This window comes from Paenibacillus sp. Lou8.1 (assembly GCF_024213565.1).
Classification (GTDB): Bacteria; Bacillota; Bacilli; order Paenibacillales; family Paenibacillaceae; genus Paenibacillus; species Paenibacillus polymyxa_B.
In genome coordinates, this window is the sequence record NZ_JANAVN010000003.1 from 254,399 (window position 1) to 369,741 (window position 115,343).

105 protein-coding genes, 1 pseudogene and 1 riboswitch (1 of these 107 cut by a window edge) are annotated in these 115,343 nt (G+C 46.9%); of the genes and pseudogenes, 71 read left to right on the plus strand and 35 right to left on the minus strand.

The features are described 5' to 3' along the window. The 3 genes from NLX78_RS06000 to NLX78_RS06010 all read right to left on the minus strand — a co-directional run. The coding region (locus tag NLX78_RS06000; RefSeq protein ID WP_254349887.1) for a family 14 glycosylhydrolase at window positions 1–1,486 on the minus strand (1,486 nt) is incomplete at its 3' end. Between the two features lie 307 nt (window positions 1,487–1,793). Next, entirely contained in the window at window positions 1,794–3,962 is a 2,169-nt protein-coding gene (locus tag NLX78_RS06005) for an alpha-glucuronidase family glycosyl hydrolase (protein ID WP_254349888.1), read from the minus strand. A gap of 35 nt (window positions 3,963–3,997) precedes the next feature. Next, window positions 3,998–6,196 carry a glycoside hydrolase family 52 protein gene (locus tag NLX78_RS06010; RefSeq protein WP_254349889.1) on the minus strand — a complete coding sequence of 733 codons (2,199 nt, stop codon included), beginning with the start codon at window positions 6,194–6,196 and terminating at the stop codon, window positions 3,998–4,000. Window positions 6,197–6,362: 166 nt separating this feature from the next. Here NLX78_RS06010 and NLX78_RS06015 point away from each other — a divergent pair, with 166 nt between their 5' ends. Continuing rightward, entirely contained in the window at window positions 6,363–7,313 is a 951-nt protein-coding gene (locus NLX78_RS06015; RefSeq protein ID WP_254349890.1) for a helix-turn-helix domain-containing protein, read from the plus strand. Window positions 7,314–7,366: 53 nt separating this feature from the next. Beyond that, window positions 7,367–7,495, plus strand: a pseudogene (locus NLX78_RS06020) (SDR family oxidoreductase); the annotation flags it as partial. Between the two features lie 91 nt (window positions 7,496–7,586). Here the strand turns inward: NLX78_RS06020 and NLX78_RS06025 are convergent. Beyond that, window positions 7,587–8,765, minus strand: coding sequence for an MFS transporter (locus NLX78_RS06025; RefSeq protein WP_254349954.1), 1,179 nt, complete (start codon window positions 8,763–8,765; stop codon window positions 7,587–7,589). Window positions 8,766–8,921: 156 nt separating this feature from the next. Between NLX78_RS06025 and NLX78_RS06030 the strand changes: the two genes are divergently transcribed. After that, window positions 8,922–9,365: an Lrp/AsnC family transcriptional regulator gene (locus NLX78_RS06030; protein WP_023990936.1), complete on the plus strand. Its 444-nt coding sequence runs from the start codon at window positions 8,922–8,924 to the stop codon at window positions 9,363–9,365. Here the strand turns inward: NLX78_RS06030 and NLX78_RS06035 are convergent. Continuing rightward, window positions 9,351–10,532: a serine hydrolase domain-containing protein gene (locus NLX78_RS06035; RefSeq protein ID WP_254349891.1), complete on the minus strand. Its 1,182-nt coding sequence runs from the start codon at window positions 10,530–10,532 to the stop codon at window positions 9,351–9,353. The two genes, NLX78_RS06030 and NLX78_RS06035, sit on opposite strands and share 15 nt — an antisense overlap. 256 nt (window positions 10,533–10,788) lie before the next feature. Here NLX78_RS06035 and NLX78_RS06040 point away from each other — a divergent pair, with 256 nt between their 5' ends. Both NLX78_RS06040 and NLX78_RS06045 read left to right on the plus strand, forming a co-directional pair. Further along, the gene (locus tag NLX78_RS06040; protein WP_250266937.1) at window positions 10,789–11,292 is read left to right on the plus strand and encodes a hypothetical protein; all 504 of its coding nucleotides are present in this window, start codon (window positions 10,789–10,791) and stop codon (window positions 11,290–11,292) included. 483 nt (window positions 11,293–11,775) lie between these two features. Then, window positions 11,776–11,949 (plus strand): hypothetical protein, encoded by a 174-nt coding sequence (locus tag NLX78_RS06045; protein WP_172828283.1) that lies wholly within the window; start codon window positions 11,776–11,778, stop codon window positions 11,947–11,949. A 273-nt stretch (window positions 11,950–12,222) separates the two neighbouring features. Here the strand turns inward: NLX78_RS06045 and NLX78_RS06050 are convergent, their stop codons facing one another. From NLX78_RS06050 to NLX78_RS06060, 3 genes are all read right to left on the minus strand, one after another. Then, a complete protein-coding gene (locus tag NLX78_RS06050) occupies window positions 12,223–12,570 on the minus strand; it encodes a KGG domain-containing protein (protein WP_061829502.1) in 348 nt (115 codons plus the stop codon). 123 nt (window positions 12,571–12,693) lie between these two features. Continuing rightward, window positions 12,694–13,455 (minus strand): ABC transporter permease, encoded by a 762-nt coding sequence (locus NLX78_RS06055; RefSeq protein ID WP_029518725.1) that lies wholly within the window; start codon window positions 13,453–13,455, stop codon window positions 12,694–12,696. Further along, window positions 13,452–14,192 (minus strand): ABC transporter ATP-binding protein, encoded by a 741-nt coding sequence (locus NLX78_RS06060; protein WP_254349892.1) that lies wholly within the window; start codon window positions 14,190–14,192, stop codon window positions 13,452–13,454. Before NLX78_RS06060 ends, NLX78_RS06055 begins: the two co-directional genes overlap by 4 nt. Before the next feature lie 247 nt (window positions 14,193–14,439). Here NLX78_RS06060 and NLX78_RS06065 point away from each other — a divergent pair, with 247 nt between their 5' ends. The 4 genes from NLX78_RS06065 (at window position 14,440) to NLX78_RS06080 (ending at window position 18,907) form a co-directional block, all read left to right on the plus strand. Then, window positions 14,440–15,039: a TetR/AcrR family transcriptional regulator gene (locus NLX78_RS06065; protein ID WP_254328124.1), complete on the plus strand. Its 600-nt coding sequence runs from the start codon at window positions 14,440–14,442 to the stop codon at window positions 15,037–15,039. Window positions 15,040–15,139: 100 nt separating this feature from the next. Continuing rightward, window positions 15,140–15,781, plus strand: a complete 642-nt coding sequence (locus NLX78_RS06070; protein WP_254349893.1) for an SDR family oxidoreductase — start codon at window positions 15,140–15,142, stop codon at window positions 15,779–15,781. A 510-nt stretch (window positions 15,782–16,291) separates the two neighbouring features. Continuing rightward, window positions 16,292–17,002, plus strand: coding sequence for an MBL fold metallo-hydrolase (locus tag NLX78_RS06075; RefSeq protein ID WP_254349894.1), 711 nt, complete (start codon window positions 16,292–16,294; stop codon window positions 17,000–17,002). A 99-nt stretch (window positions 17,003–17,101) separates the two neighbouring features. Beyond that, window positions 17,102–18,907 carry a glycosyltransferase 87 family protein gene (locus NLX78_RS06080; RefSeq protein ID WP_254349895.1) on the plus strand — a complete coding sequence of 602 codons (1,806 nt, stop codon included), beginning with the start codon at window positions 17,102–17,104 and terminating at the stop codon, window positions 18,905–18,907. Window positions 18,908–19,038: 131 nt separating this feature from the next. On the opposite strand, the gene NLX78_RS06085 is transcribed toward NLX78_RS06080, so the two are convergent. From NLX78_RS06085 to NLX78_RS06100, 4 genes are all read right to left on the minus strand, one after another. Then, on the minus strand, window positions 19,039–19,743 hold the full coding sequence (locus NLX78_RS06085) for a Crp/Fnr family transcriptional regulator (RefSeq protein ID WP_254326386.1): 705 nt from the start codon (window positions 19,741–19,743) through the stop codon (window positions 19,039–19,041). Window positions 19,744–19,804: 61 nt separating this feature from the next. Further along, window positions 19,805–19,975 carry a rubredoxin gene (gene rd, locus NLX78_RS06090; RefSeq protein ID WP_254349896.1) on the minus strand — a complete coding sequence of 57 codons (171 nt, stop codon included), beginning with the start codon at window positions 19,973–19,975 and terminating at the stop codon, window positions 19,805–19,807. Window positions 19,976–19,977: 2 nt separating this feature from the next. Then, complete coding sequence (locus NLX78_RS06095; protein ID WP_254349897.1) at window positions 19,978–21,171, minus strand: NAD(P)/FAD-dependent oxidoreductase; 1,194 nt, start codon at window positions 21,169–21,171, stop codon at window positions 19,978–19,980. Between the two features lie 36 nt (window positions 21,172–21,207). After that, window positions 21,208–22,443, minus strand: coding sequence for an FprA family A-type flavoprotein (locus tag NLX78_RS06100; protein WP_069290655.1), 1,236 nt, complete (start codon window positions 22,441–22,443; stop codon window positions 21,208–21,210). Between the two features lie 228 nt (window positions 22,444–22,671). Here NLX78_RS06100 and NLX78_RS06105 point away from each other — a divergent pair, with 228 nt between their 5' ends. The 12 genes from NLX78_RS06105 (at window position 22,672) to NLX78_RS06160 (ending at window position 37,726) form a co-directional block, all read left to right on the plus strand. Further along, complete coding sequence (locus NLX78_RS06105; RefSeq protein WP_103047231.1) at window positions 22,672–23,013, plus strand: cupin domain-containing protein; 342 nt, start codon at window positions 22,672–22,674, stop codon at window positions 23,011–23,013. 190 nt (window positions 23,014–23,203) lie between these two features. Continuing rightward, complete coding sequence (locus NLX78_RS06110; protein ID WP_254349898.1) at window positions 23,204–23,977, plus strand: class I SAM-dependent methyltransferase; 774 nt, start codon at window positions 23,204–23,206, stop codon at window positions 23,975–23,977. A 268-nt stretch (window positions 23,978–24,245) separates the two neighbouring features. Further along, window positions 24,246–25,877, plus strand: a complete 1,632-nt coding sequence (locus NLX78_RS06115) for a response regulator transcription factor (RefSeq protein WP_254349899.1) — start codon at window positions 24,246–24,248, stop codon at window positions 25,875–25,877. Continuing rightward, a complete protein-coding gene (locus NLX78_RS06120) occupies window positions 25,874–27,637 on the plus strand; it encodes a sensor histidine kinase (RefSeq protein WP_254349900.1) in 1,764 nt (587 codons plus the stop codon). The genes NLX78_RS06115 and NLX78_RS06120 overlap by 4 nt, the downstream gene beginning before the upstream one ends. 207 nt (window positions 27,638–27,844) lie before the next feature. Next, window positions 27,845–28,252, plus strand: a complete 408-nt coding sequence (locus tag NLX78_RS06125) for a hypothetical protein (protein ID WP_028540831.1) — start codon at window positions 27,845–27,847, stop codon at window positions 28,250–28,252. 71 nt (window positions 28,253–28,323) lie between these two features. Then, the gene (locus NLX78_RS06130; RefSeq protein WP_254328132.1) at window positions 28,324–29,382 is read left to right on the plus strand and encodes an ABC transporter permease; all 1,059 of its coding nucleotides are present in this window, start codon (window positions 28,324–28,326) and stop codon (window positions 29,380–29,382) included. Continuing rightward, window positions 29,369–30,652: an ABC transporter permease gene (locus tag NLX78_RS06135; protein ID WP_254349901.1), complete on the plus strand. Its 1,284-nt coding sequence runs from the start codon at window positions 29,369–29,371 to the stop codon at window positions 30,650–30,652. The genes NLX78_RS06130 and NLX78_RS06135 overlap by 14 nt, the downstream gene beginning before the upstream one ends. 9 nt (window positions 30,653–30,661) lie before the next feature. Then, entirely contained in the window at window positions 30,662–31,327 is a 666-nt protein-coding gene (locus tag NLX78_RS06140) for an ABC transporter ATP-binding protein (protein WP_254349902.1), read from the plus strand. A gap of 230 nt (window positions 31,328–31,557) precedes the next feature. Then, entirely contained in the window at window positions 31,558–33,225 is a 1,668-nt protein-coding gene (locus NLX78_RS06145) for an ABC transporter substrate-binding protein (protein ID WP_254349903.1), read from the plus strand. Between the two features lie 14 nt (window positions 33,226–33,239). Next, on the plus strand, window positions 33,240–34,220 hold the full coding sequence (locus NLX78_RS06150; protein ID WP_254349904.1) for an ABC transporter permease: 981 nt from the start codon (window positions 33,240–33,242) through the stop codon (window positions 34,218–34,220). A 387-nt stretch (window positions 34,221–34,607) separates the two neighbouring features. Beyond that, entirely contained in the window at window positions 34,608–35,531 is a 924-nt protein-coding gene (locus tag NLX78_RS06155; protein ID WP_069290649.1) for a carbohydrate ABC transporter permease, read from the plus strand. A 62-nt stretch (window positions 35,532–35,593) separates the two neighbouring features. Then, the gene (locus NLX78_RS06160; RefSeq protein ID WP_254349905.1) at window positions 35,594–37,726 is read left to right on the plus strand and encodes an endo-1,4-beta-xylanase; all 2,133 of its coding nucleotides are present in this window, start codon (window positions 35,594–35,596) and stop codon (window positions 37,724–37,726) included. A gap of 141 nt (window positions 37,727–37,867) precedes the next feature. On the opposite strand, the gene hxlB is transcribed toward NLX78_RS06160, so the two are convergent. Together hxlB and hxlA are read right to left on the minus strand one after the other, a co-directional pair. After that, window positions 37,868–38,425 (minus strand): 6-phospho-3-hexuloisomerase, encoded by a 558-nt coding sequence (gene hxlB, locus NLX78_RS06165; RefSeq protein ID WP_254349906.1) that lies wholly within the window; start codon window positions 38,423–38,425, stop codon window positions 37,868–37,870. A 5-nt stretch (window positions 38,426–38,430) separates the two neighbouring features. Next, window positions 38,431–39,066 carry a 3-hexulose-6-phosphate synthase gene (gene hxlA / locus NLX78_RS06170; RefSeq protein ID WP_013312540.1) on the minus strand — a complete coding sequence of 212 codons (636 nt, stop codon included), beginning with the start codon at window positions 39,064–39,066 and terminating at the stop codon, window positions 38,431–38,433. A gap of 446 nt (window positions 39,067–39,512) precedes the next feature. Between hxlA and NLX78_RS06175 the strand changes: the two genes are divergently transcribed. After that, on the plus strand, window positions 39,513–40,388 hold the full coding sequence (locus NLX78_RS06175; protein ID WP_254349907.1) for a DNA-binding protein: 876 nt from the start codon (window positions 39,513–39,515) through the stop codon (window positions 40,386–40,388). A gap of 188 nt (window positions 40,389–40,576) precedes the next feature. Here the strand turns inward: NLX78_RS06175 and NLX78_RS06180 are convergent, their stop codons facing one another. Both NLX78_RS06180 and pepT read right to left on the minus strand, forming a co-directional pair. After that, on the minus strand, window positions 40,577–41,413 hold the full coding sequence (locus tag NLX78_RS06180; RefSeq protein WP_254349908.1) for a methyl-accepting chemotaxis protein: 837 nt from the start codon (window positions 41,411–41,413) through the stop codon (window positions 40,577–40,579). Between the two features lie 200 nt (window positions 41,414–41,613). Continuing rightward, entirely contained in the window at window positions 41,614–42,849 is a 1,236-nt protein-coding gene (pepT, locus tag NLX78_RS06185) for a peptidase T (RefSeq protein ID WP_061829481.1), read from the minus strand. A gap of 179 nt (window positions 42,850–43,028) precedes the next feature. On the opposite strand from pepT, the gene NLX78_RS06190 reads away from it, so the two are divergent. The 5 genes from NLX78_RS06190 (at window position 43,029) to gpmA (ending at window position 48,887) form a co-directional block, all read left to right on the plus strand. After that, window positions 43,029–44,093, plus strand: a complete 1,065-nt coding sequence (locus NLX78_RS06190) for a LacI family DNA-binding transcriptional regulator (protein WP_254349909.1) — start codon at window positions 43,029–43,031, stop codon at window positions 44,091–44,093. A 201-nt stretch (window positions 44,094–44,294) separates the two neighbouring features. After that, window positions 44,295–46,589, plus strand: a complete 2,295-nt coding sequence (locus tag NLX78_RS06195; protein WP_254349910.1) for a glycoside hydrolase family 2 protein — start codon at window positions 44,295–44,297, stop codon at window positions 46,587–46,589. 242 nt (window positions 46,590–46,831) lie between these two features. Beyond that, a complete protein-coding gene (locus NLX78_RS06200; RefSeq protein WP_069290641.1) occupies window positions 46,832–47,119 on the plus strand; it encodes a hypothetical protein in 288 nt (95 codons plus the stop codon). A 143-nt stretch (window positions 47,120–47,262) separates the two neighbouring features. Continuing rightward, window positions 47,263–48,003 carry a Bax inhibitor-1/YccA family protein gene (locus NLX78_RS06205; RefSeq protein ID WP_023990900.1) on the plus strand — a complete coding sequence of 247 codons (741 nt, stop codon included), beginning with the start codon at window positions 47,263–47,265 and terminating at the stop codon, window positions 48,001–48,003. 134 nt (window positions 48,004–48,137) lie between these two features. Beyond that, window positions 48,138–48,887 (plus strand): 2,3-diphosphoglycerate-dependent phosphoglycerate mutase, encoded by a 750-nt coding sequence (gpmA, locus tag NLX78_RS06210; RefSeq protein WP_254349911.1) that lies wholly within the window; start codon window positions 48,138–48,140, stop codon window positions 48,885–48,887. Between the two features lie 64 nt (window positions 48,888–48,951). Here gpmA and NLX78_RS06215 read toward each other — a convergent pair whose 3' ends face one another. Then, window positions 48,952–50,448 (minus strand): alpha-amylase, encoded by a 1,497-nt coding sequence (locus NLX78_RS06215; RefSeq protein WP_069290639.1) that lies wholly within the window; start codon window positions 50,446–50,448, stop codon window positions 48,952–48,954. A gap of 264 nt (window positions 50,449–50,712) precedes the next feature. Between NLX78_RS06215 and NLX78_RS06220 the strand changes: the two genes are divergently transcribed. After that, on the plus strand, window positions 50,713–51,540 hold the full coding sequence (locus NLX78_RS06220) for an HNH endonuclease (protein ID WP_254349912.1): 828 nt from the start codon (window positions 50,713–50,715) through the stop codon (window positions 51,538–51,540). Between the two features lie 24 nt (window positions 51,541–51,564). Here NLX78_RS06220 and NLX78_RS06225 read toward each other — a convergent pair whose 3' ends face one another. Further along, window positions 51,565–51,960: a rhodanese-like domain-containing protein gene (locus NLX78_RS06225; protein WP_023990896.1), complete on the minus strand. Its 396-nt coding sequence runs from the start codon at window positions 51,958–51,960 to the stop codon at window positions 51,565–51,567. A 501-nt stretch (window positions 51,961–52,461) separates the two neighbouring features. Between NLX78_RS06225 and NLX78_RS06230 the strand changes: the two genes are divergently transcribed. Together NLX78_RS06230 and NLX78_RS06235 are read left to right on the plus strand one after the other, a co-directional pair. Then, window positions 52,462–52,893: a DUF1641 domain-containing protein gene (locus NLX78_RS06230; RefSeq protein WP_013312528.1), complete on the plus strand. Its 432-nt coding sequence runs from the start codon at window positions 52,462–52,464 to the stop codon at window positions 52,891–52,893. Between the two features lie 27 nt (window positions 52,894–52,920). After that, window positions 52,921–54,102 (plus strand): NAD(P)/FAD-dependent oxidoreductase, encoded by a 1,182-nt coding sequence (locus NLX78_RS06235; RefSeq protein WP_061829474.1) that lies wholly within the window; start codon window positions 52,921–52,923, stop codon window positions 54,100–54,102. 110 nt (window positions 54,103–54,212) lie between these two features. On the opposite strand, the gene NLX78_RS06240 is transcribed toward NLX78_RS06235, so the two are convergent. Then, window positions 54,213–56,762 (minus strand): LamG-like jellyroll fold domain-containing protein, encoded by a 2,550-nt coding sequence (locus tag NLX78_RS06240; RefSeq protein WP_254349913.1) that lies wholly within the window; start codon window positions 56,760–56,762, stop codon window positions 54,213–54,215. Window positions 56,763–57,006: 244 nt separating this feature from the next. Between NLX78_RS06240 and NLX78_RS06245 the strand changes: the two genes are divergently transcribed. Next, on the plus strand, window positions 57,007–57,804 hold the full coding sequence (locus NLX78_RS06245) for a copper amine oxidase N-terminal domain-containing protein (protein ID WP_254349914.1): 798 nt from the start codon (window positions 57,007–57,009) through the stop codon (window positions 57,802–57,804). Between the two features lie 79 nt (window positions 57,805–57,883). Here NLX78_RS06245 and NLX78_RS06250 read toward each other — a convergent pair whose 3' ends face one another. Both NLX78_RS06250 and NLX78_RS06255 read right to left on the minus strand, forming a co-directional pair. Next, on the minus strand, window positions 57,884–58,927 hold the full coding sequence (locus NLX78_RS06250) for a stalk domain-containing protein (protein ID WP_254349915.1): 1,044 nt from the start codon (window positions 58,925–58,927) through the stop codon (window positions 57,884–57,886). 256 nt (window positions 58,928–59,183) lie between these two features. Then, window positions 59,184–59,360: a CsbD family protein gene (locus tag NLX78_RS06255; protein ID WP_013312524.1), complete on the minus strand. Its 177-nt coding sequence runs from the start codon at window positions 59,358–59,360 to the stop codon at window positions 59,184–59,186. 156 nt (window positions 59,361–59,516) lie between these two features. Between NLX78_RS06255 and NLX78_RS06260 the strand changes: the two genes are divergently transcribed. Then, complete coding sequence (locus NLX78_RS06260) at window positions 59,517–60,032, plus strand: DUF2179 domain-containing protein (protein WP_023990890.1); 516 nt, start codon at window positions 59,517–59,519, stop codon at window positions 60,030–60,032. A 119-nt stretch (window positions 60,033–60,151) separates the two neighbouring features. Then, complete coding sequence (locus NLX78_RS06265; protein WP_254349916.1) at window positions 60,152–60,364, plus strand: cold-shock protein; 213 nt, start codon at window positions 60,152–60,154, stop codon at window positions 60,362–60,364. A 155-nt stretch (window positions 60,365–60,519) separates the two neighbouring features. On the opposite strand, the gene NLX78_RS06270 is transcribed toward NLX78_RS06265, so the two are convergent. The 3 genes from NLX78_RS06270 to NLX78_RS06280 all read right to left on the minus strand — a co-directional run bounded on the left by NLX78_RS06270 (window position 60,520) and on the right by NLX78_RS06280 (window position 64,118). Next, complete coding sequence (locus tag NLX78_RS06270; protein WP_235306647.1) at window positions 60,520–61,533, minus strand: substrate-binding domain-containing protein; 1,014 nt, start codon at window positions 61,531–61,533, stop codon at window positions 60,520–60,522. A 213-nt stretch (window positions 61,534–61,746) separates the two neighbouring features. After that, complete coding sequence (locus NLX78_RS06275; RefSeq protein WP_250260144.1) at window positions 61,747–62,946, minus strand: glycoside hydrolase family 130 protein; 1,200 nt, start codon at window positions 62,944–62,946, stop codon at window positions 61,747–61,749. Continuing rightward, window positions 62,943–64,118, minus strand: coding sequence for an AGE family epimerase/isomerase (locus NLX78_RS06280; RefSeq protein WP_254349917.1), 1,176 nt, complete (start codon window positions 64,116–64,118; stop codon window positions 62,943–62,945). Before NLX78_RS06280 ends, NLX78_RS06275 begins: the two co-directional genes overlap by 4 nt. 235 nt (window positions 64,119–64,353) lie before the next feature. On the opposite strand from NLX78_RS06280, the gene NLX78_RS06285 reads away from it, so the two are divergent. From NLX78_RS06285 to NLX78_RS06350, 14 genes are all read left to right on the plus strand, one after another. Then, complete coding sequence (locus tag NLX78_RS06285; protein ID WP_254349918.1) at window positions 64,354–65,673, plus strand: ABC transporter substrate-binding protein; 1,320 nt, start codon at window positions 64,354–64,356, stop codon at window positions 65,671–65,673. Between the two features lie 67 nt (window positions 65,674–65,740). Continuing rightward, window positions 65,741–66,625, plus strand: coding sequence for a carbohydrate ABC transporter permease (locus tag NLX78_RS06290; RefSeq protein WP_209947671.1), 885 nt, complete (start codon window positions 65,741–65,743; stop codon window positions 66,623–66,625). Window positions 66,626–66,627: 2 nt separating this feature from the next. Next, complete coding sequence (locus tag NLX78_RS06295) at window positions 66,628–67,461, plus strand: carbohydrate ABC transporter permease (RefSeq protein WP_061829465.1); 834 nt, start codon at window positions 66,628–66,630, stop codon at window positions 67,459–67,461. Between the two features lie 60 nt (window positions 67,462–67,521). Next, the gene (locus NLX78_RS06300; RefSeq protein ID WP_250260146.1) at window positions 67,522–68,571 is read left to right on the plus strand and encodes a glycoside hydrolase family 130 protein; all 1,050 of its coding nucleotides are present in this window, start codon (window positions 67,522–67,524) and stop codon (window positions 68,569–68,571) included. An 11-nt stretch (window positions 68,572–68,582) separates the two neighbouring features. Continuing rightward, window positions 68,583–69,542 carry an acetylxylan esterase gene (locus NLX78_RS06305; RefSeq protein WP_165177986.1) on the plus strand — a complete coding sequence of 320 codons (960 nt, stop codon included), beginning with the start codon at window positions 68,583–68,585 and terminating at the stop codon, window positions 69,540–69,542. 57 nt (window positions 69,543–69,599) lie between these two features. Further along, a riboswitch (purine riboswitch) is annotated at window positions 69,600–69,699 on the plus strand. Window positions 69,700–69,768: 69 nt separating this feature from the next. Next, complete coding sequence (locus NLX78_RS06310; RefSeq protein ID WP_235306641.1) at window positions 69,769–70,947, plus strand: MFS transporter; 1,179 nt, start codon at window positions 69,769–69,771, stop codon at window positions 70,945–70,947. A gap of 80 nt (window positions 70,948–71,027) precedes the next feature. Next, window positions 71,028–71,171 (plus strand): RAxF-45 family protein, encoded by a 144-nt coding sequence (locus NLX78_RS06315; protein WP_016822706.1) that lies wholly within the window; start codon window positions 71,028–71,030, stop codon window positions 71,169–71,171. 103 nt (window positions 71,172–71,274) lie between these two features. Further along, window positions 71,275–73,350, plus strand: coding sequence for a ribosomal protection-like ABC-F family protein (gene abc-f / locus NLX78_RS06320; protein WP_254349919.1), 2,076 nt, complete (start codon window positions 71,275–71,277; stop codon window positions 73,348–73,350). 340 nt (window positions 73,351–73,690) lie between these two features. Beyond that, window positions 73,691–74,419 carry an ABC transporter ATP-binding protein gene (locus NLX78_RS06325; protein ID WP_250266909.1) on the plus strand — a complete coding sequence of 243 codons (729 nt, stop codon included), beginning with the start codon at window positions 73,691–73,693 and terminating at the stop codon, window positions 74,417–74,419. Continuing rightward, complete coding sequence (locus tag NLX78_RS06330; protein WP_250266908.1) at window positions 74,416–75,216, plus strand: ABC transporter permease; 801 nt, start codon at window positions 74,416–74,418, stop codon at window positions 75,214–75,216. Before NLX78_RS06325 ends, NLX78_RS06330 begins: the two co-directional genes overlap by 4 nt. A gap of 14 nt (window positions 75,217–75,230) precedes the next feature. Then, window positions 75,231–75,998 (plus strand): ABC transporter permease, encoded by a 768-nt coding sequence (locus tag NLX78_RS06335; RefSeq protein WP_250266907.1) that lies wholly within the window; start codon window positions 75,231–75,233, stop codon window positions 75,996–75,998. A gap of 197 nt (window positions 75,999–76,195) precedes the next feature. Continuing rightward, a complete protein-coding gene (locus NLX78_RS06340; RefSeq protein ID WP_254349955.1) occupies window positions 76,196–77,428 on the plus strand; it encodes an ABC transporter substrate-binding protein in 1,233 nt (410 codons plus the stop codon). A 16-nt stretch (window positions 77,429–77,444) separates the two neighbouring features. Further along, window positions 77,445–78,311: a carbohydrate ABC transporter permease gene (locus NLX78_RS06345; protein ID WP_254349920.1), complete on the plus strand. Its 867-nt coding sequence runs from the start codon at window positions 77,445–77,447 to the stop codon at window positions 78,309–78,311. Beyond that, window positions 78,311–79,135, plus strand: coding sequence for a carbohydrate ABC transporter permease (locus NLX78_RS06350; protein WP_254349921.1), 825 nt, complete (start codon window positions 78,311–78,313; stop codon window positions 79,133–79,135). The genes NLX78_RS06345 and NLX78_RS06350 overlap by 1 nt, the downstream gene beginning before the upstream one ends. Before the next feature lie 108 nt (window positions 79,136–79,243). Here the strand turns inward: NLX78_RS06350 and NLX78_RS06355 are convergent, their stop codons facing one another. The 3 genes from NLX78_RS06355 to NLX78_RS06365 all read right to left on the minus strand — a co-directional run bounded on the left by NLX78_RS06355 (window position 79,244) and on the right by NLX78_RS06365 (window position 82,691). After that, window positions 79,244–80,929, minus strand: coding sequence for a DUF4179 domain-containing protein (locus tag NLX78_RS06355; RefSeq protein ID WP_254349922.1), 1,686 nt, complete (start codon window positions 80,927–80,929; stop codon window positions 79,244–79,246). Continuing rightward, entirely contained in the window at window positions 80,889–81,449 is a 561-nt protein-coding gene (locus NLX78_RS06360; RefSeq protein ID WP_025721972.1) for an RNA polymerase sigma factor, read from the minus strand. Before NLX78_RS06360 ends, NLX78_RS06355 begins: the two co-directional genes overlap by 41 nt. Window positions 81,450–81,683: 234 nt before the next feature. Then, complete coding sequence (locus NLX78_RS06365) at window positions 81,684–82,691, minus strand: acrylyl-CoA reductase family protein (protein WP_254349923.1); 1,008 nt, start codon at window positions 82,689–82,691, stop codon at window positions 81,684–81,686. Between the two features lie 357 nt (window positions 82,692–83,048). Between NLX78_RS06365 and NLX78_RS06370 the strand changes: the two genes are divergently transcribed. From NLX78_RS06370 to NLX78_RS06380, 3 genes are all read left to right on the plus strand, one after another. Further along, a complete protein-coding gene (locus NLX78_RS06370) occupies window positions 83,049–84,458 on the plus strand; it encodes an MATE family efflux transporter (RefSeq protein ID WP_023990870.1) in 1,410 nt (469 codons plus the stop codon). Window positions 84,459–84,715: 257 nt separating this feature from the next. Next, window positions 84,716–85,729, plus strand: a complete 1,014-nt coding sequence (locus tag NLX78_RS06375; protein WP_061831958.1) for a LacI family DNA-binding transcriptional regulator — start codon at window positions 84,716–84,718, stop codon at window positions 85,727–85,729. Window positions 85,730–85,738: 9 nt separating this feature from the next. After that, window positions 85,739–85,915 carry a hypothetical protein gene (locus NLX78_RS06380; RefSeq protein WP_155765236.1) on the plus strand — a complete coding sequence of 59 codons (177 nt, stop codon included), beginning with the start codon at window positions 85,739–85,741 and terminating at the stop codon, window positions 85,913–85,915. On the opposite strand, the gene NLX78_RS06385 is transcribed toward NLX78_RS06380, so the two are convergent. Next, window positions 85,912–86,868, minus strand: a complete 957-nt coding sequence (locus tag NLX78_RS06385; RefSeq protein WP_254349924.1) for a sugar kinase — start codon at window positions 86,866–86,868, stop codon at window positions 85,912–85,914. The two genes, NLX78_RS06380 and NLX78_RS06385, sit on opposite strands and share 4 nt — an antisense overlap. A gap of 340 nt (window positions 86,869–87,208) precedes the next feature. On the opposite strand from NLX78_RS06385, the gene kduI reads away from it, so the two are divergent. From kduI to NLX78_RS06425, 8 genes are all read left to right on the plus strand, one after another. Next, window positions 87,209–88,039, plus strand: a complete 831-nt coding sequence (gene kduI / locus NLX78_RS06390; RefSeq protein WP_061831956.1) for a 5-dehydro-4-deoxy-D-glucuronate isomerase — start codon at window positions 87,209–87,211, stop codon at window positions 88,037–88,039. 79 nt (window positions 88,040–88,118) lie between these two features. Next, window positions 88,119–88,763, plus strand: coding sequence for a bifunctional 2-keto-4-hydroxyglutarate aldolase/2-keto-3-deoxy-6-phosphogluconate aldolase (locus NLX78_RS06395; RefSeq protein ID WP_023990865.1), 645 nt, complete (start codon window positions 88,119–88,121; stop codon window positions 88,761–88,763). A 48-nt stretch (window positions 88,764–88,811) separates the two neighbouring features. Continuing rightward, window positions 88,812–89,588 carry a 2-dehydro-3-deoxy-D-gluconate 5-dehydrogenase KduD gene (gene kduD, locus NLX78_RS06400; RefSeq protein ID WP_061831955.1) on the plus strand — a complete coding sequence of 259 codons (777 nt, stop codon included), beginning with the start codon at window positions 88,812–88,814 and terminating at the stop codon, window positions 89,586–89,588. 246 nt (window positions 89,589–89,834) lie between these two features. Beyond that, window positions 89,835–91,073, plus strand: coding sequence for a CynX/NimT family MFS transporter (locus NLX78_RS06405; protein ID WP_254349925.1), 1,239 nt, complete (start codon window positions 89,835–89,837; stop codon window positions 91,071–91,073). After that, window positions 91,054–92,205, plus strand: coding sequence for a winged helix-turn-helix domain-containing protein (locus tag NLX78_RS06410; RefSeq protein ID WP_254349926.1), 1,152 nt, complete (start codon window positions 91,054–91,056; stop codon window positions 92,203–92,205). The genes NLX78_RS06405 and NLX78_RS06410 overlap by 20 nt, the downstream gene beginning before the upstream one ends. 93 nt (window positions 92,206–92,298) lie before the next feature. Next, on the plus strand, window positions 92,299–93,660 hold the full coding sequence (locus NLX78_RS06415) for an MFS transporter (protein ID WP_254349927.1): 1,362 nt from the start codon (window positions 92,299–92,301) through the stop codon (window positions 93,658–93,660). Window positions 93,661–93,722: 62 nt separating this feature from the next. After that, on the plus strand, window positions 93,723–94,313 hold the full coding sequence (locus NLX78_RS06420) for a GNAT family N-acetyltransferase (protein WP_061830555.1): 591 nt from the start codon (window positions 93,723–93,725) through the stop codon (window positions 94,311–94,313). 315 nt (window positions 94,314–94,628) lie between these two features. Next, the gene (locus tag NLX78_RS06425; protein WP_254349928.1) at window positions 94,629–95,816 is read left to right on the plus strand and encodes a cation:proton antiporter; all 1,188 of its coding nucleotides are present in this window, start codon (window positions 94,629–94,631) and stop codon (window positions 95,814–95,816) included. A 119-nt stretch (window positions 95,817–95,935) separates the two neighbouring features. Here NLX78_RS06425 and NLX78_RS06430 read toward each other — a convergent pair whose 3' ends face one another. After that, window positions 95,936–96,571, minus strand: coding sequence for an NAD(P)-dependent oxidoreductase (locus NLX78_RS06430; RefSeq protein WP_039271761.1), 636 nt, complete (start codon window positions 96,569–96,571; stop codon window positions 95,936–95,938). Between the two features lie 260 nt (window positions 96,572–96,831). Here NLX78_RS06430 and NLX78_RS06435 point away from each other — a divergent pair, with 260 nt between their 5' ends. From NLX78_RS06435 to NLX78_RS06450, 4 genes are all read left to right on the plus strand, one after another. After that, complete coding sequence (locus NLX78_RS06435; protein WP_254349929.1) at window positions 96,832–97,785, plus strand: alpha/beta hydrolase; 954 nt, start codon at window positions 96,832–96,834, stop codon at window positions 97,783–97,785. A gap of 206 nt (window positions 97,786–97,991) precedes the next feature. Next, on the plus strand, window positions 97,992–98,546 hold the full coding sequence (locus NLX78_RS06440; RefSeq protein ID WP_254349930.1) for a glycerol-3-phosphate responsive antiterminator: 555 nt from the start codon (window positions 97,992–97,994) through the stop codon (window positions 98,544–98,546). A gap of 60 nt (window positions 98,547–98,606) precedes the next feature. Then, on the plus strand, window positions 98,607–100,097 hold the full coding sequence (gene glpK / locus NLX78_RS06445) for a glycerol kinase GlpK (RefSeq protein WP_254349931.1): 1,491 nt from the start codon (window positions 98,607–98,609) through the stop codon (window positions 100,095–100,097). 228 nt (window positions 100,098–100,325) lie between these two features. After that, window positions 100,326–102,029: a glycerol-3-phosphate dehydrogenase/oxidase gene (locus tag NLX78_RS06450; RefSeq protein WP_302057294.1), complete on the plus strand. Its 1,704-nt coding sequence runs from the start codon at window positions 100,326–100,328 to the stop codon at window positions 102,027–102,029. Between the two features lie 116 nt (window positions 102,030–102,145). On the opposite strand, the gene NLX78_RS06455 is transcribed toward NLX78_RS06450, so the two are convergent. Next, window positions 102,146–102,823: a CidB/LrgB family autolysis modulator gene (locus NLX78_RS06455; RefSeq protein ID WP_013312486.1), complete on the minus strand. Its 678-nt coding sequence runs from the start codon at window positions 102,821–102,823 to the stop codon at window positions 102,146–102,148. After that, the gene (locus NLX78_RS06460) at window positions 102,820–103,191 is read right to left on the minus strand and encodes a CidA/LrgA family protein (protein ID WP_013312485.1); all 372 of its coding nucleotides are present in this window, start codon (window positions 103,189–103,191) and stop codon (window positions 102,820–102,822) included. The genes NLX78_RS06455 and NLX78_RS06460 overlap by 4 nt, the downstream gene beginning before the upstream one ends. A gap of 131 nt (window positions 103,192–103,322) precedes the next feature. Between NLX78_RS06460 and cidR the strand changes: the two genes are divergently transcribed. Beyond that, window positions 103,323–104,222 (plus strand): cidABC operon transcriptional activator CidR, encoded by a 900-nt coding sequence (gene cidR / locus NLX78_RS06465; RefSeq protein WP_023990853.1) that lies wholly within the window; start codon window positions 103,323–103,325, stop codon window positions 104,220–104,222. Between the two features lie 105 nt (window positions 104,223–104,327). On the opposite strand, the gene NLX78_RS06470 is transcribed toward cidR, so the two are convergent. Further along, a complete protein-coding gene (locus NLX78_RS06470; protein ID WP_013312483.1) occupies window positions 104,328–104,501 on the minus strand; it encodes an aspartyl-phosphate phosphatase Spo0E family protein in 174 nt (57 codons plus the stop codon). A 134-nt stretch (window positions 104,502–104,635) separates the two neighbouring features. Beyond that, window positions 104,636–105,712: a GGDEF domain-containing protein gene (locus NLX78_RS06475; protein WP_039271752.1), complete on the minus strand. Its 1,077-nt coding sequence runs from the start codon at window positions 105,710–105,712 to the stop codon at window positions 104,636–104,638. Window positions 105,713–105,880: 168 nt separating this feature from the next. On the opposite strand from NLX78_RS06475, the gene NLX78_RS06480 reads away from it, so the two are divergent. The 3 genes from NLX78_RS06480 to NLX78_RS06490 are packed head-to-tail and all read left to right on the plus strand — an operon-like array spanning window position 105,881 to window position 109,398. Further along, window positions 105,881–108,253 (plus strand): ATP-dependent DNA helicase, encoded by a 2,373-nt coding sequence (locus NLX78_RS06480; RefSeq protein WP_254349956.1) that lies wholly within the window; start codon window positions 105,881–105,883, stop codon window positions 108,251–108,253. After that, window positions 108,243–108,752, plus strand: coding sequence for a MarR family winged helix-turn-helix transcriptional regulator (locus NLX78_RS06485; protein WP_013312480.1), 510 nt, complete (start codon window positions 108,243–108,245; stop codon window positions 108,750–108,752). Before NLX78_RS06480 ends, NLX78_RS06485 begins: the two co-directional genes overlap by 11 nt. A 37-nt stretch (window positions 108,753–108,789) precedes the next feature. Further along, on the plus strand, window positions 108,790–109,398 hold the full coding sequence (locus tag NLX78_RS06490) for a pentapeptide repeat-containing protein (protein ID WP_028540785.1): 609 nt from the start codon (window positions 108,790–108,792) through the stop codon (window positions 109,396–109,398). A gap of 80 nt (window positions 109,399–109,478) precedes the next feature. On the opposite strand, the gene NLX78_RS06495 is transcribed toward NLX78_RS06490, so the two are convergent. Further along, window positions 109,479–110,072 (minus strand): hypothetical protein, encoded by a 594-nt coding sequence (locus NLX78_RS06495; RefSeq protein ID WP_250260169.1) that lies wholly within the window; start codon window positions 110,070–110,072, stop codon window positions 109,479–109,481. Between the two features lie 211 nt (window positions 110,073–110,283). Between NLX78_RS06495 and NLX78_RS06500 the strand changes: the two genes are divergently transcribed. After that, on the plus strand, window positions 110,284–111,240 hold the full coding sequence (locus NLX78_RS06500) for a nucleoside hydrolase (RefSeq protein WP_039271744.1): 957 nt from the start codon (window positions 110,284–110,286) through the stop codon (window positions 111,238–111,240). A gap of 141 nt (window positions 111,241–111,381) precedes the next feature. Here NLX78_RS06500 and NLX78_RS06505 read toward each other — a convergent pair whose 3' ends face one another. Beyond that, a complete protein-coding gene (locus tag NLX78_RS06505) occupies window positions 111,382–112,566 on the minus strand; it encodes a sensor histidine kinase (RefSeq protein WP_254349933.1) in 1,185 nt (394 codons plus the stop codon). 373 nt (window positions 112,567–112,939) lie between these two features. On the opposite strand from NLX78_RS06505, the gene NLX78_RS06510 reads away from it, so the two are divergent. The 4 genes in view from NLX78_RS06510 to NLX78_RS06525 are tightly spaced (at most 51 nt apart) and all read left to right on the plus strand, a layout consistent with a single transcriptional unit that may run on beyond the window. Continuing rightward, window positions 112,940–113,545 (plus strand): hypothetical protein, encoded by a 606-nt coding sequence (locus tag NLX78_RS06510; protein WP_254349934.1) that lies wholly within the window; start codon window positions 112,940–112,942, stop codon window positions 113,543–113,545. Further along, complete coding sequence (locus NLX78_RS06515) at window positions 113,529–114,059, plus strand: hypothetical protein (protein ID WP_254349935.1); 531 nt, start codon at window positions 113,529–113,531, stop codon at window positions 114,057–114,059. The genes NLX78_RS06510 and NLX78_RS06515 overlap by 17 nt, the downstream gene beginning before the upstream one ends. Then, window positions 114,056–114,433 carry a DUF4280 domain-containing protein gene (locus NLX78_RS06520; RefSeq protein WP_254349936.1) on the plus strand — a complete coding sequence of 126 codons (378 nt, stop codon included), beginning with the start codon at window positions 114,056–114,058 and terminating at the stop codon, window positions 114,431–114,433. The genes NLX78_RS06515 and NLX78_RS06520 overlap by 4 nt, the downstream gene beginning before the upstream one ends. 51 nt (window positions 114,434–114,484) lie before the next feature. After that, on the plus strand, window positions 114,485–115,343 hold the beginning of the coding sequence (locus NLX78_RS06525; RefSeq protein ID WP_254349937.1) for an NlpC/P60 family protein. 1,907 nt of this gene lie beyond the right edge of the window; only the first 859 of its 2,766 coding nucleotides appear in the window; its start codon is at window positions 114,485–114,487; its stop codon lies beyond the right edge, outside the window.

A 115,343-nucleotide genomic window follows, 5' to 3' on the forward strand; every position in this document is an offset into this window, starting at 1 on the left:
TTTCGGCATCCTGCATTTTCACACCCGGTGCAGCAGTCCAGCTACCACCAGACGGACGGTAGTGAATGTAAGGCGAGTTGAAGCCTTTTTTATAGTATATCGTTACTTTGTTGCCTGTACCGCCATTATTGTCAGGCTTGGCTTTGCTGATGATATATTGTTTGAATCCACTCAACTCACCGGTTGGTGAGCCATCATTGTTGACGAGATTATTGATGCGCAATAACGTAAACCCGTGATAACCGAACTTCGTGATTTTCTCCTCGATTTTTTGGAAGCCGCTGCCGCCTGTCGGGAGTGCATTTTCACCATTCAGGCGAACACCCTTGGCATTCGCGATGGAGGAGACGGTATCAACCAGGGTGGACGGCAACGAATAATTCGGTGCTGTGCCACTGTCACTCATCTCCAGGCAAGTAAATGTCAAATCCAGATCCGCATCTTTGAACTTCTCGATGAGACGGTTGTAATCATAATACCCACCTGCTTGCTCTGTGCTGTGAGGCATGGCAGGATTGTTCATCTGCCAGTGCAGACCGGAAATCTTGGCTCCGATACGGACACCGAACACAGAATCGAAGTTTTTGTGTGCAGCAGCTCCGATGACGCCCAGATGCTTCTCAAGCACGCTTTGATACCACGACAGAAAATCCTTTCCATACGTGGAATTATACCCGCCGTTCGTATAAAATCCGTCCCCGTCAGTCGGCGGATTGATTTGGCTAAGGCTGCTCAGCTTGGTACCCCATGCCGCATTAATCTTATCCATTGATCCATACTTTTCATTCATGGCCGTGCGGAACGCACTTTTGGCTGTTTCAGTGTAGGCTTGGAATTTGCCCCGTGCAGGATAACTCCATCCCGCTGCCGGATAGTATGAAGGATATCGCAATTCTCCAGAGGGCCCACCGCTTAAATAAATTTTGGGAATGATGCTTTTGTAGCTAGCAAAGGTTTGAGCAAATGAGGCATATAGCTCGTCATATTGTTTACCAGTCCCGCTCCATAATGGAGAGAGGGCTTCGTTATTGGCAAAACCGCTTTCGTCCTTGAACTGCATTTCATCTGCACTGCCCTTGCTCGACAGCCAGCTTGGCAGTGGGATGTTGCAGTCATCTCCCACATTTCCTCCACACTTATGCGTTGAGATGATAGGAACCCACTTCAGTCCCGCTTCTTTCACGGCATCTGCATAGGTCTTGTAGTAGCTCCAATCGAACTGGTTATCTCCTGCGCTCTCCACATAGCCCCACCAGACGTCGGTAGTGATGGCATACACGCCATTGTTTTTCAACGTTTGCAGTTGCTTTTTAAAGGAACCCCAGTCATTAATTTTCGCCAGCGGTCCCATAACGGAAGCCTGAAAATCATCTGCAACCGCAGCGCTCGCCGTATTAGAGGGTGAGCCAATGAAGGCGGTCAGAGACAGCACAAGGCTTAGTAGAAGCATACACCCTTTTTTCCATAGACTTCGATACAAGGTCAAACCGATCATCCTCCCCAAAGCATAGTCTAATTCGACAACATTTTGTAAACGTCTACAAAAATAGTATAAAGCAAGCGGTTGCATAAAAAGAAGAATTTATTGCACACTCAGAGTGGACAAATATGACATTTTACGTAAGCAACTGTGTGCTTAAAAGTTTCCAGGCAAAAAAATAAGGCATAGGTCTGAGTAAGACGCATGCCTTTTAATGATGTGCGGATAGACAATGCCAGTATAGGAGAAAGCGAACCTAGGCGTAGAGAAGCCTTGTTCCAGTCTGTATGAAAGTATTGCCGAGACAGCTTGCTTAATAAATAGGGCGATTCTTCTGGTCCGGAATGCCACTTTTACGGTAGAAATACGTATTGATCCGATCCCGCCATTCTTTGGCATGCTCAGTCTGATGCTCCAGCCGCTCCAGCACCTGTTCATACATGGCATCATTCAATTGCCCTCGTAGACTAACCCATGTGTCTCGGAGATGGGCCGCACGTTCTGCACCTTCAAAATGGGTATCATAAATGTGCTGTATGACAGTTTGACCGGAGTGGAGCAAGTGTGTATAAGGAACATGGTGAAAGAATAAAAGCAGCTCATCCGGGCAGGTGTCCATAGATTCGTAGATATTAGTATTGGGAGAAAAATATTGTCCTGCATAGCCCGTTCCGGTTGCGGACGTGCGATCTACCCCGATCCCCCGGCAATCAGCAAAATGGTAGGTGCCCCACATAGAATATTCGTACCCGTCTACATCCGGCCCATAGTGGTGATCGGGACTGACCATCCAGCCGACCCCGAGAGGGGCGGTGTAGGATTCGTAGATATTCCATGAATTGAGCAGCATTTGCTTAACGGTAGAAATTAAATCTGTGTCGCCGTCGCTATTCCCTTGTCTGCCAAACGTCAGCCGAACCCACTCGTCAGCGATTTCGTCTGCGGACAGGTCCGGGTCCCATGCCAACCGGCCATAGCCATAAAGATTGGACTGGGCGAGCAAATGTCCGGTCCAATTGGTGTCTGCACCAATATTGGATACAGCGGCTATTCCATAGTTGGTATGCTTGGGAGAATGCAGAGCGCCACTCACGATACGCTTGATGGTGAAGCCTTTTCCTTGGGCGTAGGTGTCAAAATCCAATACTTCCTTCCATTGGGGAACAAGATAACATAGATGTTTCTGTTGGCCGGTGTACTCTTGCGCAATTTGAAATTCCAGCAGTACCTGAGTGGATTCCAGCGCACCGAACAGGGGGGAGACAGGCTCCCGCACCTGAAAATCCATGGGACCATTTTTGATCTGTAAAATGACATTTTCTCGAAACAGTCCATCCAGCGGTTTAAAATGGTCAAAGGCTGCGCGGGCCCGATCCGTCTTGCGATCGCGCCAGTCCTGCTTGCAGTTGTAGACAAAGCAGCGCCAAATCACACGTCCGCCATAGGACTGCAACGCATCTGCCAGCATATTGGCTCCATCGGCGTGATGGCGCCCGTAGCTGAACGGTCCGGGCCGATTTTCGGAATCGGCTTTGACCACAAAACCACCCAGATCGGGAACGGCGGCGTAAACTTCCTGGGCTTTGGTCTGCCACCATTCAGCTACAGCTGATTCTAAGGGATCGGCCGTGGTTAACCCGCCGAGCTGAATAGGACTGGCATAGTTAATGCTCAAGTAGATCTGTATGCCATAGGCGCGAAACACCGCAGCTACTTTAGCCACATCCGGTAGGAATTTAGCTGTAATCAGCTCGGTCTCTACCAGATGGACATTCACATTGTTGATGGATAGCGCTTGAATGCCTACAGAAGCGAGCAGACGGGCATAGTCTCGCAGGCGCTCCATATTTGTAGTAAAGGCATTATTATCGTAGAAAATAGATCCGCCCGCATATCCACGTTCAACACTACCATCCATGTTATCCCAGTGGTTGATCATGCGGATGGGATTAACAGGGTTGGATAATTGGTCTAGAATGGGGGCGTGCAATGATTCGGTGGTGGGCTTCAACTTCCCATCTAGTCCTCCTTGCAGGTAGCGTAGCAGATGAAAGACTCCGTACAATACGCCTTTGGAGGTCTGCCCTGCGACTGTAACATATTGTCCTTTGAACTCATCGTTACCATGCGAAGCTGAATATGCCGGATCTGGCATCTCTATCCCGCGAATTCGGTAGCCTTCTGCGCCCACTTCTGCCTGTTCCGCTGCGCTGAATCGTTCTGCGACCAAAGGATGCGCTGGGAACGTACCCAGCGCAATGAACGGCGCATTCACAGGAACGGCGCTGATCTTCGGCTGCTGTCCAAACATGGAGGTCAATCCATGCTGAAGCTCACTCGCAGCCGATTGAAGCACTTCATCTGTCTCATGGACCACGATGACCCTGCACCAAGCGGGCAGCTTTTCTACCTTACTATTGCGGCTGTAATGCAGCCAAGCCGCATAGCCGCTCTCTTTTGGCATATCCATAATCTTGCTCATATTGGAGCCTCCTTTTGAGCAGGTGAAGATTGTCCTCAGACATGCTGTTCCTGATCCCGACTCATATGCTCAGGGAGAGTCAGACGGTTGCCGTTGCCTTCATACAGCCACAAAATAGCGGTCACTCCGCGCGGATAATATTTACTGCCGTGGGCAATGCCGGAGAGTATCTGATCGCTCCAGCACCAATAGGATTCTTCAGGGTGAAGGAGCCATGAGACGTGGGCAGCGTCTGCGGCTTGCCCAGCTTCTTCCCAAGGCAGCTCCAGCAGCTCGCGGGCAATAAACTGCGACAGATAGATTTTGCTCAGCCAGGAGTTGTTACTGGTCGAGGACAGCTTCCAGCCTCCGTCTTCAAACAGACAAACTCCCGGTACCAGTACAGTTTCCAAATGACGCCGCAATGCTTGGATATATCCACCGAACCGTCCATCAGGCTTAAGCGCATCCTCACATCCTGTAAAGTAAGGGAAGATCAGTCCCTCAATGGCAGGAATAATCTGCGAGTCATTGCCTTCTTTAATAACTGCAGGAATATAGCCCTTGTCTGTCATGTGTGCTGTGATTGCTGCTGCGCATTTGTCCGCCTGTAAGCCAGCCTCCTGTGAGAGGGAGTTAAGCCCTTTTGAGGCAAATATCTTTTCCAGTGCAACATATACCGCCCAGCATTTGCTACCTAGATAAATGTTGTTGCGGGACTGACCCAGAGATACGTCCAGACTGTCGTAGGTCGTAATTTCCGCGCCGCCCCGGGTTCTAGAGCTGTCCAAGCCCATCAAGCCGTTTCGTTGTGCCGGGTCGGGGTGATCCCGCCGCAGCATGCTTTCGAAGCAGTCACACAAGACAGGCAGCATACGTGTTGTAAATGACTGATCCTGTGTCTGCTCGATATATACTGTGGCGCAACAAAGCCAGTTCACCAGTTCCTCGTGGCTCATGTAAGAGAAGCAGTCGTCAATCCCTGCCAGCTCATAACAGGAGTATCCCTGCCGGGAGAACACGTTGGCCACGCCCATATCATGCGTAAACGTGATACCACCCGGATAGGTCTGTTCTTCTCCCGGAAAACGTACTTCATCCCGATAGCTGTACCTTTGGACAAACCACTCCAGCTCGTTGCGCACCGTCCATGGATTTAAAATCAATTCATAGTAGAGCTGATCAGCCGTCAAATCGAGTGTATTCATCATCCGGTACTCGCCTTCGTTCACAACCCAGATCGGTTCTCCATCCGCTTGGTGACTAAGCAGTTGGGTGCTGCCGTAGTAGCTGTGGATCGCCTGAGCGAGCATGAATTCCTGATCCGGGCTCAGGCTGGCCGACTCCATCCAGCGATTAGCCTGAACACAGGCTGCGGTGAGGTCTGTAAAATGCTTCAACGCATAGCTCCCCACGTCTTCAATATCCTTGAATAGCTGGGTATAGTAATACGATGCTTCGATGCCTGTCGTTACGATGCCGCCGCGATAGAAGCATATGGCGAAGGTATACGTGCGCTTCTCACCTGCGGGAACGTCCATCAGAAGCGCACCCGTCACGCCCAGGCCAAAGGATAAATTCTCGGCCATGGTCTCCCCAAGCAGCTTCTCCATTGCAAATCCGCTGGCAGGTACCGCTTCACTGCTGTTGGTCACAATGGCTGTGCTGCGCCCTTGGCCGATGCCTGTGAGTCTTCCCTCCAATGGGGTAGAATCCGTAGCGTTCCTACGCGGATCTTCTCCAATAATGCGTATGCCGCTATACGGATCACTGCCCTGATAGCCGAAAAAAGCTTTTCGTGCTGCAGTTCCTTGCGTGTTATCGACGGTTAGCTCAGCGAATACCGCCGGAACCAACGCTGCTCGCAGCTCATCCATACCCGCGGTTCCCGGCTCGGGCACCGGGCGAACAGGAGAGTACAGTCGGAACGTCAAATCACCAGCCTGCCATGTATCCGTTCCTGCTTTTAGCTCACGGGTAATGTCTGAATCGGCAAAGGCCATAAGCTGTGGTTCCGTTCGTTTACCCTTTTTCTCCACGTCGTAGCGGGCACTTTCATCCTGTGTGGATGCAAAAAAGGGAAGCGCCTCGTATGATCCGCCATCTCTGGATTGCAGCCCAATATATACATTTTCATCGGCAGGCTTGCCTAGCTCCAAACCGAGTCCGCCGCGATTGCCCTTAAACCCAAGCGTAAAGCTGGAAAAAGAACCGATAGGTGCATGCTGCGTGTTATAAAATATATTTTTCGACATATAATGAAACCCCTTTCATAGTAAGGTTTAACTTTGACTAACTTCACTTAGAGCCTAGCATGTCAAATGGCGGGAAACCATTGTCAAATCGCTCAACTATTTATCCAAATCGCGCTGAAAGCGATATACTGGAGTATATCCATGTAAGTAAGCCAGGAGGGAAAACATGTCGTCACCACGTTTACCGAAGCGTCCCCATCATCCAGATCTTGCAGCTGCCGGAGAGGAATTCTTTTTTCCCGATGTACGGACCACGGTCAATTTGTTTGCCATTCATACACGAAGTGTCGGAAGAGAGTGGAGCTATCCGCCACACGAGCATCCTCAATATGAAATTAACATCGTGCTTGCGGGAGAACAGATCATGGTTGTGGATGGTCGCAGCTATACCCAGCGACAGGGTGATCTGGTGCTGCTGCGACCGGGTATTGTCCATTCGAGCCATAGTAACGGAGAGGGGTTTACGTATTTTTGTATGCATTTCGACATTGATGATAAGCTGTTTCTCTCGCTCCTGAGTCGTCTGGAGCAGGTGATGTTTCCAGCTGAAGGCACCGTGGCAGGTCAGATGGGACCAGCGTTGAGCAAGCTGCTCGATCTTTCAACGCCAGAAGACATAGGAATAGGTAGTGATTCGGTGGCAAAGCGTATGCGAATTCAATCTGCTGTGTTTGAACTGTTCGCAACATTGTGGGAGGCTGTATCCAGTGAAGCGGCCCATCTGCCGGGGCGTGGATATGTGCAGGCAGAGCTTGCCCATCAGATTGCCAGTCGTCTTCAGGGCAGAGTGAATCAGCCTTATGGACAGGCCGGATCGGTGGAAAAACAGGATGGGATCGAGGGGATTTCATCCGAGCTAGGTATTAGCGTGTCCCATTGTAATCGAGTATTCCGTAGCGTTTTCGGCGTATCTCCCCGTGTATATCTATCTGAGCTTGTGCTGCATGAGGCCAAGTTGCTGTTGGCTGATCCGCAATGGTCGGTGCAACAAATTGCCGATATGCTCGGCTATGGGGATATTGCGCATTTTAGCAGACAGTTCAAGCGCTGGTCGGGCCAATCGCCGACATCCTATCGCAAAAGCACGGTACAGGAAAGCCCATACGATAAAAATTGAGTATGTCTTAAAAATAGTTATGATATAATACTTATAAAGGTGCTGAGAATAATATGAATTTACATAATCAACGTGTCGTCATGATTGGCGGCAGTGCAGGTATAGGGCTGGCAACAGCCATAGAAGCAGCACAGCAAGGGGCAAGCATCGTGATCGCTGGGCATGATCCACTCCGACAGGCAGGAATCAATCTTTAAACAAAAACCGGTTCAACACCATACAAAGTGTTGAACCGGTTTTTTATGATAACAGGCTTGGCCCTCTTGCAACTTTTTAGCTTTGCACATCTAATCCTTTATGTTTTCGCAAAATACGTGGATAAATCAACTTAGACCCGATGCATACCATCGCCAGCATGGCGAACAGCAAACCGCTCCACAACGTCCCATGGATCCCCGCTCTGGCAATAAACCACCCCCCTGCCAGCGAGCCCAGTGAAACCCCTAGGTTAATAAACGAGATATAAAGACTGTTGGCAAACGCGGGAGCTTCTTTGGCCTCATCAATCACCCAAATCTGGGCGACAATCAGTCCGCTGGTATGAACGGCCCCCCACACAATAATGATGAAGAGCGTAGGGATAAATGAAGAGCTGATCCCGTACAACAGCAAATAGGTGCTCCCCAAGACTACGGGATGAAAAAGAGCGGTGCGTACCTTATGCAAGCCCATGAGCTTGCCAGCCAACAGATTGCCGAGCATTCCGCCGATGCCGAAAATAATAAGCAGAAAACTGATAACCTTGCTGCTCATCCCTGTATTTTGCCCCAAATATTCGGCAGAATAGCTATACACCGAGAACATGGCTGCAAAAATAAAAGTAGCCGCCCCGATATTGAGCCACAGCGATACTTTACGCAAAATGCCAAGCTGCTTCCGATAGGAGAACATTTCGGCTTGCGGTGTATCCGGCAGCATAAATAAAATACCGATCCCTGCAAGCCCATTCGCTACCGCAGTAAACCAGAAGGAGGCCTCGTATGAAAATTGATTGGCGATATAGGCTGTAATTGGAATACCGAGTACCATTCCCATGCTCGTGCCGAGAAAGGCCTTGGCGGAAGCTTGCGTTGCTTTTTCCGGGGGATACAACGCAGTGGCAGCGACAAAGGCAAGCGAGAAATACACCGGGTGAAACAGAGCCGGAATGATACGTAAAATCACTAGTAGATAAAAGTTGGATGTATAGGCTGACAGCAAGCTTGTTATGGCAAAAACAAACAACGACATTGTCATGATTCGCTTGCGGTTAAACCTGGACATCAATAGCACCATGAAGGGACCGAACAACGCGATGATCAATGCAAATGAACTGACAAGAAACCCGGCCTGAGCTGCCGTAATATGAAACCGTTCAATGATGACCGGCAAAATGCCAACCACACCGAACTCAATCGTGTATACACCAAATAGGCCAAGCGCAATGAAAAGCAGGGGCTTACTATATTTCATTAGTTTCATTCCCTTTCCACGTCTTCCTGCTTTACGTCCTTGGTTTTGCATGCTAATATTTCATTAAATCATAAAATAATAAGGCAATATTCGAAATAATACATAATAATAATTGTGTTTTTGTAATATTACCTTGAACTTAAGGAGGCTGGTTTGATGGATCAAGTGGATCATAAAATTTTGTTGTGTCTACAAAACCAGGCGCGTATCTCCATGACCGAGCTGGGAAAGGAGGTTGGGCTTTCCCAGCCTGCCGTAACGGAAAGAGTGCGGCGCATGGAGGATAAAGGTATTATCACTGGGTATCGTGCCATAGTTTCACATGAGAAAGTTGGAAAACCGATCATGGCTCACGTGCTCGTGCACACGAATCAATGCAATTCATTTGTTGAGTTTTGCCAATCTGCACCTGAAGTCATTGAGTGCCATAGAATCAGCGGCGAGCAAAATTACTTACTGAAAGTCATGGTTGAGTCTATGCTCAAGCTGGAGCAGTTCGGGGATGAGTGTGGAAAGCATGGGCACTCTACCACGTTAATTGTCCTGTCCTCGCCTGTAGACCATAAACATGTAACCCCCACTTTATTAGACCCTATTTGAGCTACCGTAAATGGCTTGGCAAAGCTCGGTTGTAAACGGACCTGACATCCCTTCAAATGCTGTATTGGTAAAGGCGACCACACTAAGTCTTAGTGCGGGATCAACGAACCACGAATGACCGTAAGCTCCTCCGAGACGCCACGTTCCGGGTGATTCTGCTGTTCCGCTTTCATCGGGATTTTGGAGTACGGTGAATCCTAATCCAAAACCCCGCCCCGGCCAGCCTGCCAAAGGAAGGTTCCCGGTCTGGATGGTGCCCATTTCGCGGACCCATTCCTCTGAAAGTAACGGATTGCCGCCGTTTCGCAGTGTTTCCAGCAGCCGCATGAAATCTTTTGCGCTGCCAATCATACCAGAGCCACCAGAGTGGAAAGCCGTGGGATCAAAGGCTCGTGCAGGCTGAAAACGAAGTCCTGCGGTGCCTTCAAAAACCTGCGCAACCTCAAGCTCACGCATTCGCCGGGGTTCTGATATATCGTTGACATAAGGAGCCGCAAGCCGTCCAGCATCCGCGACCGCAAAACTGGTGTCGTGCATACCGAGAGGTTCGGTAACGAGCTTTTTAACAGCAGCATCAAGGGTTGTGCCACATACACGGCTAATGATAGCGCCGAGCACATCAGTAGCAATCGAATATCCCCACGCTTTACCCGGTGTATATAACAGTGGCACAGAAGCCAAACGTTGCAAGTTCTCTTCCAGTGTAAGATTTGAAAAATCCATGCCATCTGATACGCCTGCACGATGATAGGGGCCGCCGCCTTCTTCCTCTAAAAAGCCATAGGTCAACCCGGCAGTATGTGTCAGCAATTGGCGTACTGTAATGGAGGGCTGCTCACCACTGATTAATCGGGGACGAAAATCGGGCAACCAGCGTTCAATAGATTCATCGAGCTTAATCAATCCTTGGGCTGCCAAAACCAAAGCCGCAGTAGATACAATCGGTTTGGATACAGAAGAAAGCCGAAATAAAGCATCCTCATGCATAGGACGTTGTTCTTCTCGATCAGCCAGCCCCGCCGCTCGGACATACACGGGTGAACCGTCCATATATATCATGACGACTGCGCCGACCAGGCGCTTCTCGGCAAGGGTTTGATCTATAACTGCATTTACACGTCCGTCCAGACCAGCTTGTATCGCAAAAACTCTATTATCCAAACCCATAAATATCTCATCCTCTCTATGATCCAGCGGTTACCGCTTGATGGAACTTAGTTTACAGGATGGGAAGACGACATTACATAAGGTAACAAAGGTATTCAGTGAGTATTTACGTTAAAATAAAATTATATGAAAAGAATGGCCTTGGATTTAAATGAATGCGATTTTACAAGAAGTTATGCTGCGTTTTACAGTGCCTTTTAAGTTGAGATACGTTTAAAATAGGTGGTAAAATTTACAACAAAGGGGGGGTTATTTATTGAGGATTGTATCGCGTAATAAGTTGGCTTGCTTGGTTGTCTTAGGAGGGATTTTGACCGTAATTGCTACAGGTTTTGGAGGAGGTAAGGAATCTTATAAACTTCCCGATAAGCCCAAAGAGGCTGCTGTCTCGACATTTTCAGAATATATGAACGCTTCTATGAGTCGCGATTACGACAAGATGCTTTCACTGTCTGATGATTATCGCTTTAAAACAGAACGGGCACGGCTTAATTTTCTAAAAGCCCAGGGAACACCGATTGATTATCGTATCGTGTCTGTGGATGATTCTAACCCTTCCAAGATTGTTGTTTCGTCGATAACGAAGTATGAGGATATGGAGTTACCTTCCATTAAGCATATTCTTGCTTTTGAGGAAGGAAAGTACAAGCTACAAATGAGAAATGTTGTGATCAATATGATTCCTTCATCACCTGACTACAGAACGGTCGAGTACGAGCCTGACAAAGTAGACGACAATTTAGAAGGTAATTTCAAGTGATTTTAATTTTTCAATTTTCTAATCAAACAGTCCAAAGCGTATCCAATGAGATACCAGAAAACTAGTGTAGTAAAGTAAACAATGGTTATGGGGATGTTTGCCTCTCGCACAAATCGAAATGATTCATACATCCAAACTAGCGGGCTAATGATAGCCAATAGTATATTATAGTCGTCGTACCCCGTAATATTAACAGTAATAACTAGACATGAGATTAGGACTAGCCAAAAACGAAAAGATTTCATTGCCTGTACCTCCGCAATTGTATTTGTTGTTATAGACGAATAAAAAAACTGAAGGTAGCATTTATTCCAAATTTATTTATTAAAATGTATTAAAAAGACAATATTTCGATCCTATTTACTTGTCACGATTTTTGGCCGTGCGGTATTCGTATGGATTTGAGTGACGCTGGATTCTTTCAGACTTTTCGATTTATGATATACTCTCGATATATGATTTGGATGGGATGGTGATGGCTGAATGAATCGTACACACGACCTAGGCAAGTTAATCAAACTAACTGGAGATAGAGCAAAACTGGACGCTAAAGCAAATGGCACATATATTGTCTACAAAACGTCGGATGGTCAATTTGTTAAAGAGTACAGTAATGGTCAAGTCGAACGAATTAAAGAGCAGGATATTTTATCATGAGTGAGCCGTTTTATTCTTTGTAATCAACATTCGCGCAAACCTCCTATAATCCATTCTTTCATTTGTAATAAAATATGTATGATTGGTTAATTAACCTGTTTATGTATATTGTAAGGCGTATGATCGGTTGACGAAAGTAACTTTCACACAAAAAGCCTATCTGCCGTTGTTCCGGCAGATAGGCTTTTATAACATAAACGTCCACTATACTTCATGTTTATATGCAGTCTGTGCCTCTACATTGCAATTGCACCGACCACATACTCCCTATTGTCAGTTATCTCTACGCTGACGTGCGCGGGCTTCGCCGCCTTTACGGCCAGCTTCTTCCCTGCTCATTTTCCCGTCGCTATCACTTTGGTCTGAGTTGCCACGGGCTTCGCCGCCCTTGCGTCCGATTTCTTGATAGAATTCCTTGTCATGGTTTTTGGAAGTGGCTTCGCCGCCTTTTTCACCAATTTCCTGGTAGAAGTCCTTGCCATGACTTTTGGAAGTGGCTTCGCCACCTTTTTCGCCAATCTCTTGATAAAATTCTTTGTCGTGATTTTTAGCAGTAGCTTCTCCACCTAAACGTCCTGCCTCTTCGCGACTCATTTTGCCATTTTGGTTGTTGTTAGCCATGTTCAATCACTCCTCATCGAATTTTAGTAAAGCGGGTACGTGTATCTATTAACCTTTGTGTCAGGAATTAAACATGTCTCTTTTATTTTGTGAAATCACAGATAACTGGGGATATTCACCTGATTAGCGTTCCCATGCTTCTGTGTGCAGTTGTTGCTGGCGGTTAAATAATGCCGGATAAATGAACAGGCTGAGCAGCACGCTGGTCAAAATAGCAGAGGTCATGGTGGTAAATACGATGAGCAATTGCAAACGCACGGCGGCAATCGGATTGGCACCTGCGATGATTTGTCCGGTCATCATGCCGGGAAGCTGGACAAGCCCCAGCGTTTTCTGCCCCTCAATGGTTGGAATCATACTGGAACGTATGCAATCCTTGAGTATAGGGAAGATGGCTTGTCTAGGCGTGCCGCCTAACGCCAGAATGAGCATGATTTCAGGCTTGCGCAGCAGGACTTCCGACTTGAGCCGGGACACCAGCAGGCTGGACAAAATCATGGAACTGCCAATGATCATGCCGCTAATCGGAATCATATACCGGGCTGTCGCAGGAATGATATGCAGGCCAATGAGGAATGTCTGTGTAACGATTTCCACACACAGCAGCGTCAGGAATGATTTCCACATGAGACCGGGGATAAATCGTCCTTTGCGCGCAACATTTTGTGAGGCTACGGTAATCATGAGCAGAATGAATAATACGATAAATCCGTAGCTTTGCATCCCAAAAATCAAATGCAATACATATCCAATCGCCAGCAGTTGAACCGACGCTCTGATTGTGGCGATGATCATGTCTCGGTCCAGACCGAGTTTGAAGGATTTGGACATGACGATGGCGATAAATACAAAACCGAGAGAGAGAATCAAGGCAACAATCGTCATACCCATTCTCCTGCTACAAACCTGCGGGTCTCACTATGCTGTGGAGCATTAAAAAACGTCTCCGTATCCGCTTGTTCTATCAGTCTTCCGTCGATCATCAGCCATGTTTCGTGGCCTACCCTGCGGGCTTGTTCCATATGATGCGTAATCCAGATCATCGTTGTTCCTTCTTCTTTGTTCATTTGCAGCAGCAATTCCTCAACCTCTTTGACCGAGGCAGGGTCCAGTGCAGAAGTAATCTCATCCAGCAGTAAAATATCCGGACGGTTCGCGAGTGTCCGCGCCAAGGCCAAGCGCTGTCTTTGTCCGCCGGACAGTTCCTGCGCCTTTTGTTCCAACAGGTCGCGAGTAAGTCCTACGCGTTCCAACAGGCCGGCAGGATCTTCCAGTACTGTACCGTGCAGCCGTTCTACGGTTTGGAGATTGTATAAGACCGTTCCCTGAAGCATGGGGGCATCCTGAAAAACCAATGCTACTTTCCGTCTCAGTTCAGGGATCTCCCACTCCGATATAGGTTTGCCGAGGACATGGATGTCTCCTTCATCCGGTGTCATTAGGAGGTTGCACAGTGAAAGCAACGTGCTTTTACCAGACCCCGATGGACCGACCAACGTGGTGATTTTGCCGGGGGAGACTTTTGCTGTAATCCCGTTCAGAACAGCACGTTGCTGTCCAGACCCGGTGAAATATTTGATAATGTGATTGAATTCAATAGCTGGAAGTGGCTTGGGTTCCATAGATATAGCTAGCTCCTTTGTAAGGGATCGAGAAAGGGATCAGATCCGTTCCGTTTATGATTTTATTTTTTTATTATATCAGTAATGCCTGCTATGCTCTTCTATAAAGGTTCGATGCAGGTCGGCTGTTGTAAATGGCATTTTCTTTGTATAAACTAACAGGATTAGTTAAAATAGAATCTGGATCGACTCATTATATGCATAAGGAACCCGATTACATAGAAATTCGATGGAAGGAGGCAGGATGATGTCGCCTAGAAACGGAGTAAAACTGCAAGATATCCTGCGGGCTGCCGAGGACATTGCCAATGAACAAGGGATGGGGGATGTCACGCTCACCACGCTGGCGCAAAAGCTGCACATTCGCCCTCCGTCCTTGTATAACCACGTGAACGGATTGAACGGACTGCGCCAAGTACTAGCATTGCACAGCCTCGAACAGTTGGAGGAAGCTTTGATGAGCGCAGCGGTTGGTAGAGCGGGCGAAGATGCGCTGACCGCTATGGGGAAGGCGTATATGCGGTATGCTCGCGAGCGACCAGGTTTGTATGAAGCGATGCTGTATGCAACTGATCGAAATGATACCGAAATGAGGCAGGCTGCGGATCGCGTGGCCGAGCTGGTCATTACCGTCCTATCCAGTGGTTATGGCTTTAAGGAAGAAGATTGCATTCATGCAGCGAGGGGATTCCGTAGTCTGCTTCATGGATTCGCCTCGCTTGAACAAAAGGGCGGCTTTGGTTTACCTGTGGAAGTGGATCGGAGTATTGAGGTGATGATGGCTACCTTTTTGGCAGGTCTGGGTGTGCGGCAAAAGCGAGATGCCGAGCTTACCAAAGAAGTCTGATTTCAACCTGATGCAGCTAACATGATTGCGTCGCAGACCCGAAGGGTAAAATACATCTGTATAATGTAGATGAGAGACTGCGAATACAGGAGGGGTATGAGTGAACGTACTGGTGATTGGTGCAAATGGAAAAGTAGGCAGACATCTTGTTCGCCTACTGGGGCAAAATAAATCGCATCGCGTAAAGGCGTTGATCCGCCATTCGGATCAGGCCGAAGCGCTTGAACGTTTGGGAGCAGAAACGGTGGTAGCTGACCTCGAAGGGACGGTTGGTGATATTGCCGCAGCTATAAAAGGCAGCGATGCTGTCGTATTCACAGCAGGCTCCGGTGGAAAAACAGGAGCGGATAAAACGCTGCTTATCGACCTGGATGGAGCGGTCAAGGCGATGGAAGCTGCCGAACAAGCGGGTATCCAGCGCTTCGTTATGGTCAGCGCCCTTCATGCGGAGAATCGGGAGCAGTGGCCTGCATCCATTAAACCGTATTATGTGGCGAAGCATTACGCTGACCGCTTGTTGGAAGCGAGCAACCTGGACTACACGATTCTTCGTCCGGGTGGCCTGACGGATGATGTGGGCACCGGAAAAGTTGCTACCGGTGAGGAGCTCACCAGCCACACCATTTCTCGTGAAGATGTGGCGGCAGCGGTGGTAGCAGCGCTGGAGGAACAGCAGACGTATCATCGTGCAATTAATCTGGTGTCTGGCAGTACGCCTATTGCTGAGGCAATCCGGCTGTAATTACGGATGAAGTTGTTGCCCAAAGGACGCTTATAAATGACAAAAAAGCGAGAAGACGGCCACAATGGTCATCTTCTCGCTTTAATAATTTTACAGCTTGGTTGGATCCATTTCTTTTGGGAATGTTTCTTCAAAGCTGTGTTTTTTCTCGTATAAGTTGTACCAAGTTTCTGCAATGATATCTGGATGTCCTACCTATTCATGCCAACATCATACATGAGGCTGGTTATTTATGGGCATCTGGAATTACTCCGTTTGATAAAGAGGAAATAGTCAAGAAGGCTTCGTTATTAATAACAGGAGGAAAAGATTAATTCTTGTTTTGAGAGGCATCCCCGGGGGGCAGAGTCCCGGGGATGCTTTTTGCTGTTTTCTCAGTACGGCCGTCCCCGTAGCAGTTCCAAGCTCCAACTCCAGCTGAATAGCAGTAAAAGTATTTGCTTAAAACTAATTATATTAATTATAATACTAATACAATTAGTTTATAATTAAGTCAAGGAGATGAGATAAATGCGTATTGTTCAGGTGCAGCATGTGTATCAATTGACGTTTATGCCCCGGCTGTTCCCGGTGAACTGTTATTTGGTGGAGGAGAAAGAGGGGCTCACCTTGGTAGATGCCGGATTGCCATACAGTACCCGTGGTATAGCGCAGGCTGCGGCGCGGATCGGGCAGCCGATTATTCGAATTGTACTTACCCATGCCCATGGGGATCATGTGGGTGCGTTGGATAAGCTCAAGGCAAGGTATCCTGACGCGCAAGTGTTCATTTCAAGGCGGGACGCACCGCTGCTACAGGGCGATGTATCGTTGGCGGCAGGAGAACCGGATACTCCTATTCGAGGCGATGTACCGAAGCATATCCTTACCCAGCCTGACGTTTTACTGGAGGATGGGGATCATGTAGGTTCACTGTTGGCGATCAGTGCACCAGGACATACGCCGGGCTCGATGGCATTTTTGGATACTCGCACACGAGCGCTAATTGCAGGCGACGCCTTTCAGACCCGAGGTGGTATAGCGGTATCGGGAAGGCTTAAGCCGCTGTTTCCTTTTCCGGCACTGGCTACCTGGAACAAGGAAATTTCGCTGAAAAGCGCCAAAAAGCTGGCGAGTTTCAATCCATCTTTATTAGCTGTCGGTCACGGCAACATGCTGAAGCATCCACAATCTCAGCTGGAAAGGGCGATTATGGAGATGGAACGACAATCTTCAGTGTGATGATTCGGTATTCAGCCAACATTCAGCCAGAACTCACAAAGTCCTAAGCTAAGGCAGATACAATATGGGAAAATAGAAACAGAGAGAGGTGCATCGGGTTTGAACGTTTGGAAAGCGAACGGTCTGAAATATATACTTCTATGTAGTCTCATATTGTGTGCTGTCGCTAGTGTCGTTTCGTTATGGAGTTATTCAGGTAGTTCTGCGTCCCAGTCTGCGGCTGTTAGGCAGGGACCATCCGGCGGGTTTGGGGGAGGAGGCGGACCTGGCGGAGGTATGAGGGGGACGGATTCGGCGAATAGCGCTGACAGCAAGAATCAGGGGACGACAGACCAAACTACCAACTCCTCCACTGAGGGGACATCTACATCGGGTGACAAAGGTACAACGACCGGGAATGATACGTCTGTATCGGGCGGCAGTGGTGTTGCCAGAGACGGACAGCACAGAGGCCCCGGTGGCATGTCTGGTAACGGATCTGGCATGGGCGGTCCTGGCGGTGGTATGGGTGGTGGAAGAAGTGGGAACTCCTCATCTGCTTATGCTACTCCGCTGGCGATTTTCGCCGCTTTGTTCTTCGGTGCGTTCGTGTTTATTGCGTACCGGTTTCGGGCTCGTGAATGGAAGCTCGGGGAACGTAATCGAGGACTGATGCTGTGGACTGTGCTGGGTGTGGGTTTCTTTTTAAGAATGGCGATCGCCCCATGGATTTCGGGTCACATGGATTTAATGCTATTCCGGAACTGGGCTACGACAGCAGCGGATAGCTTATCGGGCTTTTACACGAACGGATCAAGTGATTATCCGCCGTTCTATATTTATATTTTATATGTGATCGGTCAAATCGGCTCTACGGATGCTTTCAGTCCCTATATGTCCGTGCTGCTGCGGCTTCCCAATATATTAGCTGATATCGTGACAGCGTACATGCTGTACCGGTTGGCGAGCAAACGGGTCGGCTATAGAATAAGCCTTGGATTGGCTATATTCTACGTGTTTAACCCGGCGGTGTTTATCAATTCGACCTTCTGGGGACAGGTAGATTCTTTCTTTACGATGCTGATTGTGGGCATGATTGTGCTGCTTGTGGAAAACCGGGTCGGCTGGTCCGCCGTATTGTTTACGGTAGCCGTATTGATGAAGCCGCAGGGAATTATTTATGGGCCCGTTTTGTTCTTCGAGCTGTTGAGACAACGTAAAATACAGCCTTGGCTGTTGTCCATTGGCGGTGCCGTTGTGACGACCATTCTGGTCATATTGCCATTTTCGTGGGGGCAAGAGCCGTTATGGCTACTTGACCTATACAAGGGAACGGTCGGCGAGTATCCGTATGCTTCGGTGAACGCGTATAACTTTTTTGCATTGATCGGTGGCAATTATACGCAGGACACTACAACGCTGTTCCTGTTCAGTTACCATACGTGGGGTATGATCTGCATTGTGTTGGTGACTCTATTTACATGGTGGATGTATATCCGCAGTCGCAAACCACAATTTGCAGCAGCAGCTGCGCTGGTGCTCATTGCAGGTGTATTTACCTTCGCTTCCAGCATGCATGAACGGTACTTGTTCCCTGCGGCCGCGTTAGCTGTACTGGCGTATCTGTATTTACGAGACCGCAGATTTTTGTGGCTTGCGGGTGGATTCAGTCTTACGATTTTCCTGAACACCTTTGATATTTTCTATAGCTCCAACTCTCGGGATCAATACGGTATTATTTTGTGTGTGACATCATTGTTGAATGTGTTGTTGTTTGGGTATTTGATCAAAGTAGTGTGGGATTGCTCCAAATCGACCACGATTGAGGCTGCTCCTTCCACAGACAGAGTTTCGCCAGAACTTCCTTCAGCGCGGCCTGCATGGGGAGCGTCTTCCCAAGGTGTGAACACGACAATTGATAGTTAGTGGAGTATAAAATATGCTAAAAAACCGCCTTTTAACGAAATGGAAGTGGTTGATAGATCAACTGCAATCCATAAGTTAAAGAAGCGGTTTTTTGTTGTCCTCATGTTAGAGTAACATTGTATCTATGTGTCTCAATCCATATATTCGTTCAGTTTCTGTACATCGCAGATGGTAATCTCTCTTGTACCCCTGCTATGAATAATCCCCAGCTGTTCAAATTTTCCGAATTTGCGACTGATGGTTTCGCGGGTGACACCCACATAATTAGCCATTTCCTCGCGTGAAAGGGGGAGGTTTATTTTAATGTAGGAACCATCCGGCTTGCCGTATTTATGTCCAAGCTCAAGAATCATATAGGCGATGCGGATTTCCGGGTCTTTGGTAGCTAGGCTTTGAGCCAGGTTTTCGGTATGTGCCAAGCGTTTAGTAATGGTTTTGAGCAGCTTCAAAGAGATATCGGGATTGTTGCGGATCAACTGCTCCATATCATCCTTGGTGAGCATACAAATATCAGTATCTTTTAAGGCATACGCACTAAAGTTACTCAGCTCATCGCTGTTAAATATGTTCAACTCGCCAAAAAAATCGCCAGTTGTCAGAATGTGCAGAATTTGCTCCTTGCCCTGAGGCGTCATCTTCAGTAGCTTGACATGCCCGCTTTTAATAATGTACAGCGTATCGGATGCTTGTTCCTCGATAATCAGGGCTTCACCCTTCTGATATTTTCGGTGTCGGATCATGGAGCTGACCTTACACAAATCTTCGCAGGACAAAGAGGAAAAGATAGGCACTTTGCGGGCACAGGGCTCTTTTTCGCACTGGCAGGGACAGGACATCTCATTCACATTCATTCACTCCATTCATAAACCGGAAACTACAGGTTATAGCGCATGGTTGTTATTCTGTATCATCTATTGGGGCAAAATGACTTTGATCCTCACCGCAGACTGGACAAACCCAGTCTTCTGGAAGATCCCCAAACGCTGTACCAGGCATAACGTCTTCATCGGGGTCACCGATAGCAGGATCATAAATGTATCCACAGGGCTGACAAACATATTTTTTCATCTCTAGTTCTCCTTGTCATTCAAAATTTTTGTAAGCTCTGGTGCGTCCGGTTTGAGTCCCTGCATGATGGCTGTTTTGTATGGTAGTGAAGCAAGGGCATCTCCAAAGCCAATCACGCCGCAGATAGAGCCGTTTTGTATGAACATACGTGTATAAGAAGCTCGATTTTTAATAATCAGGCTGGTGTCGCAGACTTGTTCATCTACCAGACCGATGGAAAAGAGAGGAGATTCATAGCAGTTTGAAAGGGTTACAGGGAGGGGACGCTGATAGCTGACGGATGCGCCCGCCATATTAGCGCCTGCTATTTTTCCCTGCTCCATTGCGCTTTCCCATAACCCATCTACTCTACTTTGAAATTCGGCTGCATCACCTGCTGCATAGATATTGGCGGAGCTGGTCTCCATCTGCGCATTCACCAGAATGCCTTGTCCAATATCAAGGCCGATTTGGCGAGCAAGCTCCGTATTCGGTACAATTCCGATAGAGTACACGACATGCTCGCAAGGGATAACAGAGCCGTCCTGTAGTTCCACACCTTCTACGTGATCTGTGCCTTTAATACGTTCTACGCCTTGCCCAAGGTGGATCTGAGTACCCCGTTCGGTCATTTGATCGGTCAAAATAGCGGAGGCCTTTTCATCTAGCTGGCGGGGCATAAGCCGATGCGAAGCTTCCAGTATGGTTACAGCATACCCGGCTTGCTGGAAGGACCAGGCGGTTTCCACGCCTTGAATACCGCCCCCGATGATACATATCCGGTCTCCCTGTCGCAATTCCGCTTTAAGGCTATCTGCATCTTGTCGAAAACGGATATTGTGAACGTTCCTTAGAGAAGCCCCATCCAGCACAAGCTTACGGTTGTGAGCTCCTGTACACAGCAGCAGCTTGTCATAAGCAACGGTTTGTCCATCTATTGTTTTGATAGTACAATCCTCTGGATGTATCTCGGTTATCTTGATGCCGGAATACACATGAATTCGTTGATTGGCAAACCATTTTTCCTTTTTGATCAGGATTTTGTCACTGTGCAAATCAGTAAATAGTCCCTTGGAAAGTTTGACTCTGTTATACGGAAAGGATGCTTCCTCCCCGTAAATAGAAATTTCGGCCAGCTCATCATGATCTCTAATCGCTTTTGCCGCGTTGACGGCGGCGACACTGCCTCCGATAATAACGTAATGTTGGTTACCCATTCAGTATCTCTCCTATTCGCTATACGCTACTGTGTTTTAAATAACACTAAGCAGTAGATCTGAGACAAATTCAGCGGCATTTTTAATTTTTTTCACTTTTTCAACTTCTGTAGGAGAGAAACGAATACGTACCGGGAATTCCACATGGGTCATACCCGTTGATTTGATTACATCTGAAGTGCTTTGCACCTTCATATTAGTACCGTTCAAGTAATCCTGTACAACTTCAATGGCTTCCCCGCTCCAGCCGTAGGAACCAAAGGCAGCAGCCAGCTTGCCTTCCAGATTCATCTTTTGCATTTGTTGCAATAGGTCTTCCAATTTGCCCGTCATATCGGCATATTTAGTAGAGCTACCAACGAACACAGCATCTGCTGAGGCAATACTATTCAATATTTCCGTTTCATCCGCTTTATCCACGTCCCATAGCTCCACCTGGATTTGGTTCTCCAAAAAGCAGTCCTTCAGGATGTTTGCCATTTTTTTAGTATTATTTTTTAGGGTGGCATAGACAATCGCTACTTTTTTATCTTCCTTGGTTTCGGTACTCATAGAGGCGTACAAATCAATAAACTTGGCAATATCATGCCGGATCGCGAAGCCGTGGGAAGGCGCAATCATCTCAATATCCAGATCGGCAACAGCTTCGATTAATGTGCGCACATATCTGCGATGTGGATGAATAATAGCCTGATAGTATCCGATAAAGTCCTCGGTGATATCAAAACCAGCCTCATCGGCAAATAGATGCTCTACAGCCACGTGTGTACTGAAAATATCGCAAGGGAACAAGATTTTATCTTCTATACAATACGTAATCATGGTTTCTTCTGTATGCAGATAAGGAGTTTCTTTGAACAGCAGCGTTTTGCCTCCAATGTCCAGTTGATCCCCATCCTTGATTACGAGGAAGTTGCGATGCTGAAGCTTGTACATTTGTTGAATTTCCGGAACGGCAATCTCAGTGCAGACAATCGTAGCGTTCGTTGCCTTGGAAGCAAGTGCCGCCAATCCGCCCGAGTGATCTGGTTCCGTGTGATTGACGATGATATATTGAATATCCAATGGATCGATCAATTCGGTTACAGCTTCGGCAAATTCTCTACCGAACGCCATATCCACGGTATCCACAATGGTTGGCTTTCCGGTTTTTAATAGATATGCATTATAAGTTGTACCCTTTGATAGTAGAAGACGATGAAAGGGAACCTCACGATTATCAATTTTTCCTACCCAATAAATATCCTTTGCCAGCTTGAATCCGGGCTTCATAGGAATAACCTCCTGCTTGTTATTGTTTTAGCATCTTGCATAATCCGATTCTAGTTGGATGTGTCGGTGAAAAAGATGATTGAAATCAAATTTTTAAATAATTAAAAGTATTTTTTACTTAAATTTAGTTTTGTGATTGCAATCACAAGGCGAGCGAAATAATCCAATACAATAAAGGTATTCATCCATCTTAAGCAAATTTAATTTCAAACAGGAGCGTGAACCAATATGAAAAAATCAAACCTCATTCAATTTCAGGAATATAAGGAAGCTGCGTTTACAAAACGAATTGTGCATAAGGAAGCCGACAATGTAATTTTTATTCTCAACTTTACTCCTAATGCTGAGTTGCCAACACATAATCACCCAGGAGCGAATGTATATTTGCTTGTTCTTGAAGGCAGCGGTATTGTAACTGTGAACGGCGAAGCAACGGAAGTTGTCCAAGGGGATATCATTCATGTTACGGGAGATGAGCACTTTTCCTATCGTGGCGGTGCAGAGGCAAATTCCAGTCTGCATGTAGTGTTGACCCAAACGCCAAGTGAAAGCTATGCGCAGAACATATAAAAGAGGACACAGCACTATCATTGTATAAATGGAGCATTGGCATAAATCGTAAGAGCGGGTTTCCAATCGGCAATATAGATATTGAATAATGCAACATGCTCATATCAAAAAAAGAAAAAGGTTATTTTTTTTACACTCTTATTGATAATGAATATCATTATCAAATTTTAAGAAGAGGTGTTAATAGCCAATGCAGACAGTAGATTACAAACAGGTGCCAGGGCACTGGATATTAGCAAGTCTCGGTAAGCGCGTGCTTAGGCCCGGAGGGTTAAAAACGACACGTTGGATGATAGAGGGACTTGACGTAACCGGGCAGGATGAGGTTATTGAGTTTGCCCCCGGATTGGGTATAACTGCCCAAATCACACTGCGGCTTAATCCCCGTCGTTATATTGCGATTGAACAGAATGAGAAGGCGGCTTCTATCGTAAAAACGTATGCAAGCGGAGCAAATCGGGAAGTCATTATTGCCGATGCTGAACAGGTTCCGTTGCCGGATGCCTCTGCGACGGTGGTATATGGGGAAGCCATGCTGACGATGCACACAAGGGCCAAGAAGGCGCAGATTATTTCGGAAGCCAGGCGGCTTTTGAAAGCAGGTGGGAAGTATGCTATTCATGAGATGTGCCTTGCTTGTAACCATATTGAGCCTGCGCTCAGAAAACAAATTTACAAGGATTTGGCTGTAGCCATGAGAGTTAATGCGACACCGTTGACGGTGTCAGAGTGGGAAGAGTTACTGAAAGAGGAAGGCTTTAAGGTCGTTAAAATCTATACGGTTCCCATGCACTTATTGCATTTGCCACGTATCATTCAGGACGAGGGCTGGTTGAGATTTGGGAAAATTGCCTTTAACCTTATGCGTAACCATGCTGCCCGGACAAGGGTTATGGGTATGCGCAAGCAGTTTGTAAAGTACGCCGACCATCTGCAAGCGGTCAGTATCATCGCTGAGCGATAGCCTGAATTCACGAATAAGAGAATAAAGCTTTTTACGCAATAGCAAAAAAGGAGACGAACCCCTATTCAGGGATTCGTCTCCTTTTTGTATATTTGCTGCTTGGCTTGGCCGCTGGCGTGCGCATGCTTTGCACCCCTCTGTTCGTCATATAATACGCGTAACGAAAATTTCCAATTCCTGATGTTTTACATTACCATAGTGACTGAGATCATTGGAATAGTTAACCCAAATAATAAAATAGGCATACTTCAAAAGGAGGAAGCGTGTTATGAAGCTGCATCGAGCCATTGTGGTGGATGATGAAACCTTTACTCGTAAAGGGCTGCTTCAACTCATGGATTGGCAAGCCTGTGGTTTTGAAGTCGTAGGAGAAGCTGATAACGGTGAGGATGCGCTGGAGCTAATCAGCCGTATTCACCCGGACCTGGTCATTACCGATATTCGTATGCCTGTGCTGGACGGATTAGAGCTGATTCGGTCTGTGCTCGAACAGAGTACAGAACATCCCGCGTTTATTATCTTAAGCGGCTATAGTGATTTTGCTTATGCGCAGCAGGCAATCCGCTATGGGGTTCATGATTTTATGCTTAAGCCGATTGATGAGGGTGACTTTTCGGCTACATTGCGCAAGCTGAGTGAAAGACTGCATCGTGAACAGCAGAATGCGCAACGAGATCAGAAACACCATGCAGGTGGGCTGTTAGAGACTGTGATGATGAACCCAGTGGATGATGTAGTGGTGACACAGTGGGAGCAGCAGCTACGGCTTGGGGAAGCCACTTATATGTACTATGTACTCGTCGAGCTGAATGACCAACATCCCTGGCGCTCAGGTGACAATAATATCATGCTATCGCTTTTCCAATTCAGGGAGCTTATAGAGCAAGCGCTTCATCGTTTAATGGATGGCAAGTACCCTCTCTATGTTCATGAGCATCGTAACCGGATTGGTCTTATCGTACCGGACTTCCTTTTGGAGTGTTTTGAAGGCAAGGTCGAAGTTTTTATGAAAGCGCTACAACGCGAGATAGAGGGGATGAAGACACTAAAAGATCAGCTGGGAAGTCGAGTTTTCATTTATGCAGGAAAGCCTGTGAATCGGTTGCAGGATATCCAGCAGTCCTATGCCTGTGCGAAGGAGGCAGTGCTCCATAAATACATTTATGACCATGGCGGTATTGTTGTATATCTACAGAAGGAAATGCCACCACTTCACTATAAGACCATCCCTCAGGACGTACTGGATCGCTTGACGGAACAAGTTGAGGAACTGCGGTTGGATGAGCTGCGTGTGGCCGTGGATTATTTATTTAGCAGCTTTCGGGAGGAGTGTTATGCTCCTGAGGCTATGAAAATGAGTCTGCATCAGTGCGTACTTAGTATCGTTCGGGTCATTCAAAACATGCAGGGAGATGAGCGCTCACTTCAGTCACTAGAACCGATGATGAACTGGCAGGACATGAACCTGTCCCTGGGTGAACTACAGCGATTGTTTACAGCTTTTGCAGAGGAAAGTGGAAGGTATATTGGAGTTCTGCGCAAGGATTGTCAGCAGGGAGGCATCCAGCACATCCGTGCTTACATTGAGCAGCATGCCGCCGAGAATATAAGCCTGAAAAGTATTGCGGCTCGCTTTTACATGAACCCGGTATACCTCGGTCAATTGTTCAGAAAAACGTATGGTGTGTACTTTAACGAATTTCTGCTGAAATTGCGTGTTCAGGAGGCGAAACGCTTGTTGCGGCAGACGGATCTGCGGATTTATGAAATTGCTGAGCGCGTGGGCTTCGGCAGTTCAGACTATTTTGTTACCCAGTTTGAAAAGATGGCGCATGTCACACCAAGCGAATACCGCAACAGCCTGATTGTTGGCAACGAGTCAGAGAGGGCCGGCGAATGAAGATGCTGAGAATGACTCTTGATCATGTACGACTGCGAGATAAAATGCTGCTGCTTTATTTTCTCTGTGTTTTTACGCCTGTAGTGCTGACCAATCTGATTTTTTACCATGTCACCTCGCAAAACGTGAAGGAACAGCGTATGCAGGATATTTCGCGCGCACTGGAACAGATTAAAATTGAATTTTACCGTGAATTTGAAGATGCGATGGAAATCTCGTCTATCTTTTATACGGATCATCAGCTCAATGAGGTATTGGAAGAAACATATCCCCACCCTGCTGACTATATCGCCGCTTATGACTCTTATTTACGTCATATCTTGAACAACACTTACAGTCCTGCATACCATTCCGTAGGTGGAATTACGATCTACACCAATAATTCAACGCTGCTGAATTCCGGTGGAATCAGCTTTATAGATGAGGGAGTCAGAAGTTTGCCCTGGTATACCAAAATCTCGCCTGGACGCCAGTCCAAGCCTATATTTGTACGTACCGATGACAGTACAGGTGAACAGATGTACCCTTTTAGCCTGATTCGGCGGATGAACTACTTTTATTCCCAAAATGGTCGTGAAAAAATACTGAAAATAGAACTGCGAATGTCGTCCATTCGGGAGATTTTCAATAACCTGAATTTGCAGGGAAGTCTCTTTCTGCTGAACGAACGAGGGGAAATCGAATATACAACGGACCCCAAAGTGGATATAAACCACAAACATGTAGCCTATAACACTCTCAAGCTGCCCGAGGACACCATGGAGTTCAAGACGAATTATGTGCTTACGAGCAATCTGAATGGCTGGAGCATTGTGGCTGCGGTATCGAGAGATGCAGTGCTGTATGAAATGCAGGAATCTCGCAATTTTGTGCTCTTGTTAACCTGTGTAAATATGCTGCTGCCTACATTAATCATTATTTGGATTACACGTTCGTTGAACGTGAGGATTCATCGTATTTTAAAGCACATGAAGAAGGTGAAAAACCAGCATTTTGAGCTGATTCGCGGCACAGAGTCGAGAGATGAGATCGGGCAATTAACAGGTGAGTTTAATCGGATGACGCTGAAAATAAAGCGACTGATTAACGATGTCTATATGGCCGATATACAGCGAAAAAATCTGGAAATTCAGCGCAGGCATGCCCAGTTGAATGCACTTCACAGTCAGATCAACCCACATTTTCTGTTCAATGCACTGGAGACGATTCGCATGCGGAGCTTGATGAAGCATGAGGATGAGACGGCGCGCATTATTCATAACATGGCACGGATTTTCCGCAATTCGCTGGTGTGGAACAAGGATCGGGTTACTTTGCGGGAGGAGCTGGAGCTGATCCGTTGTTTTCTGGAAATTCAGCAATATCGCTTTGGTGAGCGAATACAGTACGAAGTGCAGGCGCGCTCTGAAGACTTGGACAATATGCTTCCCAAAATGGTCGCGCTGACACTGGTTGAAAATGCAAGTATCCACGGCATTGAGCCGCTAAAGCATGGAGGACGCATTGAGATTCATTTTGAGCATGAGGAAGGACAACTGATTCTAACGGTTCTGGATGATGGGGTGGGCATGTCTGAGGAACAGGTACATCGCTTGTATGGTTACATGCAAAGGCAGGAAGAAATGGGTGAGCGTATAGGTCTACAAAATGTCATATATCGTCTTAAACTTTACTACGGAAGCCGCTTTGAGCTTGCCATTCGCAGTGCACCCGGCGAGGGTACGGAGATTCGAATTAGGATTCCTGCGGATCGAGTATAGAACCCTCAAAAGTGTAAAAAAAGCTAAATAAATAATTTATCTACAGAATATTTCATTTTTCGCTATATACTTCCTTTCTATTATATGGTAAATATGAATATATACTAAATTAATTATAAGAAATAGTCTTTGGATATCTTAACACCAATGAAGTTTTGAATAGCTGGCCAGCTTTCAAATATAACTAATTTTTTATTGGAGGAAGAGATGAAGTTTACTAAAAAGTTAATTAAGTCCCTAGCGGTTGTTGCTATTATTGGTTCAATTTCCGCCTCTGCTTATGCTTCTAGCACCATTGAAGGAGGTTGGATTGAAGGGGAGGGTAATTTTTCTAATAATATTTCTCATCAAGAGCTTTCCTTACGTGCTGCGAAAAGTGTTCCAGATCACCAAGGTTATACGGAAGCTAAGCCAGGAAATTCAGATTTAGAAAGAGCCGTTGCTATAACAAAGTGGGAGGGTGAATATCACTATTCCAGAGCACAATTAACTTGGGCAGGAAGTGTACGTCTTGATAGCGATAGACAATGGGGGTGGGATCGTACCAGGGCTGTCACTGGTTATGGTGAAGCTATTCTTGTAGCGAGAACTTTTTACGGCGGTAGCCAAGAATAATTAAAAACTAAAGAAGGTGAGATTGTTAGTTTCTTTAACAATTTCACCTTTTATTACGAGAGGTATTTGAAATGAAAAGTAAGCTGAAGGAAATTTCTAGAAATGGACTAATACCAATATTCGTACTGTATTTTTTATTGAGCATGATTATGATCTCTGTGAGTTATTACATGGTACAACAAAAAGAATTAGACTCCTTGTCCAGAGGTCTTTACCAAGAAAATAGTTTATTCTTTATGGTAGATCAAAATACTGCTCACGAATGGGACTGGCGTAAGCTCCGAACAACGTACCCATTTACCATATTCAAGGAGCTTGAAACTGGGGAAATGAATGTGCGAGCTCTTTATTATAAAGAGGATACATATAAGCCACCAATGGTTGCAGGGAGATTTTTTAATGAGGACGATTTTTATAGTGATCATAAGTATGCTGTAATTGGACAACGTATTGCTGAATCAGCACTTACTTCTCTTGACGGCAGACGGTATTATCTGTTCCAAGGAGAAAAATTTGAAGTCATAGGTTCTATGGGGGCGGCCTATCCATCAACTCTGGATACAACGGTGCTACTAAACTTGGATGCCCTTGGTCAACAAACTCACCTAAATAATATCTATGTACTAAATTCTCCCGCAGTGTCCTCTGTTCTCAAAAATGGCTATTTAATTTTTGAAAACTTAAGCGTTAAGGTGAATGTATTTGACCGCGGTGATGCTGGAGCACAGAGATATGTGGGCATAGATATATATCGTAATACGATCATAATTACCGTATTTCTGTTGTTAGTTTGCTCCAGTGTTATATTTACTATGAATTGGTACGATAAAAAGAAAACTGAAATAAATTGGTTATGGATTATGGGAATTAAGTCAGAGAAAGTGATAGCGAAATTCTCCAAACGATATTATGTAGCCGTCTCCCTGTCTTATTTGCTTATATGTACAATAAGCCTTTTCTTATTTTTGATCGCTCGGGCTTCAACAGAAAATATTGAACTGTACGTACAATATTTGCTTATAGGCTACGTATTAATTCTCTTATCTTCTTATCTTTCCATATCCGTTACTGTCAAAAAGATAGGTAGATCAGGAAAGGACTTAAGTTTAAATGAGAATGGTATACAGTGAAGTTTTAGAAAGCGTACAAAAGAACAAAAGTACAACGATATTTATTCTCCTTCAAATTACTATTTTGTTTTTTTTAGTTACTGTTTTATTTTTGAATTTTAATCATTTAGTTACGAAATCAAGTAAAACAGCAGCCTTAGGGGCACAAGACAGTTTCCAGTTATCAGACACTCTAACGAATAGTGATGAATTAAAAAAACTTATGAATAAACCGATGTTCTTAACCAAAATTAAAAATTTTTATAATTATGTAGAGAAACATATAGGTGAGAAGTATATCTACATTTTTACGCAGCCTGTTGACCTCATTCATTTTGAAGGAGCGGACAAGGCGAAATTTTCACAGGATTATGAACAAGGATTTGAACCGAATGTCTTTACTATCAATAACAAAGGCCCTTATGTTTCTATAAAAGCTTTACAAATTAATAAACAAGGACTAGATCAGTTTTCCATTGAAACAGATGAGGGGGAGAACTTGACCGCACATGATTTTAATCATGTGGGTCATACAAGCATTCCTGTACTCCTAGGAGCAGAATATAAGCAACTATATAAAGCAGGAGATATTTTAAAAGGAAAATATTTGTTTAAAGATTTTGAGTTTTATGTAAAAGGGTTTGTTAAAAAGGATTCACTTGTTTTTAATGCTAATAACCCGGAAATATATCTTGATCGGTATATTATTATGCCCGCACAACAGTTTACAAGTGTCCCAGATACTAAGGAAGACTTTAACTTTCAACAGAAACACTATCTCCAATTGATTAATGGGGACATTTGGAGTTCAGAAACCGAGTACTTTGTAAGGAGCAAGGTAGAAGAAGCCCAAAAAAAGACTGGTTTTTATGATACCCAAGTTCTTGGAGCAAACAGCCCACCATTAAATTTTATTTTTTCAGCGCTACACGAGAACATCATGGTACTCAGTGTTATAGCTATAACTATATTTGTAGTGTGTATTCTTAGCATTTCGATTTTAATGGTAACTAAATTAGAGAAAAATATGAAAAACTTATCTATTCACTTGATCTCTGGAGCAACGATAATGAATATACTTTTCTATTTTATTGCAGAGATAGCATTTTTGGTGATAGTACCAGGTTTAATTAGTCTATTTCTGTATACTTATTTTATTAACTTTAAAATGGGGAGTTACTTCATTACGATATTGCTGAGCATGCTAATTATATTTGCGTTGTCTACACTTCTACTTTACTACAAGATCAGGAAGTTACAGGTTAGTATGTTTTTAAAACGAATGGAGTGATTGGTTTTAATGATTACAATAAATAATCTTCACAAAGCTTTTAAGGTGGGAGAGAGGGTTTTGGAAGTATTAAAGGGTGTAGATTTGAGTATTAAAAGGGGCTCTATGACAGCAATTATGGGTAGGAGCGGTTCAGGGAAATCCACTTTGCTAAATATAATTGCTGGATTAGACAAACCGGACAGTGGAACTTACATGTATGAGCAAGAAGATCTGACAACTAAAACTCTAAATCAATTAGCAGATTTCAGAAGAGAAAAAATAGGATTTATTTTACAAAATTATGCTCTGATTGATACCAAAAATGTGTTCGATAATGTGGCTTTACCCCTAAAATATAGTAAATACCCTAAAGCAAAGATAAGTCATATGGTGGAAGATGTTTTAGAAGCATTAGAGTTAGAAAAATTAGGTTTTCATTCTGTTGATATGTTGTCTGGTGGTGAAATGCAGCGGGTGGCGATAGCAAGAGCTCTTGTTCAAGAACCAGAAATTATACTGGCTGACGAACCGACAGGTTCCCTTGACGAACACTCTGAACGGAATATTTTGGGTATTTTCAAGGATTTAAATATACGGGGGAAAACTATTGTAGTCGTAACGCATGACCAGCAAGTCGCCGATGCATGTGATGAAACGATTTATATCAAAGAAGGGAAAATACGTTATTACTAATTTGTTTTTTCATGGACGCCGATGCTGGATTGGCGTCCATTTGCGTTGAAGGACCTCTACCTATAGTTTTCTAAGTAACACCTTTAGATTGACAGGTGAACGAAATGAACAGCATTTTATAAAATGAAAGTGCTTACAATTTAGAGTGTGCGGGATTCTCAGCGCTTGAGGTACGTGCGCACGATATTCACACACAATCGACAAAAGAGGGCGAAAGGGGAGGGTCTGGCATGACAAGCAAAAGGTTCGGAATCATCAGTCTGGTAATGGTTATGATGGCGTCTATGATCGCTGCTTGCTCAGGGAGCTCGGGCAAGGAGCCGGCGTCAGGAGATAGCAAGGAGAAGGTCACATTCACGTATTTTAATGCCACTGCGGGGAGGGACACTAATACCAATGAAACGCGGATCGGCAAAATCCTGGAGGATCAGACGGGGGTAAACTGGAAGCTGGAGCATTTGGTGGGTGATTCCAATACGAAGATCGGTACATTTATTGCCAGTAACGATTACCCGGATGTGATAGTACCGGATGGCACGATCGATAAGCTGCTGGATGCCGGGGCTTTTATTCCCCTGAATGATTTGATCGACAAATATGGACCAAATATTAAGCGTGTATATGGACCGTACTACAACTTGATGAAGGCGGAGGATGGGAACATTTACTTTCTGCCGCTAAGTGCGGTGGTAGGCGATTATTTACCTGCGCCTAACTTAGAGCAAGGAGCCTTTTGGGTGCAACGCAGGGTATTAAAAGAAGCGGGATATCCAAAAATCAAAACACTTGACGAGTATTTAGCCCTGATTCGTAACTATGCGAAAAAGCATGCAGATGAGGGCTTGACTGGGTACCTGGCGTTAACCACGCAGGATAGGTTTTATGCTCTTACGAACGCGCCAATGCATCTGGCAGGCTATCCGAATGATGGCGGCACGATTATTGATATGAAAACACACCGGGCCACGGATTATGGAGATATGGAAATCACAAAGCGGTATCTGAAAGAGCTAAATCAGCTCAATGTAGAGGGCCTATTTGATAAATCGTCCTTTGTGGACAATTACGATCAATATTTGGCGAAGCTGACCTCGGGTAAGGTACTGGGCTTTTTCGACTACCGCTGGCAGGCGGGGCAGGCCCTGAATAATCTGCAGGAGGCTTCCAAGCAATCGGGCAATGATGATATGGAGTATATAGGGCTGCCTGTTGTATACGACCAGAATATAAAGGATCAGTACATTGATCCTTCGTCATTTGTTAATAACCGAGGCATAGGAATTACGGTCAGTGCCAAGGACCCGGTGCGTATCATCAAATTTTTTGACAACCTGCTGACGGACGAAAACCAGATATTATCCAACTGGGGAATCAAGGGAGAAACCTATGATGTAGATAAAAAAGGACGCTTTTACCGAACTGAGGAGCAAATTAAGCAGACTGGTCAGGACGCGTTCCGCGAATCATTTGGGTTCAAATATTTTGAATACAGTTGGCCGCGATACGGTAGCGGTTCTACCCTGCCTGACGGCAACTCGGTTGGCCCCGGACGGCAGCCTGAGGTTGCGCGTATGTCCTACACCGAGGGAGATAAAAAGCTACTAAAAGTCTATGGTGTAGAGTCCTTCTCGCAAATGTTTTCCGCACCTGACGAGCGCCCATGGTATCCGGCCTGGAGTATTCCGATTGCTCAAGGCTCAACTGCACAGCTCTTCCAGCAAAAGAAGGGGGACCTACAGCGCAAATATTTCCCGCGTTTGGTGCTGTCTGCACCGGAGCAGTTTGATGCGATTTGGAATGAATACACCACTGAATTCAACAAGCTGGATGTAAAGGCGTATGAGGAGCTGATCACGAAGGAGGTTGCCAAAAAAATCGAAAATCCCGGTAAAAAATAAAGGAGGAAGCAGCTATGGGCCACTCGTCACCACCACCTGTCACGATCTCCTTGGATCATTTGCCGCCCTCGCGGCGAACCGACTTTAGGGGATTTATGCACAAGCTGAATCAGCAACGGGCACTGGTATGGATGTCCGTCCCTTTTTTAATCTGGCTGTTCATCTTCAAGTATTTGCCCATCTGGGGTTGGACGATTGCCTTTCAGGATTTTAAGCCTGCCCGCAAGTTGCTCGATCAGCAATGGGTCGGATTAAAACATTTCCATTTTCTATTTCAGGATGAACACTTTCTGCGGGTCATGCGCAATACGCTGGCGATGAGCTTTATTAATCTGGTGCTGGGCTTTGTCACCGCTATAACATTAGCGATTTTGCTGAATGAGCTTCGTCAGATCATGTTCAAGCGGGTCGTGCAGACGGTCAGCTATCTGCCACATTTTATTTCGTGGGTGGTCGCGGCTAGCATCATCAGTACGGCGCTGTCTGCGGATGGCGGCATCATCAATGAGGTGCTGATGTGGCTGGGGTTGATTAAGGAGCCTATTCTGTGGCTGGGCGAGGGAAGCTATTTTTGGGGCATTCTCGGTGCATCGGAGGTATGGAAAAATGTCGGCTGGAACACCATCATTTATTTGGCCGCGATGACGATGATTGATCCCTCGCAGTATGAGGCAGCCGAGATGGACGGAGCAGGGCGTTTTCAGCGGATTTGGCATGTGACATTACCGGGGTTGAAGCCTGTATTTATCATCCTGCTCATTATGAACATTGGCAATTTACTGGAATCCGGCTTTGAGCCGCAATACTTACTGGGCAACGGCATGAACGTGGATTACTCGGAGAATCTGGATATTTTCGTGCTGAAATATGGTATTCAGATGGGTAATTTCTCGCTTTCCATTGCTGCTGGGATGTTCAAAACGGTGGTCAGCTTCATCTTACTGTTTAGCGCCAATCATATTGCGAAGCGGTTAGGGGAGGAGAGGCTGTTCTAGAATAAAGGGAGTTATGGGGGGAGAAGGCCGCTCCGCGTGCGGATTGTTCTTCCGATCGCTGTTATCCCCGTATTTTCTTATTGGAATAAAGATCATAGGTTAAAATCCGGGGATAAAGGCGAACGCTCCGCTTCTTCAGAACAATTCCGCCCGCTCCGCTGCTACCCGCCGTAAAGTCACTTTTTTTGAGAACTGAGGGTAGTGGCAAGGGGAGAGTTTAAGGAAGGCGCGTGACTCGCGCTTCCTTGGGTAAATGTGCCATCATGGTTGGCTCAGCTTCGCTATCGGCCATTAGAGGCTGTTTTTTAGGACTGTGCTATTCGAAGGAGATAGCAGAGGGTGCGCGATCCAAATGCCTAAACTATTTTTTAGAAAGGAGCGGAAGTCATGGGCAAAGGGAAGGCCGTACACGGGCGATTTCGGGCGCCCTCGGATCGAATTTTTGATGCGTGCAATATCGTGTTTATGCTCTGCCTGATGGTGTTCACGCTGTATCCGTTTTTAAATACGCTGGCGGTTTCGTTAAATGAAGCGAATGATTCGATTCGGGGCGGGATCTATTTGTGGCCGCGTGAATTTACGTGGAGTAATTATGAATTTGTATTCAAGGAAGCGACGATTTTCCATGCTACGCTGATTTCTGTATTACGTACAGTTGTGGGTACAGTGACTTCGGTGTTTTGCTGCGCGATGGTGGCTTACACGATCAGCCGGCCGGAATATGTGCTGCGCAAATTTGTTTCGATTGCTTTTATTTTAACGATGTATTTTAGCGGTGGATTGATTCCGAACTTTCTCCTGATTCGTGAGCTTGGGATGCTGGGGACTTTCTGGGTGTATGTCGTGCCGGGATTGATCGGGGTGTTTAATGTGATTGTCATTCGCTCCTTTATTGAGGGATTGCCGGAAGGGATTTTGGAGTCGGCGCGTATTGACGGGGCTGGGGAGTTTGCCACTTTTATGCGCATCGTTTTGCCGCTGTGTGTTCCCGTACTGGCGACGGTGTCGCTGTTTACAGCGGTGGCACAATGGAATTCCTGGTTCGATGTGTTTTTGTACAATTCATCATATGAGCAATGGAGCACTCTTCAATATGAGCTGATGAAAATACTGCAAAATTCTAACACGTCTGTTAACGGTCAGGACTATGCGAGCCAATTCGCTGGTTCGGAAAATCTGGCGAAGTCGGTCACGCCTACCTCGATTCGGGCCACGATGACGATTGTCGCTTCAGTGCCTATTATTTTAGTGTATCCCTTTTTGCAAAAATACTTTGTGAAGGGTATGACCTTGGGCGGTGTCAAAGGATAGTAAATGAAAACCAATGGTGCCAAATACCAATTCCAAAAAATTGGAGTACGGGGGGGATTGCTTTGCGGTCATGTTGGGTTAAGCCTTTTTGTCTGGTACTGGCTGGAGCGCTGTTGTTATCGCCTGTCGGTTGGTGGGGAACGTCTGTGGCGAAGGCAGCTCCGTCTATAGAACATTCCCCGCCCGTTTCGGATATGGTGCTATCGGCGGGTAGTATCCATAAGACCATTGGAACGTATGGATTTGAGCAAGGAAACAGCGACGGCTGGAAGCCTCGAGGAACTTATACCCAAATTGCATCCGTCACGGAAGCAGCATATGGCGGCACGCACAGTCTGAAGGCAACCGCTCGTACAGCGGCTTGGAACGGGGCGGAGCTGGATGTGAAGTCGCTGTTGCAGCCGGATGTGGAGTATGAAATTAGTGGCTATGTGAAGCTGGATGGTCATTCTGCGGTTCCGAGCATGGTTAAACTTACAGTGGAGCAGCAGCCCACAGGCGGGACTACGACATGGAAGACGGTAGCGCAGACGGAGACGGCGGATACATCGTGGATCAAACTTCAGGGGAAATATACTTTTACCGGGGGGATGGATGCATTGAAGCTGTATGTGGAAAGCTCTAATCCCGCGCAGGCCTACTATGTGGATGAGATAGAAATAACACAGGTATCGAAGACGCCAACGGAGCCGGCCAATGGTATCGTATCCGGGTTTGAAGATGGTACGGCTCAAGGATGGGTGTCCCGTATGGGAGCCGAGACCGTACAGGTTTCGGACGCCGATGCACGAAGCGGCTCATACAGTCTGCTGACAACAGGCAGACAAAAGACATATGCCGGACCCAAGCTGGATGTGACTGCTACGATGCAAAAGGGCAGCCGATATACGGTCAGTGCCTGGGTGAAGCTGGCGCCGGGTGAGCAGCCTGCCAAGGTGAGGCTCAGCGTACAGCGTGATCATCAAGGGGATAGTGCGTATGAAACTGTTGTAGGCGACACGGCTACTACGACAGGGGGATGGATGCATTTGTCTGGTACGTATACGCTTGCGCATGATGCAGACACTGTTTCTATGTATTTGGAAACGGCAGAAGGAACGTCTTCCTTTTATATGGATGATTTCGAGCTGTCACTTGTACCACCGCTGGCTATTGAAAAGGACATTCCTTCTTTGTATGGATTATATGGGGGACAGTTTAGCATTGGCACGGCGATTGAAGCCTTCCAGACCGAAGGGGCTTACGGAGAGTTGGTACAGAAGCATTTTAACAGCGTCGTTGCAGGGAATGCGATGAAGCCGACCTCCTTACAACCGTCCGAGGGACAGTTCCATTGGGAGGAAGCAGACCAAATTGTGCAGTTTGCTAGACAGCATGGACTGGCAATTCGCTTCCATACTTTGGTGTGGCATAACCAAACTGGGGATTGGATGTTCAAGGATAAGAATGGACAGCCGATGACGCCGACTGCTGAAAATAAAAAGCTTTTGCTGGATCGGCTGGAGACGCATATTCGAGCTGTTGCAGCCCGGTATAAAAATGTCATCACCGATTGGGATGTGGTGAATGAGGTCATTGATCCTGATCAGCCGGACGGCATGCGCCGCAGCAAATGGTATCAGATTACCGGTACGGATTATATTGAAAAAGCATTCCGTGTCACGAGGGAAGTGACGGGCCCGAACGCACGGCTATTCATTAACGATTACAACACGCATGAGCCGAAGAAACGGGATTTTCTGTACAATTTGGTACGTGATCTGCTCGCTAAAGGTGTACCGATTGACGGGGTAGGCCACCAATCGCATATCCGCCTGGAGTTTCCCGCTATTAGCGAGATTGAGCAGTCCATAGAGAAGTTTGCTTCGCTTGGTCTGGATAATCAAATTACCGAGCTGGATATGGGGCTTTATTCCAATGACACAGATCGCTATGAAACGATTCCAGAATCTATGCTCATCCGGCAGGCTCATCGCTATCGGGCGCTGTTCGATATGTTTTCAAGACAGCAGGAACATATCAGCAATGTGACGATTTGGGGTACGGATGATGGAAATACGTGGCTCAGCACGTTTCCGATAGCCCGGTTGGATAAGCCGCTACTATTCGACGAACGGTTAAAGGCCAAATATGCCTATTGGGCACTTGCTGATCCGTCCAAAGTCCCGTCGTTGCCAGCAGGGAACAGCGAATAAATGGTTTGAATACATGCCGGGCTTGTTTTGTCTTATTCTATGCTGTATCGAACGTCGCCTTATACAAGCATAAAAGCAGGCTGTTCTTCACATGTGACATGTAAAGAACAGCCTGCTTTGCTATCGTAAAGGAATGCATTTTTATTCCAAATTGGCGTGTTGGCCAAACATAGATTCGGAGGTCAGCTTGCGCAGATCCATCGTTCTGAGTACCAATGCGTCACCGTACAACAGCAGGGTTTGCTCAAACAATGAGCCCATGGGCTGGATCGTCTGGTAGTCCTTGTTGGACGGGTCCTTGGCCGCACCAGGCAGCTTGACGATGATATCGGCCAGTTTGCCAATGGTGGAACCGGGAGAAGTGGTTAGTAGCGCCAGAGAGGCTCCGAGTTTCTTTGCTTTTTCTGCCATGGAGATCAGGCTTTTGGTTTCACCAGAGCCTGAACCGATAATGAGCAGGTCGCCCTCGCCCAAACCGGGAGTTACGGTTTCCCCGACTACGTAAGCTTGAATCCCCATATGCATCAGCCGCATTGCCAGCGAGCGAATCATGAACCCTGAGCGGCCCGCACCTGCCACGAATACCTTATTGGCAACGGCGATGGAATGGATCAGCTGTTCCGATTCCGTATCACTGATCAATTGTGGAACCAATTGTAGCTCCTTGAGTACCTCAGATAAATATTGAGAGGTTTCCATTGGGGTTAACCTTGTTTGATGAGCTGTTGCATTTGGGAAGCTACAGCCTTTTTGTCGTCCTCGCCAGTGATACCACCACCGACGATAACCAGATCCGGTTGAGCCTTCACGACTTCAGCCAATGTGCTCAGCTTAATACCGCCAGCCACGGCAGTTTTGGAGTTTTTCACGACTTTTTTGACGGTTTGCAGTGCTTCGAACGGGCTTTGTCCTTCAGCTTGCAGATCGTAGCCTGTATGCACACAGATGTAGTCAACGCCCAGAGCGTCAATTTCTTTCGCACGTTGCTCCAGGTTTTTAACACCGATCATATCCACCAGGATTTTTTTGCCGCCTTGTTTTTTCGCTTCTTCTACGGCGCCTTTGATTGTTGCATCTTCAGCTACAGCCAAAATCGTAACGATATCTGCACCAGCCTCGGAAGCTTTTAGCACTTCATAGCCCCCTGCATCCATAACCTTCAGGTCAGCCAGCACTTTCAGATTAGGGAATGCTTCTTTCATTGCTTTTACTGCATGAAGTCCTTCATTGATGACAATCGGCGTACCGATTTCTACGATATCAATATACGACTCTACTTCTTTTACCAATGCAATCCCTTGCGGGATATCTACTAAGTCTAAAGCCAATTGAAGTTCCATGTTATTAACTTCACTCCTTAAGTGAATTTATATTTTGATGAACAGGTACATGCTCTGTTGAGTATCAATCTATACTTTAGTTTCATGCACAGGTTTGATTGTAAGGCCCAGCTACCCGGTTGAAAAGTACGCACTAATTCGTAACGTAGTTACCCCCACGATACTATAGCATCATAAAAACCATCCATGAGAGAGCCTACATTTTGTCTTCTTTAGCATTATTTCTATAAGGGGAGTCGACTATTCATAACCGATAACCGTACACAGCAATGTAAGGTTGCAAAAAAAAGAAGATAGCGATGATTGAATTGACTTCAAGTTAGGTTTTGACTATATTTGTAATATAATGGTATGCAAAAAATGGAGGCTAATAGCATGACTCCTCTGAAGAGTAGCCGCTGTGCTAAGGGGTAATCGCAATTTTCAGGATAGGGAGGCAGGTTTTAGTGGAAGAGGTCCTGAACCAAAGGGAAGCCATTTATTTGTTGTCGGACAGCCACGAACTCGATAAAGCTTGTGAGTTGTTTAGAATCAGCTACACACATAATGATTGGGATGAAGCGAACAAAGTAGCAGACTATCTGCATACGTTGGCTGAAAACCTGTATCACACCCAACTGAGAAATGCTGCAGACGGCAAGTATGAGACATTGGACACCAAACACCCGCTAGTGTTTTATTATGCTTACAGTTATTTGGCGAAATCTATTTACTATCAGAATATGGGCAAGTATGAGGAAGCCAGAAACTATATTATGAAGTATAGCGAAATGGGTTGGTTTATGGGGCTGGATCAGAGCGGTCACGAAGAAGTAGAGAGATTCCGTTTCCTCGCCAAGGCCAATTTATTTACGATTGAATTACTTTCGGGGAGAAGGGAACTTTTGCCTGAGTACGTTCAATTTCTTCACGAAAATGACGAGGAGCTACTTCCAGGATTGGTTGGTATTGCCGAAGCAGCTAACCTGAATAATTGGAATATAGACGACCTGCTGAACGATTTTGCCGATGATATTAAGATATTTGAAGGTTATGAAGATAGAGCAAACCGCGTATATTATTTAAAACTGGTCAACCAATTGGCCATTTACCATTTCAAGAAGAAGCAGTACTCCGTTGCCTTAAATTATGTCCTTGATTCTCTGCAATTCTCTGTCAGTGTAGAATCGGATGCCGATTTCAGGACACTGGTTGCTCTGTTTGAGACTTATCGAGATTTGGCAACACCATCACAGCAAGAGCAATACCAAACCATTTTATTAAGGGGGCTTCATAATGAAAAAGGCATTAATCTCTGTAACTATGGTCTTGGCGTTTCTTAGTATTGCTCTTCCGTTGGGAAATATTTTGGGAGGGTTAGACCCTGTGATTCCTTCAAATCATGGTGTTTTTTCTTATACTGCTTGAGTTTCGGATTTAGACCTTCAAGCCCGATAGGGCTTTTGTACATAAAAGGAGTACACTTTTACGCATTTTGCGATCAGTGTGCTCCCCTTTTTTATGCCGAGATTTATTTTACGACATACGAAGTCAGGTCATTGGCCAGATGTTGCATCGTTTCACTCGCCTTTTGCATACGCTCCATCACTTCAGTGAAAGAGCCTACCAGAGTCGCCTGCTCCTGAGAAGAAGAAACAATTTGCTCAATTTCCTGCTCCATTTGACGAATGGAGTTCTGTACATCCTTAAGGGCTCCTTCAATATCGACCGTCGCCTTTTTGGATTCTACGGATAGCTTGCGCACCTCTTGAGCGACGATACCAAAGCCTGCACCTGCTTCTCCGACACGCGCGGCCTCGATCGCTGCATTCAATCCAAGCAGGTTGGTTTGATCGGAAATTTCCTTGATGAACACAGCTACCTGATTGATTTTACCCGAGTTTTGTACGGCGATTTGGGTGTTTTTCAAAATCTGTTCACTGGTTGCCTGAAGCTCCTCGGAATGAGCCGCCACATGCTGCACCATATCAATGAGCTGCTCAGTGATGGAGAGGTTCTCGGATACGATTTGATCCAGTTGATTTTTGTTAGTCAAATTATAAGAGGCCGCAAATGCTGCGATGACTTCACCTTTCTCGTCAAATACAGGAATACTGATCATATCAAGAGGAAGCCCTAGAATTTCAGCAGGGATGTGGGTCAGGCTGGGCTCACGTCCATTTTTAAGCATGGCAAAATCTTTATAGTCTTCGAGCAGCTCCGAGCCCGTTTCAAAGCCGAGGTCCATACCCTCAGATTGGGTATACATAAGGACATGAGTGCGGTCGAAGAGAGCGAGGGTCACTTTCTCACGCATAATCTGTTGTATGTAGGGAATGGCTGCAATTAATGCATCTATTGTATTCAAATAGATAACCTACCTTTCTTTACTAGATATATTTTTTATAGTCTCGTATATAGTTGTCGGTCTAAAGACGGATAAAAGTTATAAAGATATTGAAAATTTAAAGGGAAATGAAAGCTTCAGAAAAAAAGGCATACCGTTTCCATTAAGGAACGATATGCCTTCTATTTAATCTTAACGTGTCAGTGCTGTGTATAGGTAGTTCACTTGCCGCGTTGCTCGAATAGTTGTGCGATTTCCACAATAACCTTGGTAGCAAGTACCATGTTGTCCACCGACACGTATTCAAACTTACCGTGGTAGTTCTCCCCACCTGTAAAAATATTCGGGGTAGGCAGTCCCATGTAGGATAGCTGTGAACCGTCTGTACCGCCACGAATCGGCTTAATAATGGGTTCGATATTCAGCTTTGTCATTGCTTCATAAGCGACATCGACGATATGCTTGACTGGCTCTATTTTCTCTTTCATGTTGTAATACTGATCTCTCAATTCCAGCGCAATACGGTTTTCTCCATATGCGGCCTGCAGCTCTTTGACTACATTTGTTAAATAAGCTTTCCGGTTTTCAAAGCTCTCGCGGTCAAAATCACGGATAATATAGTATAGCTTAGCTTGTTCTGCCGTGCCTGTAGACTCCAAGAGATGATAGAAGCCATCATATCCGTCTGTATATTCTGGGGCTTCGTTTGCAGGTAACCGACTGTGCAGCTCCATAGCGATTTTGGCAGCGTGGATCATTTTGTTTTTAGCCGTACCGGGATGCACGTTCACACCGTGAATGGTAATATGGGCGGCTGCGGCGTTAAAGCTCTCATACTCCAGTTCTCCGAGCGGTCCGCCGTCTACCGTATAGGCATATTCAGCGCCAAAAGCGGCTACATCAAAGCGTTCCGGTCCTCTTCCAATCTCTTCGTCCGGTGTAAAGGCAACACGAATTTTGCCATGTTGAATTTCTGGATGGTCAATCAGGTAGTGGATAGCTGTCATGATTTCTGCGATCCCGGCTTTGTTGTCTGCACCGAGCAGGGTGGTACCATCTGTTGTGATCAGGGTGTGGCCTTTATATTGAGTCAGTTCGGGAAACTCACGTGGAGAAAGAACCACACCAAGCGAAGCATTCAGCGTGATATCGCCCCCATCATAGTTCTCCGTCAATTGCGGCTTTACCCCTGCGCCAGTCAGTTCGGTAGCCGTATCGAGGTGGGCGAGAAAACCGATGACGGGAACCTCTTTATCCGTATTGGAAGGAAGGGTCGCCATCACATAACCATTATCATCAATAGTTACGTCTGTCATACCAATGGCTTTCAATTCGCCCACCAAGAGGTTGCCCAATGTGAGCTGTCCGGGTGTAGTGGGGCAAGTGTGGCTGCTTTCATCAGATTGGGTATCTACCTGAACATATGTAGTCAGGCGGTCAATCAGTTCCTGTTTCATGTGTGTATCCTCCTTAGTGTCATTTCTATTATGGTACGTATTTTATCATGATTAGGCTTATAATATGAAAAAAATGGTTGACCCTTTTAGGAATGACGGGTTGTGTTGCACAGGGGAGACGAGTAAGATAATAGTAAAATAAAAGTAAAAATAGAGTAAAACGATTAAAGGAGTCTGCAATGCCTACGTTAAAAGATATCGCCCAGGAGGCAGAGGTTTCGATATCCACGGTCTCCCGAGTGCTGAATTATGATGAAACACTGTCTGTATCAGAGGAAACGCGGCGTAAAATTTTTGAGGTTGCCGAGCGCATGAAATATACGACGGTTAAACGTAAAAATGGCGGTATTGGTCGTCAGCCCCGCAAGAAGGCAGAGGGACCCATCCGGTTAGGTATGGTGCACTGGTTTAGTGCGTACGAGGAACTGGAAGACCCTTATTATTTATCTATTCGGTTTGGCGTGGAAAAAGAGTGCCGCCAAAGTGGGGCGCAGCTGGAGCGTATTTTCAGACGAGAAGACCTGACTGCGCTGAAGACTTCGTCCGAAGGGCTACATGGACTAATCGTGCTGGGGCATTTTAGCAGCGAAGAGGTAGAACGTATGCTGGAACTTCCCATTCCTTGCGTCTTTCTGGATCATCCGGTAGAGCGTACAGGGGCAGACTATGTGGTCATTGACCTTGCTCACGCTGCGGCTGATGCACTGGATTATTTGATGGGCGCGGGCCATCGTCACATCGGATATATAGGTATGGGTAAGGATGAGCAGTCCCATGATTCCGAACAAGTCGAGCTAGATGCCCGCTATGAGACGTTTTTGCGGTATCAGGAACAGCATAGGCTATGCACGTCGGATGATATTCATATGTGCGGAGGAACAGCGGCAGACGGCTTCCGTGCGATGGAAGCGGCTATTCTGGCAGGACCAGAAAACCTGCCTACAGCCTTCTTTGTCGCGAGCGATTCGGTGGCTATTGGGGTGTTGAAGGCGCTGGAGCAGCATCACCTTGCGGTGCCGGAACGTATCTCCATTGTTGGCTTCAATGATATTCCGACAGCGGAATATTTGACCCCATCTCTGTCAACAGTCAAAACGCATACCGAACTGATGGGAGAAACGGGCGTTCAGCTCTTGCTGCATACGGTACGCAACGGTGCAAACGAGGTGGGGCGCAAGGTCATCATTCCGACCGAGCTAATGATTCGCAACAGCAGTGCGCCGCTGCATACCGATGCCAAATAAAATCGACGCTATGGATTTGGACAGCCCCGCCTTCTGGGGCTGTTTTTTTTGATTATAAAAAGATATAAAAATGGATTGACAATTGTCTTGGAAATGCTTACATTGAACATATATTTATTTTACTAAGTTTTACTCGTTATTTTTACTTAAATATTTTACTATGGTATAAGAGTGGAAAATAAAAGGTTGAGGTGACTGCCCATGCGTACCATTTTGCCGTTGAATGATCAATGGTTTTACCTTCCTGAATATGTCGAGAGCGAAGTAAGCGCAGGCATTGATGCAAGTCGGTATGAGCCAATTCAGCTGCCGCACACCAATGTAGAGCTTCCGTATAATTATTTTGACGACAAGGCATTTCAGTTTATTTCTACGTATAAAAGAGAGCTGAACATTCCGGCAGATGCCAAAGGTAAGCGAGTGTATGTTGATTTTGAAGGAGTCATGACCTATGCCCAGGTATATCTAAACGGGGTAAAAGCGGGGGAGCATAAAGGTGGATATACACCGTTCAGCGTTGAATTGACCGAACTTGCCGAGTATGGCGGCTCCAATGTGCTCACAGTCATTGTCGATTCCACGGAACGGGACGACATCCCTCCCTTTGGGGCAGTCATTGACTATCTGACCTATGGCGGTATTTACCGCGAAGTGCAGCTGCGAATAGTGGAGCCTGTACACCTTGGAACGATATTCATTCAGACACCGGAGCCGCTTGCGGCAAATAAGGCGGTGCGCGTGGTCGTGGAGCTGGAGGGCATCGGCGATCAGCAGGACGACTTGACGGTCGCGCTGCAATTGCTGGACGGAGCGAGCGTGAAGGCGGAGACCGAGCTGGCAGCGGTGACGGCGGCGGAAGTAACGCTGGAGCTGAAAGAGCTGGGCGGCCTGCGGCTTTGGGATATAGATGATCCCAAGCTGTATGAAGCGAAGCTGACGCTGCTACGAGGCGGAGAAGAACTGGATCAGGTGACCGTGCGCTTTGGCTTCCGCGAGGCTGAATTTCAGCCGGACGGTTTTTACTTGAACGGGCGGAAGATCAAGCTGCTTGGCCTGAACCGTCACCAGTCCTATCCGTACGTTGGTTATGCTATGCCCAAAAGAGCGCAGCGTCGTGATGCAGATGTGCTCAAGGAGGAGCTGGGGCTGAATATGGTACGGACATCCCACTACCCACAGTCCCGTCATTTTCTAAACCGCTGTGATGAGATTGGATTGCTCGTTTTCGAAGAGATTCCGGGTTGGCAGCATATTGGCGGTGAAGCGTGGAAGGAGCAGGCGGTGAGGGACGTAGAGGACATGATTATCCGTGATCGTAATCATCCCTCCATTGTAATCTGGGGCGTACGAATTAATGAGTCGCAGGATGACCATGATCTGTACACGCGTACCAATGAGCTGGCACGAAAGCTAGATCCGACCCGTGCTACGGGTGGTGTGCGTTATATTGTAGGCAGTGAGCTGCTGGAAGATGTATATACGATAAATGATTTTGTTCATGATGGTGGGCACAAAAAATATTTGGCGAAGGAAATCCGCAATTTTGATACGTATGACGATACAGAAGGCGTAGATGGCGAAACGACAGGCTTGCGCCAGCCGTCTCTCGTTACAAAGCTGGATCATCCGGTCCCTTATCTGGTAACGGAATATAACGGGCATATGTACCCGACGAAACGTTTTGACCAGGAGGAACGGGTAATGGAGCATGCACTGCGCCATACGCGGGTCCAAAATGCTTCCTATGCCGATGAGGGCATTGCCGGAGCGATTGGCTGGTGTGCTTTTGACTATAACACGCATGCTGATTTTGGTTCCGGTGATAAAATCTGCTACCACGGTGTCATGGATATGTTCCGCCTGCCTAAATTTGCAGCGAGCGTGTACCGGAGCCAGAAGAACGTCGAACAGGAAATCGTTATGGAGCCGGTCACTTACTGGTCTCGTGGCGAGCGAAATATCGGGGGCATCGTGCCGCTGGTCGTGTTCACCAATTGCGATGAGGTGGAGTTCATCTACGGTCATGAGCGCAAAGGTATTTATCGTCCGAACCGAGAGAAGTACCCGGCGCTTCCTCACCCCCCTGTCGTGATCGACGAGCTGACAGGCCACTGGGGCATGAAGTGGGAAGACGCTGTATTCATTGGGTACGTAGACGGGCAAGAAGTGATCCGCAAATACTATTCACGTAATCCGGTGCTGACAGAGCTACGGGTAGCTGCAGATGATATGGTACTGGAAGCTGGCGATTGGGACGTAACCCGAGTAGTAGTGGATGCTCTGGACGAATACGGCAATGCCCTGCCGTTCTATGCAGATCCTGTTTCGGTGGAGGTCGAGGGAGTGGGTGAATTGATCGGTCCTTCAAGCTTATCCCTAATTGGTGGACGCATTGCATTCTGGATTCGTACAAAGGGTGAGGCTGGCAATATCCGCGTGAAGGTTTCAGCGCCTTCTCGTTTCGGTTTGCAGGAATTGAGCATTGACGTGCAATAAGGAAGCAAAGGCAACATACAATCCTGCTAACTGCTAATATACTGTCTGATACTTCTATTATTTAGTAAGGAGTTGTCCGCAGATTCTGCAAAGAATCTGAGAGGGCAACTCCTTTTTAGCATAGGTTAGGGTACGTTAATCTATAAGTCTTTCGAATTGTGTCTTATTACTGAGTCACTTAACGTTACGCTCGTAGATTGGAAGCATAGAATACACTATCAAACGCAAGGGAGGTGAAAACTATGGCGATTCTTTTACCTCAACAAAACTTTACGATAGCGGCTGGTATCGGCAAATCGTATTATGAAAATTTGCGTGGTGGTGCAGATGCAGCAGTAACCGTTAATAATAACGGTCCCTTTCCGATTGATCTTGTCCTTACTGTTGTCAATGCGCCTGTGATTACCTATACGATCCCTGCATTCACTAGTCTTACGGTGGAAGTTGCCTTATTGCTGGTAGCTGGTTTATTGACTAGCGCGGCCGGAGGCACATTTGGTACGATTCAGATTGCGACAGCTGATCTTTAACCTGTAACGACCTGATCCTCTAACTCTAGCTTTGCCATGTGGCAAGGTTAGAGTTTTTTTGAAATTTTCTGAAACTTTTTTCATATTGTGCCGATATATACATATAGCATAGCAAACAACAACATCGAAAAGGAGTACCCTGTATGAGCTTTAGCAATCCGGTTTTACGTGATGACATCTTTTTGCGCGAAGATGAAAGAGAAGCAAGTGAACAACGCATGACCATCGGAGGAACGGTGAACAAAACGTTGCTTCTGCTGGTTCTGCTCATCGTCTCTGGAAGTATTACCTGGTACATGACCTACGAAGGAACCGTAGAGGTGCTATCCTTGCTGACGGCAGGCTTTATTGGTATGGCAGGCGTAGCACTTGCGATATCCTTTTTTCCCAAAACGGCTCCATTACTCTCTCCTGTATATGCGATTCTGAGTGGTTTTGCTTTGGGTGGCGTTTCAGCTTTTATGGAGTATGAGTACCCTGGAATTGTAGCCAATGCCATTTTACTGACCGTGGGTATCTTGTTCTTGATGCTCTTTATGTACACACAGCGAATCATCAAGGTGACACGCGGCTTTATCTCATTCGTGGTCCTGTGTACGATGGCGATATTTCTGGTGACGCTGGTTGATTTTATTTTGAACTTTTTCGGTATGAATGTTCCCTATATCCATGAAACAGGTTGGCTGGGTATTGGCATTAGTTTATTTATCGTGATCATTGCGGCTTTGAATCTGCTGGTTGATTTCAATTTTATTGAAGAGCAAGCAGATCAAGGTGCACCCAAATATATGGAATGGTATGGTGCTTTTGCATTACTGGTAACTCTAGTATGGCTGTATGTACGGATTTTGGATCTGTTGGCCAAATTCAGTAAGAGGGACTAAGTGCAGGGTAAGAAGAAAAGGATGGCTGAATGCCGTCCTTTTTTGTATTAAATAGACGGTTTAAAAATTGCATTTTACGTTAAATACATAGAAGTTGGGTAAAACATAAAGACAGACAGGAGAGGAGTGAGTGCATGTATCAAGTGGTGCTGGTTAGGCATGGACAGAGCGTGTATAACCGACAAAACCTGTTTACGGGCTGGACGGACGTGGACCTGACTGAACAGGGGACTCATGAGGCCGTTGAGGCGGGACGCATTCTCAAGGAGGCTGGATATACGTTTGATTTGGCATTTGCCTCTGTGCTAAAACGTTCTATCCGCACGCTGTATCATATCTTGGATGAGCTGGATCATCTGTGGATACCTGTGCAGAAGTCATGGAAGTTGAATGAACGCCATTACGGTGCCCTTCAGGGGCTTAGCAAGCTGGATTCCGCCGTGCAATACGGCGAGGAGCAGGTTCATATCTGGCGGCGTAGTCTGACGGTGCGGCCCCCCATGCTGGATGAGCAGGACGAGCGGAGTCCGCATCGGGAAGAACGTTATCGTAATATTAAGCCAGAAGAGCTGCCGCTTGGGGAAAGCCTGGAGGACACCGTGCATCGGGTCGGTGAGTTTTGGAAGCAGCGGATTGTCCCTTTGATTCTCAAAAAGGATCGAGTTATCATTTCTGCACATGGTAACACTTTGCGGGCCTTAATCAAGTATATGGAGAATCTGGACGAAACCGCATTGCTGGATTTGAATATTCCGACAGGCATTCCACTGGTGTACGAGCTGGATGAGCATATAGATCCCATCCGGCGTTTTTATCTCGGTGATCCGAGTCATGTAGAGGCTAAGAAGCAGGCCGTGGCCAACCAAAGCAAGGTAACGGAGTGACTTTCCATACACAAAGAGGACAGGGCGCTTCCTCGCATCCTGTCCTCTTTGTGTTGGGTATAGATTAAGCGTTCGCTTCCTCTTCTTCTGTTTCCTGGCTGTCTTCCTCTGCGGGAAGTGCCCACACCGATACACTGCCGGCACGAACGGGAAATATGCCGTAGCCATCCTGCTCAATTTTTACGGTATGATCGTGATGTCCGGTCAAATCCATCCATTCTTCCCCTGCACGTTGTTTGCCTACGAACATGCGCTTTTCTCCGTCATTTGCGTTGGTGATCACCACAGCACATCCGGAGCCTTCCAGCTCAGGCACGCCTTGACGAACCCATCCAATCGTATGGGGATCATCGAAATAATCTTTTTGCTCACCATAAGCTTTATGGTACCGGGCATATAGAAGCGGGTCTAGCTCAGCCTGCTTGCCTTTCACGGGCGTTTGCCCCTGGATACCGTAGTAATCGCCGTAGAACACACAGGGATAACCGTCCTTGCGCAGCAAGATGAGTGCATAGGCGCTAGGCTTGAACCAGTCCTCCACCCAGGATTCGAGCGCTTCATGCGGCTGTGAATCATGATTATCGACAAAAGTAACCGAGTTCAGGGGATGGGTATGAACAAGCGTATCCTCGAAAATGGTGCTTAAATCGAAATCCTTGCCACCCAAGGAAGCGCTATGTAGTTTGTAGTGGAGGGATACGTCAAACAGGTCGATTTTATAATCAATGGTATCCAGGAACTTTTGACACGATTCCAGATCCGGTTTCCAAAACTCGCCTACCATATAAAAATCCTGCCCGCGTTTTTTAATCATTTCTGTAGCAAACTCTCGTACAAATTCATGATTAATATGCTTGATTGCATCCAGACGGAATCCGTTGCATTGCAGAGTATCTACCAGCCATTTCCCCCAACGGATCATCTCTTTGCGCACATCCTGATGATTATAGTCAATATTGGCGAACATTAAATAATCATAATTGCCGAATTCATCATCTACATTTTCGCTCCAGCTTTTATTTTTACCTAAAATACGATAGATTCCTGTCCGGTCCTGGCTTGCATCGTAATCGGTTCCGTTAAAATGTTCAAAGTTCCATTGAAATGTGGAATACTGACCTTGACGGCCGGGGAACGTAAATTTAGTCCAGCCTTCGATATCAAAGGGCTCAGAAATGACTTCATTGCGGTTATCCGGGTTGACCTCGACGACCTTGAATACTTCAGTTTCATCCGCGCCGGCCTTATGATTCATGACCAGATCGACATAGACGGACACGCCGTGGCGAACACAGGCGGCAACAGCCTCCAGCAGGTCTTCCCTGGTTCCGTATTTGGTGCGCACCGCACCTTTTTGGTCAAATTCGCCCAGGTCATAAAGGTCATAGACGCCGTATCCCGTATCCTCGGGCGATTGGCCTTTGGTGACAGGTGGAATCCATATCGCGTCAATTCCTTTGGCCTTCAGTTCCGGCGCCAGGCGGGTAAGCTTTTTCCAGTGAGAACCGTCAGCTTCGACATTCCACTCGAAAAATTGCATCATCGTATGGTTCCTTTTCATGTACGTCCCTCCTTCATATATAACAAGTTACCCACCAAGTGAGGGGGGCTAAACGTCAGACGGTCAATATGATGCTGAATGAAGAACAAGGATCGCTGTATAACGTATGCTGAATCATTAAAATTTGTTATACCTGAGTGTTCACAACGACTCGGGTAGCTAGAAAAGAGAACGTGAAAACGGTAAAATGAATCTAACTTTAACAATAGTTCGGGTTTCGGGCAAACTGTGAAGAGTGAGCAACAGAGGAAAGGAGGGGTGGACGTGACAGAAACGCAGCAGAACAAGGATGAAGCGAGCAAACCGCTGATTAAAAAATGTACGTATTGTCAGGAGATGAAACCTTTAACGGACTTTCAGCGCAGAACGGGTCGCCGGGCTGGTCCTTATTCCCGGCGTGGTCCTTGCCGTTCCTGCCGAGGATTGGCCCCACAAGAACGTGCGGCTACGTCCGCTCCCTCCGGCGAGGAAACGAACCCCTCGGCTGCTCCCGTGACACAGCATAGCCTTGAAGCCAATACGGCTGCGCACAGCCTGGAGGCGTCGCTACCTATGGAGGCACAACGCCCCTGCAGGAAGCCGGTCACGGACAAAGCGCGTGAGCGCCACCGGCAACGGGTTCGGCATCTGCTTAGCAGGCTGAAGCCTGCGGATACCCGGGCGTTGCGGCTCAATCGCAATGGCATGATTCGGCTAAGAGGCAAAACCGACCAGGGGAGACGCTGGCATCAAGAGATTGAGCTTGATCTGGCCATGACCCTGGTCAGAGAGCGTATGGCGGTGATTGTTAATCCATACACCGTGCGTAGACTGTATAGCAACAAGGAATTTCGTCAATATGTGCTTAATCGTGACCGTTATACTTGCTTTTTTTGCGGGGGCTACGGTGACACGATTGATCATTTACTGCCTCGGGCAAAAGGGGGGCACACGACGCCGGTCAATTGTGTATGTGCTTGCAATGAATGCAATCAAGTTAAGGCTGCCCGCGATGTAGATGAGTTCATTGAGTCTGGTGTACCGCAGCCGTCTCCTGATGATTTCGAGGCACCTGATAATCCTGACGCTTCTGAAGGCACCCTACATACGTAGGGCGACACTTGGAGCGTAGATCCCTTAGTACAGTTCTACTTCAAAGCCGGATTCCTTCCAGGCTGTTGTTCCGCCTTCGATAAAAGCTACATTGGTAAAGCCCATCTGTTGGAGTGTATAAGCTGCCAATGCAGCTTGTCCGCCTGCCCCACAAGTGGTGATAATCGGGCGGTTGCGGTCACGTAGACGTTCGTCACGCAAATCCTGTGGAACCTCCAAGTCAGCGCGGATGGGCAGCATGCCCAATGAAATATTGGCGCTTCCGCGAATCAGACCGCAAGCGCCTGCATCATGGGAGTCCTGTACATCGATAACGAATGTATCTGGATTTGCCTCCATTCGCTGACGTGCCTCCTGTGAATCAATGCCCTGAACGTGCTGCCTCGCTTCTTGAACCATATCTCCAAATGTTTTAGCCATCATTTAAAACCTCCGTATGAATATATTTTGTGTTATTTTCATATGATCGAACTAAAACGCACTCTCTTTATTACCCTCCTCTAGCATAAGATGACCCTTCTTTTAAGTGAAACTTGGACAAAAATCGAGCTTATTCTAATTTTTATCTAAAATAACAATAAAAATTTTGCAGAAATTTGTGCAAATTTAAAATTTCTTCGACGATTGTGTCGTGAAAGGTGTAATATAGAGGTATAGGGTTCCGTTTCGGCCTGTTGTAGTCACGAAGGAGCGCTTCGTGGAATATTCCGCAGCAGTAACAACAGAATACCGTCTGAGCAATATACAATTGGCATCTGCGATAAATCAGTCTTGCCCTGTAGGGTATAGGCCGGTTTTAGCTGTGCTTCTTGCATGTTTAAGGGCGTGAATTCGATGAACGTTTTATTGCTAGAGTTTATGGATACAGGTTACGAGAAAGGAATGGACTTCTATTTTCACAGTAAAGGAGGACGTTCACGCATGTCTGAAAACCAACAAGAGGTGGCAGTAACACAGGAAGCTACCAAAGAGTCTCGGGATGTATTGGACCAATTGATGAAACCGGAGGTTCAGCAATCGCTGACCGTGCTGGTAGAAAATCTGCCCAAGTTGACTGAGATGGTTACTTTGATGACCGACGCTTATGATGTAGCTCGCAGTCTGGCGACTGACCCTGTCTTTATCGGAGATATGAAAAGCTCCATGGGAGAGTTTGTGAAGCCTGTTACAGATTCGGCTAAAGGATTGGCTTCTGCTGCAATTGAAGCAAATGACCGTGTACAAACTACGGACGGCAGTGTAGGTCTGTTTGGCCTGCTCAAAATGCTTAAAGATCCGAATGTACAAAAAACGCTGCGTTTCAGCCAGGCTTTCCTGGATATTCTGAATGAGCGCCAACGCGAAAGCAAATAATTACCTGATCGAGAACGGAGGATGGACATGTCGAAGCAAATTTTGATCTTGGGCGGCGGGTACGGCGGATTGCTAGCCGCTCTTACAGCACGCCAGCATATGGACGCTAGCCAAGCAACCATTACAGTGGTTAACCGCTTTGCGTCGCACCAAATTATTACGGAACTGCACCGTTTGGCGGCAGGTACAATTGCCGAAAAAGCTGTTGCGCTTCCTTTGGAAAAACTGCTGCGTAACAAAGAAATTATCCTGAAAGTGGATACTGTTTCCGAAATCAAGCCTGACGATAAAAAAGTAACCTTGGCCAGTGGCGCTACGTTGAGCTATGACGCTCTCGTTATTTCCCTGGGCAGCGAAACGGCTTACTTCGGTATTCCAGGACTGCAAGAGCATAGCTTCACGCTGAAATCAGTGGCAGAAGCCAATCGCATTCGCGCACATGTGGAAGCTCGTCTGGATGCTTACAAGCAATCCGGTAACCAAGCAGACGCTACAATCGTTATCGGTGGTGGCGGTCTGACAGGCGTGGAGCTGGTGGGTGAATATGCTGACAAATTGCCTGTAATTTGTCGCGAAAAAGGTATTAACTACGAAGATATCAACTTGTATTGCGTAGAAGCTGGACCATCTATTTTGGCAGGCTTCCCTCAACCACTGGTTGATCGTGCAGTAACAAGCCTTGAAAAACGTGGCGTTCAAATCGTAGCGGGTGTTCCGATTACAGAAATGAAAGCTGACGAAGTTCTCTTGAAAGACGGACGTTCGATCAAAACGAACACACTGATCTGGACAGGCGGCGTACAAGGTAATGCACTGGTTGGCGCATCTGGTATCGAAGTAAACCGTGGTCGCGCTACTGTGAATGGTGCACTGCAATCGACTTCTCACGAAGACATCTTCCTCGCTGGCGACAGCGCAGTGGTGTTCCCGGGTGAAGGCGAGCGTCCATACCCTCCAACTGCACAGTTGGCTTGGCAAATGGGCGAATTAGTTGGTTACAACATCTTTGCTTATTTCAACGGAGCGAAAATGGAACGCTTTACACCAGTATTCTCCGGTACACTGGGCAGCTTGGGCAGAACAGACGCGATCGGTACTGTAGGCGCGAATGGCACCCAACTGAAAGGCGCTGTAGCTACTTTGATGAAGGAAGGCAGTAACATCCGTTACTTGTCCCACATCAAAGGACTTTTTGCATTGGCCTATTAATATTCCTTATATTATATATGTTTCATTGGAAGAGAGCGCTATTCAGTGCTCTCTTTTTTTGTAGTTTTTCTTTTCGACACTAGAGTTGCTTACGATTCATTAGTCTTAATTCACTTCATCTTCGCTAACTCTGCCACCTGTACAGGGGGGAGCGCACCTTCAAATATACTCAGCTCATCAATAGATCCTTTGAACGCAGGGTCCCACCAGTTGACACCTAAGCTGAATGTTCCAGATTTGGAGGTAAAGACATCTGGGAATCCTGAGCCGGTAAATTGAAGCTTGCCATTCACATACACGGCTAACACCCCACGTTCTACAGTGAAGGCGAGATGGGTCCATTCATTTGTTTTGATCTTTAGGCCAGTACTGCCGGTATACCAAAGTGAGCTGCCGGACCAGACCATTGTATTATCCTTCTCGGGTCCTCTGGGCAGAAGGCTAATCCAGTGGTTACTATCCATAGCTCCAAAGAAAGTTGGTGTATGCAGCGTCAAATCGCTTGGTTTTACCCACAGTGACACGGAATATGCTGAGCTGGATATGAGTCCTTCAGGTAGAGCAATGCCTGACTTTCCATCAAGGACTATAGCTTGGCCCTTTACGCCTTCAGCGTAGGATACACTTCCTCCCTGGCGATCGATTCGGTCACCGATAACTTCGCCATTAGCAAAAGCATCTTGCTGATCCTCTAGATTATTTTCAAATGTGTATGACGCAGTCAATGTTACCTTCTCATAAGGGGATACCGTGATGTTAAAAACTTTGTCCCGACTACGTTCTCCTTTGGTAATGGTAGCCGTCAAAGTGGCAGATGCAGCCTTTTCTCCGATTCCTGGACGCTTGATTTCACCTGTATCCGTAATGACGCTTTGGTCTGAAGTTTTCCAGGTAATCCGGGTTTGCCGACTGCCTTCCTTCGGAAGATTCAGGCTAGTCGTCACCCGACTTGTATCGCCAAGATCTAACTCACGATACACACTATCCACTACTGTCGTATCGGTCATATCAGGGAGCTTACTGCCCCAAGCCATCTCACCTTTATTCGATAAAACTGTAAACGCCACGATGTATTGATTCGTAACCTGATCCCATTGTCTTAAAAACACCCCATCCAACACAGCACCATCCAGTGTTAATTGGATATTCGCATCCCCCGACTTGCGCCATGTTCCTTGCACATCGCCTTCGATGGTATGATCTGCTCTAAGCTGAATGAATTGTGTACTCTTGATCGTAGCCGAAGAATCACTGCCATGATTAATATATTGATAATCGCCAATGAATTGTTTCTCATCCAGCTTTGTAAGCGTCTCGCCACCGTAACGGTAAGGAGCTACGACAGGCCAGTCATCCTGATTCATAAACATTTGGTGTACACGCAGCTCATGTGTCTCCCCCTGCTGAGGGAATCGGGTATGAAAGACGACAAACATTTGTCCAGTAGCAGGATCGGTGTATACAGAATTGTGTCCAGGGGAAACATAGCCGTAGCCAGTGCCTGTACCGGGGTCGCCTATTTTACTATCGAACAAGAAATTACCTATCAACTTGTTGCCATAAGTTGTATTTTTGGTGTTTGCCGGCAAAACAGCATTCTGTCCTTTGGCATCTTTATAAGGTCCTGTCGGACTCTTGGAACGGAATAACCTCATGTTATACCCTCCGTCGGCTGCAAGACCGCCGTAGGTTACATACAAATAGTAATAACCCGTTTTTGGGTGGTATTCAATATACGGACCTTCCCCGGACTCACCGTATCCACCTGCGATCTTGGTGCCAAAATAACGATCAATCAGACGGCCGTCCTCCGTAGTTCCATCTTGACCTGGATACATGGGTTTGCCAGTTGCCTTATCCAGCTCCAGTAAAAATATTCCCCCGGACCATGATCCATACGTCATCCACAAGCGCCCGTTTGCATCGTAAAAAACGCTTGCATCGATTGCATTTGGGAACATCCGGTTCGCATAAGAACCATCGGTATTAAACCATCCCGGTCTGGGACCCTCAAGCTTGCCTTCCTTAATGAGTTGTTGAATTGGCGTATTTGTCCACTTTTTATCTACCTTGCTATCTTTATCGAATGCAGTCTCTTTCGTAAAACCAGTGTGTATAATTGTATCCACATATTGATATGGACCCTCGATTTTGGGTGCGACTGCAATGCCGATCGCGGAACGAATGTAGGTGGAAGATGCGCTATAATAAATCATATATGCCCCTTTTGTCCCATCCTCATTGACATAATGCTCATTCCAAAATACATCGGGCGCCCATACCGAGAATCCTCCCTTACTGTCCGCATCATTCTCACCCGCCCAAGCGAAAGATCCAGCTAGATTCTTCGATAAGTCCCCGTAAAGTGTGTTCCCAGGCGTAGTGTAACCGTTTGCAAAAGAAGTCCAGTTTGTAAGATCTTTTGACTTCGCCGCAGAGATGTGTGACCCAAATACATAATAAGTGTCACCGTCTTTGACAATGGAAGGGTCATGAACCGATACATTAGAGAAGGTTGGCGCATCCTGCTTATTGTTCTGGTCTGGCACCGTTACCGCCGCGTCCATTGTACCTACTGGTGCGCTTGCGATTGCTAATAATAATGTTAGTGTTATTGCAATACTTTTCCTGACCTTACGTTTAACAAAACTTCTCATCATACACATTTGCCCCTTTCTAAATTGGAATACAGTGATATATTCTGCTTTCATTGCTAAATACCTTTATATTTATGAGTATTATTAATGTATTTATGAATTATATGGCTGTTAGGTAAAAATTATAAATTATGGTTGACGTTGTGATTTTGTGAGGGTAAGCTAGTTATAAAAAATAAGTCGTAAGAACTGTTACTTGAACAAATTGTTGTTTTAACCTAAACGCTAACAAAGGAGAGCATTATGAATGAAAATCAGACTGTTGGTCTGCCTTATGATTGTACTAAGTTTTGCTACTGCACACTCCAATTCGACATCAGCTCAAGCTCATACCCCCATACACTTGAAGGTCAATGATCATTACGTTTTATACACCTACCCTGCATCCCCCTTTGTGGATAAGAAGGGAAGGCTGCTTATACCGCTCCAAGTGGCTGAAGATATACTGGGTGGCAAAGTAACTTATAATGCAGCGAACAAAACCGCTTCTGTTGATCTGTTGGACCGTAATGTAGCGGCAACGATTGGATCACCCGAAATATCGGTTAACGGCGAACCGGTGACGATGGATACAGTCCCCATCATGAAAAGCAACGCGATGTTTTTGCCGGTATCCATTTTGTTGAAGGATACAGATGCGAAGATGGAATGGGATCCCAAACGTGGCTTATTGAAACTAAGACATGATAGCTTTACGGAAAGTCCAGTTCTTATGAGGTTTAAGGGACAAGACTTGGCCCAAGTCATTGATGCGAATGCGTTTGATCTTATTTCCTTTGACTGGGATCAAAGGCAAGGTGTATTGAATATTCATGCTATGTACGAGAGCAGCTTATCACCTGCTTCCAGGCAAATCGACTTTAATCCTCTGATTGTGTATAGCAAAGGGACCTATAGTGTAAATCCTTATTCTAAACCCAGTATGTTTTACAAAGTTAAAATAACCAGTCCCGGTAATCTGGTTTATACGAGAAATATCGATACAATCGATGCGGATAAAGACTATATAATATATATTACTTCTGTTGGCAGATTAATTAAGTAGTGGAATGTAGGTTGCTTGTACATCATAAAAAAGCGACAAAGGCTTAAGGGCCTTTGTCGCTTTTTTTGAAAGATTAATCTTAGAAGGTAATGATTTGACTATTGTTTCCTTTATTACGTACATATCCAACGACTTTGGATACAGACTGTTTATCTTTAAGATAATCAGTAACGCCGTCTGTCAGGTTGTTTTTTTGATTGTTTGACAATTTATTCCAGTCATCCGAATTTACATAAACTTCGACGATAGCTTCACTGCTGTCGCCTCTTACTGTGAAATCAAAGCCGACCCCATTATAGGTGCCATATCTATCGGACAAGTTACGTTGGATCGTACTTGCATCCAGAGAAGAAGCTACATCCCTCAAAGAAACCTTGCCTCTGCTGTTGATTGTAAAAGTTGCCATTTTATCCCTATTACTGGAGTTTTTAACCGTACCCTCTATATCGGCATCTTTATACTCTTTCAAAATATCTTCACCGATGTCTTCCAGGTAGCTTTCCTTTCTGCTGTCGGTGAGGTCAGTCCATCTGGATTTCGTCATTTCGATGGTCACCGTAATATCGCTTTTGTTACCATCCAACGTGATATCAGAGTTGGTGCTATAGGCATCGCTGTGATCATCGTTCAGCTTCTTTTGAAGATCCTTCAAGGAGCTAGAGCTATTTTTGCTTGCTTCATCTTTTAGCGTCTGGTTGTCTTTTTGCAATTGAGCGATGGTAGCGTCTTTCGTCGTGTTCGCTGCTTTCGCTGTGTTGAGCTCTTGAGTCAGCGTCGTAATCTGGTTGTTCAACGCAGTAACTGTAGACTGATCAATGGGAACGCCGTTGTCGGCAATGACTACGCGTTTGTTTGTTCCATCCCATGTTACTTTTTTATCCAAAGCTGTACCTGCCAGCTTCAGTGGGATATACGTCACGCCATCCAGCAGAAATGGTTCTGTTTTAGCATCAGCAGGAACCTCGGTTCCGTTGTAGATAATTTTAATATTGTTATATACTGCTTGGATCGGCTTAGTTACTTGTGCAGCATATGTAGATTGGCTGAACAGAGCCCCGGAGATGGCCAAGGCCGATACGGCAGTAATGATGACAGGTTTCTTCATGGACTTCAATGATTTCATTCGTCGGTCTACCCCTTTATTTAAGAATTATAGCGTGATACATAGACTAGAGTAACATTAATACATGCAAAATCCAACAGGTTGGAAGGGTTGTTATTGGTTGTGCCTATATTAGTTAGACGCAAAGGTGCCTGCAAAAGTTGCCCTGTTTGCGAAAATATTTTTCCAAAAGTATCCGAACAAAAATTAAACAAGCCCGCTGCAAAAGCAGCGAAACTTGTTTGTAGGACAACCCATTACAGTCTCAAGAGTTGGATTATTTGCCGTCCTTCAGTTTGCCTGCTGTTTCCTGAAGATGGCCTTTGGCCTTATCCAGTTTGCCTTCGGCTTGAAGGGACTTATTATCGGTAGCGTTCCCGATTTGGTCCTTGATTTCACCTTTGGCTTTGTTCACATTACCTTTGATTTTATCGCTAGTTCCGTTATCCTTCATGTTATAGCCCTCCTTATGTGATCGAACTTTCATTCAGCATGCTGTAGTTAGTCATTACCCGAGCGAGGGTAATACGAAACCAGAGGCTGTATATCACAGACGGGGGTATAATGTTGGATACGGATTAAATCAGAACGTGAAGTGGGGAGTGAGCGCATGCTCAAAATTTTATTGTTTATTCTCGTTATTCAAATTATTTACGTATCGGCGTATACACTGCGCATGATTCTGACGCTGAAAGGACAGAAGTACATTGCTGCGCTCATTAGCACCGTGGAAGTTACGGTCTATGTATTGGGCTTGAATGTTGTGCTTAAGTACCTGGATCAAGTGGCAAGTCTTGCAGTATACGCCATTGGCTATGCATTGGGCATTCTTATTGGAGCATGGATTGAGGAAAAAATAGCGCTCGGTTATGTCACCGTTAAGGTGATCAGCAATGAGATCAATGGAGGAATTGCCAATGCGCTGCGGGACAAAGGATACGGCGTCACAGCCTGGCTGGGCAGTGGACGTGATGGAGAGCGCCTGGTAATGGAAATTTTGGCTAAACGAAAAAACCAGAATAAGCTGTATCAGTCCATTCTGGAGCTGGACCCTAAGGCTTTTGTCATTACGGTAGAGCCGAAGCAGTTTCATGGCGGCTTCTGGACCAAGGCTATCCGTAAATAAACATTTTGGTAAATTGCGCATATTTTTTGGAGGTTGGAGCATATTAATACCCGCACAGGTGGGAATTAACAGTAAGTCGACAGGGGATATTACCCTATAAAAACCGAGGGGGGATATAGATGTACAGACGCCAGGCCCCGGAAATCATTCCAGAGGAAAATACGGCTATTTGGTCGTGTACAAACGAGGGTTGCAACGGTTGGATGCGAACGGATTTCACCTTTTTGAACGAGCCAGCTTGTCCATTTTGCGAAGCCTCAATGGGGCAGGAAATGCGGATGCTGCCGATTCTCAATCGGGCGGGCAATTCCTTTGTCGCCCAGCGCTCCTAATCCAGGATTTTGCAAAATCCACCATTGAAAGTGAGTACGATGATCACACTGCAGAATTTATGAACGTCAAAAGCCGCTCCAGCGACATGCTGAGCGGCTTTTGGTTGTGGAAATTGGGGTAGGGGTGACCTGTCCCCAAGTAAGGTATGCGTTGATTATGGTCTCTGGATGGGCTGTACGGAATCACGATATACAATATGACCCTGCACGAGGACTCGACCAAAGCGGCCGCCGGGATGGCTTATTTTTTTCATCATCGAATCAATCGCGGTACGTGCCATCTGCTCGATGTCTACGCCGACCGTGGTCAGTTGCGGAACAATAAGAGTGGCGTATACATCGTTGTCAAATCCGACCACAGAGCAGTCCTCAGGCACGCGGTATCCTAGACCAATGAGCTTGTGTACCAGATTGTGAGCGACCTGATCGCAGTTACATACAAAGGCAGTCGGTAGCGGCTGAGGCAGCTCCATTTCAACAAAAGCACCTTCGTCGTCCCGGTCACTGAGCACCCACTCGTTACGGAGGGGCAGTCTGTGCTCCAGCAAGGATTTATAGTAGCCGAGGAAACGATCCTGAATACTACTGGTGGAATAGATATTGCCTACATATGCAATATCACGATGCCCCTGGGCGATCAAATAGTTGGTCAGCTCATATGCTCCGTAGAAATTATCCGTCACCACGGAGTCGATATCGGCATGTTCATCATAAAAATCGAGAAACATTTTGGGTAGATCCATGGTTTGTACCAGCTCGATATATGGCTTGCTCACTTGACCCAGGAGAATGAAGCCGTCCACCTTGCGGTCGTAATAGATACGTGGCAGATTAAGCTGTTCTTCGTCTTCGCGATGAAGGATGTGAAGGATGCCATAGTAGCCGTATGGCTCCAGTGCCCGTGAAATTTGCTGGTAGATGTGCAGATAAAACGATTGGCCGGGGCCAGTAAATCGTTCAGGAATGACAACACCTATGTTATAGGTGAGGCCCTCCTTCATGGACTTGGCAACGGTATTGAAACGATAACCCATTTCGCCCGCGAGCGTCTTAATACGCTCTTTTAGCTCCTCGCTAACCCCATCCTTGTCATTGAGCGCCTTCGACACGGTCACGCTGCTTACTCCCAGCTTATCTGCAATATCCCGCATCGTTACGTTGCTCTTCATTCCTGTTCCGCCTTCCAATTTTAAAAAGATAAGCATTTTGCCTAATCCAGAGAATGGATGCAAAATGCTGGGGAATATATCAGTAGCTTAGCCGCCTGTGAAATCCAAAAAAACCCAGCAGCGTAGCTGCCCATAGAATAACTATTAGCCTGCGGGTAACAGTTGTTCTATGGATAGTATACATGGTTCCGCAAGCAGGATAAAGCCTGCGGCTTATGTCCGCTGGGAAGGACGGGAGTGTGCTTGCAATAGCGCTTCATTGTGATGAATTAGCTCGCGGCGAACAGCGGCGCTGCCGAGAGAGCGCAAGGGATCGGATGGTGTATTGAAGGTGTAGTCCTCCAGTCGAGCGATGGTGGTCGTCGCTACGTGAATACGGGTATCGCTGGACGCGTAGTAAATAAAGACTTCATCTTGCTCGTTAACAACAGCCCCGTTGCAAAAAATAACATTCGAAACGTCGCCCACGCGTTCCTCATCATAAGGAGCCAGAAAGTGCCCGCCGGGCTTGGCAATGACGCGAGTTGGGTCTTCCAGACTGGTGGCAAAGGTATATAGCACATACCGCAGCCCGGCGGCTGTATTACGTACCCCGTGAGCGATATGAATCCAGCCGCGACTGGTCTTGATCGGGGCAGGACCCTGCCCGTTCTTGGCTTCGTACACCGTATGATAACAACGCTCATCAATGACGGTTTCGTGTTCAATCACGGGTTGTGTAATATCTTTGCACAGGCCGAAGGCGATGCCTCCGCCTGAACCGGTGGAAATAAACCCGTCCTGGGGACGAGTATAGAAGGCATATTGACCGTCCACAAATTCAGGGTGCAGGACAACGTTGCGCTGCTGGGGGGACTGGGTAGTGATGTTGGGAAGCCGGGTCCATGTACGAAGATCACGAGTGCGGACCAGTCCGGCCTGAGCGACAGCACTGGAGGTATCGTGGGGTGGCGCGTCAGGGTCTTTTTTCTCTGAGCAATAAATACCGTAAATCCAGCCGTCCTCATGCTTTACCAATCGCATATCGTACATATTTGTTTCTTCCGGGTCGATATCCTCCCATACGAGGGGAGCGTCAATGAATCGAAATTGATCAATGCCGTTATCGCTCTCTGCCAAAGCAAAAAATGACTTTCGATCCAGTCCTTCTGTGCGCGAAACAAGAATGTATTTTCCTTCATGATAGATCGCCCCTGGATTCAATGCCGCATTTACACCCAGCCGCTCCATGAAAAAGGGATTGGTTTGCGCATCTAGATCAAACCGCCAGTGAAGTGGAACGTGATGGCGTGTGAGCACGGGGTAGATGTAGCGTTCGTAGATACCATTATAAAAGGTAGTTTTAACCTCATTGGGGCGTGTAATCAGTTCCTCTTGCTGCAACCGCAGCTCATTATATTTGCTATGGATCATTGGTTTTCCATCCTTTCTAGCATTTCTATGCAAAATCGGCTGTTGTGATAAGGGCACTTCCAAGGTCCTGCAACCTCTCTCGCAACAGGCTTACCATCCGCTTGAACGGACCAGAACCATTCGCCTCCGGGGCGCGGATCGATGATATGTTGCCGGGTATAGGACCATAGATTTTTCACAATTTGCAAAAAACGTTCGTCTTTTGTACGTTGAAACGCATTATAAAAACCAACCATCCCCTCGGCCTGTACCCACCAGATACGTGAGGTGTCTACCCGCTCTCCTTCCCGCTCATTGATGAGCGATCCGTCCAGCTGAACAGCGCGCTCTGCTACCGCATTGGCAATATCTATCACCATATCCACGTATTCTGACGGGTAATAACCCAACACACTCATAGCGTCCTCAATCAACCAGCTGGCTTCGATGTCGTGACCATATGAGGTTAGGTCAAGCAGAGAGCGCCATTCACGGTCGAAAAATACCCCCAGTCGTCGGGCAGAAGGATCGTAAACACGATGATATAAAATATCCAGTACGTTCGTCAGTGCCTCTCGAACCTCTTCATTTGGCCAGACGCGCAGCAATTGGGTGTACGCCTCCAAAACATGAATATGCGTATTCATGGTGATATGCGCGGTAACCCCATTTTCGCTGAGTAGCTCATTAGGCTGCGTGTTCCACGAGCGGTCATATTGTTCGCCGTATGCCTGCCGGGTGGGATCATATCCTTTTTGCTCCAGCAGGTGGAACAGCTCCATAGCTAGTGGTAATGCATTCGGGTCGTCTGTGGCACGTGCATACTCTGCTATCGCATAGATCGCGAATGCCTGCGCGTATACATGCTTGCACGTGTCCACGGGTTGCCCGGTGTAGTCCACCATCCAGTACATTCCTCCATGTAATGGATCAAGCAGGTGATCTCGCAGGAATGTGAATGCATGTCGTGCGGCTTCTGCATAGGTATCTTCCCCTGTTACACGGGCAGCCGCCGAGAATGACCAGAGTAGCCGTGCAGTGGCAATCCCTCCTTTGTCGGCTTGGTTATGAATGTGCAGATCCACGTCCACCTCGCCGTAAAACCCACCGTGTGTCTCATCCTTCAGTCCAAGCCAGAATGGGAGTATGTGTTCCTTCCATTCCTGTCTAATTTCGTCCAGTAATGTTTCCAAGAGACAAAGCCTCCTTCGGAAAATAAATTATTAAGTTATCGTTAACTTTACAGTAGTATCATATCTAGCTGTTTGTAAACTGTCAACCATGCTAAATTGGTGTTTTTTCATAAGGTGTGACCCATTCCACTTTACAAAAATAATATTGTAATTGACATAGTAAGCGCTAACATAATAGAATGATTTTGTTAGCTTAACGATAACCTTATTCGAAAACAACAGGAGGAGTCGTCTCATGAAGTTGTCCAAGGTTTTGATGTCATTACTATCCGTGGTTTTGTTAGCGGGGCTGTTTGCTGGCTGTACCTCAAAGAAGGATGAGCCAGCTGCCAGCTCTGATCCAAAGGATGTGGAAGGTGAAATTACGGTTATCACACAGCGGACAGATATTGTGGATACGGTGTTTCAGGACTACGCCAAGGAATTTAACAAGCTTTATCCGAACGTGAAGGTCAATTTTCAGGCATTGGCCGATTATGAGGGTCAAATTAAAATTCGGATGGGGACCAGGGATTACGGGGATGTTTTGCTGATCCCTGGCAGTATTCCAGTTGAAGAGCTGCCCAATTTTTTCGAGCCGCTGGGTACTTATGAGGAGATGAAAAACAAGTATACCGGCCTTGAAGAACGTACGGTGGATCATAACAGCTACGGTATTCCGATTGCGATGGTTTACTCTGGTGTGATTTATAACAAAAAGGTGTTCAAGGACGCAGGAATCACGCAGCTTCCCAAAACACCGGACCAATTCCTGACAGCGTTACAGCAGATTAAGGACAAAACCAAGGCAGTGCCGCTGTTTACGAACTATGCCTCTGGTTGGGCACTGACCCAGTGGGAGTCTAGTCTGGCAACATTGGCGGGTACAAAGGAATACGTGAATGTCACACAACCGAATACAGATGACAATTTCACAAAGGGCCAGCCTCACTATGAACTGTATAAGGTCCTATACGATGCAGCTAAAAAAGGCCTGATTGAAAAAGATCCAACGACTACGGATTGGGAGACCTCCAAGGCGGATCTCGCTCAAGGCAAAATCGGTACGATGGTGCTTGGCTCTTGGGCGATTGACCAGATCAAAAGCACAGCTTCTAACAAGGATGATATCGGTTTTATGCCTTTCCCGACGAATGCCTCCAAGGTACTTGTGCCTCTGGCTGGTGATTTTAACCTCGGTATTAACGTAAATAGTGAAAATAAACCGGCGGCCCGTGCCTGGGTGGATTGGTTTACCGAAAAGTCCAACTATGCCGTAGAGCAGGCAGGTAGCATTAGTCCGCTGAAGGGTGCCCCAATGCCTAGCATTTTGAAGCAATACGAAGATCAGGGAGTCGTTTTTGAAACGCTCACTCCGTCTCCAAAAGGACAGGAAGGGATTGTCGATAAAATCGACAAAAAGGGAGAAATCGGCTTGTGGCAGCCTGACTTCAAAAAACGCATTATTGAGGCAGCGGTCGGTAACCGCCCGGAATCGTATGACACCATTATGAAGGATCTGAACGACGCATGGGTGAAGGCGCGTGCTGAAGTGGCTGCAAAGGAAGCAAAATAGCCATCTGAACAGACGAAAAGAAAGGATCGACGTAGCAGTCGATGGACGGATAGCCAGGAGGTGCAGCATGTTAAAATTTTCGAATCTCAGCTACTCCAAACAAAGATTGGCGATTATTGTTGCCTTTTCAATTATTCCGCTAGCGCTGCTGATCACTTTTGCGTACTTGCCAGTGATCAATATGTTTAAGTACAGCTTTTCGGACTGGAACGGTTATAGTAAGCGTCTGGAATATGTGGGTTTTGAAAACTATATCAAAATCTTTACCGACCCCGAGTATTTCTCGGTGTTTAAGGTCAGTCTGTATTACTTTGTAGCCACGTTTGTACAGATGGGGCTGGCCCTTTATTTTGCAACCATTCTCAGCTTTCAAACCTGGTTTAAAAATTTCTTTAAAGGCGTTTTGTTTTTTCCTTCCTTGATGAACGGGGTAGCTATTGGTTTTATTTTCCTATTCTTTTTTAAGCCAGACGGTACCCTTGATACACTGCTTCAGGCAGTGGGGCTGGGTTCGTATGTCAAGCTGTGGCTGGGCAACCCGGAGATTATCAATATTTCGCTGGCTGGCACGTCGATCTGGAGATACATGGGCTTTAACTTTATCGTGTTTCTCGGTGCGATTTCCTCCATATCTAGTGATCTGTATGAAGCGTCTGATATAGACGGGGCTAACCGCTGGCATCAGTTCCGCTCTATTATTTTGCCGAGTATCAAGCGGATTTTGCAGTTGAATCTCATCTTGGCGATTAGCGGGGCGATCAGTGCGTTCGACATCCCGTATATTATGACCGGTGGCTCCAACGGCAGTGAAACATTCGTCATTCAGACGCTTGATGTGGCATTCAAATACAGCAAGGTCGGTTTGGCCTCAGCGATGGCGGTCGTTCTGCTGCTGATCGTGATTGCTGTTACGCTGCTTCAACGGTTGCTAATTCGGGGAGAGGAGGACTAATCATGTATAAGCTGAAAAGAATACTGGGTAGCAGCATCAAGTATGCCGCGCTACTACTAGGTGCGTTCATTGCACTGCTGCCGATTGTCGTAATTTTGTTTGCATCTTTGAAGACGAAGGCTGAATATGCGGCAACCAGTCCTCTGACTCCCCCTGTGAACTGGCTGAATTGGGCTAACTATACCAAAGCCTTTATCAACGGAAATATGCTGACCGGATTTGCGAACACAGCTTTTATCCTGTTGATTTCGATCATCGGAGCTACGTTGACGGGTTCCATGATCGCGTATATTTTGAACCGTTTTAAATTTAAGGGCAAAAGTCTCATGCTGGGTGCGTTCTTGCTCGCCACGCTCATTCCGGGGGTGACGACACAGGTGTCGACATTCCAAATAATCAACAAGCTGGAGCTGTTTAACACGCCTTGGGCGGCGATCTTGCTGTATTTGGGAACGGATATTATTGCGGTGTATATTTTTCTGCAATTTCTGGATTCCATCGCGGTGGCGCTGGATGAATCGGCCATGCTGGATGGTGCCTCCTATCTGACGATCTACTGGCGCATTATCTTGCCCCTGCTGAAGCCTGCCATTGTGACGGTGATCATTATCAAGGGCGTTAATATTTACAACGACTTTTACACCCCGTTCCTGTATATGCCCAAAACAAGCCTTCAGGTCATATCGACGGCGCTGTTCAAGTTTAAAGGGCCATATGGCTCGCAATGGGAAGTCATTAGCGCGGGCATAATCATTGCCATTATTCCGACGCTGATTGCGTTTTTATCATTACAAAAATATATCTATAACGGTTTCGCGCAGGGTTCGGTGAAATAGAACAATGGCGAAACAGAAAATTTGGTGAATCAAATATCTCGGTGAGAGGGGAATACACGTATGAATAAATTGAATGTGGATTTGGGAGTAGATAGCGTACGAATTGTGGGAGGTAGTCTGCCGGAAATGCCGTGGCAGGATAAGCCTGAAGGCAGTGAGGCTCCGGTATGGAGACATAGTGAGAATCCGGTCATTGGACGGAATCCGGTACCGGGCATTGCCCGTATTTTCAACAGTGCAGTAGCTCCGTATGAGGGACGGTTTGTAGGAGTATTCCGGGCTGAAACGATTAATGGACGTCCGCATTTGCACCTAGGCTGGAGTGACGACGGGTTGGCTTGGGACATTGAGACAGAACGTTTGCATTTGGTTGATGAGGAAGGGAACGATTACCAGCCTAATTATGCTTACGATCCGCGTCTGGTTCGCGTGGAGGACACGTATTATATCATCTGGTGTACAGATTTTTACGGTGCAGCATTGGGGATAGCACAAACGAAGGATTTTAAAAGCTTTGTACGATTGGAAAATCCGTTCCTGCCGTTTAATCGTAATGGTGTGCTGTTGCCCCGCAAGCTAAACGGAAACTTTATGTTGCTATCCCGTCCGAGCGACAGCGGACATACACCATTTGGCGACATTTTTCTGAGTGAAAGTCCTGACTTGGTCTATTGGGGCAAGCACCGTCATGTCATGAGCAAGGGCGGACAGGGCTGGTGGCAATCGGTAAAGATTGGCGGCGGACCGGCTCCGATTGAGACGACAGAGGGCTGGCTGATGTTCTACCACGGGGTGACAGGCACGTGCAATGGGCTGGTATACAGTATGGGCGTAGCCGTTCTTGACCTGGATGATCCGTCTAAAGTTAAATATCGTTCCTCGAATTTCGTGCTGACCCCGGAGGAATGGTACGAAGAGCGGGGGTTTGTGCCGAATGTGGTGTTCCCGTGTGCTACGCTGCATGATGCGGACACCGGGCGGATTGCGATTTATTATGGAGCCGCTGACACGTATGTAGGTATTGCATACACGACAGTGTCTGACATTATGAAGTATGTCATCGCAACGGATGAAGTGGTCGCAGACGACCGTGAGTCAGGTCGGATGTAGGAGGAACTTGAATGCCGGAGGATATGTCTTTACAGCAATTGCAGTCATATATGGGGAGTAACCCGAAGCCGCCGGATTTTGACGCATACTGGGAACGGGCATTACAGGAGCTGGAGCGGCAGCCGCTTGATTATACACTGGAGCCTGCTGATTTTGTCTCTCCGATGGTGGAGTGTTACCATCTATATTTTACTGGAGTGGGCGGAGCAAAGGTTCATGGGAAGCTGGCTCGTCCCAAGCACCTTACGGAACAAGGGCCAGCTTTGGCCATGTTTCATGGATATTCCTGCGACAGTGGCGACTGGTTCGACAAGGTAAGCTATGCGGCACACGGATTCACTGTGCTGGCCATGGATTGCCGGGGGCAAGGTGGGCTGTCCGAGGACAATTTGCAGGTTCAGGGAACGACGGTACGCGGCCATATCATCCGAGGGATTGACGACCCGGACCCGGATCGGTTGTATTACCGCAATGTATTTTTGGATACCGTGCAGACGGTGCGCATTCTGATGTCTATGGAGCAGGTCGATCCTGAACGGATCGGCGCATTTGGCTGCTCCCAGGGAGGGGCTCTGACGGTTGCCTGCGCTGCATTGGAGCCGCGTGTCCGTATGGCAGTTCCGGTATATCCGTTTCTGTCGGACTATAAAAGAGCCTGGATGCTGGATGCCACTACATCTGCATATGAAGAACTAGTTTATTATTTTCGTTGGTTTGATCCGAACCATCTGCGCGAGGAGGAGCTCTTTCACCGACTAGGCTACATCGATATTCAACATTTGGCAGATCGTATTCGTGGTCGTGTGTTGTTTGTGACAGGACTGTCGGACATCATCTGTCCGCCTTCCACGCAGTTTGCGGTGTACAATAAAATCGTATCAGACAAGGAAATACTCCTGTATCACGAATACGGTCATGAGTACCTACCTTATCTGTCGGATCGTGCTATGAGCGAATTTTTGCGGCTGTAGGGGGTTGAACTTAGCCACAGGCTCCTTTATAGTAATAGCTATAACCTTCGTGAATGCGTAATAAATGAATGCCCCATTTGTATAACCTCAATAATATGGTTTGAGGGTCTCTACCAGGAACCGATAAATCCTGATTACAAAAAGTGTACGTCTTGTACATTTCTTGTGGTCAGGATTTTTTTGCGTAATACGAGGGAATTTACATGACAGCAAAGGAGCTAATGTAATGAACTTCAAAGTAGTTATTTTAACGATTGCGACCTTTACGGTGGGGCTGGTGGAGCTGATTATCGGTGGCGTGCTACCCCAAATTGCACAGGATTTGAATGTCTCCGTAAGCACGGCAGGACAGCTTATCATGATCTATGCGCTCGTGTATGCTATTGCTGGGCCAACTCTGTTGGCGTTGACAGCCAAAATTGAACGAAAACGACTGTACCTGTGGTCGATGTTTATTTTTATTCTGGGAAGTCTGCTGGCCTTCTGGAGTCCGAATTATGCAGTCTTGTTTGTATCCCGTATCATTACCGCTGCAAGCGGGTCGCTGATCGTGACATTGTCACTGACCATTGCAGTCAAAGTGGTGTCCAAGGCTTATCAAGCTCGTGTCCTCGGTGTCATCTCCATGGGGGTTAGCTCCTCCATCGTTCTAGGTATTCCAGCCGGGGTGCTGATTGGAAATGCATTTGGCTGGCGGGTGCTTTTCCTGATCATTGCTTTGTTGACGGTCGTTGCTATGATCGTTATCAACTTGTTTATGGAGCGGATTCCGACAGAACATGTTGTACCTATGCGTGATCAGTTGAAATCCTTAAAAAATGTTAAAGTCATCAGTGCTCATTTGGTGACCACGCTGACACTGGCGGGCCATTACACGTTATATGCGTATTTCACTCCGTTTTTAGAAAATATGATGGGCTTGAACGCTTCATGGGTTAGTGTGGCCTATTTTGTCTTTGGGCTGGCGGCAGTGAGCGGTGGTTTTATTGGCGGCTCTTTGGCAGATCGGTTCGGCACGGCGAAAAGTATTCTAGTCGTCGTAGGCGTGTTTATCGCCGTGATGTTCTTGCTGCCATTCTCAATTCACTCGATTTATGTATTTGCGCCACTACTGATTATCTGGGGCATACTGAGTTGGGCCTTGTCGCCCCCGATGCAAAGTTATCTTATTGAAAATGCACCCGAATCGGGTAGTATTCAGCAAAGCTTTAATTTCTCCGCGCTCCAGGTCGGGATCGCTCTCGGTTCTGCCTTGGGAGGAGTAGTGATTGAGAATAGTGAATCTGTTGCCACGAACGCTTGGGTGGGTGGGGCATTTGTGATTGTTGCTTTTGTCTGCGGCGTATTTTCGATTACCAGAGCCGGGACTTCGCAGGCTGTCAGAGGACACCACTCTGTTTCATAGTTCGATGGACCATCGTCCTCTTTCATAATACGAGCAAACATGTTATACTACACACAATTATGAAGAAGGAGGTGAGGTAGGTGAATCACGAGATGCTGAACAACCGTATTAGCCAGCTGCCGATTGCTATGGCTGGCATTGTTCATGCTTTTCCATACAACGGGAGAAGTCTGTCCAATTTTAATCATACGGTTGTAAACATCGCGAGAAGACGCCTACCTTAACTCGAACGGATTTCTGTATCTTCCGAAGAGTCGCAGGGTTGCTCCTGCGGCTCTTTTTGTGTTACCAGGGTAAGGGTCTTCCTAAATAAAGGAGAGCCTGAACATGTATATAGTAAACGGTCAACAATTGAAAAAATACCACGCTGCCAATCTGATTTTGGATGGTGCATCGTTTGATATCCATACGGGAGAAAAGGTGGGGCTCATCGGCCGCAACGGAAGCGGTAAAACCACCCTATTACGCCTAATCGCACGTTTGTCCCGCCCGGATGAAGGGCAGCTCGTCATCGCCAAGGATACGAAAATCGGCTATTTACCGCAAATTCCGGCGGAGTTTGAGAGCTTCACCGTGTATGAAACGCTGGCTTACGCCTATCGTGAGCTGAAGGATTGCCGCAAACAGATGAGCACACTGGAACGGGAAATGTCAGATCCGGTTGTGGCAGCGGATGCGAGCCTTCTGGAGAAGCTACTGCAATCGTATGCTGCCTTGCAGGAACGGTTTGAACGCAATGGCGGCTATGAAATGGATGCAAACATTGACCAGGTAGCGGATGGGCTGCGTATTCCCAAAGGTATGTATACGCGCAGCTTCGGCTCGCTGTCGGGTGGAGAGAAAACAAAAATAGCGCTGGCATCACAACTCATCGGACGACCGGATTTGCTGCTGCTGGATGAGCCGACCAACCATCTGGATTTGAAAGGGCTGGAATGGCTGGAGCAATTTTTGCAGGGCTATACAGGTGCGTGTGTGGTTGTATCTCATGATCGTTATTTTCTGGATCGGGTCGCCGTTAAAATGATTGAGCTCGAGGATGGCGAGGCGTTTACGTATTATACGAACTACAGCGGCTATGTTAAGGAAAAGGAAGAACGATTGCTACTACAATTTGAAGATTATAAGGAACAGCAAAAGCGGATCAAAAAGATGAAAGAGGCCATTCGGCGTTTTGAAGAGTGGGGTCGCAATGGCGATAACGAAAAGTTTTTCAAAAAAGCAGCATCCATTCGTAAGGCGTTGGAGCGCATGGAACTGGTGAAGCGGCCTGTATTGGACCCGCAGGGGGCGGAATTTCACTTAAAGCTGGAGGATCGTTCCGGTCGCCGGGTGCTGCAGTTTGAAGAAATTGTTAAAGCCTATGGAGAGCGCCAGATATTAAACGGGGCAACGGGTAGTTTGGAATTCGGCGAAAAGGTGGCCTTGCTGGGTGATAATGGGTCAGGCAAAACGACGTTGCTCAAGCTTCTGCTTGGTCAGGAAAGCGCAGATGCAGGCACGGTCCAGTGGGGTGCGCGCGTGGAGTACGGATATTTGGCGCAGCAAGAGAGAGAACGGAATAGCCGGGCGACTGTGCTTGCTTACTTCAAGGAGGAAGCAGGGGTGGAAGAAGGCGAGGCACGCGGGTTGCTAGCGAAGTATTTATTTTACGGTGCCGATGTGTTTAAGCCCGTGAGCATGCTGTCCGGTGGCGAATGGTCCCGCTTGCGGCTGGCGTTGCTGGTCATGAAAAAGCCAAATTTGTTGGTGCTGGATGAGCCGACGAACCATCTGGACATTGACTCACGCGAGGCACTGGAGGAAGCGCTGGACACCTACACGGGAACGGTGCTGGCGATTTCACATGACCGCTACTTTGTGAACAAGCTGGCAGGGCGCGTGTGGGAGCTGGAGGCTGGAAAGCTGACCTTTTATCTAGGCAGCTTTGATGAGTACCGAGCGAAGAAGCGGGAGCTGGAGAACGCTCGTCTACAGAGCGAGGGGGATACCGGGACACGCCCGACATCTGCAAGCAGAGCCGCATCGGGTGGCGGCTCAGGCTCGGGCACAGCTGTACATTCCAGTGTAGCGAGCAATGGCATGGGGGCGGCTGCGCATACGGGAGCGACTACGGAAGACGATGCGAGCCGTGCACGCTCAGGTCGCTTGGGCTCGCCCGCTGCCGGGTCTGGGGCACGCGAAGCGAAGGCCGCGAAGCCATCACGCACGCCCGCTGCATCCAGCGAGCGGTTGGAGCGGGCCATCGCCGCCAAAGAAGCAGAATTGGCGGCGGCGGATGCCGAGCTGGAGCTGCTCGGCACAAGCGACGACACGATATACATGGCGGAGCTGTGGGACGCGCGTGAGCGACTGCAAGCGGAGCTGGACACGTTGCTCGGCGAGTGGGTTGAACTGGAGTAGGTGACAGGTTAGTAGTTACTGGATAGAAAACAGTTTGTTTTATAGAGGGTAGCCCTGAGGTAGAACGTTTACTAAAGGGCTACCTTTTTTGCAGTGTAAAGACAAAGAGATCATCACGAAAATTAATGACCATTAATTAAGATAAATGGTATTGATGTGTCATTATCATTATATTTTACATATAAAGTGAGTTGTTTGCATTTCGCAACATGTGATATTTTTTAAATTGAATAAATAATTTGTTTCATTGTTAAGCGAAGTCTGTGTTGTCCATCATGATCTTACATATCAAATGCACGCGTTGGCTATGTTGTGATTTGTTATGGATGGAGGGAATAGTATGTCAGACTCCTTGCTGGAGGTCAGTCAGGTAACGAAAAGAATGGGGAAAAGGCATTTGTTAGACCGTGTTTCCTTTAAGCTTCAGAAAGGGAAGATATATGGATTCATCGGACCTAATGGAGCTGGTAAAACTACAATGATGCGAATCATGACCGGATTAATGCAGCCAACCAGCGGCTCTGTAAAGATAGCTTCATATGATGTACAGACGGATCGGGAAAAGGCGCTGTCCAAGGTGGGGGCTATCATTGAATCTCCGGTCTTTTTTGATTATATGACAGGCAGACAGGTTTTGCGCAATTTGTCACGGTTACACTCTGAGATTGTGCCCTCAGATCGGGAGATACATATTGAAGAGTTGCTTACAAAGGTGAGACTGGAAACACGGGGAGATGACAAGGTGAAGACCTATTCGCTGGGAATGAAGCAAAGGCTAGGTATTGCGCAGTCCATGCTGGGTGCTCCTGAGCTTTTATTGCTGGATGAACCGTCTAATGGGCTTGATCCTATGGGAATGCGGGAGCTGAGAGATATCGTGCTTCAGCTACGTGATTCAGCGAATTATGCCTTTTTTATCTCCAGTCATCTGTTGGATGAACTGCAACAGATGTGTGACGAACTCATTGTTATCAAAGAGGGCAGGCTAGTTTGGCAGGGACCTGCTGATCAACTAGTAGAGGACGGCCAACGGCTAGAGGATGCTTTCATGGGATTGATGGGACTATGAAATCATTAATATACAGTGAGTTCGAGCGATTATGGAGACGAAAGTGGTTCTGGCTCATGGTGTTATGTACGCCGCTGCTTGCTTGTTCGACAGGAGTATATTTTTTGCGCACGATGAAGGTTCCTGTTGAGGTATTATCTTTAAACTTTGTCGTTACTGGTCTGCGTGAGAATTTGTTTTTAGTATGCAACATAGCTGTAGCTGCTTTAGCTGCTGCTGTATATACAGAGGAATTTCGAAGCGGGCAACTGCGGTTGTTATTTATGCGCCGATTTACCCGCGGACAGATTTTCTGGAGTAAACTGCTGGTTTTAAATGCTACTATTTTGTTTCTTCTCATTGTATTTGCAGTATCATCGCAGGTGATCGTTGAAGTATGGACTCTTTCATATGATGTAAGTGATGCGGGGTTGTCCGAATCTCAAGGACTGCAGATGCTTAAATACTATGGTTGGGCGCTTGCCTCATTATTAGCAATATGCTCCTTCTATTGTTTCGTCGCTATGTATAGCAAAAGTGTAACGTATGCCATCGGTGTTTGTATGGTATACAATCTGGGTTCTCTATTGTTTGATTCATTATATTTAAAATTGGCCTCTTTTGTTTCCCATATCCCATACCTATACAATGTGATCGCATTTATGATTATTCCATATATGCAGCATACAGGATTAGATAGGTCCTTAATGGGCAATTCGTCTGTGAATGGGGCGATTATCACTGTTGTTAGTCTATATCTGATCTTGTTTACTTGGGGCGCATACCGCCGTTTTGTGACTGATGATTATCTGTATTAGGGGGGGATTTCCTCATGCTGGCAATCTGGCGAAGTGAAATGGAACGAATTTGGAATCGCAAATCCACTCTTTTATTATATATAGCCTATATATTCATCGTGGTTGCAATTATATGGAGCCATAAAGTAACGGGTACGAAGGTCTTACGTTTTGGTGAAGGAACTGTGGTCGTAAATAATCTGAACCTGCCGTGGCTGATGATGAGTGAGGTTGCCTTATTTCTAGTTACAGCAATCCTGCCCATTCTGTACGTGGATCAGTTAAGCGGCGATCTCTATTCTGGAGCATATAGGCTATATATGCTACGACCGTATCGACGTTTTCATTTTTGGTTTGCCAAGTTGCTCGCACTATCAGTCTCAACGGCCATTTTTATGGGGACAAGCTTGCTTATAGGTGTATTCGCTGGATGGTTGTTTTTCCCACACAGCTCTACTTTTTTTAAATATGGTTCATCCGTCGCCTCTTCCCCATCAGATGCCGTACCCTACATACTTTCGTTTTATTTGGTATTAACGCTGGTTTGCTTGGTAAAGCTCATGTTGAGTAGCACTGTATGTTTGTTCGTGTCACGGCCACTATTTGCTTATATAGTGATTCTTATCTTATCCGTATTTCTCTTTGAGTTGTTTAGGCCCCTCATTATGTTAATGGACCCATTTCAGCAAATAATGCTTGCTTTAAGAGTAGACAGTTCTTTTAATTTTTGGATGTGTGCAGGTGGATTGATTCTGGTAAGTATCATTATTAGTTTTACACGATGGGAAAAAAAGATTGTTTAGAAATAAGACTTGTAACCTGAACATCATAAAAGTAAAAGAAAGATCCAACCGACCGTTTGAGGGTCAATTGGATCTTTTTTAACATTGGTTCCTCCTGTTATCAGATTGTTGTAGCAGTATCGTTTCTTTTCCATAAGGGACGGGTATTAATTGTCTAGTCTCGCATAGATTGACATAGGGGAAGAGGAGGTATGAGTATGTGGTGTTGGGTCAAAAAGCTGTCTACACTGGCGGCGATCCTTTTATTGGCTTTTTTTGTAAGCGCATGCAACAAGGACGATGCTTCGGGTAAGGTGAAAATTGAGTTTTTTCAAAACAAGCCGGAGGCCAAGGGTTCATTCGATAAGCTAATCTCTCAATTCAATCAGGAACATCCCGGTATTGAAGTGACACAGGTCAACCCGCCAGAGGCAGAGACTGTATTATTTACCCGGGTTGTCAAAAACGATGTACCTGACATTGTAGGGCTTGGGGCCACCGATACCTACTCCATTTTGGCGCAAAGTGGTATTTTTACGGACCTGTCGAATACAGAATTGCCACGTACGATTGATCCGATTTACCTCAAAATGCTTAAGGATGTAACCGGGGTCGATCCCGTGTATGGAATTCCTTATGCTGCGAATGCGAATGGTGTGATGTATAACAAAACGCTTTTTAAGGAAATGGGATTACGGGTGCCCAAAACGTGGGATGAGCTGATTGCAACGGCGCAAAAGATCAAGGCTGCTGGAAAAATCCCGTTCTATTTTACATATAAAGATGATTGGCAAACGAACCTCCCCTTTAATGCGCTGGGCCCGAATCTGGTGGGCATTGATTTTTTCCTGCAACGGCGTGAAAATCAGGTCACTTTTCAGGACAAGTACCGCGAGGTTGCGGAAAAGCAGCTGGAGCTATTGAAATACGGACATGGTGATAATTTTGGCAAAAACTATGCCGACGGTAACCGTGCCTTCGCTAACGGGCAGGGATTGATGTACATTCAGGGCTCGTGGGCCATATCTGAAATTCGCAAAGCCAATCCGAAAGTGGAGCTTGGATTCTTCCCATTACCGACAGGGAATGACGAAAAGGCAGTCAAGCTGGTGTCCGGTATAGATACGCTATTAGCCGTATCGGAGAGCACTCCGCATAAAAAGGAAGCCGAGGAGTTCATTGCCTTCTTGTTGAAGCCGGAGAACAGCAAGCAATACATTACAGAGCAAACGCTGTTTTCGGCGGTGAAGGGAGTCACGCAGGATGATCCGAGTGTGGCAGAGCTGTTGCCGTATTTTAAATCGGGCCGCGTCGTTGATTTTGCCGATCACTATATTCCCAAGGCGGTCCAATTGAATTCGATTGTGCAGGCCTTCCTGCAAAACAGAGACATCGACGCTTATCTGGCCAAGCTGGACCGAGAATGGGATAAGGTAGCTAACCGCCGATAGGAGAGGAGGAGGAGACATGAATAAGCGACTAACGACTTTTTACTGGATGACGGTGCCAGCGGTGCTATTGTTTTTTGTATTTTTGACCTTGCCTGCCTTGCAGGGCTTTTATTATTCGCTTACGAACTGGAACGGCTTTGGTCATCAGTATCACTTTGTCGGGTTTAAGAACTATATTAATTTGTTTCAGGACGACAATGTGGGGAACGCATACTGGTTTACTTTCAAATTTGCGATTGTGGTTACCATTGCGACTAATATCCTTAGTTTGCTGATTGCGCTAGGGCTGAATGCTAAAATACGGTTTCGTAACTTTTTCCGCGGTATTTATTTTCTGCCTAATATTTTGAGCGTGCTAATCGTGGGTTACATATTCAATTATTTGTTCTCGAACGTATTTACGATTTGGGGGAAAAATTTAGGTATTACCTCATTGTCGACGAACATTTTGGGCAGCGAACAACTGGCTTGGGTGGGGGTTGTCATCGTAGCTGTATGGCAGGGGATTGCCTTTAATACGATTCTCTATCTGGCCGGGCTGCAAACCATTCCGACAAGTCTGTATGAGGCGTCCAACCTGGACGGCGCGGGTAAATGGCGCGAATTCTGGAGCATTACCTTTCCGTTAATTGCACCGTTTTTCACGATTAATATGGTATTGGCGATGAAAAATTCCCTGATGGTGTTCGATCAGATCGTGGCTTTGACGAATGGCGGGCCGGGACGAGCCACCCAGTCGATTTCCCACCTGATATACACAGGGGGATTTAAAGGCGGAGAATTTGCTTATCAGTCGGCTAACTCTGTTATTTACTTTATTGTGATCGCGATCATTTCCATCTTACAGCTGCGATTCCTCCAGAGAAGGGAGATGGATAACTGATGAAAACAAGCAGACGTACCAACTGGCCTGTGCTGCTTCTGGTAGCGTTGGGGACAATATTTATCCTGTTTCCCCTCTATATGACGGTAACGATAGCACTTAAAAATCCCGAACAGATGGCGCATTCCGCCTTTGCCTTTCCGACCGAGCTGCATTGGGAAAATTTTAGTCGTGCCGTAGAAATGACCAACTTCTTCAGCGCTTTTCAGAACAGTGTGATGGTCACGACATCGACGGTCATATTAACTTTGCTAACCAATTCGATGGTCGCTTATGCGATTGCCCGTAATATGCAGCGACGCTTTTTTAAGGGATTATATTTTTACTTTGTGAGCGCCATGTTTATACCGTTCCCGATCATCATGCTGCCGATTGTAAAACTGGCCTCGGGCCTTCATATGACTAATCTGTTGGGTCTCATTATGCTGCATACGGTGTATGGTTTGGCGTTTAATGTTTTCGTGTATGTTGGCTATATCCGTTCCATTCCGGTGGCGCTGGAAGAGGCGGCTACGGTAGACGGGGCGACGACATGGGGCACGTTCTGGCAAATTATTTTTCCGTTGATGGCGCCGATTAGTGCTACGGTGGGAATTCTCACTTGTCTGTCCACCTATAACGACTTCCTGCTGCCGCTCATTATTATTAGCGATGCGGAGCAATATACGCTACCGCTCGTCCAGTATGTATTTCAGGGGCAGTTCAATACCGACTTTAATTTGGCCTTTGCCTCGTATCTAATGGCCTTGCTACCAATGATTATTGTCTATCTGATTGCACAAAAATGGATTATCAATGGCGTTACGCAAGGTTCTGTAAAGTAGGACGGGAGTCAATCGTTCCAGGCAGACTGTGCCTTCATAGGAAAATAAAAAGGGGTTCCCTATACCACGGTTCACACAGGTATAGAGGACCCTCTTTTTATAGCATTGCTATTTGGATGCTTTGCTGTTGCTTGTCAGAGGCTGCAAGGGTACGGTTGTCTCTGCTTCCGGGTCGTCCGTTGTATAGTAGAACATATAGATAGAAGCTTCCTTCTTTTTGAAGTTCTTGTAGACATCCACTGCCTTGTTATTGCCGTCTCCGGCAAAATTGGCTGTGATCGGCTTGCCGATAATCCGTTCTTTACCCAGGCCAATATGCGTCTGGTTAATCCCTCCAAAGTGAGCATCCTCGCTTTCGGTTTCTACGAATAAGTCTGATCCTTGTTTGTAGTAGGTCCACTTCACAGGATAGCCACCGACTTGCGTCGTTAGTGTCTGTTTTTGCTCAGAAATATCAGTTAAACGCTGTGGCGTTTTGTCATCCGAATGGGTCGTAACCTTGTATTTGCCTGTAAAAGTAATAGGAGTGTCCTTGGTAATCACAAGATTGGAAGGTCGTTCAAAACGGATCGTGTTCAGATCGTGTTCCTGATCAGGTGAAGACCAACGACTACCTTCTAATGTTGTGCCGTTCACAGAAAGAAAGTACTTTTGATAAGGTAACATGGCGAATTTCTCCTTGCTTCTGATCGTGACACGGATTTGCGTAGGTGTGACAATCATTTGTTCTAGCAAAACATTTGGATTGCCTTTCTCCAGTGGGATATTCAGCGCACTTTTAATCGTCCCGCTTTCCATTTTCTTCTTGCTTAGCTGCAGATCAAAGTTTATGGGTTCATGTATACTTTTCTCAGTTTGTGCATATTGCAGTTTGAAAGCAGTCTGTCCTTCCGGTATATCTGCTTTAGTAAAATATTGTTGTGCGGTATACTCCCCGTTATCACCGGGTTTGCCAAAAGCCCCTCCAGGCTGCGACATCACAGGCTCGTCGCCTTTGTAGGCAATAATTTGTGGATTGTCCCATCTCTTTGGTATGGACGAATCGAAGGTAATCGCTGAGGACAGCATCAGTTTGTCCTTACCTTGTTCGAATACCTGTACCTTCATATCTTGTAAGCCGCTACGATCCAGCTTGAACGTCTGTATTTGAGGCGACCGAATATCGAGCGGCAAATCCAGTTCCTGAACGCTGGTGAGCTCTATATGATCTATGGTCAGCTGCACGTTCTCTGTTTCTTGCTGCGGTGTCCAGTCACTTTCAAAGTACCCGTTGTACCGTTGATTTTTCGGGTCCCATTGCTGAAAGTTATATTCCCCTGCACTGCTTTCCCCCGCGGCACTTTTTAGCGATACGCCTTTGACATTCCAAAACTCGTTGTCTGCTCGTTTTCCGACCTCCAAGCTGTACAGAATCACGGTCCGGTTTTCATCAACAATAGCGGTATGCAGCGTCAGCTTCACTCCGTCTCTGGTCACGGACTGCTCCAACGGTTGCCCGAGGTTTTGCTTTAATGCTGTCTGGATGCCACTTCTTCCGCGTAGCAGATTGTCCCAGTTGTAGTGGATGGCGGCATAGACAGGAACTGCAACCAGAAGTGCGCTTAGAGAGGCGGCAATAGCTATTTTGCGCCAGTTTCTGTGTCGGTGGGGAGTGAATGAATCGGAAGTGTCGGTTAGCGTAGGGGCAGTATGCCCTGTCTGTTCCATCCGGTTCCACATCTCATCGAAGTCAGGATAGGCCATTTCCGAATCATCATTTAACTTGCGCTTCAATGCCTTTTCTATGTTGTTCATAGTTCTCTCCTTCCATCTCGGGAATTTGTACCCCTGCATCCCGCAATATTTGCTCCAATAACTTTAGTCCTTTGTGAGTCCTCGATTTGACGGTTCCCAGCGGAATTTCCAGCAGTTTTGATATTTCCGCCAGCGTGAAATCATGCATATAGCGGAGTGTCAGCACAGCGCGGATTTTGGCCGGAAGGCGATTCATATAAACGGCCCATTCCTCTGCCGATTCGCGTTCTTCCACCAGCCTGTCTACAGGTTTACCTTCCGCCCCGCTAAATAGATAGGGATTAGCCGATACCTTCAAATGCAGGCTTTTCTGGCGTTTAAGGTAATTCAGACAATGATTGACCGTAATCTTCATAATCCAGGCTTTTAGTTGTTCGATCTGTTCACGATTGCTGCGAAACAGGATGATAAACACTTCCTGCGTTAAATCCTCTGCATCCGATGCATTATGTACCATGTAGTAGCAGGTTCGGTATACATCTCGTTGATACAAATCAAACAACTCTCGATTGCTCTCCAATGATGTGCTCTCCTTTCTCGTGCAGTTTATCTATATAACAACTGAGGTTCTCAAAAGGTTCATTTGGTTGCGAAAAGTAAACCGTCTGCTTCAAATGTACCACACGAAAAAAGAAGCCTGTAAATCTCAAAATTGCAGATTTACAGGCTTCTTACATGTTCCTAAGCTAGACCCTAAGGGATGACACTTCTTCACGCGAAAACACGTCAATGGATAGCTTGCGGACTACTCCGCTTAGTCAACCAGCCGTACTAGCGTTCTTCCTTGCGAGCGGGCTGCAAGTATGTCTTCGAGCGCGCTTGGCAGGTCGGCCAATCCGACTTCGCGCTCAACGAGCTGCTCCAGCTGTTCCGGCTTCCATTCGCTGCCGAGCCGCTTCCAGATTGCTACGCGAGTGTCGTATGGGCAGAAGACAGAGTCTATGCCCAGCAGACTTACGCCGCGCAAAATAAACGGCAGCACCGTCGTAGGCAGCTTGGTGCCTGCCGTCAGGCCGCTCACGGCAACGGAGCCGTTGTAGGCGATCTGGCTGAGCAGCGAAGCGAGCGGCTTTCCGCCTACAGGATCAACAGCTGCTTGCCAAAGCTGCTTGCCCAGCGGGCGGATGCTCTCCGCACCGTCGTAGACCTCCTCGCGGGAAATAACCTCGGCTGCTCCGAGCGCCTTGAGGTAATCGAGCGCATCGGCCTTGCCACTGCTGGCTACGACATGGTAGCCTCTCTTGTTCAGCAAGGCAATGGCTGCCCCGCCTACGCCGCCCGTCGCTCCGGTGACGAGTACCTTGCCCTGCTCGGGAGTAACGCCGTTTTGTTCCAGTCGATATAACGACAGGGCTGCGGTGAATCCGGCTGTCCCGAAAATCATTGCCTCTCTCGGCGTGAGTCCGTTCGGAAGTGGAACCACCCAGTCCGCAGGCACACGTGCATATTGGCTGAATCCCCCGAATTGAGACACACCCAGCCCATATCCGGTAACGAGCACCGCTTGTCCTTCGCTAAAGCGGCTATCCTCCGAAGAGACGACGGTTCCCGAGCAATCTATGCCTGGTACGAACGGATAGGCTTTGACAATATTGCCATCCTTGCGGGCAGCAAGCCCATCTTTATAATTGATGCTGGAATAAGCGACACGAATCAATACTTCTCCAGCAGGTAAACTGCTAGCTTCCAGAGAACGTACCTCTGCTTGAACTTCACCGTCCTGTGTCTGATCGACGACAAGAGCTTGAAATGATTGAGTCATCTGTAAAAGCCTCCTTTATTACCTTTTAACCCTATGAATGTCCTATATATTCCATCTTTAATTCGCAAATTATGCTTAGGAAGCATACAACAATCTGCACAACCTGTCAGCGGCAATGCTCACAGGCTCGTATTCTATTATACTCTTTAGCTCATAATTGCGTCGAAAAGACCAGACTACTGATATATTCTTGCAATATCCTGTTTCAATAAAGTTCGATAATCAATTATAAAGAGGGTGATAAATGAATTCTTACGCATTTTGCAAATCATTTTACGTAAACGGGATGTATTTTCAGAATGACTGTGCTAACATACCTTTTGATCGTTAAATAAATCTATGAAGAAAGGTGAATGAATGACAACCAGAGCACTAAAAAAAGGTTCGGTATTGTCCGAAGCTAAGGAACTGAATTTGTTCCGTTTAACATGGCCTATTTTCCTTGAATTGTTTCTGTTTATGCTAATGGGGAGCGTCGACACATTCATGATCAGTTCTGTATCTGATAATGCGGTGTCGGGTGTGGGCGCGTCCAATCAAATTATTTCAATTGCTATCCTTGTACTGGAGGTTATCGGCAACGGCGCTGCTATCGTCGTAGCTCAATATATCGGTTCTAAGAAACTAGTCGAAGCGGCCCAGGTTACAGGTACGGCCATTACGTTGAATTTGATGGTAGGTCTTTTGCTTAGCGTAATTTTTCTCGTATTTGGTACGCACATGTTGCAATGGCTGAATGTCCAGGGTGAGATTCTGGCTTACGCGGAGTCTTATATGAGCATCGTCGGAGGTGCCATTTTTCTTCAAGCATTGATTAATGCGCTGGCGGCGACTATTCGTACACATGGTTTTACCAAAGAAACAATGTATGTATCGGTTTTTATGAACGTGATCCACGTGGTCGGCAACTATGTTTTGATTTTTGGGCATTGGGGAATGCCTGCACTTGGAGTAGAAGGTGCTGCTATTTCTACAGTAGGTAGCCGCTTTATTTGTCTCCTGATCTTCTTCTGGCTGATGTACCGGGTCACTGAGGTTCGTGTCGAGTGGAAATATTACGTCCAATTGTCCAAAAAGTTCATCTCTAAAATATTGCGCATCGGTGTACCATCCGCGCTGGAGTCCATTATGTATCAGTCGTGTCAGCTCATCTTCACACTGTACGTGACTTATCTGGGCGCAGAAGCAATGGCGACACGTCAATATGCAAATAATATTTCAAGCTATATTTACTTGTTCAGTATGGCAGTCGGTATGGGTACGGCTATTGTGGTAGGAAGGCTCGTGGGAGCCAGACAGAAGGATACTGCCTATAAACGTGTACTGACCAGTGTGAAATGGGCGCTACTCGTGACCGTGATTATTGATGCGGTGGTCATCTTTTTCCGTGTTCCCTTGCTTGGTTTGTTCACGGAAAACCCTGAAATTATTCGTTTGGGGGCACAGGTCATTTTACTTAGCATTCTGCTAGAAACTGGCCGGACCACGAATATCGTCATTATTAACTCGTTACGTGCTGCTGGAGATGCGAAGTTCCCGGTCTTTATGGGTCTGATCTCCATGGTCTGTATGAGCTTGCCGCTTGGTTATCTGCTTGTGTTCAAGCTGGACATGGGGCTCGCCGGTGTGTGGCTGGCCATTGCTGCTGATGAATGGACTCGTGCTGTCATCATGTATGCCCGCTGGAAAAGCCGTTTATGGGAAAAGCATGCGCTGGTCGAGCACGATACACCAGATCAGTCTGCAACGCCCGTTCCGGCACATTGATGTCGAGCAGCATTTAGGGCCAGCTGGAACCTAGCTTTTCGATAAAGTTGTGTACGCGGAGGCAGTTCAAGAGAACATCTTGAACTGCCTCTTTTTGCTGCTGAAGAACTATACTTCTACACGGGGGCACGATAGGCAACTTTGAAGTTCGACTTATATCATAATGGTATTCATAAATAGAAGTATGGTAAATTTACTAAAAAAAAGATATACTTTTGTTGCACTAACGCAGTACATGAAAGACAAGGAGTGTACCGATGAAGAAGCCGACGATTGAAGATGTTGCCCAGAAGGCAGGAGTGTCTAAAAGCACTGTCTCGCAATTTCTGAACAAACGATATAAATATATGAGCGACCAGACCAGAGACCGGATTGCCGAGGTTATTCAAGAGCTGAACTATCAGCCTAACGGGCTGGCCCGCAGCTTGAAGCAAAACCGGACGTTTATGGTGGGAGTTATTGTAGCCAACATTGATTATACGCTGTCGATCCAATCTATCCGTGCGATTGAGGAGGAATTGCAGCGCTTCGGCATTCAGGTGATCATTTGCAACGCCGATGAAAATCCCGACAAGGAGGGCCAGTATATTGAGATGCTCAAGGCTCGGCAGGTGGACGGCCTGATCATCTTTCCGACAGGCAAGCATGCAGATATTTACAACCAGCTCATTCGTGAAAAGTATCCGTTAGTGTTTTTGGACCGTTTGGTAGATGGGGTAAATACGCGCAGCCTGCTACTGGATAACGAAATGGCGATTAAGCTGGCGATTCAGGAACTTGTGGCTCACAAGCATGAGCGAATTGCGCTGATTACTTTGCCCCTTGGCTTGAATCGGATTACTCCACGAGTGGAACGGCTCAGCGGATACAAAAAGGCGCTGGAGGAGCACGGCTTGCCATCTCGTGAAGAATATATGCACAGTGTGCCGAGAGAAGAAATCCAGCAGACGCTGAAGGAGCTGTTCCAACTGCCGGAGCCGCCGACTGCGCTGTTGGCCGGGAATGATATCGTGTTGGCTGAGGTGTTGAAGTATGTGAATGCCCGCCGTATACGTATTCCGGCAGAGCTGTCCATTATCGGGATTGACGATGCGGAGTTTGCCCATATTTACAATCCGCCGATTACGACCATTACACAACCCATTGCGGATATGGGGAAGCAGGCGGCAAAAACACTGCTGTCCAGCATTGAGGAAGGCGGCGAATCAGTCCCGATTATTTACCGATTTGTGCCGGATATCAATCGGGGAGAATCCGTCAAAACGCTGTAGACGAGCAATGTGTCATATATTATAAAAATAGCCCGTATTCCTTTGTACGATCTGAGTATGCGTATGCTGCTCAGATCGTACAAACGCGAATACGGGCTATTGGAAGTTAAGGCTGACTTTGGATTCGGCCTTGTTGAGCTTGCGCTTATAGCGGTGAAGGTTATGCGGGGAATAAACCCGGACTAATTTGTGCTGGCGCTGAGCAAAAATGATTCCAGTTCGGCTCGCGTCGGATAGCCATCCATATCTCCGGCTGACATGACAGCCAGCGCACCAAGTGCATTCCCGCGCTTGACCGCTTCAGCCAGGGGTAAGCCCTCCAGCAGCGCACTAATCACACCTGCGGCAAATCCGTCACCGGCACCGACGGTATCCACGACATGCTCTACGCGGAAGCGTTTGACGTATCCCTCAGCATCTGCGGATTTGTAATAGGCGCCTTCGGTTCCCAGCTTGATGATGACCAGCGAGGTACCTCGGTCAAGATAGAAGGAAGCGATATCCTCTGGTGAGGTGTAGCCTGTCAATATTTTACCTTCATGAATGCCGGGTAGAAGCCAGTCGCACCCCTCAGATGCCTCATTAATCGCCTCCACCATCGTTTTCGTGTCAGGCCATAACTTAGGTCTGAGGTTCGGATCAAAGGATACGGTTTTGCCAGCCTTTTTCATAAATTGCCGCGCATGACGTGCGAAATCACGGCACTCAGGGGAGAGGGCGACAGAAATACCTGTAAAATGCAGATGGCGAGCTCCGGAAAAGTAAGCCTCGTTAAAATCAGCGATGCTTAATGTAGAAGCGGCGGAATGTTTGCGGAAATATTCCACCTCGGGGTCCCCACTTGTAACTTTGGATTTAATCAGCATCCCGGTAGAGTGGTCTTTGGTAAACATGACGTTCTGTGTGTCGATCCCTTCCTGACGTAGCGCACTGGCAATGAACTTGCCGAACGTATCCTCGCCGAGTTTGGTCACGAGTCCCGCCCGTAGACCCAAACGCGCCAAACCGGCTGAAACATTCGTCTCTGCCCCGGCCAACGCTTTGGTGAATGAACGCACCTCATCCAGAGAGCCTGCTTCATTGGCATAAAACATGGCCATCGGTTCTCCGAAGGTAACAGCATCCAATGTTGCGGTCATTTGTATTCCTCCTTATGTTTAGTAAACTTAATCTGTAAGCGCATGCACCAACTGAATAAATTGAAATTATCACATAAATCGGTTTTTCACAATGATGAAGTTGATATATTGGCTAAAAACTTTTTAGGTAATACAGATAAAAAAATGTGGTTTTGTTTATCAAAAGGTAAAAAGTGTGTAAAACTTCGTATGTACTAAGGGTTTTTCTAGGAATAGTGAAGTTTTGGGTTGACACCCTCTTAGATAATTATTACAATTCTAGCTAAGAAGTAGAGTTAGAAACCGCTTTTATAACAATTCCGTTGATAAAAAAGTTTATCTAAACAGGAGGAATGTTTTTATGGAAATGCGTTATTCAACTCATCCCGAACATGCCAAGCATTTTACGACTGAAGAGTTGCGTCAGCACTATTTGATCCAGGAGCTGTTTGTGCCTGAGGAGGTAAAGCTGGTCTATACGCATGAAGATCGTGTCATTATCGGGGGCATTTATCCCGTGAATAAATCTGTTGCGCTGGAAGGTAACGATCAAATCAAAGCAGAAACTTTCCTGGAGCGCCGCGAACTGGGCATTTTTAATGTCGGCGGCAGCGGTACGGTCAAGGTGGACGGTGAAACTTACGAGCTGGCCACAAAAGACTGTCTCTATGTAGGCAGAGGGGGCAAGGAGTTGATCTTTGAAAGCGATTCCAGTGAAAAGCCGGCGAAATTTTATATCGTTTCGGCCCTGGCTCATACCACGTATCCGACGACGAAGCAGTCTTTTGCCGATGTACCGTCTGAAAGTTTGGGTTCGCAGGAAACAGCCAACAACCGTACGTTGCGTCGCTTTATCCATGATGAAGGCATTCAAAGTTGCCAATTGGTTATGGGGATGACGACGTTGGAGAACGGCAGTGTGTGGAACTCCATGCCGACACATGTTCATGACCGTCGTATGGAAGTGTATTTCTACTTTGAACTGGATGAGAATGCGAGAATGTTCCACCTGATGGGTGAACCGAACGAAACGCGCCATCTGGTGATGAAAAATGATGAAGCCGTTATTTCTCCACCTTGGTCTATCCACTGCGGTGCGGCTACGGGTAGCTATACCTTCATTTGGGGCATGGCCGGTGAAAATAAAACATACAAAGACATGGATCAGGTTGCCATGAGCGAGTTGCGTTAATCCAATCAGTGTATTGGGGCGTGAATCTGCAAGTGGCTGAGGGTACATGGTCATCCCATTCGTGGAAAGGATCAGGAACATGACGAAAAAGAAAGTTTTGGAACATATCACTTCAGTAGGTGTCGTCGCAGTCATTCGGGGAAACACGGCGGAGGAAGCATATCTAATGTCTAAAGCCTGCATTGAAGGCGGCTTGGATAATATTGAGCTTACATTTACGACGCCGGATGCAGATCAGGTCATTCGAAGATTGAGAGACGAATTTAAGGATCAGGCAGTGATTGGTGCAGGAACGGTACTGGAGTCACTGACGGCAAGAATTGCTATTCTCGCCGGAGCAGAGTTTGTCGTGAGTCCTTCTTTTGAAGAAGAAACAGCGAAGCTATGCAATTTGTACGCGATTCCTTATATGCCAGGCTGTATGACGCTGAATGAGATCAAGGAAGCCATGAAATTGGGTAGCGATGTCGTGAAGTTGTTCCCAGGCAGTGCGATGGGGGCGGACTTTGTGAAGGCCGTCAGAGGTCCAATGCCTCATGTACAGATTATGCCAACTGGTGGCGTTGATCTGGACAATATGGAAACCTGGCTGCGTAACGGATGTGTAGCCGTGGGAATTGGGGGTAATTTGACGGCTCCAGCCAAGGAAGGTCGTTATGACTTGATCACAGAAAATGCAGCACGTTATGTAGCTAAATATAAGGAAGTACGCGCAGCGCTGTAGGCTTCAGGAATTATAGGTTTTAAACTAATTTGTGATGGAGGCGTAGGCATGGGTCTGGACAATTTTTCATTGGATTTTTTCAGTCTAAAAGGTAAAACGGCGATTGTAACAGGAGGCAACACTGGTTTGGGTCAAGGATATTCCGTAGCTTTGGCCAAAGCAGGTGCAAATCTGTTCATTGTAGCTAACAATGATGAATATGAAGAAACAAGACGTTTGCTGGAGCCAACGGGTGTGAAGGTTGCCTTTTATCAGGCTGATCTGACAGAGAAAGAATCCATTAAAAAAATTGTAGAAGAATGCGTCAATGAATTCGGTAAAATTGATATCCTTGTAAACAATGCAGGTACGATTCGTCGCGCCCCTCTGCTGGAGTATAAAGATGAGGATTGGGACGCTGTTATGGAGATTAACCTGAATGCCGTATATCACCTGAGCCAGGAAGTGGCAAAAGTGATGGTAGAGCAAAAAAGCGGGAAGATTATCAATGTCGCTTCTATGCTTGCTTTTCAGGGTGGCAAGTTCGTTCCGCCGTATACAGCGAGCAAGCATGCGGTAGCTGGTTTGACCAAGGCATTTGCGAATGAGCTGGCGGTTCATAACGTTCAGATTAATGCGATTGCGCCGGGTTATATTGCTACGGCAAATACAGCTCCAATCCGTGCGGATGAAAGTCGCAATCAAGAAATCCTGTCGCGTATTCCTGCGGGTCGTTGGGGCGATCCGTCTGATTTGATGGGAGTTGTGGTTTTCCTCGCTAGTCAGGGTTCCGACTACATGAACGGTCATATCTTGGCGGTGGACGGCGGCTGGCTGGTACGTTAAGCAGCGCTGGTCGCATCGAAGTTTATGAACTGAAAGCTGCCTCAAAAGGAAACTATCCTTTCAGGCAGCTTTTATTTTTTAATGAAGCTATATGCTGAACTTGAAGACTTGGAGCGCTGTTTCGATCCGTCCTATGCATATGGCACGAATGCCTTTATAATTTAATGAGATAAAAATTGCTAGGCTCCAGCCGTACACTTGGTTGGAGCCTTTGAGCATAACACAGATAGATAGGAGAATGGAGAGATGAGTTCACAGCAACACCAACGAGCTTTGGTATACAAATCTTTGTGGCATGCCGGTCCTTGGGTGCTTGCCATAGGGATCATTCTGGTAGGTGCCAATCTGCGCGCCTCGATTACCTCGGTAGGACCTCTTATCGGTTTGATTAAGGATTCTTTGCATATTTCGAATACACTGAGTGGCCTATTAACGACATTGCCGTTGCTGGCTTTTGCTCTGTTGTCGCCTTTTGTAGCCAAACTGTCGCGCCGCTTCGGGTCATCTCTTATTATTTTTGCAGCCTTGCTGCTGTTGACCGCAGGTATTGTGGTGCGCTCAACGCTGGGGGTGACCGCATTATTTGTCGGGACCGCCATGCTGGGACTGGCTATTGCCGTGTGTAATGTGTTGCTGCCCAGTCTGATCAAAGAGGAGTTTCCTCGCAACAGCGGACTGATGACCGGCGTATACTCCGTATCCATGAATGTGGTTGCTGCAACAGCATCCGGGCTGAGTATACCGCTGGCTCTGAACGGAGGTATGGGCTGGCGCGGTGCTTTGGGAATATGGGCAATTGTAGGTGTCGTAGGAATCTTACTCTGGGTGCCCCAACTCCTTAAGGCCCGCAAAACAGCCAATAAAGCGGCAGTGTCTGCCCGAACTGTGAATGTGTATACATCGTCTTTGGCTTGGAAGGTGACGCTGTTTATGGGGCTGCAATCTGCCCTGTTCTATGTTCCTGCCGCTTGGTTTCCCGAAATGATGAGCGGACAGGGGATGGATTCAGAGACTGCGGGATGGATGCTGTCCGTGCTGCAGTTTTCACAAATGCCATTTACTTTTATTGTGCCTATTTGGGCAGCGCGGGTGAAGGACCAGCGGGTATTGGTTCTAATTATGGCTGCGCTGTATTTTGTCGGTTTGGGTGGATTTCTGCTTGGGGCTACACAGTGGAGTGTGATTTGGGTCATTTGTATCGGTATAGCGGGTGGTTTTGCTTTCCCGTTAGTGATGATGTTCTTTAATTTGCGGACGCGGACACCGCAGCAGGCAGCAGAGCTGTCTGGTATGGCGCAATCCTTTGGTTATTTGCTAGCAGCAACAGGACCGACACTGTTTGGTTATTTGCATGATGCGACGCAAGGCTGGACAATCCCGCTGCTGCTGCTCTTGTGTCTGAGTGTGTTGCTTATGTTTATAGGGCTGGGTGCAGCTAAGAAACGATATGTCGGAGGCGAGATGGATGATCAGGCTGCAATTTGATGCAGATGGCTACAGTGTGGTCTGTAATGCAGATTGTGTTATGTTGTTGGCTAAAGAATTTGCGCTGTTGCGCTTTCTGTACGATAACCGGAATCAGGTGTTCACCCGGGAACAACTGCTGGATCGTGTGTGGCCGCTGGAGTATCCGGTAGAGCGTACGGTGGATGATCATATCTATAGATTGCGCAAAAAACTGAAGTCATGGGATGGGCTCCGTATTCATACGGTTAGAGGGTATGGCTACAGCTTGACCTTGACTGACGTGCAGCCACAGAATCATCCGTCCTTGTTCGATCAGGAGGTGCAGGACGCCGTACATGGACTATTCCGGAAATACCAGCTGTTGGGGCAGGGGAATTCCATCGTAGCGCTGGCTGCCCAGCAGGAGCAGATGGGTTTTCAAATGTCCGCCTTTTATCAAATGTATACCCGTTTTGTACAGGCGGATGTGTCCTGGTTCTTGAAGCGGGAGGATTTTGCCCTTGTAGACCGATTGTATTGGATGTTGCTGCTATTTACGGGCACAGCAGGGGTAACGAATGAGGAGATTGCTCTATGTGAGTGTGCGCTTTCCAGCAGGCTGCTGTCCAGTGAACAGGAACGGGAATTACGCATTCTCAACATTTTGGAGGCTTATGTGGAAAATGGAGAACCTGAACGCGCACAGGAAGGTCTACCACTAACCTTGAGGGTAATGGAACGGGATAATCTCGATAAATTTGTGATGCCTGTTGCACTGATGGAGATGTACATGCATCTGGTTTCCAATCATATGGAAAAGGCTGCGGAACTGTCTGATCGTCTGGAAGGCATGCTGTCGGAGGCTCCATATTTACGCGAACTGGGCCGTTATCGCATGATGCGCGGACTTATGCTTTTGCGTACTGGAGATGTGAACAACGCCGAGCGGCTTATGGATGAAGGGCTGGATACCCTTGATATGGCTAAACAGGAATTGCTAAAAATCAAAGCGGTCTGCCAAATCCGCGGTTTTTTGAAGCTCTGTGGCACCTATCCCACGCTGGAAGAGAAATATGCGGCTCAATATGATCGGCTTGACCGGGACAACAGTTTAACACTGCATCGTCAGGCGCTAAGGCACTGGTTGGAGCAAACACTTTCTGTGGTCTGATGTTTTTAGCTGTCTGATTTTCCTCTGATATAGACCCGCTAGAATGTTCTTATTGCTAAAAGAAGCTGAAAATGAGAGCAGGGTGAGTAGATAATGAAGGAAAAGAAAGAACTGCAATCCACGCCTAGCATTTGGCGCAATGGCCGTTTTCGGCGGATGTTTGCGGCGCACACGGCTGCCTCCTTTGGCGATTGGTTTGATGCTATCGCCATTCAGGTGCTTGTTGCCTATCGCTGGGAAGCCGACCCTATGATGATTGCGCTGATTCCGGTAGTGATGGCCCTACCGGGTCTGCTGCTGGGTTCCATCGCGGGCACATTAGCCGACCGGGTGCACAAGGCCAGGCTGATGATCGTCTGCGATGCAGCTATCGCCTTATTGACGCTGGCGATCCTCGCCGTCCCGGGCCCGGCGTGGCTGCTGCCTTTGCTCGGTCTGCGCGCGGCGGCTGGCGTATTCCAAATGCCTTCACAGCAAGGCTTGACCCGCACGGTAGTCGCAAGCGACGACCTGTTTCGGGCGACCTCGCTGAATGGGCTGGTCAATCAGGCCTCCAAAGTAGTAGGGCCATTACTGGGCGCTATGACCTTGACTGTGTTGTCCCCTCAGGCATGCATTATTCTCAATGCATTGCTGCGTCTCTGTTCCGGCCTGCTGCTGTGGCCGTTGCGCGGAATCGGTCCGGCGCTGGTCAGTACAGACCAACAAGCTGTTGCAGCCGTGCAGCAAGGAAAGTCGGCTGCGCATACAGCACCTGAGGCTGATGAAGACAAAATGCAGGAGGATCATGTCCGCGCATCTCGTTTTTTCAACCAATGGCGCGAGGGCTGGGCGTTCTTATGGCGCAGTCGAATGCTTTTGCATACGCTCATATTCGGACTTTTCGGTTTGATCGCCATTCTCATGATCGACTACCAGTTCCCTACATTGCTGCGAGTGCTCGCTCCGGGTAATGAATCACTGCTTGGCTGGCTGGTTTCAGCCATTGGGGCTGGCGCCGTCGGCTGCATGCTTGTGCTTAATCGCTTGAATCGCATAAGCGCAGGCTGGGGGCTCGGTGGTGGATATGTGCTGGTTGGCGGAGCTATTGCTGCTTTAGGCTGGGCACAACCCGGAACAGGATTGCCTGGACTGCTTATGATTGGGGCCGTGCTGGGCGTGGGCAACGGCCTGTACATTATCACCCAGAATTATATATTACAAGCCAAAACCCCTGCTGATATGGTGGGGCGCGTCTTTGGTATCCAAAGTACCGTGATTGGAGCAATCATGGTCGTTTCCCCGCTTGCAGGGGGAGTATTGATCCGAATAGCAGGGGCGGGAACGGCTTTTGTCTGGATCGGGATGACTGTTGGAATCTTGGGTTTGGCAGGCCTGCTGCTTCAATCCGTAATTTGGCGCGAGTCCCTCGCTGATTCTAGCCTGACTACGGAGCAAAATGCAGACCTTGCGTAGTCGAACTTGCGCAATAATTTGCTTTGATTTTCGTCATTTATATTATTAGCATGGGAGAGATCATGATGACTCAACAAACTTCAGCCTCAGAGCCTGTAGCACGGTTACTTGAAGGATCACGGGTGTACTTGCGTCCCGTTAACGTAGAGGACACCGAGCTATACTATAATACATTGTTCCATCAGGATGTGCGGAGGCTGACAGGCACACAACGCAGCTTTACCAAGGATCAAATTGCCCGTTATATTGAAGCTAAAGGACAGGACACCTCAAGCCTGCTGCTGTTGATTGCGCTTCGCGAAGATGATCGTGTCATTGGGGATATAGCCCTGCAGGATATGGACAGCCTGAACCGCAGTGCCAACATCCGTATTGCGATCAATGAGCAGGGAAATCAGGGGAAAGGCTACGGCACCGAAGCGCTTGTACTTATGCTGGATTACGGATTCGGTATCTGTAATCTGCATCGGATTGAGCTGAATGTATTTGATTTTAATGAACGTGCCATTCGTTGCTATGAGAAAGTAGGCTTTCAGCGCGAAGGTGTGCAGCGGGATGCTTTATTCTACAATTATGAATACCATGATTCGATTCTGATGAGTATGCTGGACCACGAATACCGCGACCGCTATGTGAAAAAAGCAGAAAATTGATTCAACACGTTTACACGGGTTTGCAGAAGAGATATAATTAAAAGATAAAATTGCTCGTTTGCGCAAGTATGACCGACAACATCAAATGAATATATGAATTTACCGGAGGAGCCTGTCACCAAGGCTCCTTTATGTCTTTTTTAGGGGAACCTGTGCTGTATTGCGGGTTTCCCTTTTTATTTTGCGAGCTGGTTGTTTCAGGTCAGACACATATTTTGCACGTTTGTTTAGCATTTTATGATTATCAGTATCTTCAATATTGTGGGTTATGCGCAAATGAGTTTAAGGATTAAATAAAAAGGAGGTTATCAGCCTATGCAATTTATACTATATCTTCTGCTGATTCTACTGTTCACAAAAGTCGCGGGTCATTTGTCCGTCAAGCTCGGTCAACCAGCGGTGTTGGGAAAGCTGATCGCAGGAATTGTCCTGGGCCCAGCCGTATTAGGATGGGTTCAGAATGATTCGCTGATTCATGATATGTCTGAAATCGGCGTGCTGCTGCTGATGTTCATTGCTGGACTGGAGACGGATCTGGATCAACTTCGACGTAACTGGAAGCCTGCGGTAGCTGTGGCGGTTGGAGGTATTATTTTACCGCTAATTTGCGGTTTTGGTGTAGGGGAAGCCTTTGGATTCTCGGTGCATGAAGGCTGGTTTCTAGGAATTATTCTGAGTGCTACCTCGGTAAGCATTACGGTACAGGTACTCAAGGATATGAATAAGCTGAATACCCGGGAAGGCTCGACCATTTTGGGTGCGGCAGTGCTGGATGATGTGCTTGTCGTGGTGCTGCTAGCGGTAGTAATGAGTATATTCGGTATGGGTGGAGAAACTTCGTTGGGACTTCTTGTTGGCAAAAAGCTAGTTTTCTTCGTCGTAGCTATTCTGGGGGGCTGGTTCGTTGTTCCAAGGGTTATGAAAATACTTGCTCCACTCAAGGTGACTGAAGCAGTCATCACGACTGCGTTGATTATTTGCTTTGGGTTTGCGTATTTTGCGGATATGTTGGGGATGGCAGGGATTATCGGAGCCTTTGCGGCCGGGATTGCCATTGCACAAACCAGCTTTAAGCACGTTGTAGAAGAAAAGGTGGAACCCATCGCTTATTCCATCTTTGTTCCTGTATTTTTTGTCAGCATCGGATTAAATGTTTCCTTTGAGGGAGTAGGGCAGCAGCTCGGATTTGTTGTTGTTTTGACACTGATTGCGCTGGTGACAAAGCTAATCGGGGGAGGACTGGGGGCGCGGCTGACGGGCTTCGATAACCGTTCTGCCCTTGCGATCGGCTCCGGGATGATATCTCGCGGCGAGGTCGCACTTATTATTGCAGCTACCGGTCTACAGTCGGGTCTGTTGGCACAGCAATATTTTACATCGGTGATCATTGCCATCATTCTGACGACCTTGGCTTCGCCCCCGATTCTCAAGCTGTGTTTTAGCGATAAGAGGGAAACTTCCGCTCACGATACAGAAAAGAAGGTCAGCACGGACAAGTCATAACGAGAGTATCAACAGGTCATAACAAAAAGACCCTTCGGGTTCAATTTCTCATAGCGTGCAGCATGAGAGAATGGGCGAAGGGTCTTTTTTATGCTAAATGTGCTGCGAGAATACAGTAATTAGGACTCGGATACGACAGTGAAACGTTGGTTCAGATGTTGTGGTTTTTCGATTTCGTCCACTACGGCAACTGCATAATCTTCGTAGCTGACATAGCTTGCACCTTTGGAATTAACCAACAGCGTGTCTTTTCCCACTTGGTAAGAGCCTGTGCGTTTACCCAGAGCAAATTCCGCAGAAGGACTAATGAAAGTCCAGTTCAGGTCGCTGGTACCACGCAAAATTTCCAGGTTTTTTCCTTGGTTATTTGCTGTTGGATATACGAAATCAGGGAAGCCGGGAGCATCTTTTACCAAAAGTGTTTGGGATTCGTCAGTGAACAAGCTGCCTGCACCACCTACGACAATCAGGCGAGTACCGGATACATTACGCAGGCCTTCAATTAGTACGTTACCTGCATCGACATGCAGATGCTCTTGTCCGAGTGGAGCGGCAAATGCATTAACGACTACGTCAAAGCCTTTCAGATCATCTGTTTTCAGATCAAAAACGTCTTTTTGTACTACAGTAGCACGACTTTCTGTTACTTTAGCCGAGTCACGGACGATGGCGGTTACTTCATGCCCTCTGTCTAATGCTTCTTTTACGATATTACTTCCTGCTTTACCGGTTGCACCAATAACTGCAATTTTCATAATAGATAGCCTCCTATAAATATGATGTGGATGATTCATTCGTTTGATCGTAAGTGTACCCAGTGCATTTACGAACTTTAATGTGTAACTATTATAGTTACAATACAAAATAAAAGTCAAGCTCTTCTATTGGGCAAACTAAAGTCCTCCGATTGGAAAGAGAGGAACTCGTTTAAATATATAAGGTGAACCTGAATGAGCAAACTTAAGCCATATTGGATATATGTAGACCACAGATAAGAAGGGAAGAGTGAATCGATATGAGTAAAAAAGTACAGCTTGAACCCGCAGCACAGAAATTTGCAGACGATAATGCCAAACCTCCGTTTCTATATGATTTGGGTCCTGAAAAAGGACGTGAAACGGTCAATGAGGTTCAATCCGGTCCAGCAGACAAACCTGCCGCAGATGTAGAAGATCTAACTATTCCAGGTGGGCCTGGCGGTGAGGTGAAGGTCAGAATTGTTCGTCCACAACAAGTGACAAGCGATCTGCCGGTCATTGTATATATTCACGGAGCAGGCTGGGTATTCGGTAATGCCCACACGCATGATCGTCTGATTCGTGAATTGGCAGTCGGCTCACAGGCAGCCGTTGTATTCCCGGAATACAGCTTGTCACCTGAAGCTAAATATCCGACGGCGATTGAGGAAATTTACGCGGTCGTTCAATGGGTGGCACAGCATGGGCGCGAGCATGGACTGAAGCCCGATATGCTGACGATAGCCGGAGACAGTGTCGGCGGTAACATGACCGCAGCCGTAACGCTGCTGGCCAAAGAACGCAGTGGTCCTGCCATCCGGCAGCAGTTGTTATTTTATCCGGTGACGGACGCTTCCTTTGACACAGAATCCTACCAGGAGTTCGCCACAGGATATTTCCTGAGCCGCGAAGGAATGCAATGGTTTTGGGATCAATATACGACAGATCCCAATGAACGAGCGCAGATTACGGCGTCCCCGTTACGTGCCACCACAGAACAGCTCAACGGGCTACCGCGTGCGCTGGTCATTACAGGCGAGGCCGATGTGCTGCGCGATGAAGGTGAGGCCTATGCGAACAAGCTGCGTGAAGCAGGGGTAGAGGTAACCGCTGCACGCTTTCAGGGCATCATCCACGACTTTGTGATGCTGAACCCATTGTCGGAAACCGCGGCCAAGCGCGGTGCGATCACGCTTGCTACCTCATGGCTGCGCCAAGGGTTTGAGGGCTAGTACACTATAGAGCGTTTTAAGGGTGCCGTCGTGTGATTTGATCCAGTTCCTTTGAACGATTAGGCTGTCTTCTTCCTGCTGACATCTATTGCAGGGAAGGCAGCCTTTATACATATCTGCAATGAAACCGCTTCACGTTCGTCGAACAGAGTGATAATATAAAATTTGAACGAGTTTGACCGACATTCAGCCTAAGGGGGATATCCATGCCATTTCAGGGACAACGCATTTTACCTGCAGCTAAGCATATGAAGCAGCTGGAGGGTATTTTGGACAGTTCTTATGAGTATGCTGTTTTTCTGGATACGCATGTAGCGCAGCTGCGCAACCTGTACCAGATGGCTAGAAGTCGCAGCAAGCAAATGCTTCTGCATGCTGACCTGGTGCAAGGCTTGAAGAATGACGAGTATGCGGCTGAATATTTGTGTCAGGAAATTAAGCCATTTGGGATCATTTCGACCCGGTCCGGGGTGATCGCAACCGCTAAAAAGAAGGGGATTCTTGCTGTACAGCGGGTGTTCCTGCTCGATACGATTGCGCTGGAAAAAAGCTACGCGCTGGTGGAAAAAACACGCCCCGATTATATTGAGGTGCTGCCCGGTGTTGTTCCACCGATGATTAAGGAGGTCAGCGAACGCACGGGCATTCCCATTTTGGCGGGCGGGCTTATTCGCACCCCTGAGGATGTGGAAGCGGCGTTGGCTGCGGGAGCTACAGCAGTTACGACCTCCAATAAACAACTGTTCGAGCATTATAAGTAATAGCTTTTATTTGAATCAAGTGGGCAACAATACATAAATATGCAAGGAGGCTGGAAAACGATGGAGCAATACATTCTTGCCTTGGATCAGGGCACAACCAGTTCGCGGGCCATCTTGTTTGATCGGCAGGGAAAAGTGGTATACAAGGCACAACGGGAGTTCCCACAGTATTTTCCCCAGCCGGGGTGGGTAGAGCAAAATGCAAATGAGATATGGAGCTCTATTTTGGCCGTCATCGCCTCCTGCTTGTCGGAATCAGGTGTGAAAGCCAGCCAAATTGCCGGGATTGGTATTACGAATCAACGGGAAACCGTAGTGGTGTGGGATAAACATACGGGTCTGCCTGTATATCATGCACTGGTATGGCAGTCACGGCAAACAGCCGGGATCTGCGAGGAATTGAAAAGCCGTGGATTTGATCATATTTTTCATAGCAAAACGGGACTGCTCATTGATCCCTACTTTTCTGGCACCAAGATCAAATGGATACTCGACAACGTCGAAGGGGCACGAGCTCAAGCGGAGCGCGGGGATTTGCTGTTGGGTACGATTGATACCTGGCTAATCTGGAGATTGTCTGGTGGTAAAGCACATGTAACGGACTACTCCAATGCGGCCCGCACACTCATGTACAACATTTATGAGCTAAAATGGGATGAGGAGCTGCTGGATATTCTCGGCGTTCCGGCGTCTATGCTACCAGAGGTGAAATCATCTTCTGAGATATATGCGCATACGGTGGATTATCACTTTTTTGGACAGGAAATTCCTATTGCCGGAGCGGCGGGTGATCAGCAAGCAGCTCTGTTCGGTCAGGGATGCTTTGACAAGGGCATGATTAAAAATACTTACGGTACGGGATGCTTTATGCTGATGAATACCGGAGATGAACCCTGTGACTCGGAGCATGGACTGATTACGACGATTGCATGGGGGCTGAATGGTCAGGTGAAGTATGCGCTGGAGGGCAGCATTTTTGTAGCCGGATCTGCTATTCAGTGGCTGCGTGATGGGTTGCGTATGTTCCGCGAAGCCAAAGATAGTGAAGCGTATGCGGCGCGTGTGACCTCGACGGAAGGGGTATATTTTGTCCCGGCCTTTGTGGGTCTGGGCAGCCCGTATTGGGACAGTGACGTGCGCGGTGCGACATTTGGTTTGACGCGGGGAACGACCAAGGAGCACTTTATACGAGCGGTACTGGAATCGCTGGCCTACCAGACTAAAGATGTCCTAACTGCCATGGCGAGCGATTCGGGTGTACCTGTGCGTTCAATGCGTGTAGATGGAGGTGCAGTGATGAACGAGTTCCTGATGCAGTTCCAGAGCGATATTCTCGATCTGCCTGTAGAACGACCTGCTGTAAACGAGACAACTGCACTCGGTGCGGCGTATTTAGCGGGACTGGCAGTTGGGTTTTGGAGCAGTCTGGATGAAGTCCGGGGATATGCTCAGAGCGATCATACCTTTACTCCGTCCATGAGTGAGGACGTGCGGACTGGGCTTTATGGTGGCTGGAAAAAGGCAGTTCATGCCGCAATGGCGTTCAAGTAGGGATGGTTTTACGATAGAAGGCAGCCATCTGGCAACAGGCAGATTTCCCTTTTCATAGCGTATCGTGTGTGCTACGATATAGATAAGTTAATACTCGTCAGGAGACTTGGAGAGACCATGAACCGCTCGGCATCCGCCGTAGCGATGTTCGTGGTCTTTTTTTGTACCTTATGATGATTCGGTTGGCAGATTGCATCGTGAATATATACAAAGCTGGAGGGATACATGATGGGAGAACAGGGATTTGCTGCGCAGGAGAGAACCGCTGTTTTGGAACGTATGGGAGATGAGCATTTTGATATTTTAATTATTGGCGGCGGCATTACAGGGGCGGGGATTGCGCTGGATGCGGCGGATCGTGGTTTGAAGACAGCACTGGTGGAGATGCAGGATTTTGCAGCAGGTACGTCCAGCCGCTCGACCAAGCTAGTGCATGGTGGTCTTCGTTATTTGAAGCAGTTTGAAGTTAAGATGGTAGCCGAGGTCGGGAAGGAGCGGGCCATCGTATTCGAAAATGGCCCACATGTGACCATACCGGAGCGTATGCTGCTTCCTTTTCACAAGGGCGGCACGTTTAACGCATTCACCACCTCTGTCGGGCTGCTGGTATATGATTTCCTTGCTGGCGTTAAGCGTAGTGAGCGCCGTCGTATGCTGGACATCCAGGCTACGCTAGAGCGCGAGCCTTTGCTGAAGCGTGATGGACTGAAGGGAAGCGGCAGCTATGTGGAGTACCGCACAGATGACGCTCGCCTGACGATTGAGGTCATGAAGGAAGCTGTTACACGAGGAGCGCTGGCGGTGAACTATGCCAAGGCTGACAAGCTGCTGTATGACGGCGGACGAATAAGCGGCGCAAGCGTAACGGATCGGGTAACGGGAAAGCCATACGAAATTCGAGCTTCGCTGGTTATTAATGCGGCCGGACCATGGGTAGATACGTTACGGGAAATGGATCGCTCCAAAGAGGGCAAGGTGCTACGCCTGACGAAAGGTATTCACCTGGTGTTCGATGCTGAGCGCTTTCCACTCAAACAGGCAGTGTACTTCGATACACCGGATGGACGCATGGTATTTGCCATCCCACGTGATGGGAAAACCTATGCAGGTACGACCGACACGGTGTATGAAGGGGATACGGCGCATCCTCGGATGACCGCCGAAGATCGGGCCTATGTGCTTCAAGCGATCAACGGAATGTTCCCAGATGTGAAACTGACTGTTACGGATGTAGAATCCAGTTGGGCAGGGGTAAGGCCGCTCATTTATGAAGACGGTAAAAGTCCTTCGGAAATTTCACGCAAGGACGAAATTTGGGAATCCCGTTCAGGTCTGATCACGATTGCAGGCGGCAAGCTGACGGGCTACCGGAAAATGTCCGAACTCGTCGTGGATCGTGCGGTACGGGAGCTGGGACGCTTGCACGGGCAAAGCTTCCGGGCATGTCGCACCAGGCATATCCCGATTTCAGGCGGCAGCGTAGGCGGATCGGCGGGCTGGGACGCCTTCGTGAGCAAGCAATCCGCAGCGGGTGTTGCGCTCGGCCTGTCGCTGGAAACGGCTAGAGCATGGGCAACCCGCTATGGCTCCAACACAGAGCGGCTGTTTGCCATAGCGGCACGGAGCATGAAGGAGGCTACCGAGCAGGAAGCAGCGCTGCCTGTGGAAGTGCGTGTCCCGCTCCTGTATGCGATGGAACAGGAAATGACGGTGACACCGTCTGATTTTTTCATACGCCGAACCGGGGCGCTGTTCTTCCAAATTGACGAGGTGAAGCGCTGGAAACAGCCCGCCATTGCATTAATGTCCGAACATGCAGGCTGGAGCGCCGCACAAGAACGACAATATACGGCTGAGCTGGATGCTTACCTGTATGAAGCTGTAACGCCTGTAGAGGTAGAGGCGAAACCCGGCGACGTTGAAGCTATTTGAGACCGCAAGGGATGTATATCCTTGAGCCGTCCATTGCTTTAAGACATGGACTGAAAGCAAAGAAGCAGCGATTCTTCAATAACAGGAGAATCGCTGCTTCTTTGTATACATATTGCTTACAGCATCAAGTGGAACAGGAACGGGGCGGCTGCCAAGGTAAAGAGAGCGGCGAGCACCATCGAGATGCTGGATATCGTCCCCGTCAGCGAACTGAACTCGAAGGCTTTGGAAGTGCCAGTACCATGAGCACCGGTACCGAGCAGCACCCCACGTGAGACTTCATTTTCAATACGGAACAGTTTTACAATCATCGGACCGATAATAAGACCGCTCAATCCGGTCAGAATAACGAATACAGCCGTGACCGTCGGATTGCCGCCAATCGTTTGCGATACATTCATCGCAATGGGTGTCGTAATGGAGCGAGGAATCAGGCTGCTCAGCAGCGAAGAATTCAGATGCATCCACTTGGCAAGCGCCATGGAGGACAACACGGCTACAACGGACCCAGACAGCACGCTAAGCACGATTTGGGTCGCATGTTTTTTTAACACAGGGAAATATCGGTACAAAGGGACAGCAAATGCAATCGTAGCTGGCTGTAGCAGCATGGACAGCAAGTGGGCGCCCGAATTATAAGAACGGTAGTTCACACCCGTCAGCGTCAAAATCAAAATGATAACAATAGGTGTAATGAGCAATGGAGACAAATACACCTTGGGCAGTGTGCGGTACATGCGTTTGGCCATCCAGTAAATAGCGAGTGTCAATACAATACATAGAAGACCGGTCATGATGATTTATGCTCCTTTCGTTTACCAAGCAGACTGGCGACCATACCTGTGCAGGCCATCACCAGAAAGGTGCCGAGCAACACGACCAGCATAATACTCATACCATCGTGTTCCAGCATCGGCCAATAATTCATAACGCCGACAGCGGAGGGAATAAAGAATAATAGCAGCTCGGCCAGCAACCAGTTTGCGCCAACTTCAATCCAGCTTAGCCGGACCAAGCCGGTTTGCAGCAGAATAAAAAGGATCAGCATACCAATGATACTACCGGGTACAGGCAGGTGGAGCCAGGAGACTACCGCGTTCAGGATGAGCGAAAAGGCCATCAGGACGGCGATCTGGAGGACACCGCGTATGAAGCTTTTCATATATAATGGCTCCTATCTTTGAGATCGGTTATTTTCAAACTGTAATGAAATTTTACATCACAAGCTTTCATGAGTAAAATGCATATAAAGAATGTAATCTATTCCGTTTGTCTATGGGAGAAGGTGTAGGTTTGGATATCCGACATTTACAATATTTTTTGGAAGTCGCGCGGTTGCGTAGCTTTACAAAGGCAGCCCAGAGCATGTTTATTACCCAGCCGACGATCAGTAAGACGATTAAAAGTCTGGAAGATGAACTGGGGGTCGCTTTGTTCGACCGAATTGGCAAAAGAATCGAACTGACGGACGCGGGCAAGGTAATTGAGCTTCAAGCACAAGCGATTGTAAAGTCCTTTCAGAGCCTGTCCTCGGAGCTGAGTGATTTGATGAACCTGAAAAAAGGACATATCCGTATTGGCCTGCCCCCTATGGTCGGATCGAGCTTTTTTCCGCGTGTCATTGGAGAATTTCATAAGGCATATCCTGATGTGACCATTCAATTATTTGAGGACGGGGCGAAGAAAGTGGAACAGGACGTAGAAGCCGGGGCATTGGATATCGGGGTGATTGTGCTGCCTGCGGTTGGAGATATGTTTGAGACATTTCTGTTTGTGGAGGAAAAGCTGAATTTGCTCGTTCATCCTACGCATGCATTGGCAGAGTGCAAGGAGGTACCGTTATCTGCGCTGGCGGAGGAGGCGTTTGTACTGTTCCGTGAGGATTTTACGCTGCATGACCGTATCATTGCCGAATGTGTCCGTGCTGGCTTTCAGCCGCGTGTAGTCTACGAAAGCTCACAATGGGATCTGATTAGCGAAATGGTTGCTGCAAATCTGGGGGTAGCTCTGTTGCCGGAGGCTATATGCCGAGATCTGGATTCTGAGCGCTTGCGTGTTCTTCCATTGGTGGACCCTGTCATTCCTTGGCATTTGGGGATGATCTGGCGGAACGATCGTTATCTGTCCTTTGCCGCCAGAGAATGGATATCGTTCACACAGCAATTGTTGCGGACGGAATATGGCGGGAAGTAGTCAGTCCGCGAGAAGGTGAGTACGATGCAGATGTGTACCGAAGGAGGACGAATACTGCTTACATCATAAAAAAGCTGCCCTGAGGGGCAGCGATGTAGCTTGCTTCTATGAGTGTGTTTGGTTTATTGCACGCTTGGTGTGAAGGTACTTGTCCATAATACGGTCAAGTCTGGAGGATTTGTCCAATACACGTTCATCTTTTAATCCGTGTAAGTCAGCCATGCGATTCAGTTCACGGCGTTCTTTTTCCATGAGTTTTTCCAATTGTTCGAGGTTCACAAAGCCCACCCCCCATGTCGATTGTAAGGCATGTCTCCACTAGCGGCAGAAGTTTTTTTGATAACGATGTTATTTCCATTTTACCACTTTTTATTAACAATAATCCAGCTTTCCTGACATTTAGCGACTAATATCTATGGTTTTGCCAGTTTCACCTGATTGCGTCCTGAACGCTTAGCTTCATATAATGCCTCATCTGACTTTTCTAGTAAGTGCCTCGATGCAATGACAGGTGAACTGCCTGCTCCGATGGATACGGTTAGCGAGATCGAGGTTCCGTCATTCAAAAGAAAACGTTCATTTTCCACAGCTTTCCGAATTTTTTCGGCAAAGCTTGCTGCTTTCTGACTATCACAATTTCCAATCAGAATGGCAAATTCCTCTCCGCCCTTACGGGAGGGGTACGCCCTCGTTGTAGATTCCCGGGTTAACAGCATTCCCAATTGGCTTAAGACGGTATCTCCGTTCAAATGACCATACGTATCATTAATATTTTTAAAGTGGTCAATATCCAGCATCACGAGTCCAAAGGGTTGTTTTGTAGTCTTGGAAGTATGAAAGACCTCTTCAAATAGCGCATCGAAAGCACGTGGACTGTAGAGTCCGGTTAAATGATCCCGATTTGCAGCTTCTTCCAGCAGATGAACAGCCCGTTCTGTTTTTTTGATATAGGACATCATAAAATAAGTGAACAGGCCGCCAAGCAACTTAACAGTTGTGATTATTATAATAGATTCATTATCAGGAGGGTTAACTACAAAGAAAGTAGATAACAACGACACTACAGCAGCTCCAAGTACGGCCGACATCCACTTGCGGAGTGTTAGGCTTTTTTCTCGAATAAAGATAAGTGAAATGCCCAATGTCATGAAACAATTGACGGTAGCAGTCAGAGAAACATCTGTCCAACCACCTGTGATGTAAATACGGTACAGGCTTATGATCAAGGTGGTCAGCAGACCGGATACCGATCCTCCCATATAAACAGATATGATAATCGCCAATTGGCGCAGATCGACCACAAAGTGCCCACGGACCCATAAACCGGTCATCATTAACAGAATGCCAAACAGACCCAGCATTAAACCGTTCATTACCCGATAAATGAATACATGTTTTTTTAGGTAACGTTCATATTTCCGGAAAAATAAATTTCCAAAGAATAAGAAGCTTGTTAATAACGCAAAATTGTTAATTAATTCTTTTAACATATCCCTATCCTTTATGCTGTATTGAGAGTTGTAGTATCGTGGGGAATAAAGCAAAAGGCCTCGTTTCTATATTTCGGTAAAAAGTAGGCATGAGTGAATACCAATTGAATACAAACGATTCTTATGTCCCTTACGTTTCGTTTATCTACGTGGTACAGTGAAAGGACTATGACCGGAACGGGTGATCGTATGAAGGAACCAATTCACATATCGGTGCGTCCACTTGTGGAATATGTGCATCGGAGCGGCAGCATTCATAGCGGCTTTCGATCGAATAGCAGTATGCTCGAAGGAACTCGCGTGCATCAGGTTATCCAGAAAGGGTACAAGGAGCTTGACCGCAAAGAGGTACATTTACGTACAGAAATTCCGTATAAGGACGAATTGTTTATCATTGAAGGCCGCTGTGACGGACTGATTGAGCTGGATGGCGTATGGACGGTCGATGAAATTAAATCGATCTCTTTGCCACTCGAAGATATTCAGGGTGACGGCCAACCTGTACACTGGGCACAAGCATTTCTGTATGCCTATATGATTGCTCGTGAGGAACAACATCATTCGATGCAGGTCCAGCTTACTTATGTACAGGCACACAGTGAAGACATTCGCCGATTCAGACGGGAACTATCCTTTACTGAGCTAGAAGCTTTTGCACAGGAGATGATTGCTGATTATGCTCCGTATGCATTTCTGCTGAGAGCACATGCGGAAAAGCGGGATGCCAGCATTGCTATGTTGAACTTTCCCTTTGACACGTATCGTTCGGGTCAGCGAACGCTCGCGGGTTCGGTGTACAAGACGATTGCCGAAGGGGTTAACCTGTTTGCCAAAGCACCTACAGGTATTGGTAAAACGGTATCCACCTTGTTTCCTGCGATCAAGGCGATCGGCGAAGGATTGGTGAGACGAGTATATTATGTGACGGCTCGTACCACCACTCGGGCAGCAGCCGAAGAAGCTTACGCCAGAATGCAGGCTCAAGGGCTGCACATGCATGTGGTGACATTGACTGCGAAGGATAAAATTTGCTTCAAGGATGAAAATGATTGTGATGCTGGATTATGCAGCATGTGCAAGGGCTATTACGACCGGATCAACGGTGCGGTTTCCGATATTTTGGCGAATGAGACGTTAATGACCCGGGCAGTGATTGAGCATTATGCGCGCAAGCATAAGGTATGTCCCTTTGAATTTTCTCTGGATGTGGCGTATGCCTCGGATGGTATAATCAGTGATTATAATTATGTTTTCGATCCACGGATTTCTTTGAAAAGATTGCTGGAGGAGCACAAGCGAAAAGGTGTTGTACTGGTGGATGAGGCGCATAATCTGGTAGAACGCGGCCGGGACATGTTTTCGGCGGAAATTTTGAAATCTTCTTTTTTGGAACTGAAACGAGAATTTAAGTTGCTAAGCCCAGAGATTGCTGCGGCTGCGAGTGCAGTGAACGCACATATGATTACGCTGCGCAAGCAATATGCAGATACAGGAAAAGCAGTGGAGACAGCAGCACCGCAAGAGGTACTGGAGCTGTTGGTGCCTTTTGTAGAAGCAGCTGAACGTGAACTGGTGACGGGCGGTAGTACAAGCCACCCAAGCCGTGAGGGTACGGCTTATGCATTGCTTCTAGATACGTATTTTACCGCTCAGAATATGCTGCGAATTGCAGCTTTATATGATGAACGGTACGTTACTTATGTGGAAGCAGGGCGTAGTGAAGTGAGGGTCAAGCTGTTCTGCCTCGATCCTTCTCACTTGTTGGGACAAGCTATTAAAGGCTACCGCTCAGCCATTTATTTTTCCGCGACGTTGACACCGCTTGCTTATTACCGGGACATGCTCGGAGCAAACGAGGAAGATTATACGTTACAGGTTCCTTCGCCCTTCCATCAGGAGCAGTGGGATGTACGTCTGCTGCCGCTCTCCATCCGTTATCGGGATCGTGAGCGCTCCAAAGGGGCGATTGCGGATATGCTGGCTGCATTGGTTGTGGAACGGAAGGGAAATATCCTTGTGTTTTTCCCGTCCTATCCATATCTGCGTGAGGTGTATGAGGAATTCATGCTTCGGGACGTGTCCGCAAATACGTTGGTACAAAGTCCGGGGATGACCGAACCAGAGCGGGATCAATTCCTAGAGGCCTTCCAGCCTGGGCAAGAGCACACCTTGCTTGGCTTTGCCGTATTGGGTGGTGTTTTTGCTGAAGGTGTCGATTTACCTGGGGATCGCTTAAATGGGGTAGTGGTCGTCGGCGTCGGCTTGCCGCAAATTGGAGCAGAGCGGGATGTGCTGAGGGATTATTTTTCGGAACAGGGACGGAATGGTTTCAACTATGCGTATGTATATCCGGGAATGAACAAGGTTCTTCAGGCAGGTGGCAGACTGATTCGCACAGAGCACGACGAAGGATTGCTGGTCCTGGTAGATGATCGTTTTGCCAAGGAACCATATGCTTCTTTGCTGCCTGACGAATGGAAAAGCTACCGTCTGACGGAACAAGCGGGATTAAGGAAGGAATGGATAGACTATGAACTTTAATTTTCATAATGACTCCATACGCGGGGTGCTGCGTAGCTTTGGACATGAAGATGCCGAAGTGGATAATATAGAGACTTTTGTGACATTTGCGCGCTTGGCTAATGGTATTTTCAGAGAAATGGATACGGATTTTAGCAAGTTGGGGGCTTCTCAGGGTCGGATTATTGTTCTTAGCCTGTTGCATTGCCATTCGCCGCATCGCATGACACCATCAGAGTTGGCGGAAAAAGCTGATGTGACGCGTGGAACCATGACGGGGCTGATCGACGGATTAGAGCGAGATGGCATGATTGAACGTGTGGCTCATGAGAGTGACGGACGGATGGTGACTGTCGGATTAAAAGAGGCAGGACGAGAGCTGTTAAGTAAGATAGTCCCTTATTATACGAAGTTGATTCGGTCGTGTATGTCTGAGTTTACGCCACAGGACCATAAGATGATGAAGGGTTTACTGGGAAAAATGAAGGGCGGTTTTGAGCGGTCCTTGCCGAAATGCTGAGTTCCTAACATAGGGAATAAGGAATAGGAGAGAGAACATGTTCTTTTATACAGATGAGGTCTATGAAGCCCGTGATTTTGGCTCAATGGATGCCAGAGAAGGCGAGTGGAGAAATTGCGAGTTTACCCGATGTCGCTTTCGGGGTGTGGAGATGAATGAGTCCCTCGTGGAAGGCTGTACTTTTGTGGACTGTGATTTTACCGGAGCCATTCTGAATGCATCTCACTACAAGGAGTCGGCTTTTACCAATTGTTTGTTCACCAGCGCCAATTTGTTTGTAGTCCGGTTTGATAACTGCAAGCTGGTAGGTTCAGATTTTGCGGGGGCGAATATGGATGGTATCACAATTACGGGCGGAGACTGGTCTTATACGAATTTGCGTCATGCAGATTTAAGAAAACAAGATTTGCGAAAAATACGATTCAAGGAAGCCGACTTATCCGAATGCAATTTGGAAAAAGCAGATTTGCGGGAAGCGGATCTTACCCGGGTAAGACTGCACAAAGCCCATCTTCAAGGAACAGACCTGCGCGGTGCGAAGATGGATGGCGTGAATTTTAAAGATCTGGACATCACCGGAGCCAAGTTGGATATCGAGCAGGCAGTAGCGGTGGCCCGCTCCTATGGAGCCAAGGTGGAAGGCTAAAAAGCACGGGATACAGGACCCGTCTCGATCTGCGGTACCCCGTGCGGGTGAAATGGATGGTTGACTCGAATGTGAAGAACTTAATCTTTAGGGGGTGCCGGCAGTAGTGGAATCGCTGCTCCCGGGTCCCGGTTTGGCAAATGATCCACTCCCACAGGCTCTAGAGGTTGCTGTGGAACTGTCCAGTTGCGCGCGGTATCTGCGGCAGTTCGCTGCTCCAGCAAGCGTTTGGCTACTTCATAACATTGATCGACATGCCGATTACCAATGGTTCGCATAGCAGTAAAGCCAATTGCCGCGGCTAGCCCTTGCCCCAGAAGGGGGACAAACTTGCTAACCTGCTTGGTAGCGATACGAATGCCCATTTTTTGCAAAATCTGCACGATAACTTCACGGGTGATGAGTCGCCCGATCAGCTTGCTGCCAATTGAGGTGATAAAACCATACACCATGGATTTTGTTTCTGCGTCCAGACCTTCCAGCTGCTTCTCAGATAATCCGAATTTTCCATTAATGGCTGGCAGTAGCTGCATCAAAATACCAACATCAGCAAGAACGTCAGCCCCTGGAACTGGGACCAATACCGCTCCCCCCGAAGCCGCAGCCCTTTTCGTCACCATGGATTTACACTCTCTACGGATCTGCTCCAACTCTTCTATTGTTCGGGCTGTCATATGCATCTCTCCTTCATACGCTTCCGATTAGGACCCATGATTCTACCCTGTTATTACACACATTTCTACCTATCTTAAGCATGGAGTAAGCAAAAAATCCCTGATCCACACACTATCGCACATTTACTCCTGTGAAGCGATCAGGCATAATGAAGGGTGGTTGCCGATAAGAACAAGCCTGTTTTACGGGGATAAAGGAAGGAAGAGACAGATGAGTCAGACAAACGTTTATTTTAATCATGATGGTGGAGTGGATGATCTAGTATCCCTGTTTATGTTGCTTCAGATGGAACAGATTCATTTGACCGGAGTATCGGTGATTCCAGCAGATGGTTACCTGGAGCCTGCAACGGATGCCAGCCGTAAAATTATTGATCGTTTTGGACAAAATAAAGGGCCTGTGGAAGTCGCAAAGTCTAATTCACGCGGTAAAAATCCGTTTCCTGCTGCTTGGCGTTTACATTCCTTCTATGTGGATGCATTACCGGTACTGAATGAATCGGGGCGAATGGAAGCACCGCTTTCATCCCTGCCAGCTCATCAGCATCTGATCGAAAAGGTACGCGGAGCTGAAGGTAAGACGCTGTTGCTATTCACTGGACCGCTAACCGATCTGGCGCGGGCGCTGGATGAAGCACCGGATATTGAAGCAAAGATTGAAAAGCTGGTATGGATGGGCGGCACCTTTGAAAAAGGGAATGTGGAGGAGCCGGAGCATGACGGCACAGCAGAGTGGAATGTGTTCTGGGACCCAGAAGCGGCATATCGGGTGTGGCAAAGCGGCATCACGATTGATCTGGTAGCGCTGGAAAGCACAAGCAAAGTGCCATTAACTCCAGCAGTACGCAATCGTTGGGCGGCCGAGCGCCGATATGAAGGCGTGGATTTCTTGGGTAATTGCTATGCTGGATGTCCGCCGCTCGTCTATAGCGAAACGAACTCAACCTACTACTTGTGGGATGTACTGACCACTGCATCCGTAGGACGCCCGGACATTGTCAAGAAAAAGACGGTGCATTGCAGCGTTATCGCAGAAGGTCCAAGTCAGGGCAGAACGGTGGAACAGGCAGAGGGACGTCCTGTGAACCTGGTATACGATACAGATCCAGAAGCCTTTTTTACGTATATGGCGGATTTGGCCAAGCTGGCTGCTCCCAAACGTTACTAAGTCTGACTATGCACAAACGTGCGGCATAGGGTGATAATATTGCCTAGTGACACGTACTCATAACATAAAGCCCGTGACGTTATGCGTCACGGGCTTCTATTACATGATGTGTCCTATAATTATCCCAAGCTAGTTTCTATTTCATGCTGACTCCTGGTATGTTTTCAGAGTGAACTGGAGCGTTATTTCTGTCCCGCTACCAGGTTCACTGATCCCAGTTATTTTACCATTCATTCGTTTTAATAGATGTTTGGTAATCTGCCAACCCAATCCTGGATTGCCATATGAGGGGGAGTTCCCACGGTCATGCTCAAGCCACAATTTCAGTTTGTTAGGAGATATACCGATCCCAGTATCCTTCACCTTTAATTCCAGTTCAACCTCAGGTGCATCGGTCACGGATTGGGCGGTTGCAGATAAGATGACAGCTCCTGTGCTTGTAAACTTTACTGCATTATCTACCAAATTAATCAGCATACGGCGAATTTTAGCCTCATCCCCGATAAAAATAGGCGAGCTGGTGAGATTCCAGTCGAGCTTCAACTCTAGATTCCGTCGCGCTGCTACCTCTGTATACAGACTCAATACATTTTCCATCATCGTTCTCAGATCAAACGGATCTTCAATATCATCGATCTGTCTGGACTCTATATTGCTGTAATCCAAAATATTACTCAACAACGTCATAAGCGAGCGACTGCTCGACTCCATGATGCTCATATATTGCTGTTGTTCCTCTGTTAACTCCGTCGTCAGCATGAGGTCGGTGGCTCCCCATATTTCGGTTAGCGAAAACCGAATTTTATTACTCAGGGAAGAGATCAAATCCAGCTTGCTCAGGGCAGAGATCTCAGCATCTATCTTTTCTTTCTCCAGTTCCACCACATAACCCAGAAATACAGCCATAGCCTGTAGGGCCTTCAATTCGGATTCTGTCAAATGTACAGATGGCGCGTCCAAGATACAAATGGTTCCGTAAGCCTGTCCATTTTTCATGCGAATGGGGATTCCTGTAAATGAGTGGTTTCCCATGGTTTTAGTCACATCTAAATCACATGTGTGCGGGTGAATAGTCGTTTCTGAAATCGTGAGGTGATCCGCAGGATGGTCCAACACCAGACTGCAATAGCTAAGCTCAAAAGGGAGCACATCCCCTTTCTTAACGAGTATCTCTTCCCGGTTAAATGAATCAACGATTACATTCGTAATCCCATCATTAGCGGCAATAAAAATGGTATTTACATGCAAAATATCACTCAACACATCAATGACATGCGCGGTAGCCTCTTGAATACTATTATAAAAACCTGTAGGTGAAGTAGTCATGTATCTCCAATCCTTATGCAAAGTGGTGGTTATCCAAAAACTTTAGCAGTTTGTGTATCCCATTCCCGATCCTCTGAATGTGTTTTTGGAGCGTATCATTAATTATACATGATTATTTCATTACAAACCTGAGTCTTCTACTTCGATTTACCTATTCGCTTGCACAAACCTTCATTTCTTAGGTCTAATGCTGGCCTTTCTTGGAGAATTTTCGCATATATTATTACACATTCACGAAAAAATATGATTATTTTCATTCTGTTTTCATAAATTCATATGTAATCTCATGATATGAAAATTGTGTAATAAAATATGAGGATAGAACCAGTAATATCATGTAAATATTCTATATAATAGGTTCAGAGGTGGAATTATGAATAGACAGGAAGCCCTACAACACTTCCTTAAGACCTATGCAGAAGATGTATTGAACCAGAAATTACATCAGGCAGCGTCTTTGTATGAACAAAGAAAAGATGAGCTCATATCTTCCTTTATTCAATCCTTTCAATCGATCTGCCTGCAAGCCCATTCTGCAGAAGTGGCCAAGACGAGGATCGGATACATTACCTATTCTATGAGGCGCACGTATCTGATGGATCGTAACTATAACTATGTCGTCGAAGCCTATGATAAAAATTGGTTCTTTGATCCTCAACCTTGTTATGGAATCTATGATGCAGGCTGGGCATTCAGCTTTTTAGCAGAATTGGAGGATGAATTGAATCAGCTTCGAAAACCCTATATGAATAAGATTTTTCAGCCTGATGTGGAGCGATTTGTACTCCAGGCTACAGGGGAATTCCATCAATATATTCTGAAATTAGCGAAGGGTGCTATTCAGCAAGCTGTACATTTACCTGAATTCAAGGCCTTGAAATGTGAGGGCGATTTGGAAGTAAGAATAGGGGAGTATAAAGGAATCAGTGAGGTGGTGTATTCAACAGCTTATGGAGTACTACATGATTCAACAGGATAATCGTATTACGGAGTATATGTATCCAGTAGAGACAAATCGCAGGCAGTTGTTGGAATGGGCAGAAGGCTCATCATGTGCCGATGAAGAATCTATTTTACAATTTTATGTATCAGGTGATGCGGACTATATTGATTTTATAGAGCATCCGGTATCCATCGTTTCGGAACAACTAAAGGAAATCTTTGATATATATCAATCCGGATTAAGCTGGAAGTTGGTTGTTTTTGCCGATATGCAGCGAATGCAGCAAACAAGGTATTGGCTGGCAAATCCGCCTAGCCTGATGTGTTTATCACCACGTAGTGAATATCATAGGGACGGTACGCTGAAGAAAATCATTCTAGATGAATATGCAGTGGAGAATCATAAAATATTCAAGGTTCAGGATGACGATCATCATATCATTGTAGATCTTGATGTGGCTGAATGTATTTTGAAGTTCAATCTGGCAGGCTTGAAATTACAAAAGGTCGATACAGAGGGGCCATCTATACAAAGGAGAGTCCAAGAATGAGTGAGAGCTATGTAGTGGATGGGGCACAGATACATTGTAGCTATGGAAGTCATACGGGAAGATTTAGTGTTTCAGCTAACAGGGGAATTAGCATTGGCGATAAATTGCAGGGGAATATTGAGGATTTTCATCCACAGACGCATATCCCTGCATTCGGAATGTGCCGTAGTATGCATAATCCTGCAGTCTCTTCTGCTAACAAAGGAAATTCCGGGAAAATCATTCCGCAGCCCTGCAAACCGAGCGTTTCTATGCCTTGGTTGAATGGAAAAAAGGATGTATACGTAGATCAATCTCCGGCTCTTATGAGCTGCTCCACGAATTTATGCATGTGGTGCGGCAAAATTTCATTCACGACAGATGGGCAGGAATAGTTAATAGAATGTAGGATTTGCATCATATGAAAAGCAAACGGGGGGAGTAAGATGGGACTGGCAGGAACTATGCTGACTTATGGAAATATTAGAGTGAATGCACCGTATGAAATTATCCGGCTACTTGATTTTGAATTGACACAGAAGATAAATGATCACGGCAAGGTGTACATCACTGCTCTCATACCGGATGAGGATCATGCAAAGTATGATGGATTAGCTTACGATGAAGATGTGCTAGAGGTATATGAGACGGATGAAGACCGAGGGACAGTTAGCATCTTTAAAGGAATCGTCACCAATATTAGAATTGCATTCAAAAATGGCGTATATCACATGTACCTTGAGGCTGCGTCTTTTACATATTTATTAGATCAACAACGGAAAAACCGTTCGTTTCAAAACAGCAACTTGACGTATTATCAACTGTTCCGCGAACTTATAGATGCCTATCCACACGGGGATTTTATTGACCTGACGGACAGTGATCAAAAGCTGGGCGGCTTTACTATTCAGTACGGGGAGAGTGATTGGGAGTTTCTAAAAAGAATGGCCTCTCATCTGCAAACTGGACTGATTGCCGAGATTACATCTGTGTTCCCAAGACTATGGTTAGGTACCTCAAAAGAACAAGTGAAAGGTGAATTGCGTAGCATTAATTTTTCCCTCCAAAAAACAAAGTCAGGTCCCCAGTATACATATGCTGAAATGGAGGATACGAAACGGTTTGAACTTGGAGAGGTCGTCATGTTTCAACGAAAGCATTGGGTTATTGATCAGATTCATGCAGAGATGAAGCAAGGCATTATGACATATGGCTACGTTCTCGTTCCGGGAGCAGGCATTCCGAGGGAGGTTATACATAACCCGTTAATCAAAGGTACCTCTATTGAAGGGAAAGTCATAGAGT

Excerpts from the sequence above, each read along its gene's own strand:
- gpmA (WP_254349911.1), top strand. The coding sequence starts at position 48,138 with ATGTATCAAGTGGTGCTGGTTAGGCATGGACAGAGCGTGTATAACCGA.
- rd (WP_254349896.1), bottom strand. The coding sequence starts at position 19,975 with ATGAAAAAATATGTTTGTCAGCCCTGTGGATACATTTATGATCCTGCT.
- NLX78_RS06125 (WP_028540831.1), top strand. The coding sequence starts at position 27,845 with ATGAAGTTTACTAAAAAGTTAATTAAGTCCCTAGCGGTTGTTGCTATT.
- NLX78_RS06140 (WP_254349902.1), top strand. The coding sequence starts at position 30,662 with ATGATTACAATAAATAATCTTCACAAAGCTTTTAAGGTGGGAGAGAGG.
- NLX78_RS06120 (WP_254349900.1), top strand. The coding sequence starts at position 25,874 with ATGAAGATGCTGAGAATGACTCTTGATCATGTACGACTGCGAGATAAA.
- NLX78_RS06060 (WP_254349892.1), bottom strand. The coding sequence starts at position 14,192 with ATGGAACCCAAGCCACTTCCAGCTATTGAATTCAATCACATTATCAAA.
- NLX78_RS06335 (WP_250266907.1), top strand. The coding sequence starts at position 75,231 with ATGCTGGCAATCTGGCGAAGTGAAATGGAACGAATTTGGAATCGCAAA.
- NLX78_RS06345 (WP_254349920.1), top strand. The coding sequence starts at position 77,445 with ATGAATAAGCGACTAACGACTTTTTACTGGATGACGGTGCCAGCGGTG.
- NLX78_RS06200 (WP_069290641.1), top strand. The coding sequence starts at position 46,832 with ATGGCGATTCTTTTACCTCAACAAAACTTTACGATAGCGGCTGGTATC.
- NLX78_RS06075 (WP_254349894.1), top strand. The coding sequence starts at position 16,292 with ATGCGTATTGTTCAGGTGCAGCATGTGTATCAATTGACGTTTATGCCC.
- NLX78_RS06135 (WP_254349901.1), top strand. The coding sequence starts at position 29,369 with ATGGTATACAGTGAAGTTTTAGAAAGCGTACAAAAGAACAAAAGTACA.
- NLX78_RS06105 (WP_103047231.1), top strand. The coding sequence starts at position 22,672 with ATGAAAAAATCAAACCTCATTCAATTTCAGGAATATAAGGAAGCTGCG.
- NLX78_RS06495 (WP_250260169.1), bottom strand. The coding sequence starts at position 110,072 with ATGACAGCCCGAACAATAGAAGAGTTGGAGCAGATCCGTAGAGAGTGT.
- NLX78_RS06190 (WP_254349909.1), top strand. The coding sequence starts at position 43,029 with ATGCCTACGTTAAAAGATATCGCCCAGGAGGCAGAGGTTTCGATATCC.
- NLX78_RS06515 (WP_254349935.1), top strand. The coding sequence starts at position 113,529 with ATGATTCAACAGGATAATCGTATTACGGAGTATATGTATCCAGTAGAG.
- NLX78_RS06100 (WP_069290655.1), bottom strand. The coding sequence starts at position 22,443 with ATGAAGCCCGGATTCAAGCTGGCAAAGGATATTTATTGGGTAGGAAAA.
- NLX78_RS06460 (WP_013312485.1), bottom strand. The coding sequence starts at position 103,191 with ATGAAAAGCTTCATACGCGGTGTCCTCCAGATCGCCGTCCTGATGGCC.
- NLX78_RS06235 (WP_061829474.1), top strand. The coding sequence starts at position 52,921 with ATGTCGAAGCAAATTTTGATCTTGGGCGGCGGGTACGGCGGATTGCTA.
- NLX78_RS06305 (WP_165177986.1), top strand. The coding sequence starts at position 68,583 with ATGCCGGAGGATATGTCTTTACAGCAATTGCAGTCATATATGGGGAGT.
- NLX78_RS06505 (WP_254349933.1), bottom strand. The coding sequence starts at position 112,566 with ATGACTACTTCACCTACAGGTTTTTATAATAGTATTCAAGAGGCTACC.
- NLX78_RS06030 (WP_023990936.1), top strand. The coding sequence starts at position 8,922 with ATGGATCAAGTGGATCATAAAATTTTGTTGTGTCTACAAAACCAGGCG.
- NLX78_RS06510 (WP_254349934.1), top strand. The coding sequence starts at position 112,940 with ATGAATAGACAGGAAGCCCTACAACACTTCCTTAAGACCTATGCAGAA.
- NLX78_RS06225 (WP_023990896.1), bottom strand. The coding sequence starts at position 51,960 with ATGGCTAAAACATTTGGAGATATGGTTCAAGAAGCGAGGCAGCACGTT.
- NLX78_RS06215 (WP_069290639.1), bottom strand. The coding sequence starts at position 50,448 with ATGAAAAGGAACCATACGATGATGCAATTTTTCGAGTGGAATGTCGAA.
- NLX78_RS06045 (WP_172828283.1), top strand. The coding sequence starts at position 11,776 with ATGAATCGTACACACGACCTAGGCAAGTTAATCAAACTAACTGGAGAT.
- NLX78_RS06415 (WP_254349927.1), top strand. The coding sequence starts at position 92,299 with ATGAAGGAAAAGAAAGAACTGCAATCCACGCCTAGCATTTGGCGCAAT.
- NLX78_RS06110 (WP_254349898.1), top strand. The coding sequence starts at position 23,204 with ATGCAGACAGTAGATTACAAACAGGTGCCAGGGCACTGGATATTAGCA.
- NLX78_RS06145 (WP_254349903.1), top strand. The coding sequence starts at position 31,558 with ATGACAAGCAAAAGGTTCGGAATCATCAGTCTGGTAATGGTTATGATG.
- kduI (WP_061831956.1), top strand. The coding sequence starts at position 87,209 with ATGGAAATGCGTTATTCAACTCATCCCGAACATGCCAAGCATTTTACG.
- NLX78_RS06275 (WP_250260144.1), bottom strand. The coding sequence starts at position 62,946 with ATGATCCATAGCAAATATAATGAGCTGCGGTTGCAGCAAGAGGAACTG.
- NLX78_RS06295 (WP_061829465.1), top strand. The coding sequence starts at position 66,628 with ATGTATAAGCTGAAAAGAATACTGGGTAGCAGCATCAAGTATGCCGCG.
- NLX78_RS06015 (WP_254349890.1), top strand. The coding sequence starts at position 6,363 with ATGTCGTCACCACGTTTACCGAAGCGTCCCCATCATCCAGATCTTGCA.
- NLX78_RS06245 (WP_254349914.1), top strand. The coding sequence starts at position 57,007 with ATGAAAATCAGACTGTTGGTCTGCCTTATGATTGTACTAAGTTTTGCT.
- NLX78_RS06270 (WP_235306647.1), bottom strand. The coding sequence starts at position 61,533 with ATGAAGAGCAACGTAACGATGCGGGATATTGCAGATAAGCTGGGAGTA.
- NLX78_RS06285 (WP_254349918.1), top strand. The coding sequence starts at position 64,354 with ATGAAGTTGTCCAAGGTTTTGATGTCATTACTATCCGTGGTTTTGTTA.
- hxlA (WP_013312540.1), bottom strand. The coding sequence starts at position 39,066 with ATGGAACTTCAATTGGCTTTAGACTTAGTAGATATCCCGCAAGGGATT.
- NLX78_RS06150 (WP_254349904.1), top strand. The coding sequence starts at position 33,240 with ATGGGCCACTCGTCACCACCACCTGTCACGATCTCCTTGGATCATTTG.
- NLX78_RS06265 (WP_254349916.1), top strand. The coding sequence starts at position 60,152 with ATGTACAGACGCCAGGCCCCGGAAATCATTCCAGAGGAAAATACGGCT.
- NLX78_RS06010 (WP_254349889.1), bottom strand. The coding sequence starts at position 6,196 with ATGTCGAAAAATATATTTTATAACACGCAGCATGCACCTATCGGTTCT.
- NLX78_RS06500 (WP_039271744.1), top strand. The coding sequence starts at position 110,284 with ATGAGTCAGACAAACGTTTATTTTAATCATGATGGTGGAGTGGATGAT.
- NLX78_RS06205 (WP_023990900.1), top strand. The coding sequence starts at position 47,263 with ATGAGCTTTAGCAATCCGGTTTTACGTGATGACATCTTTTTGCGCGAA.
- NLX78_RS06420 (WP_061830555.1), top strand. The coding sequence starts at position 93,723 with ATGATGACTCAACAAACTTCAGCCTCAGAGCCTGTAGCACGGTTACTT.
- NLX78_RS06480 (WP_254349956.1), top strand. The coding sequence starts at position 105,881 with ATGACCGGAACGGGTGATCGTATGAAGGAACCAATTCACATATCGGTG.
- NLX78_RS06255 (WP_013312524.1), bottom strand. The coding sequence starts at position 59,360 with ATGAAGGATAACGGAACTAGCGATAAAATCAAAGGTAATGTGAACAAA.
- NLX78_RS06485 (WP_013312480.1), top strand. The coding sequence starts at position 108,243 with ATGAACTTTAATTTTCATAATGACTCCATACGCGGGGTGCTGCGTAGC.
- NLX78_RS06260 (WP_023990890.1), top strand. The coding sequence starts at position 59,517 with ATGCTCAAAATTTTATTGTTTATTCTCGTTATTCAAATTATTTACGTA.
- glpK (WP_254349931.1), top strand. The coding sequence starts at position 98,607 with ATGGAGCAATACATTCTTGCCTTGGATCAGGGCACAACCAGTTCGCGG.
- NLX78_RS06520 (WP_254349936.1), top strand. The coding sequence starts at position 114,056 with ATGAGTGAGAGCTATGTAGTGGATGGGGCACAGATACATTGTAGCTAT.
- abc-f (WP_254349919.1), top strand. The coding sequence starts at position 71,275 with ATGTATATAGTAAACGGTCAACAATTGAAAAAATACCACGCTGCCAAT.
- NLX78_RS06300 (WP_250260146.1), top strand. The coding sequence starts at position 67,522 with ATGAATAAATTGAATGTGGATTTGGGAGTAGATAGCGTACGAATTGTG.
- NLX78_RS06325 (WP_250266909.1), top strand. The coding sequence starts at position 73,691 with ATGTCAGACTCCTTGCTGGAGGTCAGTCAGGTAACGAAAAGAATGGGG.
- NLX78_RS06475 (WP_039271752.1), bottom strand. The coding sequence starts at position 105,712 with ATGTTAAAAGAATTAATTAACAATTTTGCGTTATTAACAAGCTTCTTA.
- NLX78_RS06435 (WP_254349929.1), top strand. The coding sequence starts at position 96,832 with ATGAGTAAAAAAGTACAGCTTGAACCCGCAGCACAGAAATTTGCAGAC.
- NLX78_RS06340 (WP_254349955.1), top strand. The coding sequence starts at position 76,196 with ATGTGGTGTTGGGTCAAAAAGCTGTCTACACTGGCGGCGATCCTTTTA.
- NLX78_RS06490 (WP_028540785.1), top strand. The coding sequence starts at position 108,790 with ATGTTCTTTTATACAGATGAGGTCTATGAAGCCCGTGATTTTGGCTCA.
- NLX78_RS06310 (WP_235306641.1), top strand. The coding sequence starts at position 69,769 with ATGAACTTCAAAGTAGTTATTTTAACGATTGCGACCTTTACGGTGGGG.
- kduD (WP_061831955.1), top strand. The coding sequence starts at position 88,812 with ATGGGTCTGGACAATTTTTCATTGGATTTTTTCAGTCTAAAAGGTAAA.
- NLX78_RS06395 (WP_023990865.1), top strand. The coding sequence starts at position 88,119 with ATGACGAAAAAGAAAGTTTTGGAACATATCACTTCAGTAGGTGTCGTC.
- NLX78_RS06250 (WP_254349915.1), bottom strand. The coding sequence starts at position 58,927 with ATGAAATCATTGAAGTCCATGAAGAAACCTGTCATCATTACTGCCGTA.
- NLX78_RS06085 (WP_254326386.1), bottom strand. The coding sequence starts at position 19,743 with ATGTCCTGTCCCTGCCAGTGCGAAAAAGAGCCCTGTGCCCGCAAAGTG.
- NLX78_RS06425 (WP_254349928.1), top strand. The coding sequence starts at position 94,629 with ATGCAATTTATACTATATCTTCTGCTGATTCTACTGTTCACAAAAGTC.
- NLX78_RS06095 (WP_254349897.1), bottom strand. The coding sequence starts at position 21,171 with ATGGGTAACCAACATTACGTTATTATCGGAGGCAGTGTCGCCGCCGTC.
- NLX78_RS06130 (WP_254328132.1), top strand. The coding sequence starts at position 28,324 with ATGAAAAGTAAGCTGAAGGAAATTTCTAGAAATGGACTAATACCAATA.
- NLX78_RS06365 (WP_254349923.1), bottom strand. The coding sequence starts at position 82,691 with ATGACTCAATCATTTCAAGCTCTTGTCGTCGATCAGACACAGGACGGT.
- NLX78_RS06035 (WP_254349891.1), bottom strand. The coding sequence starts at position 10,532 with ATGGGTTTGGATAATAGAGTTTTTGCGATACAAGCTGGTCTGGACGGA.
- NLX78_RS06230 (WP_013312528.1), top strand. The coding sequence starts at position 52,462 with ATGTCTGAAAACCAACAAGAGGTGGCAGTAACACAGGAAGCTACCAAA.
- NLX78_RS06430 (WP_039271761.1), bottom strand. The coding sequence starts at position 96,571 with ATGAAAATTGCAGTTATTGGTGCAACCGGTAAAGCAGGAAGTAATATC.
- NLX78_RS06050 (WP_061829502.1), bottom strand. The coding sequence starts at position 12,570 with ATGGCTAACAACAACCAAAATGGCAAAATGAGTCGCGAAGAGGCAGGA.
- NLX78_RS06240 (WP_254349913.1), bottom strand. The coding sequence starts at position 56,762 with ATGATGAGAAGTTTTGTTAAACGTAAGGTCAGGAAAAGTATTGCAATA.
- pepT (WP_061829481.1), bottom strand. The coding sequence starts at position 42,849 with ATGAAACAGGAACTGATTGACCGCCTGACTACATATGTTCAGGTAGAT.
- NLX78_RS06455 (WP_013312486.1), bottom strand. The coding sequence starts at position 102,823 with ATGACCGGTCTTCTATGTATTGTATTGACACTCGCTATTTACTGGATG.
- NLX78_RS06370 (WP_023990870.1), top strand. The coding sequence starts at position 83,049 with ATGACAACCAGAGCACTAAAAAAAGGTTCGGTATTGTCCGAAGCTAAG.
- NLX78_RS06115 (WP_254349899.1), top strand. The coding sequence starts at position 24,246 with ATGAAGCTGCATCGAGCCATTGTGGTGGATGATGAAACCTTTACTCGT.
- NLX78_RS06355 (WP_254349922.1), bottom strand. The coding sequence starts at position 80,929 with ATGAACAACATAGAAAAGGCATTGAAGCGCAAGTTAAATGATGATTCG.
- NLX78_RS06385 (WP_254349924.1), bottom strand. The coding sequence starts at position 86,868 with ATGACCGCAACATTGGATGCTGTTACCTTCGGAGAACCGATGGCCATG.
- NLX78_RS06025 (WP_254349954.1), bottom strand. The coding sequence starts at position 8,765 with ATGAAATATAGTAAGCCCCTGCTTTTCATTGCGCTTGGCCTATTTGGT.
- NLX78_RS06005 (WP_254349888.1), bottom strand. The coding sequence starts at position 3,962 with ATGAGCAAGATTATGGATATGCCAAAAGAGAGCGGCTATGCGGCTTGG.
- hxlB (WP_254349906.1), bottom strand. The coding sequence starts at position 38,425 with ATGGAAACCTCTCAATATTTATCTGAGGTACTCAAGGAGCTACAATTG.
- NLX78_RS06350 (WP_254349921.1), top strand. The coding sequence starts at position 78,311 with ATGAAAACAAGCAGACGTACCAACTGGCCTGTGCTGCTTCTGGTAGCG.
- NLX78_RS06290 (WP_209947671.1), top strand. The coding sequence starts at position 65,741 with ATGTTAAAATTTTCGAATCTCAGCTACTCCAAACAAAGATTGGCGATT.
- NLX78_RS06055 (WP_029518725.1), bottom strand. The coding sequence starts at position 13,455 with ATGACGATTGTTGCCTTGATTCTCTCTCTCGGTTTTGTATTTATCGCC.
- NLX78_RS06410 (WP_254349926.1), top strand. The coding sequence starts at position 91,054 with ATGATCAGGCTGCAATTTGATGCAGATGGCTACAGTGTGGTCTGTAAT.
- NLX78_RS06195 (WP_254349910.1), top strand. The coding sequence starts at position 44,295 with ATGCGTACCATTTTGCCGTTGAATGATCAATGGTTTTACCTTCCTGAA.
- NLX78_RS06330 (WP_250266908.1), top strand. The coding sequence starts at position 74,416 with ATGAAATCATTAATATACAGTGAGTTCGAGCGATTATGGAGACGAAAG.
- NLX78_RS06405 (WP_254349925.1), top strand. The coding sequence starts at position 89,835 with ATGAGTTCACAGCAACACCAACGAGCTTTGGTATACAAATCTTTGTGG.
- NLX78_RS06375 (WP_061831958.1), top strand. The coding sequence starts at position 84,716 with ATGAAGAAGCCGACGATTGAAGATGTTGCCCAGAAGGCAGGAGTGTCT.
- NLX78_RS06440 (WP_254349930.1), top strand. The coding sequence starts at position 97,992 with ATGCCATTTCAGGGACAACGCATTTTACCTGCAGCTAAGCATATGAAG.
- NLX78_RS06450 (WP_302057294.1), top strand. The coding sequence starts at position 100,326 with ATGGGAGAACAGGGATTTGCTGCGCAGGAGAGAACCGCTGTTTTGGAA.
- NLX78_RS06155 (WP_069290649.1), top strand. The coding sequence starts at position 34,608 with ATGGGCAAAGGGAAGGCCGTACACGGGCGATTTCGGGCGCCCTCGGAT.
- NLX78_RS06065 (WP_254328124.1), top strand. The coding sequence starts at position 14,440 with ATGTCGCCTAGAAACGGAGTAAAACTGCAAGATATCCTGCGGGCTGCC.